A 115,343-nucleotide genomic window follows, 5' to 3' on the forward strand; every position below is an offset into this window, starting at 1 on the left:
GTGGTTTCCTTGAGAAGAGAAACCTGGCTTTCGATGGTGCTGTTTGCCGCTTCTGTTTCGGAGACAGCCCGATCAATTGCGGACCGGAACTCTGCCGCACGGCGGCTGAGGTTGGTCTCAACTTCGGACAGGTTGTCGCCTGCGGTTGCCAGAATGTCACGCAGCATGCCGTTGGAGGTGTTCAGACGGTTCAGGATATCCGTAATATCCGTCTCCAGACGATCCTTGGTGCCTGCAATGATGCTCATTGCGCGGTTGCTGCGTTCTTCGATGACGTTGCCGATACCGTCGACGGCTTCGATCAGGCCGCGGCTGGCCACTTCGCCCTGACGGGTGAAGGTGTCTGCAGCTTCCTGTCCCTTGGTCGACACGGTGTCCAGAAGAGTTGCCATGTCGCTCTGCAGCCGCTGGTTGGCCCCTTCGAGGCGGTGTGTTGCAGCTGTTGAGTGTTCGTCGATAGTGTAGACAATCTTTTCGCCTGCTTCGGACAGGGAGCGAGAAGCTTCCAGACCACTGCGGGTAAAGGTTTCTGCCGTTTCCTGACCCTTGCTTGTGACCGTTTCGAGCAGAGCGGCCATATCGCTTTGCAGGCGTTCGTTGGTGCCTTCAAGACGGGCCGAGGCTGCCGTGGTGCGATCATCGATGGCATAAACGATCTTGTCGCCAGCCTCCATGAGCGAACGGGTTGCTTCCAGACCATTGCGCGCAAAACTGTCGCTGACTTCACGACCCTTGACAGTAACCGCTTCGAGGATGGCCCGCTGGACCTCTTCTACGCGGCTCGTAAGGTCGGTTGCCTTGGTCTCGATCGCCTCGATGAGATGGCCACCATCCTTGTCGATAAGCTGTGCGAACTCTGCCGATTTGGTTCCAAAGGCCTCGTTAAGAGTACCAGCCTTCTCGAGCAGTTCGTCAGCCACCGCTGTGCCACGCTGTGACAACATGCCTGCGGCCTCTTCGATGACGGCGGTAACGCGGGTGCGTACTTCCTCCGTTTCGCCAGAAAGCAGGTTGCGCACATCTTCAATGGCGGAGTTGAGGCGGGACTTGGCGTTGGCGCTTTCGATTGCCAGCTTGGACGAGATGGCACCGATGGTCTGCTCGAGATCTTCGCGGACCTTGTCGCTTTCGCCTGTGAGCTTGCCGGACATTTCGGCGAGCGATGCCGCATACAGAGCTCGTGCGTTCTCGCTTTCGACAGCCAGCGTACGTGCCGCTTGCGTGACGGTGCTCAGAACCGCTTCGCGAACCTTTTCACTTTCGCCGGTCAAGCTGCCGCTGACGTTTGCCATGGCCTCTGTGACAGCCTTGGCTGCCAACTCGCCTTCCGTTTGCAGGCTGTTGCGTGCAGTGGAGACGGAGGTGGTGACGATCTCGTTAAGTCGTTCCGCTTCACCAGACAGCGTGCCCGACAACTTGGAGACGCTCTCGGTAACGCTTTCCTCGGTGCGCATGCGCTCTTCTGCCAGCCGCGATGCGGCCTGACCTACCACGTCGAGAATGATCTCACGTACGCGGCTGCTTTCTTCACCAAGGGTGCTGGTGGCTTCGGTCATTGCAGAGGTGAGGGCGTTGGCCGCCTTTTCGCTCTCCCCGGTCAGAGCGTTGGAGATCGATTCCAAACGCTCGTTGAGGATGGATTCCAGCGCATTTGCACGGGAGTCCAGCGTTTCGGCCACTTCGAAGACCTTGGAGCCCAGGGAGACGTTGATCTCTGCCACGCGTTCGGACAGCGTATCGGTGAGTTCCTTGGACTGGCGGCTGAGGACGTTGCCGGCTTCTTCCAGACGGCCGTCCAGAGCAGTGGTCATCTCGTTCTGACCATCGGAGAAGGCGGTCGCAATCTCGCGGGTCCGGGCAACGAGCGTGTCACTGATCTGACGGGCCCGTGCATCGAGTGCCTGATCAATGCGTTCCGTTCCCACAGACATGCTGGTTGCCAGATGCTCAGCGCGTTCGGAAATGACAGAGGCGGCGGATTCGACCTTATCTCCAACCTTGACATCGAACGAGGCCAGGCTGTCGGAGATCGTGTTTTCGATCACGCTGCTGCGCTCTGCAAGAATCTCGCCGATCTTCTCAGCGCGCTGGGTGAGGGATTCACCCACCTGCTCGACACGTTCGGTGAGATTGACCGCAATGACATCCGTGCGATCCTCGAGGATCTTGGAGATGGACTGCGTTTTTTCTTCCAGTGTGCTGGAGAGAAGCTCCGTACCGCTTTCCACGGCTGCGGCAAGATTGTTGGTGCGTCCCTCAATGGCGTTGGACAGGGCTTCCGCCCGGCTGTCAAAGGCCTGCTCAAAGGAGTTTGTGCGATCTGCCAGCGTGGTATCCAGATGCTGGATCCGGGTATCGAAGGCATGGCTGATGTTCTGGCTGCGCAGATCCAGGGCCTGCACGAGATCAGAGCCTTGTTCGGTAACAACCTGCTCCAGTTCCACAAGACGGGAGGAGAGGCCATCGTTGAGGGCACGGCCACGCACATCAAGCGTTTGTGAAATGCGATCACCGATCTCGGTAAGTTCAGTGGTGACGCGTTCACCGCGGGATCCGATGAGGCGAGCCAGCTCGGTGCCAGTATCAGCAAGCTTGAGCGCCAGTTCCTCAGTCCGCTGCCCCAGAGCGCCGGTGATCTGTGTGCCGGCTTCTTCCATGGCACTGCGGAAGCTGTGGGTCTGAGTGTCGATAAGGTCGACAACCTCCTTACCGCGTGCAGACAGTCGCTCATCAAGCTCTGCCCCGTTCACGGTAATGCTTTCGTGAATTTGTGAGCTGATGGAGCCCAGACGGTCAGCCAGTTCAGTGCCGCCGACAGTAATTGTATCGCCCAGGGTGTTGGCGGTTTCGTCAAGACGGGCCGCAATTTCGCCGCCGCGCAGTGACAGGTCGACCACAATGGATTCGCCAGTGCCGCGAAGGATCTCGGATACCTCGGAGGAACGCTGGGACAGCGTGTCGATGAAATCGGAACACTGTACAGCAATCGCTTCGTTGATTTCCTTGCCGCGGGACGCAATGCCCTCGGCGGCCTGTTCGCCGGTATTGCGAAGTGCCTCATCCAAGGTGGTGACACGATCGCCGATTGTGCCCATCAGATCATCTGTTCGGGTGGTGATCGTGTCGATCAAGCGACCGCTGGTCAGGGACAGGTTGGCGTTGATTTCTTCGCCGCGGGCGAGGAGTTCTTCGCTCAGCTTCTGGCTGGCTGTGGTGAAGTTTTCGGTCACACCCGAGATGGTGTACTCAAGGGTTTCGTTCAACTGCGTATTGGCAGAGCCAAACTGCTCAGTGAGCTGATTGACAGTGGTATACAGCGTCTCGTTCAACTGAGCGCTGACAGACATCATGTTGTCGTTTAGCGACTGAGTGGTGGTGCCCAGCGTTTCATTGAGCTGCTCGTTGGCCGCACCGAACTGGTCGGTTGCCTGAGATACCGTTGCCAAAATGGTTTCGGAGAGCTGCGCGCCAGCCTGAGACAGGTTGTCGTTGACCGCCGTCGTCGTGTTCTCGAGCGTCGCGTTCAACTGTTCGTTGGCCGAGCCGAAGCGATCCGTCACCTGGTCCACGGTGGACGTGATGGTTTCGTTCAACAGGCTGCTGGCCGTCGTGATGCTTTCCGTCAGGTTGTGAGTGCCGTTTTCCAGCGTGGTATTGAGCTGGATATTGGCTGTGCTGAGCTGCTCGGTCACACTGGATGTGGTGGTCACAAGCGTATTAGCCAACTCGCCGCTGGTGGTTGCAACGCCTTCGCGGAACTCCAGCAAGCTCGTGGTGAGTGTGGTGTTGAGCTCCTCGTTGGCGGCTGCAAACTGCTCGGTTACCTGCGTGGTCGTGTTGTACAGCGTGTCGTTCAGCTGATAGCCGGCGGAGGTAAACCGGTCGGTTACGTCGTTGACAGTCTGTTCCAGCGACTGGGTCAACTCGCTGCCCTGAGCCGCAATTGAGGCGTTCATGGACGCCGTTTGATCGGTAATTGTTTGCGACAGCTCTGCACCTGCGTTGGACAGGGTGATATTCAGAGCGTCGCCCTTTTCTGCGAGCAACTCACCGATTTCCGTGCCGCGTGTGCTCAGACCTTCAAGGATTTCGGACCCAATTCCCGACAGAGACTGGTTGATCTCTTCAGAGCGGTTGCTCAAGGAACCAAGCAGCGTTTCAGAGGTTTCAGCCAGACGCGCGTTCAGTTCATCGCCGCGAACCGTCAGGTTCTCGACAAAGCTGTTGGCTGTCGTGGAGAAGGTCTCATTGATTTCAGTACCACGGCTTTCCAGTGTTTCCGCCAGGTTGGAGCCGGTCTTGGACAAGGTGTCGACCAGATCAGTGCCGGTGGTTGTCAGTCGATCAACGTAATCATCCCCGCGCGTGGTGAGCGACTGGACGAGATCGCTGCCTGCAGAGGTGAAGTTATCAGTGACTTCGTTGATACGGTTTTCAATCTTGGAAGCCATCTGCTCCAGTGTGGCGTCAATCGAACCGGTGAGGCGTTCCCGTGCGCGATCGACAGAGGAGGCGAAATCCTCTGAGGTGGACTGAAGCTGTGTGGCGAGATTTTCGTGCGTGCCGGAAATGGTTTCGCGTACCAGTTCCGCATTGGCCTGAATGGCCTGGCGCTGGCTGACGAGTTCATCCACGAGGCGCCGGATCTTGAGTTCGTTGTCATTATAAGACTGCTCAAGTGTGGACACCTCAGTGTGGATCATCACTTCAAGTTCGCTGGCGCGTGCTATGGCGCGTTCGATGCCATCTCCCATGGCTGCAACTTCACGCCGGATGGCCTGGCCAACATTGAGAATGCTTTCCTTGGCCACGTCCTCCGGTTCCGCCAGACGCAGGGCGACCTCGGTCATGCCATGAGCGACGTTGCGCATTTCCTGCGCTCGCCAGAACATGAGTGCCATAATCCAGAAGAAGGCGACCGGCACCAGAATGGCGACAGCGGACAGAATGAGGGCAGGGCTTTCTGCAAAAGCTGCAAAGGAGCCCAGTTCGGCGATATCGTTTTCGAACGCGGCCCAGCTCATGGCTGTGCCAAGGCTCACCCAGACGAAAGACACGGCAAAGGCAAACCAGAATGGCGCCGCTGACGGCTTGCGCTGCAACGCAAACATCAGGCTACCGATTGACTGCCGGTCATCATTGCTTGCAGCTGGTGGTCGTCCACCGCCACGCCCTCTGCGCCGGGATGTCTTTTCCGAGCTGTCTTTGCTGTCAGCATCCGTCAGTTTCTTTTCTGGAGCAGCTTCTGCTGATGCAGCGCTGCCGCCAGCCAATCCGGTTTCCGGCTGTTCCGCCTCGCCAGTCCCCTGATCTTCAAAGATTGCGTCTGCGTCTTCAGGACCGCCAAAGTCCTTTGAAAGCGCTTCTTCAACCGCTGACAGTGCCACTTCCGACGGAGCTTTCGCCTTCGGTGTGTTCGCCATTTGTGTCGCCTCGCGTCCGTACTCTTTACAGTGTGACGGTCATCATGAACTTTTCGCCTCTTCATGGTGCCGCCATGCGCGCAAGGATAAAGCTTGCCCAGCTTCCGGGGTATCCCAGAGTCTGTTCAAGCTATTTCTGAAGAACATCTTCCGATCCATTGCCCGTTAACTTTAACGGAACGGAAGACACAGTTCCCCCACCTTGCTGCAGTCTTAAACCTAATGGCACAAACCAACCCCTCGTACAACACGGAGCCCTGTCTACTGTGGATCCGGTGGCATAAGAGTCCGCCTAGGTTTCTGGGGGTTCAGCTTAGCGCTTTCCCATTTGGAAACCTTCTCTTAATTTTTGGGGCAATTCATGGCTAAGGCTCCGTTGAGTCAAATAGTTAAAGCCTGAAGCTGAAGTGTATTCGCAACTGCGAAACGGTGCGCCTGCCGACACTCGCCATGGTAGCGGCCCGCGTGTCCGTCATGGCTCCCGGGAAGGCACGCTTAGCCTTGGTTTTTCAGGTCCTTGATATCTCTTTGTTGAGGTGGTGCGCTTGCGCTGTTCGTTGGGCCTCATACAGGGTCAGGTTGAAAAATCGATTTCCGTGTTAACTTTTGTCTCGGTGAAAATGCGTAGCGTCGAGTCGTGGAGTTTGTCCCAAATTCATAAACAGATAAAACAAAGAACTTCACAGAAATCTTTTGTTAACCATAAACAAAATTTTTTCACCTGATTTTGGGGGGAGCAATATTCCTGTGTGTTGACGATAGCGGCAGGGTTCGGTCCACAATACCGAGAGGGAATTTGATCTGGAAAAAGAATCACTTCACTGCCTTGCTTGACCTGTTACTGACAGGGCTTTGTGATTGTATTAGGGATTATTTCTTGTCTGCCGTTATTCTGGATCTACCCCACTTGGAGCGCGTTACTTTTGAGGATCGAAGCCTTCAACGCGAGGTGCTGACGCTTTTCTGCACGCAATTGGGTGCGCACCTGGTGCGGCTTGGCGTGGGCGTTGACGATGATGAACTCCTGGAATTGTTACATACAATAAAAGGCGCGGCGCGCGGCGTTGGAGCTGTGGCTTTGGCGGAATGTGTGGCAGATGAAGAGAGCCGCTGCCGGGCCGGTCAATCTTGCCGGATGGAAAGGGTAAGCTCTGTTGCGGTGCAAACTCAGCAAGCAATCGAGCATCGGTTGGCGGCATTGAGCTAGGCTCTTGCGGGATTGTGCGTAAAAACTTCAAGAAAGTTGGTGCTGCAATTCTTGAAGTAGTTCGGTGAAAACTGTATCTGAGGGCCAACGTCTCTGAAGAGTCACATCTCGAAAGCTGTAGGAATATGCCGAAAATTACCTTCGTGAGCGCATCGGGCGAAAAGCATGAGGTGGATGCTGCGACCGGTTCGACTGTTATGGAAGCCGCGATCAAAAACATGGTTCCGGGTATTGATGCGGAATGCGGTGGTGCGTGCGCCTGCGCTACCTGTCATGTTTATGTGGATCCGGCTTGGGTCGAGAAAACTGGCTCGCCCGAGCCGATGGAAGAAGACATGCTGGATTTTGCGCCGGATCTGCGCGAGACGTCTCGCTTGTCCTGTCAGATCCGCATCACCGATGACCTGGATGGTCTGGTGGTGGAAGTCCCTGAAAATCAGGGCTGAGTTTCTATAGATCGAAAGCGTAAGGCCGGATCTTGGATCTGGCCTTTTGTTTTCCGTGCGGCCCGCGGCTCATTTGGGTAAGTAATAGCAGGCCTTTTGGCGATTTGGATCCGGATTGCCGAACTGTTTCACCGTGCAGGCGATTTCGCGCTCAACTTCGCGTTGGTTGAATTGGCCGGGTGTGCCAAATCTTACTTTCGTTGGGTAGGGGACCTTGCACACTTGATACTCCAAGGCGCATCGGACCCAGCCGTTTACCGTATTCGGAGCGCGGTCGGGTAGAGGTTGAACAACGCCTTTTCCGTTCTCCCGGTCGGTCCATCGCTGGTAGCTGGGTGATATGCTTGGGGTGCGGCCGACGTAGAATATACCCCTGCACCCCTTGTCCACCCAGATGCCCTTGGTTTCCACCCCCCATGTACGGCCCATGATGCACGGGGCGCTACTCACCTGTCGAACGAGTGCGGCGTTCTCGCGTCGGTTTGGATGCAGATCACATACCTTGCGACGGTTGCGCTGGGATTCGCAGGTAATGAGATCCCGCTGGCTCAAGGTGCCCTTGGTATTGCTGTTTACAGTTGCCGTGGAGGGGCGATGTACCGGATTGCCGGTTGGGGAGGTCTCCGGATTTCCGATGACCTTGCTTGTGAGGCAATCCGTAAATTCCTGAGAGTTCAAGGGCCCACCTGTTTCATCAAGGCATTGTTCCAGGATGAGGGCGGGAACAAGCGACTTTTCCAAGAGCGGGCTTGCTGCAATGGCGGGTGCGCTGCCGGCTGCGATCAGCATATTTCCCACAAGTCCCATGCCTGCAATCAGGGAGAGGACGTGTTTGTTCAAGGTGTACATGCGGTGTTCCGTCTTCAACTCGGGTGAGGTAGGAGTCATTGCAGCGTAGCCTACCGCGATCAGGTGGTCCGTAGCTGGACACGCGTTTTGGACACCTGCGAGGCTAAGAAATGTTCTAGCGGGCCAGTTCCTTCATGGCGCCCTCCAGTCCTTCCAGAGTAAGGGGGTACATGCGGTCTTTCATCAGGTCGCGCATGATCGCGATAGAATGCGTATACCGCCAATGGCGCTCGGGTACGGGATTAAGCCAGACAGCCTTGTTGTAAAGGTCGGTAACGCGGCTCATCCAGGCCGCACCGGGTTCTTCATTCCAGTGCTCAACGGATCCGCCGGGGTAGGTGATTTCGTAGGGGCCCATGGAGGCATCGCCGACAAAGATCACCTTGTAGTCACTGGGATACTTGTGAAGGATATCCATGGTTGGGATACGTTGTGTGTGGCGGCGCGCGTTGTTCTGCCAAACGAACTCATAGAGGCAATTGTGGAAGTAGAAATACTCCATCACCTTGAATTCGGTTCTGGCGGCTGAAAACAGTTCTTCGCAGACCTTGATATGGTCATCCATCGAGCCGCCGACATCGAAAAACAACAGAACTTTGACTGCGTTGCGGCGCTCTGGTCGCATTTTGATATCCAGCAGACCCTTGTGAGCGGTCGCCTGAATGGTTGTGTCCAGATCAAGCTCTTCTGCGGCCCCTTGTCGTGCGAAGCGGCGCAGGCGTTTCAGCGCTACCTTGATGTTGCGCGTACCCAGTTCCACGCTGCTGTCCAGATCCTTGAATTCCCGCTTGTCCCAGACCTTGACGGCGCGCCGATGCCGGCTCTCGTTCTGGCCTATGCGCACGCCCTCCGGATTGTAGCCATAGGCGCCGTAGGGAGAGGTACCAGCCGTGCCAATCCACTTGTTGCCGCCCTGATGGCGGTCGGTCTGCTCTTCCAGGCGCTTCTTCAGCGTCTCCATGAGCTTTTCGAAGCCGCCCATGGATTCGATAAGCGCCTTTTCCTCCTCTGTCAGATGCTTTTCGGTCAGTTTTTTCAGCCATTCTTCAGGCAGGTCTGTGACCGGTGCGTCACTCATCAGATCCAGACCCTTGAAACGGTGAGAGAACACCTGATCGAACTTATCGAGATTGGCTTCATCCTTCACCAGCGTCGCGCGGGCGAGGTAGTAGAAGTCTTCCACCCGACGCTCTGCCAGGTCTGCGTCCAGCGCTTCCATAAGGGTCAGGTATTCCCGCAAGGATACGGGAAGGCCGGCTGCTTTCAGGTCTTGAAAAAACTGAATAAACATGGCGACAGATTAATCTGCGGTCGAAAGTGTGTCGAGGTGCCATTGTGCATGTTCACCCAAAGACGCAAGGCCGATCTTCCTAGTTGGGGTGTGGCGCTGTGTCGGGCTTCTTGGTGCCGGGTGATGTGCGCATCAACTCTGAAACGAAATCTGACAGGGCCGGGCCTTTGGTGGCAATGAAAGGACTGGGGCGGCAGGTCTGGATTGCAGCCACACCAATGCGGGAAGTCAGATAGCCGTTCACCACACCTTCGCCCAAACGAGCCGACAATCTGGCGGCCAACCCTTGACCAATAAACTGTTCGACAAAATGGTCACCCGCTGCCATACCACCGGTCAGCGCGAGATGGGCTGCCACCTGACGGGTGAGGCGCAAGAACCCGAAGACGCCGGGCCGACCGCCATACAAGCGCGAGATGCGGGAGACAATTCGCAAGTTCTCATAGAAGACAATGCCGATATCGATCAAGGCTCTCGGGCTTATGGCGGTGACGACGGAAACCCGCTTGGCGCTTTCCATCACGATTTTCGTTGCTCGCGCGTCCAGCGGTGCCATCAGGTCGCGTTCCGCCAGTTTGACCAGGTCACGACCATCAATGATCTCACGCATATGGCCATGCAGTTTTTGTCGGCCATGCGTGGTTTCTGGTCTGTCCCGGTAAAGCGACATGAGGTCCTCAAGGGCCTGAATGGCATGTGTGCGATTGTCGGTGTCGGCAGCGTGTTGCAAGGCCTGTTGCAGATGGTCGATGCGTGCGAGCTGTTTGAGGCCGCGCCATTCCTTGATGACAAAACCCAGCAGGCCAAGCGTTGCGAGCCCCAAAAGAGCGACGCCCGTCCACCCAAGCCACTCGTAGCGTGAAAACAGGTCGCGGATCAGGCTGTCGACCGCAAGTCCAAGCCCAAGCGAAAGCAAACCGCCTGCGCCAATGGAAAGTATCCGGCCCCATCTGCTTTTGCGGGGTGTGGGCTCGGGAGCTAATGTCGGCGCCGTTTCCGTGGGGTCGAGCGGGTCTGGGACAACCATAGCCTCGTGGCGCAGGGGCTCTTGGGAGAAGGTTTCTTCAAAACGGACATTTTCATCGCTGAGCTTGAATGCCGTTGGAGCCCTGCGGCGCTGCTTGGGGTGGTCTTTTGGATCTGTGGTCATGCCAGTTTGTCTCCCAAAAGGAATTCAAGCGCGCGGTCCAACCTGATGTGCGGCAACGACAAGGTCAGTCCTTCGGCGGTGCGCTCCAGCTTGGGTGGCCGGAAGCGAATGAACTTCAATCCCACATTATGTGGCTCATCATTGTCGGAAAACAGGTCTTCAGGGTTTTCCGGAAAGTCGCCGGGAAACACAGCGGCTTCTTCCTCGCCATCAAAGCAGGTGCCATCCAGATTTTCGCCGGGAAGAGGGGTGCCCAACAGGGCGGGGATGGTCGTCCCCTCATGATTGACGCTGGCCTGACGTGTGGCGCGAACGGAGGCGAGCGCCAACACATCGACGGAGGCGCCTGCAAATTCTGCACGGGTGATCGCCTTGTCCACCAGCCGGCGCAACAACGCCTCCAGTCGATCGTGGTCGTCGCTATGCAAATGGTCGGCTTTGGTGGCAGCAAACAGAATGCGGTCGATGCGACGAGACAGGATGGAGAACAGCCAGCTGGACTTGCCGGGTCTGAAAGCGTTGAGTATCTGCCCAAGTGCTGTATTCAGATCGTCAATGGCATCTGGTCCGGCGTTGAGTGCCTGAAGGGCGTCAACGAGTACAATTTGCCTGTCGAGGCGGGCAAAGTGGTTCTGGAAGAACGGTTTGATCACATGCTTTCGATAGGCTTCATATCGTCGTTCCATCATCGCGTGCAGCGATCCGTTGCGGGGTTTGGCGGTCGTCTTCTCCAGATCCAAAGGCGCAAAGGTCAAGGCTGGAGAACCGGCCATGTCGCCAGGCATCAGGAAACGACCGGGTGGCAGCATGGAGAGCGCGGTTTCATCTTCGCGGCAGTTCCTGAGGTACTCGGTAAACGCCTGAGCAAGCTCGCCTGCAGCCTGTTCGGCCGTGTCCTCGCTTGCGATCGGATCTGTGTCATTGAGTAGCGTCAGAAAGCGCTGTGCTTGCTCGGGATGACGGCGGGCCCGTGCCAAGGCATCGTCACTGAACTGACGAAAGCTTTGGTTCAGTAAAGGCAAGTCCAGCAGCCATTCGCCGGGATAATCGACAATATCCAGATGCAGTTTGCCGCGCCCGAGTTTGCGTTGCAGGAATGATGCTGACTCATATTCGATGGTAAGTCGCAGCTCCGATACCTGGTGAGTACTATCCGGCCAAAGACGTCGTTCCACCAGCGTCTTTATGTGTGTCTCGTAATCGAAGCGCGGGACATCATCGTCTGGTTGTGGCTGAAGGTAGGCCCGGCCGATGCGTCCATCAGCGGCGGCCGAAAACACAGGCAAGCGCCCACCTTTCACCAGATTGTGGACCAATGCGGAAATGAATACGGTTTTACCGGCGCGGGAAAGCCCCGTGACGCCAAGGCGTACCGTTGGTGTGACAAAATCGCTGGCGGTGTCGGCAAAGCCTTCCAGAACCGTGCGCGTGTCATCAAGAAAAGAGTTGAATGTGCTCAAGGTTTATCTCCGGGAGAGCATGTGGGGTGTCACCCGGAGAAATGCAATCGCACAGATCGTCATGGCTGTTCAATAGAACACATCAGGACGAGACAACTTCCAAGTGTCGGGGACGATAGAATGCGGTCAGTCGTCCTTGTTTTGGCAAGATTTGTGACCAGCGCGGTGCGTCGAAATCGATCATTGCCAACGCTCCGGTGGGATACTTCGTTTCCATCTGCGCCAGTAGTTCAGGGTCACCCGATCCAGCAAGCTCAATGGCGGTATCCTGAATGGCGTTGTTGTGGCCTATGATCATGACCGTTGTGTGAGAGCCCCCCAATGCAGTGAGGATGTCGACGTAGTCTCCCTCGCTCTGATCATACAGGTCTCTCAGGATCTGAATGCGCATCTCGCTGTTCATGTGCGGCAGGATGCAGCCGAGTGTCTGTCTTGTGCGCAGCGCTGTAGAGCAAAGAACCAGTTGTGGGAAGATTGCATTGGCGGCGATGTGTTTGCCAACCAACTCGCCAGCATGCCAGCCTCGACTGTTCAGAGGTCGATCATGATCTCTCAGATTGATGTTCGACCAATCCGACTTGGCATGACGAAGTAACATCAAGCGCACCATGATGGACCCTCCCTTGGTGACTCTTGTGCATCGCGGTTGATTTGATTGCGGTAATTCTTCGATTATGTTGCGATGCAGCATAAGTTGCTGTTTTCATTGCCGATTATCGTATAGATATAACGGTGTTTTTCAAAGTGGGTTCTATCAGCGAATTTTCTGGGAGATCGGCGCGGGTTTTTGCCGCGATGTTACGCATCTGGCCAAGATTTGGTCAGCAATGCGACTTGTGAACACCTTACGTTTGTGGCAGGTACAGAAGGCTTTTTTCTTTGCGTTGATTTGGTGCTTTTGTGCGTTCGGAACACATAAGATCCTTTTATGCGGCCCGCCTTGCATCGCGGGTAACTCACGCGGAACTCGTGGGGGCTCAGCACACTCAGGCAGGTGTTGTTGGTGGCGGCTTGGCCGGGCTTACCGCGGCCGTTGAACTGGCGTCGCGTGGGGTGTCCGTTGTGCTGCTTGAAGCAGAGCGCATTGGTTGGGGCGCATCAGGCAGAAACGGTGGCTTTGTGTCTGCCGGTTTTGCGGAAGGCATTGATGGCATTGAGAAAGCCGTCGGGATTGATGCTGCTCGGCGTTTGTACAAGCTGTCCCAAGAAGGTGTTTCCTATATCCGCCGTACGCTTGACGAGGAGGGGGCAGGAGACCTGATTGAGGGCGGCGGTTGGTTAAAAGTCCAACGGTACCCCGGTGAACGCCAATTGGCTGAACGCAGGGACAAGATGGCCCGTGACTATGGTGTTGAGCTGGAGTTGTTCAATCGGGAGCAGGTTCAACACTATCTCAACAGCGAACGCTATCATCATGCGCTTTTCAATTCGGAGCCGTTTCATATCGATCCGCTTGCCTATTCGGAGGTGCTGCGGCGAAAGCTTGTGGCGCTGGGCGGCACAATCCACGAAGAAACCGAGGTCTCCGGCATCAAGAAGAATGGTGCCAGTTGGCGTATCCACGCCTCTCACGGCTGCGTGAGTTGTGAGCATGTTGTTGTTGCGACGAGTGCATATGGCGTCGTGAATGGCACTTATCTGCCGGTCGACAGAACCATGCAGCCCGTCGCTACATATGTTGTAACCAGCGCTGTAATGCCCGAGCGTTTGAAACATGTCATTCGGTTCAACGGATGTATTGCGGACACGCGCAGGGCTGGAGACTATTATCGACTGGTAGATGAGGGGCGTCGACTTTTATGGGGCGGACGCATAACCACACGCCGTTCAGAGCCTCGGCATTTAGCACGCCTTCTCAAGTCACAAATTCTCGAAATCTATCCGGATCTGGGGGATTTTCCTGTCGAGCATGCCTGGTCAGGATTGATGGGGTATTCGCGCAATCGGATGCCATTGATCGGGCAACTGAAGCCGGGCCTATGGGCCGCGACAGCTTTCGGTGGTCATGGGCTGAATACCTCGGCCATGGGGGGGCTTCTGGTCGCCCGGGCGATTGCCGAGCGGGATGATACCTGGGAGGCCTTCAAGTCGTTCGGGCCGGTTTGGGCAGGGGGCGTTGCAGGGCGCGCTGCAGTGCAGACCGAGTATTTGAGGTTGCAACTGCTTGACAGGTTGGAGGAGCGCCGCGTTCCTTCATGAGGCCAAGGAAGTCTTGTTTTAGCCGTTCGGTTCGAACATGAAATCGTCATCCTGTCTGCGTTCGATCCGGGCGGACAGTTCTTCGAAGGCCTTGAGAATCCTGATGGATTCAGTTTGATGATTTTCGATGGTTGAGATCCAGAGCGTAAACCCCTTCTCTTCGCCTTGAAGTGCCCAAAGGCTCTCCAGCGTCTTCAAATCACCCATGCTGTCGGTCTTGAAGGTGATGCTGTCCGAAGGGCCTTTGACGCGAATAAAGCCACTTTCCTCGTAGTTGGACAAGAAACGCCGCTGCATGTCGATCAACTGCGTGGCGCGGTGTTGTCGGAACACGACTTCCTCGCCGAAGTCTCCTTCATAGCGGCACCCGGGCCCGGTATCTGCGATGTCCGGCGTCACGCCTGCACGGTGCAAGCCGGCAATCGTATCCGGACACTCCAAACCTGAATAATGTTGCAAGGCATTGAGCTGCTGGCGCCACCCGGACAGGGTATCCGTTGGCCTGTAGAGCAGGGCCTCCGAGCTAAGGTCGTTGGCCAGGCTCCCGGCCGAGCAGAGCGTCAAGAATGCTGTGAGCGTCAGGGCAAGTGCCTTGAAAGGTGCAGCGACAGGCATTTCTGTCTCATCCTCGGTTCATGAAGGCGAGACGCTCAAAAAGGTGGATGTCCTGCTCATTCTTTAGTAGGGCGCCATGTAGAGGCGGAATCATTTTCCTCTGGTCTGTTTCGCGCAGAGTTTCGGGATCAATGTCCTCATTCAATAGCAGTTTGATCCAATCGAGCAACTCGGAGGTCGAGGGTTTTTTCTTGAGACCGGGCAGGTCGCGCAGGTTGTAGAAAGTGCGCAGCGCCTCTGAAAGAAGGCGGTCCTTGATCGGGCCAAAATGCACGTTGACGATTTCTGCCATGGTTTCGGCATCTGGAAACTTGATGAAGTGGAAGAAGCACCGGCGCAGGAAGGCGTCAGGCAAGTCCTTCTCATTATTGGATGTGATGATCACGATCGGGCGCTGCTGCGCGCGAACGGTTTCGTTGGTCTCATAAACATGAAACTCCATACGATCCAGTTCCTGCAGCAAGTCGTTTGGAAACTCGATGTCCGCCTTGTCGATTTCGTCAATCAGCAACACAGGACGTTCTGCCATTTCAAAGGCTTGCCAGAGTTTGCCCTTCTTGATGTAGTTGCCAATGTCCTTGACGCGCTCGTCGCCAAGTTGGCTGTCACGCAAGCGTGAGACGGCGTCGTATTCGTACAGGCCCTGTTGCGCCTTGGTCGTTGATTTGATGTGCCATTCAAGAAGTGGGGCGCCAATTCCCTCGGCGATTTCCTTTGCAAGGACCGTTTTGCCCGTGCCGGGCTCCCCCTTCACCAGCAGCGGGCGCTCCAGAGCGATTGCGGCGTTTACGGCCACGCGCAAGTCTTCGGTCGCTACATAGTTCTTGGTTCCATCAAATTGCATGAAATCTTCCTCTCGGGGTCACCAGTTCGGCACGAATGCAAAACACGGCGAAGACTACTGACTTCGTGATGGTGGGGCAATCCCTTGCGGGTTCGCCATTGGGCCAAATCACGCAAGGTAGGTATTTTTTGCCGATGGGCTGGATAAACTTGCCCTATTGACAACCTTTGTACTTGTTAAGGGTTCGTTAATCATATCTATACCATTGAAATATATATATTTTTTAGTTCTCTCGGTTTGGCATCCCATTTGCACTGATTCCAGCGATGGTTTGCGCTTGGCGCGGTAAAAAATGGGAATGCAATGAGTATTTACGGAGCAATCAACTCTGCAACGACGGGTTTGGACGCCCAGTCGCAAGCGCTTGAGAATATTTCGGGTAATGTGGCCAATTCTTCGACCACAGGCTACAAGCGCTTGGATACGAGCTTTAGTGATTTGGTATCCAGTACGGGCTCTACTCAGGCGGGGCAGGTTGCTGGTACCGTTTATGCGACTTCCCGTGCGACGAATACCCAGCAAGGGGATATCAGCAGCTACGATCAGGAAACCTATATGGCAATCAACGGTAGCGGCTATTTCGTCGTAACCGATTCTGATGGCCTGACGGCGCAGTCGCCGCGGTATATCTACACGCGGGCGGGTGATTTCGAGCTGGATGAAAACCGTTACCTTCAAAATGCTGCGGGTTATTACCTGCAGGGCAATCCAATCAACCCGCAAACCGGGGCTGAAGCGGACAAGCTGGAGCCGATCAAGATTTCTGATCAGCCAATGCCCGCGAAACCGTCCGAGGCGATTTATTATCAGGCTAACCTGCCATCTACGCCGTCGACCGAGCGTTTCAATCAGGATATCCCATCGTCCAAGTTCATCGATCCGTCCGTATTTGCAACGACCGAGTCCGACAACTCCATGTCGTTCGTCAATACATCGGGTGATGTTCTGTCCGTTGATGATGTTCTGTCTGACGTAGATGGGTTTGATGCAGGTGACCAGCTCACCTTTACAGTAGATGGCGCGACATCAACATTCGATGTCACGGCTGCAACAACCATCAAGGATCTTTTGGAATACGCCAACCAGTTCAATGGCGTTTCGGCTGACATGAATGCTGCCGGTCAGGTTACCATCGAGTCCAGCACCGGCTTCAGTCTTGCGAACAGCACGGGCGGCAATATTCCGGCCGGTGGCATTACCCTGACCCCGACCTCCAACGTGGGTGGCGGGCCGATCGATACCACTGTAGTTGCTGCCAAGAATAATCAGACCTTCCTGAATTCAAGCATTTCTGGCGGTGCTGTAACCGTCTATGACACGAACGGCACGCCAATCAACGTTGAAACCCGATGGGCGCTGGACAGCGAAGACAACTGGTCGCTGTATTACAACAGCAATCCTGAGGCGACCGGCGACGATACAGCCTGGACCAAGATTGGTGACGTAGGCTTTGATGCTGCGGGTCGGATGGTTTCACCAGCAGACGGATCGCTTACCATCCCAGACCTGCAGGTGAACGGTGTTTCTGCAGGGGACATTACGCTGGATTTCGGAACCAATAACCTCACTCAATATGAAGATACGATCGGCTTTGCCACGGCCGTGGATATCGAACAGGACGGGTATGCCGCCGGTGAACTGGTGGGCATTTCCATCAACTCCGAAGGCCTTGTGACCGGTAACTACTCGAATAGCAAGTCCATGCCGCTGTATCGGGTGCCGATCGCGACCTTCGCCGCGGAACAGGAGCTGCAGCGCATTGACGGTTCTGCCTTCGCCGCAACGCCAACGTCAGGTGAGCCTGATTTCCGCAACGGCGGTTCCATCCGGTCCAAGGCTTTGGAATCTTCCAATGCGGATATCGCAGGAGAGTTTTCCAAGTTGATCATTACCCAGCAGGCCTATTCGGCCAATTCACGCGTGTTGTCGACGGCAAACCAGATGCTGGATGCTGTTCTGAACATCGTACGGTAATAAAATGGTGTTAGATGAGCGGCTAAGATGGGCCGCTCATCGTTTGGAGTTCGAGTGAAATGAGCCTGACCTCAGCATTGAATGCCGCTTCCTCCGGGTTGTCCCTGATCAATTCCCAATTGCAGGTCACCTCGAAGAACATCGCCTATGCAAACAAGGACGGCTACACAACCAAGACACTGCCGGGTGTTCAGGGCGTTAACGAGACGACTCTGGGTTCCTATGTCATGTCCGGGCAGGTGCGTCGTGAGGTTGACGAAACCTTGCGCAACTCCTACTTCAACGAGCTGAGCGGTGGCGGCTATGCTCAGACCCTGGCAACTTACACAAAGCGCCTTGATGCGCTATTCGGTTCGTTGGACAACGAGTCCAGCATTCCCAATCGCGTAACAGCCCTGACTGATACCCTTACTCAACTGGCAGCGGACCCATCCTCCGGCCCGGCACAATCTGCCGTGGTGGCGTCGGCCAAGGATCTTGCTTTCTCCTTGAATACGACGGCGCAAGACGTGCAGAGCATGCGCGCTGAAGTGGATGACATGGCCTACGAGCAGGTCCAGTCTGTGAACGATCTGCTGAAAAACATCGAGTCTCAGGAAGATCGGATCATCCAGACGCGCGCGGAGGGGCAATCCACTGCCGAGCTGGAAGATGAAATGGACCTTCTGGTGAAGGATCTGTCCAGCTACATGGATGTGGAGGTCCACAAGGACTCCAACGGGGCAATGCGCATATCCACCCAGTCTGGCTACACTCTGTATGATGATCAGGCAGCGCAGTTGTCTATTGGCCGGACCCCAACGATGACCGCTGGCATTGAAGGGGCGCCTTTGAAAATCGTGTCGCCAAGCGGCGCGGAAAGCAATCTGACAGCGGCGGATATGCAGGGCGGCTCCATTGGCGGCTTGCTGACATTGCGCGATGACGTTCTGCCCGAGGCGCAGCGTCAGTTGGATGAAATTGCGGCTTCCATGTCGTTGGCTTTGTCTCGAAATGTAGATGAAGGGCAGGCCGCGGATGACGGTGGCACGCCACCCGTTGAAACGGGGCGCTCCGTTGATGTCAGCGGCTTTGACCAAAGCGGCGATGTGATCGAGCTGAGTTTCACGACTGCCAGTGGTCAAACGCGTGATGTTTCTTTTGTAGCCGTCAAGGACCCGTCGATCTTGCCGCTGAGTGGCGATCATACCAACAAGGCGGGTGATCTCGTCTTCGGAATCGATATCTCCGGCGGCGGCGCGCCCATGGAAACACAGCTGCAGAATGCCCTTGGACCCAAGTTCTCGGTGAGTATTGGTGCAGGCGGGGAATTGTCGGTACTTTCCGATCAGGCGTCGACGGGCATCAAGATCAACGATCTTACCTCGCTTACCTCCAAGACATCTGTGAGTGAGCCAGGTCTGGCGGTTCCGATGTTTACCGACGGGCGTGATGGCGGCGGGGCCTTTACAGGCGCTTTGGAAAATGGCGGTCAGGTGACCGGCTATGCGCTCTCGATCATGGTGAACCCAGAGGTCGTCAAGGATACCTCCGTACTCGGCGGCGAAGCTGGTGGCGGTGGATCCAGCGCGCAGGACAGTACGCGAGCGGAGTTCCTCATTGATCAGTTGAACACCACACAATTCGCGTTTTCAGCAGACACGGGTATCGGGGCCAAGAATTCACCCTTCGAAGGCAGTATCTCCGATTTCGCCCAACAGGTTGTTTCTGCACAAGGCTCACAGGCAGCGACTGCTCAAAGTCGTCTGGATGTGACAGAGACGGCAGTTTCCTCAGCAAAGTTGGCCTATGAGAAGAGCTACAAGGTTGATGTTGACGAGCAACTTACCAACCTGTTGGAACTTCAGAATGCGTATTCCGCCAATGCGCGGGTGTTATCGGCGGTCAACAGTATGTTTGACGAGCTAATGCAGGTGGTACGTTAAGATGAGCATCTACGGCATTTCAAGCAACAGCACTTTTCTCGCGGATCTGCTCATCAACCAGAAGCGTGATTTTGAGACGAAAGCTGCGCAGTTGGTCTCTGGCAAGGTGGCGCCCACCTATGGTGGCCTGGGTGAGCAACGGCAGGTCAGTCTGGCTCTGAAGTCGGAGTTGGGGCGCATCGATGCGTATCAGCGCAGTGGCGACATGGCGTCGATCCATTTGGAGACCATGAACGAAACGCTGGAGCGAATGGAAGAGCTGCGGCAAGAAGCCGTGGGGGCAATTGATCCAAACAATTATGAGTTGACTACAGACGGCAAGACCACGTCCCAGGCGACGACCGAGATCATGCTGCGCGAGACCCTCTCGCTGCTGAATACCGATGTCAGCGGCTATTTCCTATATGGTGGTGGGGATGCCAAGAGCAGCCCGGTTGCGGGCTTTGATGAGATCATGAATGGTGATGACGCCTCAATGGGTCTTAAAGACGTTATGCAGGCCTTTGAGACAGCTCATCTTGGGCCGAATGGGCAAGGGCGCCTTGATACCGCCGTTACCGCCGGAGCCGGAACAGCGTCGGTGACCTTGTCGGAGCTATCGACGGGGGATTTTGGTTTCAAGATCTCCGGCGTATCGTCAACGGGTGGCTCGATTACCACAAACTATACAGCCGCCGCAGGTGCAACACCGGCCCAGGCTCAGGCAACCTTGAATGGACAGCCGGTAGCGGGTGAAACTGTCACCTTCAAGCTCGCTCTACCGGATGGCAGTTCGCGCGAAGTTACCCTAACTGCGACGGAAGAGGCCGATGCGGGGCCAGGTACCTTTCAGATTGGCACGGATGCCGACCCCAATACAGCGTTGGCGCAAACTGCCGCCAATCTTGACAGCGCCTTGAAAGGGGCGTTGACCAACGGAGCTGCAACTGACCTGAAGGCTGCTGCGGATCAGCAAGCTGGCGCAGAGTTTTTTGGGACTTATGAGGGCGCTCGCGATCCAGCCGCTCCATACTTGCCAGACGCGGCGGGTGAAAACCTCGTCGATGCGAGTGGTCAGTTTTATGAGTGGTATCAAGGTGAGCGGCCCTCGGCGGACACGCGCGGGGAAAAGTTTGCCCTGATCGATAACCAGCTCAAGGTCGAGTACGGAGCGACTGCGAACGAACGTGGGTTTGCGGAGCTTCTTCAAGGCATGGCTGTGTTTGCTGCGGCGGATTTTGAGACCGGATCGGTTGGCGCGGACCCCGATGCGGTTGCTGGAGACTATTACAGTGCCTTGGCAGGTCGAACAGATCAATCTTTGTCTGTGCCGGATAACAGGCAGTCTGGTGTTCAGAGCATCGCCGTTGAGATGAGCATTGCTTACAAGACTGTCGAGACAACAAGTGATCGTTTGGATCAAAAGAAGCTGACCTACGAGAACATGGTTGGCGATATAGAAAATGTCGATAAGGAAAAAGTGGCGACAGAGTTGCTCCAGATACAGACCAATCTGGAGACCAGTTATGCGGTAACAACACGCTTGTTGAGCTTGTCTTTGTCGAACTTCATCTAACCGATCAGAAAGTGATTAAGAGATTTTGAAATGAAAAAAGGGGCGGCGTCGGTAGCCCCTTTTTTCTTTGTCATTTTGCTGGCGACTAACGCTGCGTTGGCGGTTCTGTCTGGCCGCGTAGACCAGCCGCAATCGCGCGGTTGATATTGATCAATGAGTCGAGGCGGTCTTTCTCCGGGTGGGCGAGAATGCCCATGGTCTCACGGAAAATGAACACCCCCAAATTGGCAATGTTGTTCTGAACTTCTGGCGGCAATTGGCTGTCTTCTGCTGTTGCATCCGTGGCGAAGATCGTCCAGAGCTTGCGATTGAACGTCAGGATATCGTTACGCTCTTCGCGGGAATAATTATCCCAATCGTTTTTGAGCAGCGTCATCCGCGCGGCTGCCTTCATCAGAAGTTCCGCTTCAAGCTCTCTCGGATCAGCGGTTGTCTTGGCGCTATTCTGGTAGGCTTGGGTTGCTTGCTGATACATGACCGATAAGGGTCCTTTCGTAGTCGATCAACTTACGGGCTTCCTTGAGGGCCTTATAAAAGTTACCCGCGATGATGAATTTGCTGATTTCGGTCACATAGGGGACCGTGCTTGGGGCTGCTTCAATGATTTGACCGATGAGCTTGAAGTACTCATCGCGAACGGTATCCGTCTTTTGTTCCAGATACATGATCTGAACGGCAAGATAGATCCGTTTTGCCGGGCTGTCGGCTGAGTCTACGGTTTGGATGTCCTTTTCGCGCAGAATAGGGGCCGAGCCCTCAATGAACAGGCGTGCACGGTGGTTGCCATTGGTGATCATGGATTCACCAATGATGAGCTTCTCACCTGGCTTGAGTTCTACTTTGAGCGCCACCGCTGTCTCCCGTTTTAATCAGACTATGACTTTTAAAGGAAACCAGAATATTAACAGAGGGTGAGTGCACTGTATTGTGCCCTGTTATCCTCAGTTTCCTGTGGCGAAAAAGCGGGTGTCAGCAATCCAGAGCGCCCGCGGTGAACCTATGAAATATTAAGGCTATTTTTCAGGGCCTTGTTAACTTTTCATTAATAGATAAAACGCAACTTATGGTCGTTGCACCAGAATGGAGCAAAGCCTTTACGGGCATATTTCATCCTAGAATGGGAACCATAAAATGGCTGATATTACACTCACCGCCGCAGTGCGCTCGAACCTGAGCACCCTTCAGAGTACCTCAAAGCTCATTTCCGCTACACAGGAACGCCTTTCCACGGGCATGAAGGTCAACTCGGCGCTGGACAATCCCAATTCATTTTTCACGGCTTCAAGCCTGAACAACCGCGCTTCCGATCTGTCCAATCTTCAGGACGATATCGGGCAGGGTGTTTCCACGCTGGAAGCAGCTGACAAGGGGATCACCGCGATCTCTGAGCTGGTTGATGCGGCCAAGGCCAAAGCCAACCAGGCTCTGCAGACGGATGATGCATCCGAGCGGGCAACCTACGAAAAGCAGTACAATGAACTGCGCACCCAGATCACGGACCTTGCCAAGGATTCCGGCTACAAGGGCAAGAACCTGCTCGGTGGTACCGGCAATGATCTGGAAGTTAAGTTCAACGAAGACGGGACATCCAAGCTGGACATCTCGGCGGTTGATTACACTGATCTGGAAAATGGTGATCTGAAAATCGGCGCGTTGACCGTTTCGGAAAAAGGGTCGTCTGCATCGTTGACACTTACGGGTGCGACCAACGGATCGACAACACTTGAGTCCTTGTCGCAGTTTGAAGACACCGACACGTTGCAGATTGATGTTGATGGCAAAACATCCACTTTCACGATTGGGTCTGATACGACAGTTGACGATCTGACCAACTTCCTCAAGGACAATCTTGCTGCAGACGTCACCTACGACGGCTCCACCGGAATCTCTATTGAGGAAGGCTACGAGAACTTCAGCTTTACCTACACCAACAATGGTGGTGGTGGCGCTGATGGCGCTGGTGTCGCAGATCAGTCAGTGGCTGACGCCACTGCAGGGACCTTCCAGAAAGATAGCGATATTGAAGCGTCTTTGGATGAGCTGAACAAAGCGGCCAGCACCTTGCGGGCGCAGGCATCCACTTTCGGTACCAACCTGTCTGTTGTCGAAAACCGTCAGGACTTCACAACGGATTTGATCAAGACACTGGAAACCGGTGCAGGCAAGCTGACTTTGGCTGACATGAACAAGGAAGGTGCAAACCTTTCTGCGCTGCAGACACAGCAGCAGTTGGCAACATCCACGCTGAGCCTTGCAGCTCAGTCCAGCCAGTCTGTTCTTCAGTTGATCCGATAATTATTCCGACCAAGCCAAGATCGAAGAGCGCGCCCTTATGGCGCGCTTTTTGATTCGAGTGCAAGCAGGGTTAACGCCGGTCATGGTGTCGACTTATGAGCGCCTTTTTATCGTTTCTCTCTTTACATGAGAATGCAGAGGGCAAACGTTTAATCTGTTTAAATCATTAGATAATTTCTTTATATTACGCATAGGTAAGTCAGCTTTGATCAATGGATTTTAATGTTATGAATTATCTTAATTAATTAATTAACCCTTTGTTAATATCTGAAGATCAGCCTCACTTGTGCGTCTCAGGAAGAGGCGACGTCCAGAATGGACACCACATATCCTAGAAAGGGACTAAAGATGGCTGATATTACACTTACCGCCGCCGTACGCTCGAACCTGAGCACTCTCCAGAACACCTCCAAGATGATCGCGCAGACCCAGGAGCGCCTCTCCACGGGCATGAAGGTCAACTCGGCTCTGGATAATCCGAATTCCTTCTTCACCTCTGAAAGCCTGAACAACCGCGCTTCCGATCTGTCCAATCTTCAGGACGATATCGGGCAGGGTGTTTCCACGCTGGAAGCGGCTGACAAGGGTATCTCCGCGATCTCCGAACTGGTTGATGCGGCCAAGGCAAAGGCAAACCAGGCACGTCAGACCGACGATGCTTCGGAACGCGCAACCTATGAAAAGCAGTTCAACGAACTGCGGACGCAGATCACGGACCTTGCCAAGGATTCCGGCTACAAGGGCAAGAACCTGCTCGGCGGTTCCGGCAATGATCTGGAAGTGAAGTTCAACGAAGACGGGACGTCCAAGCTGGACATCTCTGCCGTCGACTTTACCGACCTCGAAAATGGTGATCTGAAGATCGGCGCGTTGACCGAGTCTGTTAAGGGCTCTTCTGCGTCTTTGACCGTGACCGGTGCGACCGATGGATCGACAACACTGTCTTCCTTGTCGCAGTTTGAAGACACCGACACGTTGGAGATTGATGTTGATGGCACGACATCTACTTTCACGATCGGGGCTGATTCAACGGTTGACGATCTGACCAACTTCCTCAAGGACAATCTGGCTGCTGACGTCTCTTACGACGGCACGACCGGTATCTCTATTGAGGAAGGCTACGAGAACTTCAGCTTCACCTACACCAACAATGGTGGTGGTGGTGCTGACGGCGCTGGTGTTGCCGATCAGTCAGTCGCTGATGCAACTGCTGGTACGTTCCAGACAGACTCCAGCATTGACGCGGCTGTTGATGAACTGACCAAGGCAGCCAGCTCCCTGCGTGCGCAGGCTTCCACCTTCGGTACCAACCTGTCTGTTGTTGAAAACCGTCAGGACTTCACAACTGATCTGGTCAAGACACTGGAAACCGGTGCAGGCAAGCTGACCCTGGCTGACATGAACAAGGAAGGTGCAAACCTTTCTGCGCTGCAGACACAGCAGCAGCTGGCAACATCCACGCTGAGCCTTGCAGCTCAGTCCAGCCAGTCTGTTCTTCAGTTGATCCGGTAATCATTCCGACCAAGCCAAAATCGAAGAGCGCGCCCTTGTGGCGCGCTTTTTGTATGCAGATGCTGTCTCGGCAGGGCAAACGAAAAACGGGCCCGCAGGCCCGCCATTTCATGTTTCTAACGCTTGCAATTCATCAGGCCGCAGCTTGAACCGCAGTCCTCACAGGATCTGTCTGCTGTGGTGCTGCTTCAGTTTGCGCTTTGACACGTTCAGCCGCCTCTACAGATGCCTTGTCCTGCGCCTCTGGAGAGGCTTCGGTTGCTGCTGGGGACTCATCGGCGGAGCCCGCTGCTACGGCTGTCTGTTCTTCAGGGAGCTTCTCTTGTTCCTGAAGAGAAATCAGCTGATCAATAAAGGAGCTGATCTTCCGGGCCGCTTCAGTCGGGATCTCGAAGATCACCTCTCCACCTGGCTCCTGCTTGATGGTGTAGGTGTATTCACGAATCTCTTCGTCATACCCACGTTCGCGAACAAGGCGCTTTTCTGTCTGTTCTGCCGCATTGATGCGGGAATCAGAGCCATAGCCCTTGTCGGTTGCAGTGTCCGATTCGCTCCCGCTTTCCGTCGCGGTTACAGCCAATCCGGCGTTCAATTCGGTGGCCACAGCTTCCTGGTCGGCCCGCGGCGCCGGGTTTGGGGTCGCGAGCGCATACTGGAAGGGCGTTGGCCTTTGGTTAACTGATTCAATCATAACTCTCGCCCCAGTAAATAACTTGGGGAAAGTATAGCTCATAACTTGGAGAATTCCAAGTTTTATTGAATTTTGCTTTTATTAAAATTTTAACGAATAAGTAACTCTAAATATTCGCTCTGTGTCTTGGCTACAGTGACTGATTAACTGATAGGCCTTTGGCAGTTTTACTCGCCCTGTTTGTTGTTGCATTGGCCCCATATGTCTTGGGTTGCAGTTGTGATCCAACGGCCTTGGCCACGGTGTCCACGATCTGGTCGCTGACAGAGCGTGCCGTGGCGACAACAGTGAGGTTCTGCTGTAGCAATGGCTTCAGGCGGCTGTGACGCTCGCGCATTTCCTGAATGGCTTCTGGCGCCAGATTGCCCAGCGCAATGGCGTTGGCACTCACGGCGCGGATGCCGCTCATGTAGTGCTCAATGGCTTCTGTCTTGCGCGGCGTGAGGGTTGGCAGATCCGCGACCAGCCCCTGTTTCAGTAAGCGGGTTTCTTCGTCTATGACTTCCACCAGCATGTCCAGTGCTGCGTCAAACCGGCTGCAAAATGCTTCAGCTTGTTCGCGTGTGGTGATGGCCTCGTTGTCAAAGGCTTCCTGTTGTGTTTCGGAGATATCCGTCATTTAGATCTCTTGAAAATCGAGCAATTGGCGGGTGATGGAATCTGCAAGTCCGATCCCGCCATTGGCCGCCATGCTGGTGGCGTACTCATTGACCATCATTGATTTCCATGCATCCGCGCCAGGTCCGGAGCCGAATGTGCCTCCAGTTTCCAAGCCATTGAACATGGTTTGCATGAGTTGGTTCAGATAAACGGCTTCAAATTCCCGTGCTTTGTCCAGCAGGGCAGACTCTCTAGTTTGCTGGCTGCTGTCTTTGGAGACGACGGGTGGGGTAGAGCGAAGAGCCAAGGCGTCTGGTGTCATTTACAGAACCTCGATTTCAGCTTGTAGCGCGCCGGAGGCCTTGATGGCCTGCAGAATGGAGATCAGGTCCCGTGGGCCGATGCCGAGGGCATTCAGGCCATCCACCAGTTCCTGCAGGGTGATGGTTTCATCCACCACGGCAAGCTGTGTGCTGTCTTCCGTGACTTCAAGGTCGGTGCGTGGTTGAACGGCGGTCTGGCCGTTGGCAAAGGGGTTGGGCTGGATCACCTCGGGGCTTTCAGAGATGGTTACAGTCAGGTTGCCTTGTGCAACAGCCACTGTTGAAACCTTCACCTGTTGGCCCATCACGATGATGCCGGAGCTTTCATCAATCACGATCTTCGCGGGCTGGTCCGGTTCCACCAGCAGTTGTTCGATGTCTGTCAGCAGGTCGACAATGTTGCCATTGAAGCCATTGGGCAGGCTCAGTTGCACCGTGCCGGGGTCGAGAGGTTCAGCGGTAGGTAGGCCAATCAACTCGTTGACGGCAATGGCGACACGGCGCGCGGTCGTCAGGTCGGGATTTCGCAGGGCGATGCGTACATTGCGCAGAGTGGCCAGCTTGAAGTCGACTTCGCGTTCGACAAGGGCGCCGTTGGCAATGCGTCCGGCTGTCGGAACGCCGCGTGTGATCGATGCTGCGTCGCCTTGAGCCTCAAAACCCGCGATAGCCACCGGCCCTTGAGCAATGGCATAGGCTTCTCCGTCCGCACCCATGAGCGGGGTTACCAGCAGGGTCCCGCCTTGCAGGCTATCTGCATCACCCAATGCGCTCACTGTTACGTCAATGCGAGTGCCTTGCGTAGCGAAGGGCGGAAGATTAGCCGTCACCATCACCGCCGCGGTGTTGTCGGTGTTCAGGTCCACTTCATTGGTGTTGACGCCCAGACGTTCAAGCATTGCTTGCAAGCTCTGCCGGGTGAAAGGCGCGTTGTTCAGCGAGTCGCCTGTGCCTTGAAGGCCGACCACCAGGCCGTAGCCAATCAACTGGTTGTCCCGAATGCCCTCGAAGTCAGCAATATCCTTGATCCGTGAGGCACTTTGAGCCGGCACGGCGAGCATCACTATACAGGCTATGGTCAGCAAAAAGCGTTGCATCAAATCTGGTCGTGTCCCAATTGGTTCAAGGAGGGCATGTAGCCCACGAAACGTCTCACGCCCTACAAGCGAAAAACGTGCCAATCCGGGACGGTGCGAAAGTCCGCGCGTTTCCTCAGGTTCTCGCAATGCTGCGATATGGGGTGGATAACGATTGCCGGGTTCAAAAAAGTCGGGCGGCAAGAGTTGCCGAGCGGGCATGATATCGTCACCCTAGGGCCAACGCGATTTAATCGAACTGTGCATCAAGGAGAGCTGACTGTGCTCATTCGTACGACGCCTGTCTCTGGCTTGTCCTCGACGACCGGGATCCGCAAAACAAAGAACGACCCGAAGAAGTCGTCCAGTTCCTTCTCAGTGGAGCAGGAAAGCAGCGAAACGCAGACCGCACAAGGCACTGGCCACACTGGAGGCATCCAAAACGTGGATGCGCTGCTCATGCTCCAGCAGGTTGATGATCCGATGACGGGCAAGCGCAAGGCGATGAAGTATGGCCTTGATCTGCTGGATCAGTTGGATTTGCTCAAGATCGACCTGCTGCAGGGGCGGGTATCGCCAGAGCGTTTGGAGCGGATTGTGACCCAATTGGGCAATCGTGTGAAAAGCGGTGACGCCGGCCTGGATCAGGTGGTGGAAGATATTGAGCTGAGGGCCAGAATCGAGCTGGCAAAACTGGGCCGATTTCCAGATTAAAGCTATTGATAATCAATAGTCTGCATGTGGATAGCGGTGCGGCTCAAACGTTAAACTTACCTTCATATAGGCGATTAGAACAATTCTGCGTTATCGGGCGTTGTTGTTTTGTTTCCCTGCCGCTATATTCCCGTCGCCCATATAGGTAGCCGGAGTTGCAAATGGCGGTTGATATCGCAGTTGACTACCGTCCCACAGAGGACGAGGAGTTCATGAATGAACGGCAGGTGGAGTACTTCCGTCGGAAGCTTCTCGCCTGGAAGGAAGACATTCTGAAAGAAAGCCTGGAAACGCTTTCCAATTTGCAGGAGGAGAGCCAGAACCATCCTGATCTGGCGGATCGGGCTTCTTCTGAAACTGATCGGTCCGTTGAACTTCGTGCACGGGACAGACAGCGCAAGCTCATCGCCAAGATCGACGCTGCTCTTGCGCGTATCGAAGATGGTTCCTACGGCTATTGTGAGGAGACCGGAGAGCCAATCTCGGTGCGTCGTCTTGATGCTCGCCCAATCGCGACATTGTCCATCGAGGCGCAGGAAGCCCATGAGCGCCGCGAGAAGATTTATCGCGACGACTAACAGACTGTTGTGATCAGACTTCGGCAGATGCCAGTGTAACCCTACCGGTTCTAAAGCATCTGCCTTTTTATTTGCGCTCCTGTCATTGCAACTCCAGGATCGCAATCGAAATGAGGGCTGATCCCTCACGTTTTCATTGGATTGATCGTTAAAATAAAACGGGCACGGTGTGCTGGGGAGCAAAACACCGTGCCCGTTTGCCGTTTTGAGGCTGGGGAGCCTTACGGCGAAAGACCGTTTAGAACGGTAAGACGATATCCAGCACCTGACTGCCATAGCGGGGTTGCTGGACCGAGGTAATCTGACCGCGCCCGCCGTAGCCAATGCGCGCTTCCGCGATCTTCTTGCTGTCGATGGTGTTGTTGGACTGAATGTCCTGTGGTCGCACAACGCCGCCGACCACCAACTCGCGTACTTCGTAGTTAACCCGCACCTCCTGACGCCCCTCGATGACCAAGTTGCCGTTCGGCAGTACTTGAGTCACCACGGCGGCAACGGTGGTCTTCAATTCTTCCTTGCGGTCTATGGAGCCAGTGCCCTTGAAGTTGGCGGCGCTGTCCACCGATGCAAGAGCGGTTGACGAAGCGCTGGCGGGTAGGGCGAGCGTATCAATGGCTGTGCCAAGCGCGCCGCCTGCACCCACGTTGGAGGTGTCACTGCGTGAATGCTCTGATGAATTGTCGAACTCAGCCTGATCCGAGATGGTCACAACGACTGTCAGGATGTCGCCTACCTTCTTGGCGCGTTGATCCTGGAAGAACGCGCGGTTACCGGACCGCCACAACGAGTTTGCATTGTAGTGTTCAGGCTCCTTCACTGGCATGGGCATTTGAACGGGCCGATAGCCGGGTTGTGTTCGTGGATCCTGTATCGCAGTCAGTGGTGGCTCTTTTCCAACTTGTGCCAGTCTGTCTGCGGTGGAGCAGCCTGCCAAAAGGGAAGAAAGCAGGCAGGCAGAGATAATTTTTGCGTAAGGGGTCATTGGCGGGCCTCATTCAGGCTCGCAACCGATTGCGTCAGGGTGGACACTTCTGCGCGGCCGTTGCCGGTGACTGTACCCAATACAATCTTGTTGGAACGCATGTTTGCAATTTCGATGATATCGCCCATCGAGCCGTCAGCCTTGGCGCGGCCGATGGTTGTAAGCTGCATGCCGGGGATGGCGTAGGTCACCATGATCTTTTCGCCCCGCTTGACGAGCAGAGGCGCGGTCACGTCACGGCTGGACAAGATGGAGCCGGCGCGCAATGTACGCCGGGCCGCCATACCAACAGCCTCTTCTGCGTCCAGAGCAGAGCGGCGGGCCATGCGCTGTGCGGGAATGCGTTCGGTACGCAGGTCCCGTGAGGAGATGATTTTGCCCCGCTTGATGCGTCGTGCCAGCGTGGTGACTTCTACCATGCGATTGGCATTGCCATTGAACGTCAGGGAATGGGTGCGCCCGTCCTTGACGATATTGAACGTTGCCGCAAACCGTCCGTTCGACTGCATCCAGTTGAGGTGCGTCAGAGATACCGGGTCTGCAACGCCTGCGTCCGCATGAATGCCGGCGGGCAGGGGCGTGGCCCAGCGGATCTCGATGTCCTCATCTTCCGCCAGTGCCTGCGTTGTCATCTTTGATCGAACCATCTGTGTGATCAGGTCTGCGGTCACTTCCACTGATTTGCGATGAACCGTGACGATATCCAGGCCATCGGTTCCTGCTTCCCAGAAGCCGGCAGCTTGAGCCTGACGTGCGATATCGCGAGCAGGAACTTTTCCCGTCTCGCCGTGGTCTGGAGAGCGGAAAATCGCTGTGTTCGCAAACTCGCCAGCGCCCTCGTAGAAATCGCCAATTGTCAGGACGGCACCTGTCGTGATCACGTGAGGGCGCAGGTGCGGGGCCGCGCTGGCGAGTGAGGCCAGTCCCGTCAAAAATGCCAGCGCCATCAGCAGGCTACGGATCATAGCGTGGCTCCTAGCGCAGGTTCGACGTTGTTGAGTACATCTGATCAGCGGCCTGAACGATCTTTGAGTTCATTTCATAGGCTCGCTGGGCGGCGATCAGGTCTGACAGCTCTCGGACGGCATCCACGTTGGATGCTTCGATAAAGCCCTGTTTGACGCCGCCGAAGCCATCCTGCTCCGGTGTGCCAACCTGTGGTGCGCCGCTGGCCTCAGTCTCGAGGAACAGGTTGTCACCAATGGCTTCAAGACCGGCCTTGTTCACGAACCGGGCCAATTCAATCTGGCCAAGGTTCACTACCTGGCCCGCGTCGTTCATTGCTTGAACGAGGCCTTGGTTGTTGATGGTGATATCCCGTGAGTTCTCCGGAATGACGACCCCAGGCAGGACTGTGTACCCATCGTTTGTTACCAACTGGCCTGTGTCGGATCGAGCAAACGAGCCGTCACGAGTGTAACCGGTAGTGCCGTCCGGGCGTTCGATCTGGAAGAAGCCTTCACCACGGATGGCAACATCCAGCTCACGGCCTGTCTGGCTGGCCGTGCCCTGCGACATGATCCGGGTTGTTGCGACTGTTTGTACACCTGAGCCGATCTGAACACCGTTTGGAACGATTGTGCCAGTGTCGGAGGTTTGGGTGCCCATACGCCGCTGATTTTCGTAGAGCAGGTCCTGAAAGTCTGCGCGCTGACGCTTGTAGCCCGTGGTCCGCATGTTGGCCACGTTGTTGGAAATCACTTCAACGTTCAGCTCCTGGGCCTTCATGCCGGACGCTGCGATATAAAGTGCCTTCATGTGTCTGGTCCTTTACTTCGCTTTGTTTAAGACACGCGGCCAAGTTCGCGGATAGCGCGTTCTTGCAGTTCATCTCGCTGGGAGATGAGGCGTGAGACAGATGCGTAATTGCGGGTCACTTCGATCATGCGAGTAATCTCGACGACGCCTTCGACATTGGACATTTCCAGAGCGCCTTGCTGCACCTGCGGGGTGTCCATGGGCAGAGGATTTTCGCCTGCGTAGGTATTCTTGCCTTGCAGGGTGAGGTTCTGCGGGTTGTCGAAGGTCACCATGGTCAGACGGCCGAGGATCCCTTGATCGTTGGACAAGGTCCCATCGCGCGCTATGGATAGCGGGCCGTCTTCGGAATTGATTTCGATTGGTCCCCCGTCGACCATCACTGGCAGGCCGTCGGCTGTTTGCAGCAGGCCATCCGGGCCAATGGCCAGATTGCCGGCGCGGGTGTAAAGTTCACCTTCAGCGCCCTGTACAACCAGAAAGCCTTCGCCTTCAATGGCGACATCCAATGGGTTGCCCGTCTGGCGGACAGCGCCTTGGGCGAAGTTGATCGCACTGCCATAATCGTTTGTGTAGGACAGCGGATGATCTGGTGTTTCAAAAGCCGTCGCTTCGGCCTTTGGCATCAGGTATTCTTCAAAAAGCAGGCTTTGCCCTTTGTACCCGGCAGTATTGATGTTCGCCAGATTGTTGGCCACAACGTCAAGCTGACGTCTCAGGCCCAATTGGCGCGACAACCCGATAAGTTGTGCGTTTTCCATGTTCGTCGTCCTTGCTCCCCAGCAAGCTGACCCGGCCGGGCCAGCGGTTAACCATATGCAGGGAGTGTGCCAACTGTGGACTTGCCGGGTTTCCCGTCGTTTTTCTGGGTATGGCGCCGTGAAAGTCAGGTTCGGCACCTATCAACCAGCAATAATGAACTGATAAAAAATGCCAGTGGGCAAAAAGTGCCTAATTGGTTCTGTTAACCATCTGTTAACCAATCGGGCTGTTTAACTGTTTGTTAAGAGTTGAACTAAAATCACGTAAAGTTCGTGGGCGGGACGAGCGATGACTGATGCACAGGATCCTGAACTGGAAGAAGCGCAGGAGCCGGAACGGAAAAGCAAAAAGAAGATTTTGGTCTTTGTTTTTGCGGGGGTGCTTGTTCTGTCCCTGCTGGGCGGAGTTGCGGCCTATATGGGGCTTTTGGACAGCGTGACGCAGTCTCTGGATCCTGATGCTGCCAATCAGCCTCAACAAAAGCCGGTCGTCTTTTACGATCTGCCGGAAATGACAGTGAACCTGGCAACCGATGATCGCCGGACGTTCCTTAAGGTGCGCATTGCACTGGAGGTGGAGAGCTCATCGGTTATTGACGACATCGAACCTTATCTGCCGCGCATCATGGATGCTTTTCAGATTTACTTGCGTGAGCTGCGCCCAGCGGACCTGGAAGGATCTGCCGGGTTGTTCCGCTTGAAGGAGCAACTCCTACGCCGCATCAATCTGGCGATCTATCCGGCGAAGGTGGACGGTGTTCTGTTCAAAGAAATTCTGATTCAATAGGGGAGGCGTTGCATGGCACAAGACACCAATGCGGCGCCCGGTAGCGCCGGAGGTCAGGACTGGGACGCGACCAACGCCGGGTTTGATGACGATCTGTCTGATGATGACGAGGATCTTGCGGCCGCGTGGGGTGCTGCGCTTCAGGAGCAGGGCGCGGCGAACGCTGAGGACATAGCGGCCCAATGGGCGGCGATGATCGATGACAGCGAGCCGGAGCTGGATTCCGCCACGCGCGGCGCTGACCGCATCCTCAATCAGGAAGAGATCGACAACCTTCTCGGGTTCAGCCTGGATGAATCGATTACCGGCGACAACACCGGCATTCGGGCGCTGATCAACTCCGCCATGGTCTCCTATGAGCGTCTGCCGATGCTCGAGATCGTGTTTGACCGTCTTGTTCGCCTGACAACCACATCGCTGCGCAATTTTACGTCGGACAACGTTGAAGTTTCTCTGGATTCAATCACGTCGGTTCGGTTCGGCGATTATCTCAACTCCATTCCGTTACCGGCCATTCTTGGTGTATTCAAAGCCAGAGAGTGGGACGGCTTCGGGCTGGTCACCGTCGAGTCGTCACTGATCTATTCCATTATTGACGTTCTGCTTGGCGGTGGACGCGGCATGACACCGCTGCGCGTTGAGGGGCGTCCATACACCACGATTGAAACCAACCTCGTGCGCCGGATGATTGAAATCATCCTGATAGATGCCGAGCAGGCGTTTGCCCCCCTGTCTCCCGTACAGTTGCCGTTGGAGCGTCTGGAGACAAATCCTCGATTTGCAGCAATTTCCCGTCCTGCCAATGCGGCCATTCTGGTCGAGTTGCGTATTGATATGGAAGACCGCGGCGGCAAGGTCGAGATCATGCTGCCCTACGCCACGCTGGAGCCGATCCGAGATCTTTTGCTTCAGATGTTCATGGGCGAGAAGTTCGGTCGGGATGCGATCTGGGAAGGCCATCTGGCGACGGAAGTGTACAGCGCTGAGGTGGAGGTCGATGCCGTCCTTTATGAGAACCACATTCCGTTGCAGCGGGTATTGGATCTTCAGGTCGGCCAAACTCTGCTGTTTGATGTGGGTCCCAAGGACCCGGTGAAGATCAAGTGCGGCGGGATTGAACTTACCGAGGGAACAATGGGACGTGTCGGCGACAACGTCTCCATCGAGATCGCCAACAAGTTGCGGCAACCGAAAATGTCGTTCGCTGCGTTTGAGCGATCCATGCAAAATAGTAAAATGGAAGGGTCCTGACATGCCAATTGGGATGATCATCGAGATTGTAGTGGCTATCCTGCTGGTGATTACCATTGGGTATTGCTGGACCTTGAACAGCCGCCTCAAGCGTTTGCGTGCGGATGAAGCATCGCTTCGGGCTACGATTTCCGAGCTTATAACTGCTACTGAAATTGCCGAACGCGCCATCCTTGGTCTCAAGTCCACGGCAGGCAATGCTGACAAGACCCTGGGCGAGAGACTGGGCGAAGCGGAAGCCTTGTCTCGCAGGCTGTCCAGTCAGTTGGGTGTGGGAACGGAAGTACTGGATCGGGTTGGACAGGTGGCCGACGCGGCGGTTGCCGGAAAGGCTGTGCCGGGCATCAACAGCTATGAAGCAGCAGCTGCCGAGCTCGCCGCAGAGCAGGCAACAAGCACGGTATCCGCCTATGATGCCCACGGGACTACTGAGCAAACCACTTCGCATCAGGACTACGGGTATGATCGTGCGCCGGTTGCGGCCGCAGCTTCCGATATGGCACCTGCACAGGCCAGCGCCCCGGCACCGGCTGAACCCAGACACAGCCGCGCCAAGGATATTTTCAGAGCGGCTCAGGAATCGACTTCGCGGCTTGAAGAATTTCGTCGCCGGGCTCAGGGGAGAGTGGCTTGAAGCTTCGATTGCTACCCATTGTTGTTTTTGCCGTCAGCGCGCTGCTGGTACTCAAGGTCGTGGGCTTCTTTCTGGATGATCGCTACGACCTGAGTGCCGTGCGTCTTGCCGGTGCCCAGCAAGGGGTGTTGGATCCCTCCAGCGTTGATACCACACCGCCGCCGGGCCTGCCGGGTACGGAAGGCGCAGCAATGGGCGGTTCCGTTTCCGAACGGGCCGTTCTTTCCAGTTTGAGTGAGCGACGCAAGGAGTTGGAAAAGCGCGAGAAGGAATTGGATCTGCGCGAGCAAATGCTGGCTGCAACGGAAGCTCGTGTGGAGAAGCGCATTTCGGAACTTAAGGAAATCGAAGCTAGGATCGAGGCAAACGTTTCTGCCCAGAACGAGAAAGAAGCTGAAGAAATCAAGGATCTCGTCAAGATCTACGAGAGCATGAAGGCCAAGAATGCTGCGCGTATTTTTGATCGTCTGGACATGGATGTGCTTTTGAAGGTCGTCAGTGAAATGCAGCCGCGAAAAATGGCGGATGTGTTGTCTTACATGAGCCCCGATGCAGCCGAACGTTTGACGGTCGCGATTGCTGTGGGTCGACAGGGCGCGCCGGATCAACCGGAGTCGCTTTTGCCCAAGATTCAAGGCCAGTAAGGGCTATCGTAAGACGGCGTTAAGAAGCTGCTTGATAGAAATACGCAATTCTATGTCAGGGGAATCGGGCAGTGTTGGCGGGTTCTGAACCAACAGCGAAAAAGAGCTTGTCAGACCGGTGCGATGGCTTGGCCTTCCGCTGCGTTTTTGCGCGCGTGTTTTGCGCTGTCGCCCTGTCCGTTTTCGCGCTGTTTGCAGGTTACACTCCTGCATTTGCCGTTGGCGAACCAGCGACGGTTACAGCCACTCAGGAAGACGGGTTTGCACGCCTCGTCATCAACTTTCCTGAACGAACCCTCCTGCCGGATTATGATGCACTGGTAACGGCTGGCGTTCTTCGCATCGCCTTTCCCGATGGCATTGATACCAACATTGATGAAGTGCCTGCGCTCTTGAGCGATTACATTTCGGTAGCCCGGCGCGATCCGGACGGTGCGGCCTTGCGTTTTGCCCTGAAACAACCGGTCAATGTAAACAGCATGGAAGCGGGGGAAAAGCTGTTCGTGGATCTGCTGCCACGCTCGTGGCAGGGCATGCCGCCCCCGTTGCCGGAAGATGTTGTGGCCGATTTGGCCAAGCGGGCCGAGGCCGCCATGCGCAGGCTGCGAGAGATTGAGCGGGACCAGAAACAAAAAGAGGTTGAGCAGGCCCAAGTTGATTTGCGGGTTGGAGAGCATCCGACCTTTACGCGTCTGGTGTTTGACTGGTCAGTGCCGTTCGACAGTGCCTTTGTTCGGCGTAACGATCGCGTGGAAGTTCAATTTGACCGTAAGGCCGAACTGAATCTGGCCCGTATGCTGATTGACCCGCCCGTGGGTGTTCTTGGAGCTCGTTCTGAGCTGCGTGACGCAGGGCTGTTTGTCGAACTGGCTATTGATCCGGCGGCAGATGTGCGGGCGTTCCGTGAGGGGTCGAGTTACGTGGTGGACGTTACTCCGGTCGAAACCACGCCCAGTACCGCACAAAACTCGCTGCTGGATGAAGTAGAAGATGTCTATGTGGATCCGATCCTGAAGCAGGTTGAGGGAGAGGAGCGAGTTGTTTCGCTGGGAACGCGAGAGGAAGATGCGGGTAGCCAGCCAAGCGAGGCGCCTGTTGAGCGAGTGCAAACACCGGAGCAGAAACCTGAAGGCGTAGAGACGCCAGAAGTGGCTCCGACCGCAGCAGATACCGCGTCTGATGCAGAGCCTGCCGAAACGGTAAGGTCGGCTGAGCTGGGTCAGGTTGACGATCCGATCGCTGCCGTGCTGGCACAAGCGGATGAAGTGACATTGGCGGCACGGGCGTTTGGTCTTCCAGAGGAACCGCTGGTGCAGTTGTCTGCGCCCCTGAAAGCGGAAGAAGAAGCGCGTATTGCGCTGACGGACGCCCCCTTGCGGGCGCAGCCGAACTTGCCTGAAGCCAAGCCTGGAACAACGAAGCAACCCGTTGATGATCTGGTGCCGGGGGCGCAAAATCGCGAGCGTCGGCCCAAGGAAAAACCAGAGTTATCGGATAGGGGGAGCGCGGCTGAAGACGTAGAACCAGCCCCTTCGAAAGTTGACAACACACCTTCGGCGCCCGTTGCAGCCGATCCGCAACAGCCGACACCGAACACAGATGGTTCTGATAGCGGACTGAGCACCCCGGAGAAGGTGACGACACCAGAAACAGGCGATCAGCCCGAAACGGAAACACGGCCCGATTCACAGTCATCTGCGCCGGGCGCGAACTCGGAGATTTCACCCGATATGCGCGGAACCGTGTCGGATGAGGGTGAAGCGCCGGCGAAGCCGGTCCGCTCAACGGCGCCGCAAAATGAAGATGGCCTGCCGCGGGTAATCCCGATAAACAGCCGCACTACGGTGACTGAACAGCCGCGCCAACAAGCGCGACCTTCCAACCCGGAGGCGGTTCCACCGGAAGCACAAAAAACACCGGCGCCCCTGATTTCAGTGGAAGTGCGCCGGGTTGGGGATGCTGCGCAGGTGCACTTGCCGTTTGGCAAGAATGTATCGGCCGCGGTGTTTCGGCGTGGGCGCCAGCACTGGATGGTATTTGACAGTGCTGTGCCGATTGACGACCGGGCACTGCGTGCTGCTCTTGAGCCGTTCGCAACCGACCTGAGCAACGAGGATCACAAGACCTATCAATTGGTTCGCATGCGGCTGCGTCGTGCGGTTCTGGCCAGTGCGAGTGCCGGAAGCGATCGGTGGATCCTGCATGTTGGACCTTCCATCTCTGAGCCCAGTCAACCGCTCAAGGTGGAGCGCAATGTTCAGGGGGATGGTGCCGCGGTTCTTCGCGTGGCTTTGGGGCGTGGTGGGCGCATTCATGCCCTGAAGGATCCAGATGTCGGCGATACGATCTACGCGGTAACGGCGCCGGGACCGGCGCGCGGCGTGATCAAACCTCATCGCTATTCGCAGTTGCAGTTTTTGCAATCAATCCATGGCATTGCGGTCACCTTGTTTGCGGATGGGGTGAGTGTGGAAGTCAATGGAGAAGATGTCGTCGTCTCGCGGGATGACGGGCTGGCGGTTTCCAGCGAAGATCTCTGGCGTACCTTGGAAAAAGGGGCACCGCTCAAGGATCCCACACAGCCTGGCCTGATCGAGTTTGCCAATTTTACCACGCCCAACAAGGTGGAGTTTCGCGACAAGCTGCGCAAGTTTGAAGCTGCGGTCGCCATGGCCGAGCCCGACAAGATGAAGGGCCCCCGTCTGGATATGGCGCGGTTTTATCTGGCTCACGGGTTTGCGGAGGAAGCGCTGGGTCTTCTGGAGTTGGCCAAGGATCAAAACCCGACAGTTGCCACGGACGCCACGTTCAACGTGATGATGGGCGCAGCGCAGATGATGGCGAACCGACCGGAACAGGCGAAGGCCTATCTGGACAGTCAGGAACTGGTACGAAGCCCTGATGCGGCGGTCTGGAAAACACTGGCCGATGTTGCGTTGGAGGACTGGTCCAGCACGCTGCGTCATCTGACCGAAGCGGGCAAGGTGATCGACAGTTATCCCGACGAGATTCAGGTGGATTTTAACTTGGCGGCGGCCAAGGCTCACGTGGAGCTGGAAGACTTCGGAAGTGCTGCGTCTTATCTGGCGCAGGTTGAGCCATCCTCGGTCAGTGATGAGCAGGCGGCGCGGTATGACTTGTTGCGCGGACGTATTGCTGATGCCTCTGGGCGCACCAAAGAGGCAATGGATGCCTTCGAGTTCGTCATGGATCACTCAGAGGGTCCTGAGGCTGCAGAGGCCACGTATCGCCACATTGCCCTACGCTACCGCGACGGGTATCTGTCCGAGCAGGACGCCATTGACGAGTTGGCTGACTTGTCCACCACATGGCGTGGAGACGAGACGGAACTGCGAACGCTGGACCTTCTGGCCAAGCTTCAGGCCAAGGAAGGGGACTACCGTCAGGCCTTCAAGGCCATGCATCAGGCCGTCTTGTCAAATCCCGATTCCAACTTGACCCGAAGCCTGCAAACGCAGATGGGAGACGTCTTTACCGATCTGTTTCTGCGCGAGGGGGCGGACAAGCTGGACGCCATCGATGCGCTGGCCATTTTCTACGACTTTCGCGAGTTGTTGCCGGTTGGCCATGAAGGCGATCAGATGGTCCGGTACATGGCGGATCGCATGATTGATCTGGACCTTCTTGATCAGGCTGCACGTGTCCTGCGTCATCAGATCGATCATCGCCTGAAGGGCGCTGCCAAGGCGCAGATCGCAGCGGATCTGAGCGTTGTCTATCTGCTGGACCGACGTCCGGAGGAAGCCTTGCGGGTCCTCAGTCAAACCCGGCAGGCCCAATTGCCAACGACCTTGCAGCGTCAGCGCAATCTGGTTGAGGCAAGAGCCCTTACCGAGAGCGGTCGGCCTGATCTGGCTCTGGAGTTGGTGCGAAACATGTCCGGTGTGGATGTGGACCGACTGCGCGCGGACACCCTATGGGCCGCCAAGAGCTGGCAGAAGGCCGCAGAACAAGTTGAACGCATGCATGCGGGCCGGTGGGCGGATGCCTTCCCGCTCGACGGGCAGGAGCAAACAGATATCCTGCGCGCAGCCATCGGGTATTCTCTGGCAGGCGACAGTCTCGGGTTGGACCGTTTGAGGCAAAAGTACTCTGAGAAAATGAGCGAAGGACCCAACGCTGCCGCGTTTGAAGTGGTCACGCGGCCGATTGATGAGCGCGGTGTTGAGTTTCTCGACGTATCGCGCTCCATCGCAGCCACGGATAGTCTTGATGCGTTTCTGGATGAGTATCGGGCACAGTATCTGACGGCTGGTGGTCCAGAAAGCCCCAGACCGACCCGTGCAGAAGAAAGCGCACTGTAAGCCGTTCGCCTGTTCTCGCCAGCAGGCAGAGCGGGGGCAGGTTGCTACCCCACCCCGAAACTGCGCACCAGACTGCCGGCGATCAACTGCCAGCCGTCAACCAACACGAAGAAAATCAGTTTGAATGGCAAGGAAATGACCACTGGAGGAAGCATCATCATGCCCATGGACATGAGAAGGGATGCGATCACCAGATCGATGATGATGAACGGAAGGTAGAGCAGGAAGCCGATTTCAAAGGCCCGGCGCAGTTCCGAAATCATGAAGGCGGGCACCAGTACACGCAGGCTGATTTCCTCCGGGGTCTCCGGGGCGGGCATGTTGGCCAGATCCTGAAACAGCGCCAGATCGGATTCGCGTACCTGATTGCGCATGAAAACATGAAATGGTTCAGAGGCGCGCACGAAGGCCTCTTCCATGTCGATTGTGTCTTCCATCAGTGGCCGCACGCCTGCATCGTAAGCCTCCTGAAAGGTCGGAGCCATGATGAAGGCCGAAAGAAACAGGGCGAGCGCAATCATCACCGTATTGGGCGGCGCAGTTTGCAGTCCCAGGGCGGAGCGCAGCAATGACAGGACCACCACAATCCGGGTGAAACTCGTCACCATGATCAAGATGCTGGGAGCCAGTGACAGGATCGTGAGCAGCGCAACAATCTGCAAAGCCCGCTCGGTCAGCGTGGCGCTGTCGCCCAGATCAAGTGTCAGGCTTTGCGCCCAGGCACTGCCGCCGGTGGCCCCGCCGATCGCGATGACAAGGGCGAAGCCGATAAAGTATTTCCAAAAACGCACTGATCCTGCCCGCTATACGGCCTGTGAGCGTGAACCGCCTTCAAGCTCGTCCAGAAGTTCAGCCATGTCATCCTCGAAGGGTTTGAACTCATGGCCCTTGGTCTTGTCAGCCTTGTCTTCTGTCGGTTTTTCGTCAGTGGTCGCCTCAGGCTTGGTCTTCGCGTCCGCGTCAGGTTGATCTGGCGTTGTTGTATCCGCTGCGCCGTCTTCATCGGCACCATCCACCTTGGCTGCGCCTGCATCCTTTTCTGGTGAGGCGGATGTGGCAGCTTTGGGCTCGGCGGGCTTATCAGCGGCCGGAGCAGGTGTTCCTGCGGCCGTTTTGTCTGTGTCCGGCGTGGGCCCTTCCTGTGCGTCGGGTTTGTCGGTCCCCTCGGCTTGCTTGGGTGTCTTTTCGGCTTCTGCCGACGGTGCTGCCTTTGCCGAGGCTGAGGTGGCCTTGGTGGGTTCTTCGATTGCGGCTTCCAGGTCTGCTTCCAGACCTTGGGCTACGGCTGCGGTGTCGGCCGGTTGGGCTGGTGTCTTGGGGTTTGAGGCACCAAAGCGACGTTGATTGGTAGCAGCCTGGCCATTTGCTGTTGTTGAGCCTGTGCCATAGACGCTTCTTGTGCGTGATGCCGGACCGGAGAGTGGGGGTGTGATCGGTTTGACATAGGCTGGACGCGGCTGCTCTGCCGGTTTGTCAGTCGGTGCTGCGCCTGCCTTGTCATCGGAACTGTTCTCCGACGCCTGAGAGGCCGCAGGTTTGTGTGCTTGGCGCATGCTGAAAGGCATTGGACGCTGCGCCGGATGTGGGCGCTGGGCAGGCCGTGCTGAGGCCGCTGGCGCTGGCTTTGCCTCGGGCTTGGCCTCGGGTGCTGCCTGTGCGCTGTCATTCGCCGCTGCGGCGGGGTGATGAGAGGCGGTCTTCGCTTCATCTTTCTTGGGCGTGTCGGTGGTCTGAAGTGCCGACTTTTCTGCAGGCTTTGCCTGATGATGCGCCCCATGCGAAGCTGTTGCGCGCTCTTGCGGGCCCTCCTTGGCTGCTGCTACGGGCTGCGCCTTGGCGGCAGGTTCCAGCTTTGCCTGATGATGTGCCGCTGAGCGTGAGGGCGCTGCTGTTGGCGTGGCCTGTTCTGCCTTGGCCGCAGGTCGCGGCGCTTGATGTCCGGCATTGGCCGAAGGGGCGTTGGACTGGGTGCGTGATTGTCCCTGAGACCGGGTCTGATTAGCCACGTTGCGAACGGCGGCCGTTGCAGCGCCGAAAATCCGCTTTGGGGCGAGCTTGGCAACGGCTGAATCCGGGTCTGCATGATCCAGATGTGGCGGTTCGTAGGGGCTGGTCGGCTTGGTGTATTCGGGACGGGCGGGGCGTTGCGCTTGTGGCGCTGTGTGAGCGGCCGGGGCGTGGGCTGGCTGGGCCGATGTGGTCGCCGAGTTTGCTGGGGCGGGACTTGCAGGCTCACCCGTTGTTGTCGGCGCAGGCTCTGCGTCCTGCAACTCGGTTGCTGTCGGCAACAGGGTTTCGTCGTAGATTGTCATGGCGGCGTTTGCGTAATGGCCGGGTCGCGTCCGATCGTTAACCGGCTTGCCGTGTGCGGCCGCTTTCACGATGTTCTGCTCTACAACAATGTCAGCATTGCCGCCGATGAGAATCAGGTGCTCCACATTATCCCGGCGCACCAGCAACAACCGCCGGCGGGTGTCTACATCTGCTGCATCCATGATGGCAATGCGGGGCTGGCGATTGCGTGCGCCCTTGTACGTGGTTCTCGCGTATTTCTTGAGAAGGGGAATGATGATCGCGATCAAGGCCAGAACCGTGATCAGTGCGATGATTACCGAGAGCAGTAGTGCTGTTTCCGGCGCAAGATTGAAGGTGCTCGCCAGCCAGTCTTTCATGATTTCCCCACTTCTTCAGGCTCGGATGGCCCGCCTTGTTATTGCAGCCCGCCCGCATTGGGCGCACCCGAATCCCTAATACCTATTAATTATTGCCCTACATATCGTATGTCGGTCGGCAGATGAACTGCACAGGTTGCAAACCTTAAGGATTTGCCGGCCCCGCCCACAAGTACCTATCGTTTTTCCCCGGCGAAAGTGCTGGTGGGCAAATTATTCCCTTTGCGCACAATGCTGCATTTTGCAAGTGTCCTTCTTGTGGCAGGCCGCACCGTTTTCTGCGGGCAACTGTTATGAATTGGTTAACGTTAACGACTTGTTAACCAAATAATAGGCAAATTTTACCTAATCTTTATTCAGGCTCTGACTAGTTAGGGGAGCTCAGCAAAAAGGGCACGCAAACAAATGGCGATGTTCGATCTTCCGGTATTTCAGGCACTGCGCGACAAGATGCAATGGCATCAGACCCGGCAGAGCGTTCTGGCGGAAAACATCGCGAATGCGGACATGCCCGGTTATCAGAGTCAGGATCTGAAAGAGTTCAAGTTCCAGTCCATGGTGCAATCTGCAAGCGCTACCGCCGCCTCGGGGCCGGCGCGCACGGATCCGCATCACTTGACCTTGTCGGCGTCGAGCCAGACAGCGTCACCGCAGGACACCTCGAGTTTTGAACGCACACCGGATGGTAATTCCGTGGTTCTGGAAGAGCAGATGATGAAAGTCGCGCAGAACCAGATGGATTATCAGCTGGCAACCAATCTTTACACGCGCGGGCTTGGGCTCCTGCGCACGGCAATCAAACGGTCCGGCTAAGCGCATCGCCAGCGGCGGCGTGGGGCACTAGCGCAAAAGAGGGCAGGAATTGGATTTTCTGAAGTCAATGTTCATCGCAGCCTCCGGTCTCAAGGCACAGACCGGACGCATGCGCATCATCGCGGAAAACGTGGCAAATGCGGATTCGACCGGGCGCACCCCGGATGAGGATCCGTATCGGCGCAAGATACCCACCTTCCAGGCCAGTCTGGACCGGGAGCTTGGTGTAGATGTGGTGCAACTGGGCAAGGTTCAGTTGGATCAGTCCGATTTCGAAACCCGCTACGAACCGAGCCACCCGGCGGCCGATGCCAACGGCTACGTGAAGCTGCCCAATGTAAACACGCTGGTTGAAAGTGTGGATATGCGGGAGGCTCAACGGTCCTACGAGGCCAACCTGAACGTGGTGCGCTCGACCCGCGCCATGCTGCAACGGACCGTGGACATTTTAAAGGGCTGACAGCGCGCCCCAAAGTTTCAAAGGATGACTCGACATGGCAAATGCATCGATTGCTGCTAACGCCTATGCCAACATGGCGAAGCTGACACAGAGCGCTCAGAACACCCCGGACGTCTCTGCTGCCGCTGGAAACCAGGATTTTTCCCAGATGGTAAAATCTGCGGTGGAAGAGGTGCGTGAAAGCGGTCAGGCCACCGAGACTCAGTCTCTCAATCTGCTAGAAGGCAAAGCCAACGTGGTAGACGTGGTCACTGCGGTGGCAGAGACCGAAGTGGCGCTGGAAACCATGGTTTCCGTTCGCGACAAGGTGATTTCCGCCTATGAACAGATCATGCGGATGCCCATCTAACAACAAGGTTGTTTTTCATGACCGGCCCTGAAGTGCTTGATATAGCCAAGGATGGCATCTGGACACTCATTCTCGTGAGTGCGCCGGTCATGCTGGTCGGTCTGGCGGTTGGGGTGATTGTTGCGCTGTTTCAAGCGCTAACACAGATCCAGGAAGCCACCCTTGTTTTCGTTCCCAAAATCCTCTCGATCTTTGTTGCGCTGCTGGTGGCGCTGCCGTTCATGAGCAGCACCATGGCATCGTTTACAACGCAGATCGTGGAGTTGATTGTCAGGGGCTACTAGAGCCGGGGGGACGTCATCCATGACAATTGAACTGGGCTTTCTGACCAGTTTTGTGGTGACGTTCATGCTCATGTTCTGTCGGCTTGGCACAATGTTGATGCTGATGCCGGCGTTGGGAGAGGCTTCATTGCCGACGCGCTACCGGCTCACGTTGGCGCTGGCTCTCACCTACATCATGGCGCCTATCGGCCAGCCGCTTTATCCAGATACCGTGCTGTCGTCCTTTCCCGCGCTGCTCCTGATGATTTTCGGCGAGATCGCGATCGGTCTTTTCGTCGGGGCGTCTGTCAGACTGGTGACATTTGCACTTCAGACAGCCGGTGCGATGATTGCCAACCAGATGGGGCTTGCCTTTGCCTTGGGCGGTGACATCACCGCCTCGGGAATGCAGGGGGCCATCATTGGCAACTTCCTGTCCATGCTCGGTACTGTGCTGATTTTTGCAACCAATCTGCATTATCTGGCGATCGCGGCCATGCATGATTCCTTCACCCTGTTCCCACCGGGAGATCTGGTGGCCATTGAAGATGTTTCCAGCCATGGTGTTGCTTTGATTGGCCAGATGTTCTCCATTGCCGTTCGGCTTTCGGCGCCGTTCATGGTGGTGGGGCTTGTCTTCTATTTCGGCATGGGGCTTTTGAACAAGCTGATGCCGCAGCTGCAAATCTTCTTCATCGCCATGCCGGTCAACATCATGATTGGGCTGTTCCTGCTTCTGGCAGTGCTGTCCACCATGATGGGCTGGTATCTGACACAGGTCGAGGCGGTGTTCCAGCCGTTCATCGTTCAATAGGAGCGCATGAAACATGGCTGATGAAACGGATGATTCCGAGAAAACTGAGGACCCCTCCCAAAAACGCTTAACCGATGCGCATGAGAAGGGGGATGTTCCCAAATCGCAAGAAGTCAGCGGCTGGTTTGCCTTGCTTGGCACTGCGCTTGTCGTGGCTTTTCTTGCCAAGCCCACAGCCGCCAACGTGGCCGGACTGCTCAAGGGGTTTCTGGCGCATGCTGACAGCATTGCCGTCGATCCGGGCGGGTTGTTGTTTCTGTTTGGCGATACGGGACCGCACTTGCTCCTGTTGTTGGCTTTGCCGCTGCTGGTGCTCATGGTTTTGGCTGTGCTGGGTAATGTCATTCAGCACAAGCCGGTGTGGACGGCCGAAACGATCCAGCCCAAACTCAACAAGATCTCGCCGCTCAGCGGGGCAAAGCGTCTGTTTTCCAAGGACAGTTTGATGAACTTCTCCAAAGGGTTGGTGAAGATCATCGTGGTATCGGTCATGATTTACTTCATTGTCTGGCCAGAGAAAGAGCAACTGGACATGGCGTTTTTTCATGAGCCGGATCACATTCTTCAGGAAAGCAGGGACTTGTCGCTGAAATTGGTGGGTGCAATCCTAGCCTTCATGACGGTAGTGGCGGGGCTGGATTTCGCTTGGCAGCGGCAAAAGTGGTTCAACAAGCAGAAGATGACCCAGCGCGAGGTCAAGGAGGAATACAAGCAGGCGGAAGGTGATCCTCAGGTCAAGTCAAAGATCCGTCAGTTGCGTCAGCAACGTGCGCAACAGCGCATGATGAGTGAAGTGCCCAAGGCCACCGTGGTGGTCACCAACCCGACCCACTATGCCGTGGCACTGTATTATGATGACGAGATGCAGGCGCCCAAATGCGTGGCCAAGGGGGTGGATGCATTGGCCTTGCGTATTCGGGACCTGGCCCGCGAACACGAGGTGCCTGTGGTTGAAAATCCGCCTTTGGCGCGGGCGCTGCATGCCACGATGGAGATTAATGATATGATACCCGAAGAGCATTACGCAGCGGTTGCGAAGGTCATCGGCTACGTCATGGGGCTGAAGTCCAAGAAAAATTGGCGCGCGTAACTCGGTCAGGTGCTTGAAAACTGCTAGGCTGCGTTGAATGCTCTGACCAACGCGAATCCGGGCTCGTAATTGGGGCTGCCCGTGGAGAGAATTGGATGAAAGAAACCGATACCCGCCCGCCGGAACCTGTCATTGACCGCAGTGGGGGCGGTGGAAGCATCGGAATGTTGATGTTGCTGGCGTTGGGGCTTGCAGCTGCAACGGCCATTATTGCCGTCATGAGCAGGGAACAGGCAGAGCCATATATTCTTGGTCTGCTCGGTGTTCTTGCGGTTGTGGGCGTGTTTTCGCTTTTTGCGGGCGCCATCGGCCTCATCCGATTTGCCTCGCGCCGTGATGGCAATCCACTGGCTGAAGCATTTCTGGATTCTCTTGAAGAAGGTGCGGTGCTCGTGGATGACACGGGCCGCATCGTTTATGCCAACAAGGCCTATGCGGATCTGACAGGGGCCGTCAGTCCCGGTGATGTGCGCACGGTGGAGCGCGTGTTTTCCGCTGATCCGGAGGCCGCAGACGCCATATTCCGACTTTCGAAAGCGGTCCGGAATCATCGCCGGGCTCAGGAAGAAGTGCGCTTGCCAGCAGCCATCGGGCGAATTGATGGTGGGTCGCGGTGGTATCGTATCAGCGTTCGTCCCCTTCAATATGGCGACAAGAACGGCACCACTCCGTCCAACCTGACCGTCTGGCAAATTGCCGATATCTCCCGCGACCGGAAAGAACAGGAAACGTCGTTTCAGGAACTGCAGCGGGTGATCAATTTCCTTGATCATGCCCCCGCCGGTTTCCTGTCCTGTGATGCTGCCGGTCGCATTGTTTATTTGAATGCGACGCTTGCGGATTGGCTCGACTACGATCTGACTCAGTTTGTTGCCGGTGGTTTGACCCTTGCAGACATCATTCGCGGTGATGGTGCCGCTTTGGTTCGTGCCATTGGCGGCAATGAAGGGGAGGTGAAGACCGAAACCTTTGACATTGATCTGGTCACGCGGGACGGCACAGGCTTGCCGGTGCGCCTTGTGCACCGTGTGCCTTTTGGCGCGGAAGGTCAGGCGGGCGACAGTCGCACGCTGGTCCTCAATCGCTCTCCCGGTGAGGAGAGCGCCGAAGCGGTTCGCGCAGCTGAAGTCAAATTCTCCCGGTTCTTCAACAACACGCCAGTGGCTATTGCCTCAGTTGAGAAGGCCGGTCGGATTCGCCGCACCAACGCCCAGTTTGTTCGGTTGTTCGGACAGGAAAACGGCCTGAACGAAAAGGCGCGCCTCGTTGATTTTATTGATGAAAGTGGACGGGCGGATCTGGAAGATGCGCTGCGCCGCGCCGCGCAGGGGCAAGGAGAAATTCCTCCGGTTGATGTGGTTTTGGGTGTGGGTGACGGCAGTCGGTCCGCCGCATGTTACGTGTCGGCCGTTCTGGATGCGCAGGCGGATGAGGAAGTGGCCGTCGTCTATGTGTTGGAAACAACACAGCAGCGCGCGCTTGAAGCGCAGTTCGCGCAAAGTCAGAAGATGCAGGCCATTGGCCAGTTGGCCGGCGGCGTGGCGCATGACTTCAACAACGTGCTCACGGCCATTATCGGCTTTTCTGACTTGCTGCTGGCTAGCCATCGGCCAACGGATCCGGCGTTTCAGGACATCATGAACATCAAGCAGAACGCCAACCGAGCGGCCGGACTGGTGCGGCAGTTGCTGGCGTTCTCGCGCCGGCAGACGCTGCGACCCAAGGAACTGGCGCTGACGGATGTTCTGGCAGATCTGACCATTTTGCTGGACCGGCTCGTGGGCGAAAAGATCGAGCTGCATGTGGTGCATGGGCGCGATCTTTGGCCAGTCATGGCGGATGTGAACCAGCTTGAGCAGGTTATTGTCAACCTTGTGGTCAATGCGCGGGATGCCATGCCGCAAGGGGGGGAAGTCACCATTCGCACCCGCAATGTCAATGAAGATCAGAGCGAGGAGTTTGACGATACGCGCGGGATGCCCATGGGCGATTATGTGCTCATCGAGGTGGAAGACAATGGCCACGGCATGCCGCCTGAGGTACTTGGCAAAATCTTCGAGCCGTTCTTCTCCACCAAGGATGTGGGCAAGGGCACGGGGTTGGGCCTGTCTACCGTCTACGGCATTGTCAAGCAGACTGGCGGCTATGTTTATGCCACCAGTGAAGTGGATGTAGGCACCACGTTCCGCATCTTCTTGCCGCGTCATGTCACGGCGGAATTGCCGGTGGTCACAGCGAAGGTGGAAGAAAAGCAGGTTGCGACGGATCTGACCGGATCTGCCACCATTTTGCTGGTTGAAGATGAAGAAGCGGTGCGGGCCTTTGCAGCACGGGCGTTGTCCTCACGGGGCTACGAGGTGTTTGAGGCTGGGTCCGGTACCGAAGCGTTGGAGATCATGGAAGAAACGGACGGCGGCGTTGACCTTGTGGTTTCTGATGTGGTGATGCCGGAGATGGATGGGCCGTCGCTGTTGATCGAGCTGCGCAAGACACGGCCGGACCTGAAGATCATTTTCGTTTCGGGTTATGCTGAGGATGCTTTTGAGAAGAACCTGCCGGCAGATGAGAAGTTCACCTTTCTGCCCAAGCCATTTACCTTGAAACAGCTGGCAACCACCGTGAAGGATGTGTTGGAAAACGGCCCTTCGCAACGGGTTTGAGCGGCGTTGTAGCCGCCGGGATGTTCTCGGCGGCTTTGACATCATCGGGAGTGATCTCAAAAAGCCGGGAGGGGGACGGATGACCAAAAACACACCTGTGGACACGCCAGAACTTGAGGAAGAGCTGCAGGCTGATGGGCCTCATGTATTCGAGTTGCGTGGTCAACATGTCATGTTGGCAGCTCATGTGGCGCGGGTGTTTGAGGTCGAAACCCGTCAGATCACCCAGAACATCAAGAACAATCTGGACAAGTTCCCCCACAGTTATGCGTTCGAAGTTACAGAAGAGGAACGCGATGCCTTGAGATCACTGGGAGTGATCCCAAAACCCGGACGGGGCGGAAGCCGTGCCTTGCCGTGGGTGGTCAGTCAGAAGGGCGCTATCCGTCTGGCAACAATCATGGACAGTCCCAAGGCCATTGAGGCTGCGGATGTGTTTGTTGACGTGTTTACGGAGGTTTTGCGTCAGGTCTATGCGGGCAAGCAGCAGGTCGAGATCCCGCAGCCGTCGCGATTGAAGCCCAGTGCGGCGCTTCAACAGCGGATCGAGACAGTGCGGGACAAGTTGTTTGCTGCCATCAACGACTTGCTGGAGACCAAGGTGGACAGCGCCTCGCAAACCACAGTGAAGGATGAGTTGGGACAGGTGGCGGACGGTATACGTGAGCATTATCGCGAATGGTTGAAGTCGAAGCGCATCAGCAACGACAAGATCGAAGCCGAAACCCTGCTGTTGCTGGAAAAGGTTCAGGATTTGCGTGAACGGCGGGCGGCGGATCTGGATGGTGCCGCGCTGGCGCGCGAAAGTCAGGCGCTGGAGAACATGAAGCAGAAGATCGTCATCATCAAGGACCTGATCGACCTTCATGACAAGCTGGAGCCGAACGCTGTTGTCAAAATGGTTGGTGATTACAGCACTCTGGCACTGACTGAGGCTGCATCATCCGGGTCGGTCACAGAGCCTGCGAAGGACTGAACGAGCGCGACGCCACGCGCCATGAAAAAACCACCCGAGGGGAAACCGCCGCGGGTGGTTTGAAACGCATTTTCAAATGTGCTGTTGATACAAACTCAGATGCACTGAGCTTGTGATTCTGCACGCTTCTTCAGGCCGATGAGGCTCTGCATGGTGTTGGGGTCACCTGGCAACTGGTAGGATTGCTCAAGGGCCGTATGGGCGTTGTTGAGCAAGGCCAGATCCTGCACCACGAAGGTGTTGCACTGACTGCCGGAAAAGCGCACACGCACCCGGATCACGCGGTCGCCATTGTTCGAGGGGCCGAATTCCTCATCCAGCACAGGGTTCTTGCGACGCAGAACGTTTTCGATGATCACCATGTTGGGATCATCCTGTATCACGAGCGTGCCTTTTTCTGCCGCGCTAGCCTTGAGGGTTTGGCGCACCTGTTCGGGGGAGGCGCTGACTGTAATCGACTGGCTGCCGGCCTCGGCCCGCAGAACTGGCTGGTTGCTGCCCCGTGGGCCGCCGGACTGACACGCGGCGAGCGCCACTGTGAGCGCGACTAAAGCAAGGATCCGCATTTGACTGGTCCCGTAGTTCTGGTGCGAAAAGTCTCAGAGCAGCACCAGAGCGCATTGCTGAAAGGTTGCAGATGGGTTGCCGGTCTGCCTTGTGGGCACAACCGGACAACGCTTGAGCTCCCAGATCATATACTCATGTGTATGATCAGGGTCAAATTTGATGGAGAGCGACCGGCGAGAGAATTGCCGGGGTGGGATACCGCCCGCAGGCGCTGGAAGTGGCCTGCGGACTGTGGTCGTTCGGTTGCAGGTGAGGTTAGCCCTTGGCCGCATAAGAAACGGCAATGGCAGAGGCCAGCCGGGCGTTGTTCTTCACCAGCGCAATGTTTGTTGCAAGGCTTCGTCCCTCGGTCAGCTCAAAAATGTGCTGCAGGATGAAGGGGGTAACGTCCTTGCCCTTGATGTGCTGGCGCTCGGCCTCGGCCAGAGCCTTCTGGATGAAGCCGTTGATTTCCTGTGCCGGAATTTCGTCCTCGGCAGGCACGGGGTTGGTGATCAGTTCGCCGCCTTGATCGCCAAAGGTTTCGCGATTGCGCAACATGGCCGCCACATCTTCCGGTGCGTCCAGTCTGAATGGCGTATCCATGTCGCTGGTGCGGGACCAGAAGGCGGGGAGCTTGTCGCACTGATAACCGATGACCGGAACGCCCTTGGTCTCCAGAACTTCCAGCGTCTTGGGCAGGTCGAGAAGGGCTTTGGCAAAGGCGGAAACGACGCAGACCGGGGTGCGCCCCAGTTCTTCCAGGTCTGCGGAAATGTCGAAGCTGGTTTCGGCACCAAAATGCACGCCCCCAATGCCGCCGGTAGCGAACACGCGAATGCCGGCCGCGTGGGCGGCCATCATGGTCGCGGCCACCGTGGTGGAAGCGTTGCGGCCCATGGCCAGGGCGATGCTGAGGTCCGCGCGCGATGCTTTCATTACATCCTTGGCATTGGCCAGCTCTTCCAGACGCGCGTCGGAAAGGCCCACATGCAATTCTCCTTTGAGAACGGCGATCGTTGCTGGAACAGCGCCGTTCTCGCGGATGATGGCTTCCACTTCCCGCGCTGTCTCGATGTTCTGCGGGTAAGGCATGCCGTGGGTGATGATGGTGGATTCCAACGCCACAACCGGCTTGCCCTCAGCCAGTGCCTGCGCCACTTCATCACTGTGATGGATTGTGATCTTGTTGTTCTGGGTCATTTCAAACTACCTCTTCAACAAACCCCGCTGCGGGATCAGTGGTTGTTCAGTCGTTGTTCGATGGCTGAGAGGCTCAGGCTTTCGGGCGCTGCCCCTGTGGCTTCGACAGTGATCGCGGAGGCTGCCAACCCGCGGTAGGCTGCCTCAATGGCGCTCAAGCCGTGGCTGTAAGCGCTGAGAAATCCGGCTATGAAGGCATCACCGGCCCCGGTGACATCCTTGGGCTTGGCAGGTAGCGGTGTGATAACGCGCTCCTGGCCGTTGTCCGACAGGATCAAGGGGTGGCTGCCATCGGTAATGGCGATTGTTTTGCAGCCGCGTTCGTGGAGCGCGCGGGCCATGTCAACGCCGGCCGTGTCGGCTGGCAGGTCCAAAAGAGCGGCGGCTTCCAGTCGGTTGGTGAACAGAACGTCCAACTTGTCCAGAATGGGCAGCAGGCGCTGCGCCTTGGCGCTGGAAACGGTGTCTGCAGCGAGCAGTCGCTCGCCCTTTGCGGCGGCGATTGCCGCCAACATGGCGGGCTGCAAGTTGCTTTCTGCCAACCAGATACCACAGGCAGCAAGAGCATCCGGCAGCGCATCCGCCTGCGGATGGGGCAGGGTGCCGGTGATTTCGCTGTCAGAAATGGCGGCGTGAAGGCTGCCATCCGGTTGATGCAGCGCCAGATAACAGCCGGTGCGCAGGCCGTCGCATACTTCGACCGTGCTGACATTGATACCCACGGCGGCCAGGTGATCGCGCACCCAAAGTCCATCCGGATCATTGCCAACCCGTCCAATCAGAATGGGCCTACAGTCAAGGCGGGCCAGTGCGCGGGCAATATTGGCCCCCACTCCGCCGGGTTTTCCAGAGATTTCTCCAGGAGTGGAGGTGTCTGGCTCGATCGGGCGTCCGGCATGGGCAATGCGGTCCACATGGATCGCGCCAATCACGGCCAGCTGGGTCGAATGGGACATGCGTTTCACGACCATTGTAACTGTTGAATATCAAGGTGGTAGCAGTGTGCCATGAGCCTTGCAACTGTGCTGATTCCTGTATCCAGAGTCTGTTTAAATGGTCGTTTCACGTTTTCCAAAGGAGAACACTTATAGAACGTTTCCCCGATATTCCGTTGGAGATCAGCGGGTTAATGGTGGTTGAACTGTGAGAACAAAAAGAGTACACAGATTTCACCTTTTGAATCTGTCGGTCCGTCATGAAATAAGGAACGGGTACGCATGTCACAAACTTCACTCCGCCTTGTCGAGGGCACACAGATGGATAAAAACAAGGCGCTGGATGCAGCGCTTTCACAAATTGAACGGGCCTTCGGTAAAGGCTCCATTATGCGCATGGGGCAAGGTCAGGCGGTTGAGGTGCAGACCGTCTCTACCGGGTCATTGAGCCTTGATATCGCGTTGGGTATTGGCGGTCTTCCCAAGGGCCGCATCGTTGAAATCTATGGTCCGGAATCGTCCGGTAAGACAACGCTGGCGCTGCATACTGTGGCCGAAGCGCAGAAGCAGGGCGGTATCTGCGCCTTTGTTGATGCGGAACATGCGCTGGACCCGGTTTATGCCCGCAAGCTTGGTGTCAACATTGACGATCTCCTGATTTCTCAGCCGGACGCTGGGGAGCAGGCGCTTGAAATTGCCGACACCCTGGTGCGCTCCGGGGCGATTGATGTTCTGGTCATCGACTCCGTTGCAGCGCTAACGCCCAAGGCGGAGCTGGAAGGCGAGATGGGCGACAGCTTGCCCGGTCTTCAGGCGCGTCTGATGAGCCAGGCACTGCGCAAGCTGACCGCATCCATTTCTCGCTCTAACTGTATGGTGATTTTCATCAACCAGATCCGTATGAAGATCGGCGTGATGTTTGGTTCACCGGAAACCACCACGGGTGGTAATGCCTTGAAGTTCTACGCCTCCGTGCGTCTGGATATTCGCCGCATCGGGTCCATCAAGGATCGTGATGAGATTGTTGGCAACCAGACCCGTGTCAAGGTGGTCAAGAACAAGCTGGCACCGCCATTCAAACAGGTGGAGTTTGATATTGTTTACGGCGAAGGCATCTCCAAGACCGGCGAGTTGCTGGACCTTGGTGTAAAGGGTGGCTTGGTCGAAAAGTCTGGTGCCTGGTTCTCGTATAACAGCCAGCGTTTGGGACAGGGGCGCGAGAACAGCAAGAACTTCCTCAAGGAAAATCCGGAGATGGCTCAGGAGATTGAACTGGCCATTCGTCAGAATGCCGGCTTGATTGCCGAGGCCATTGCCGACCCGGAAGCCGGTGCTGGCAACGACGATTGATCCCAGAGCGTTCTGAAGTACACGCTGATGCAAAAATGCCGGGGGCTTGCCTCCGGCCTTTTTGTTGGGGGACGAGAGGTGCAGAGTGGGCGAATCCCCTTTTCATCGCGCCGGATTGCCATTCTGTGCTCTTGCGTCACGTCTTTTTTGAGTAATCTGCCTAGGTCAAAGGGCTCAGGAGAGCGGTGTTTGCGCGGGTTTCCTGCGGGAGAATGCGGCTTGCTTGCCTTAATCCGTAGACAGTTCCCTCATGTATCGATAAAACCGCAACAAAGCATTGGGCCGTTCTAGCAAGACGTTGGGCCCCTAAATTCATAAAGGAAGGCGGCGTATCTGCGCCTTCACCTGATGAGAAGAGACGGACATCTAGATCTATGAGTGGTGTGAACGAAATTAGGTCGGCTTTCCTCGACTACTTTGCCAAAAACGGGCATGAGGTCGTTCAGTCGAGTCCCCTTGTCCCGCGCAATGACCCAACCCTGATGTTTGTGAACGCGGGTATGGTGCCGTTCAAGAACGTTTTTACCGGGCTGGAAAAGCGGGACTATGTCCGCGCCACGTCCTCGCAGAAATGTGTGCGTGCTGGCGGCAAACACAACGATCTGGACAATGTTGGCTATACCGCCCGTCACCACACCTTCTTTGAAATGCTGGGCAACTTCTCCTTTGGTGATTACTTCAAGGAGCAGGCCATCGAGCATGCATGGACGCTGGTGACCAAGGAATTCGGTCTGCCGAAGGATCGCCTCCTGGTGACGGTCTATTCGGAAGATCAGGAAGCCTACGATTTCTGGAAGAAGATTGCCGGATTGTCCGATGATCGGATCATCCGCATTTCGACCTCGGACAACTTCTGGGCCATGGGTGATACCGGTCCGTGTGGCCCATGCTCCGAGATCTTCTACGATCATGGCGATCACATCTGGGGAGGCCCTCCAGGTTCTGCCGAAGAAGATGGCGACCGCTTCATCGAGATCTGGAATCTGGTGTTCATGCAGTATGAGCAGCTGGCTGATGAGCGGATCGATCTGCCACGTCCATCCATTGATACGGGCATGGGGCTGGAGCGTATTGCCGCGGTGCTTCAGGGCGTACATGACAACTACGACATTGACCTGTTCCGCGCGCTGATTGGTGCTTCTGAAAATCTCACCGGCATTCAGGCGGAAGGGGATCGTCAGGCGAGTCACCGCGTCATTGCGGATCACCTGCGTTCGACCGCTTTCCTGATTGCTGATGGCGTTCTGCCGTCCAATGAAGGCCGTGGGTATGTCTTGCGCCGCATCATGCGCCGCGCCATGCGTCATGCGAACCTGCTTGGTGCGCGCGATCCGATGATCTTCAAGATGGTGCCGACTCTGGTGCGTGAAATGGGGCAGGCCTATCCGGAACTGGTACGAGCAGAAAGCCTGATCACCGAAACGCTGCAGCTTGAAGAAAAGCGCTTCATCAAGACGCTTGAACGTGGGCTGGGCCTTTTGGATGATGCGACTGCCGACATGGGTGAAGGGTCCCGTCTGGACGGCGAAACGGCCTTCAAGCTGTATGATACCTATGGCTTCCCGCTGGATTTGACTCAGGACGCGCTGCGCAACCGCAACATCAGCGTGGATACCGAGGGCTTTGATCAGGCCATGGAACGCCAGCGTGCGGAAGCGCGTGCGGCATGGTCCGGTTCCGGCGAGGCGGCCACGGATGCTGTTTGGTTCACCTTGAAGGAAAAGCATGGCGCCACGGAGTTTCTTGGCTATGAAACCGAGAAGGCGGAAGGTGTTGCCGTGGCATTCGTCAAGGACGGTGCAGAGGTCGAACGATTGACGGCTGGCGAGAGCGGTTTCATCGTTCTGAACCAGACGCCGTTCTACGGTGAATCCGGTGGTCAGGTCGGTGATATCGGCCTCATGATCGGTGAGGGCTTCAAGGCTACGGTCACGGATACCCAGAAGAAGGCCGATGGGCTGTTCGTGCATCAGGTAGAAGTGACGGACGGCGGCGTAAAGGCTGGCGATGCGCTTGAGCTTGAAGTGGATCACAGCCGCCGCACGGCCATCCGCTCCAACCACTCGGCAACTCACCTGGTACATGAGGCGCTGCGCGAAGTTCTTGGCGACCACGTGGCCCAGAAGGGCTCTTTGGTAACGGCTGAGCGTTTGCGCTTTGACTTTTCGCATCCCAAGCCGCTGGCGCCCGAAGAACTGAAACAGATCGAGCGGCTGACCAACGAGATCGTGCTTCAGAATGCGCCGGTTGAAACGCGCCTGATGGAAGTTGACGAAGCCATTGAAGCCGGTGCCATGGCGCTGTTTGGCGAAAAGTATGGCGACGAGGTGCGTGTGGTCTCCATGGGTGTAGCCACGGAAGGCGAAAAGGCCGGCAAGCCCTATTCGCTGGAGCTGTGCGGTGGTACCCACGTCAAGCGCACGGGCGATATTGGGCTTGTGACACTGGTAACCGAAGGGGCCGTGGCCGCCGGTGTGCGCCGTGTTGAGGCCTTGACCGGAACGGAAGCCCGCAAGTATCTGGCCCAGCAGGATCAGATCGCGCGTCAGGCAGCGGGGCTTTTGAAAACCTCTGCGGCTGATGTGCCTGCACGCATTGAAGCGCTGTTGGACGAACGCAAGAAGCTGGAGCGTGAACTGGCCGAAGCCAAGAAGAAGCTCGCCATGGGCGGTGGCTCGGGTGGTGATTCCGGCGTTCGCGAGGTTGGTGCCTTCAAGTTGATGGCCCGTGTTGTTGAAGGCATGAATCCGAAAGACCTCAAGGGTGTGGCCGATGAAGGCAAGACCAGCCTTGGCAGCGGTGTTGTGACCATCATCAACGTGGCTGAAGACGGCAAGGCGGCTATTGTGGTGGGTGTCACCAGCGATCTGACGGACAAGGTGTCCGCTGTAGATCTGGTGCGTCTTGGCTCAGAGGCTCTTGGTGGGCGTGGCGGCGGCGGTCGCCCGGACATGGCGCAGGCAGGTGGGCCGGATGGCTCCAAGGCTGATGCGGCAATCGAAGCCATCGAGGCTGCCCTGAAGAACGCTTGAGACGATCCTTTTGCAGATTGTGATTGAAGGGGGAGGGGCTGATGCCTCTCCCTTTTTGTTTTGGTAGGTGTTTGGCGTTATAAGCCGGATCAGAATTGGCACGATGAAGAAGATGGCCCATGGCGCAGTCGCTCAAACGCAGAGTCTATAACGTTCTGGAAAAAAAGAGCGTTACCAACCCGGTGGCGCGGCACCTGAACAAACTGATCGTTGCGCTGATCCTCGTCAATGTGGGGCTCGCGGTGATGGAGACCGAGCCGTGGTTTGGCCGGTCGTGGCCTGTGCTCCTGATGACGCTGGACATGAGCGCCGGACTGATCTTCGCCATCGAGTATGGATGCCGGGTGTGGGTTGCGGATTTGCATCCACCGTATCGCCGCATGAGCCCTATACGGGCGCGCCTGCACTACATGATGCAACCTCTGTCCATCATTGATCTGCTGGCTGTATTGCCGTTCCTCATCGCGTTGGTTTTCGGCTATGCGTCCTGGAAAGCGTTCATCATACTGCGCTTGTTGCGGTTCATGAAGATTGTGCGCTATTCGCCCGCGATGCGATCCTTGGTGTCTGCGGTGGTTACCGAGCGCAAGGCCATCATGGCCAGTCTGGTGATCATTCTGGGCACTATCCTTGTTGCGGCGACGACCATGTACGTGGTTGAGCATGAAGCCCAACCGGAAAAGCTCGGCACCATTCCCGATGCCATGTGGTGGGCGTTCGCAACGTTGACCACGGTGGGATATGGCGATGTGGTACCGATCACGGCGCTGGGAAAGGTGGTCGCGGCGGTGGTCATGCTCACGGGGTATTGCCTGTTTGCGCTGCCGGTGGGCATTGTCGGGACCGCGTTCGTGCGTGAAATCAACTCTCGCGATTTTGTGGTGAGCTGGTCCATGGTGGCCGAAGTGCCCATGTTTGAGGATCTGTCCGCCATCGAGATCAAGGAGGTCTCCCATCTTCTCAAGTCTCAAAGTGCCATCGAGGGTGAAGAGATCGTACGGCGCGGAGAAAGGGCGGATGCGCTCTATCTCATTGCTGCGGGTTCTGTCGTCGCCATTACGCCTGAGGGGCAGACCCGGCTGGAGGAGGGGCAGTATTTCGGCGAGATGATGCCTCATGGGGATGGGGAGCGCACGGCTTCCGTCTATGCCAATGAGGCCTCCCAGCTGCTGGTGTTGCGTCTTGAGGACCTGCGGGACCTGATGCGCCGAACTCCGGAACTTGCCACCAAAATTGCCAAACGCGCCTTCGAAGGCAGCGCAGCGGCTGCCGATCTCGGACCGGATGAATAACGTCTGGTGGTCTGTTTTCAGTCTCTTCCCTTTAAGCTGAGCGGGCCAAGCACTTCAATCTTGTTGGTCCAGATGTACCCGTCGAAGTGCTGAAGGGCGCGGAAGGCATCTTCGCTGTCCAGACCATCGCTCGCCTGCGTGTCACCGACCGGCCCCATGGCAATCACCGTGGACCCTTGGGCCTTCAAGCGGGCTGCAAATCGGTTTGGCCAGCCCCATACCATCCAGGTGTAGTCGCTGGGCACGCCAATCACCGTTCCCCGGCATTGGCTTGGTACATAGCCTGACCAGCCGAATAGGAAATACTTCTTCAAGCATTGCTTGGTCCGCTGCTTGGTGAAGCTGTGAAGGTTTGGCACGCGCGCCAGAGTGTAGTTCACTGGTACCGGGTGGCCATAGACACCCCAAACCTGATCAAGCCGTTCTGGTTGTTCTTGGAGAAACGCCACAAAATGTTCTGCTTCCAATGCCTGCTTGGATTTGTAGTTGATCAGGAATCTGGCCTCGGGCAGGGCGTCGAACACTTCTGTAAGATCTGGCATCAAGCCCGTGCCTGTGCCGCGAAATGGGAAGCTCTGGCCATCATCTGCCGTATAGCCCCAACCAATATCGAGTGCCTTGAGTTCGCTCATCGATTTGCTGCGGGTTTCGCCGCTTCCATTACTCCGGCACTCCAAAGTCCAGTCATGGAACACGGCCAGCTTGCCGTCGGTAGTGGGGTGAATGTCGATCTCCACCACATCAGCTCCCAGTTCCACTGCCTTCTTCATGGAGGCGATGGTGTTTTCCAGATAGCCGTGTTTGGGTGGGTCAATTCGCGTGGCCGTGCACGTGTCGTCTGCCAGATTTTCTCTGTGATAGGTCTGGTGAACACCGCGGTGGGCGATCAGGTGCGCCTCGGTTGTGCTCCCAATACCTGCGATCCACGACGCGTTTGTGAGGTACAGTGTTGCAGCAAGTCCCCCAAACGCTGCAAGGCCCCATCGCAGCATGAACGTTCTCCGCTTCTAAACTCATAAGTGGTAGCCGTTGATTGCTGCAGTTTTTGGTAGGAATGGGGTCGGTCTGTGGTGATTACATGGCGGTTGCCTTCTGCCAACAAAAAAGGGCGCCCCGACGGGAGCGCCCTTGATCGTCAATCAACCAGATTCAGCTCTGGCTTACTTTGCAGCCATGGCCTTTTGAAGGTTCTCGTCGACCTTGTCCAGGAAGCCGGTGGTGGTGAGCCACTTCTGGTCTGGACCAACCAGCAGGGCCAGATCCTTGGTCATGTGGCCGCTTTCCACGGTCTCGATGCAGACGCGCTCCAACGTTTCGGCAAAGGTTTTCAGCTCGGCGTTGTCGTCCAGCTTGGCGCGGTGGGCCAGACCTCGTGTCCACGCGAAGATGGAGGCGATGGAGTTGGTGGAGGTTTCTTCACCCTTCTGGTGCTGACGGAAGTGGCGGGTCACCGTGCCGTGCGCGGCTTCCGCTTCAACAGTCTTGCCATCTGGGGTCATAAGAACGGAGGTCATCAGACCCAGAGAGCCAAAGCCCTGTGCAACGGTGTCGGACTGGACGTCGCCGTCATAGTTCTTACAGGCCCATACATAGCCACCGGACCACTTCATGGCGGCTGCCACCATGTCGTCGATCAGGCGATGCTCGTACCAGATGTTGGCAGCTTCGAACTTGTCCTTGAACTCGGCTTCGTACACTTCCTGGAACAGGTCCTTGAAGCGGCCGTCATAGGCTTTCAAGATGGTGTTCTTGGTGGACAGGTAGCACGGTACCTTGCGGTTCAGCGCGTAGTTCATGGAGGCGCGGGCAAAGTCGCGGATGGAATCGTCGAGGTTATACATGGCCATGGCCACACCGGCGGACGGTGCATCAAACACTTCGTGTTCGATTTCGGTGCCATCTTCGCCAACAAACTTGACGGTGAGCTTGCCCTTGCCCGGGAACCTGAAGTCCGTCGCGCGGTACTGGTCACCAAAGGCGTGACGGCCGACGATGATCGGCTGTGTCCAGCCCGGCACCAGACGCGGTACGTTGCTCATGATGATTGGTTCACGGAAGATGACCCCGCCGAGGATGTTACGGATGGTACCGTTTGGCGAGCGGTACATGCGCTTCAAGCCAAACTCTTCAACGCGGGCTTCATCTGGAGTGATGGTGGCGCACTTGACGCCAACGCCGTATTCCTTGATGGCGTTCGCCGCATCGACGGTGATCTGGTCGTCGGTCGCATCGCGAGATTCAATGCCGAGGTCGTAGTACTTCAGATCGATGTCGAGATATGGATGGATCAGCTTGTCTTTGATGAACTGCCAGATGATGCGGGTCATCTCGTCGCCGTCGAGTTCGACGACCGGATTGGCAACTTTGATCTTCGCCATGATGGTTTGACCTCGTGTTAGAACTTAAATGGATTGGCTCTGGGCCCGAATTCGCTCCGTGTATACACGTGTGCGCAATCGTGCGCCAGTCGGAAATCCTCGCTTTGGACAGCTGTTGTATAGCACTATGGAAAAACACGGAACAGCATGCGCGAGATCAAACTTGCCCTGAAAACTGCTCTATTCCTGTGAAAAATCGTCGTTTTGAGGTCTACGTGAAACGACTGACCCTAGGTGAGGGGCAAAAATGGAAAAATCGGAGCCGGTGGGGAACGGGCTCCGATTCTTGTTCAATAGTCATGCGTCATGCATGGCCGGGTGTCTGTTGGGCTTTCGATACAGCCCTGGCCGTTAGGGCGATCGCGATGTAGCTCCAGCCGTTGAAGATGATGGAAATACCCACGATCAGGCCCAATGCCCATGCGGCTGACAGGGGAAACTCGAAGAAGATGCACAGGCCTGCAAGAAGCGAGATGGTGCCAGCGGTGAGAATCCAGCCCCACCCATCATGCGGCTTGAGCTTCAAAGAGAACATGACCTGCGAAATCCCTTGGATGATGAAGACGGCGGCCAGCACCAATGTGAGCGCAGCAGTCCCGAAAGCCGGGTTGTAGTAGACAGCGCCGCCGCCGATGATGGCAATCACGCCGGTGATGAGTTGCCACAGGAAGCCGCTCCACTCCTTGACCGAGAAGGCATGCCACAGCTGGATTGCCCCGCCGATGACCAGCACGGCGGCGATGACCAATGCAATGGCGATGGAGGAGGCCAGAGGCATGGCAATCACGACCATGCCGCCGATTACCAAAAGCACGCCCAGTGCCAGAAACCGGCCCCACTTGTCGATCACCATTTGTGTCATGCTGGGAGCCATCATGTGTCCTGCTTGGTTCTGCGTCATCAAAAACCCTCCTGTTGCTTCGGGTTGGTGTCTTGCTGGCGGCCGGGGTCATTGTGCCGAGCCGCTCCGATCAATCTTTCATGACCTTACGTCAATATTATTAGCACTCCGATAATATGCAAACTGATACAACTCTAAGGAGATGAGGTGACGAGAATGAGATCACGACCCTGCTTGCGCGCAGTTCTTGAAAAATAAACAGGGGCGCGGCTTTTGCTGGAAAACGGGTCGGCTATCGGCTATCTGAGCGGCATGTCTGAGATGGAACCCACACCTAAACCCGCCCTTCCGCCGGCCATCATCCTGTGTGAGCCGCAATTGGGCGAAAACATCGGCATGGTTGCCCGTGCCATGGCCAATTTCGGCCTGAGCGACTTGCGCATCGTCAATCCGCGAGATGATTGGCCCAGTGAGAAGGCGCGAGCGGCTGCAAGCCGCGCAGACCATGTGATCGACGCTGCCCGTGTGTTCGACCGGGTTGAGGATGCGGTGGCTGATTTGCAGATGCTGTTCGCCACGACCGCCCGCAACCGCGATATTCCCAAGCCGGTTGTCGGACCGGATGAGGCTGCCGCCGAAGCGGTAAGCTACGGCGCGACGGACCTTGCCACTGGCTACATGTTTGGCCGGGAACGTTGGGGGCTCAACAATGATGAGGTGGCGCTCGCCAACAAGATTGTCACGCTGCCGGTAGATCCGACCTACGCTTCGTTGAACATTGCTCAGGCTGTTCTTGTATGCGCCTATGAATGGCGCCGGACGGCAACGGCAGGAGCCTTGCCATTCACGCTGGAGGACCAGGAAGGCGAACCAGCCTCGCAGGAAGCCATTCAGCGAATGTTCGATCATCTGGAGGGCGCTCTGGATGCGCGCGGTTTCTTCCGCCCGGTGGAAAAGAAGCCGGTTACGGTGCGCCGCCTGCGTAATATCTTCCAGAAAGCTGATCTGACTGACAATGAAGTGCGCATTCTGCGCGGTGTCATTGCTTCCTTTGAGAAGTATCCCCCCAAGCCAAGGGGTGAGTAAGGCCATGCCTGCTGTCGATCCAGAAAAGATTTCGGTTGGTCGGTGCGACATGCCGGGCCGCATTCTTGTGTTTGACAGCGGTATTGGCGGGTTGTCGGTGTTGCGCCATATTCGGCGCAATCGCCCTGAGGATGGCCTGCTTTATCTGGCGGATGATCTCGGCTTTCCCTATGGCGATTGGGAAGAAGAGGCATTGGCCGCGCATATCGAGAGGCTGATTGCTCGTGTCGCCACCGAATGGAGGCCGTCGGCCTTGGTGGTGGCGTGCAACACGGCTTCCACCTTGGTGCTGCCGCGTTTGCGGGCACGGTTTACGTTTCCCATCGTGGGGACGGTGCCCGCCATCAAGCCGGCTGCTACCGCGACCCGAAGCGGCATGGTGTCTGTTCTGGCAACGCCCGGTACGGTTCGGCGGGATTATACGAGAGACCTGATTGCCACCTTTGCCAAGGGAGTCGACGTGACTCTGGTTGGTGCAACGCGCATTGCACAACTAGCGGAAGACAAGCTGGCAGGCCGGTCTGTGGACATGTCGGCGCTCGCGGACCAAATACACCCCTGTTTCAAGGAATATCAGGGCAAGCGCACGGATTGCATTGTCCTTGCTTGCACACACTATCCGTTCCTCCTAAGAGAGATGAAAGAGGTCGCGCCGTGGCCCGTCGAGTGGATCGACCCGTCTGCGGCCATTGCCCGCCAACTTGATCGGGTGTTGCCCGTTGGCAATGCGGTTCATCCGGCCCCTTGTTTGTTTATGTATTCTTCTGGGCACGTGTTCAACGAGCCTGATTTTGAAGCGTTGTCCTGATCAGGGCAGCTGGTTTTCTTTTATTTCCTTTTCCTGAGTCTTCCGGCGGTTGCTTCATGCCGCGTTATGCCGCAACGTAAGTTGTGGTGACGCACGGTGTGAAACCCCGCTTGCGTTTCGCCCGTTTTTCTCGCGAGCGCCAACAACAAGAATACGGTTTGAAAGGAACAGCTGGGTTTGATCGATACTGTTATCAACTCCATCAATGGCATATTCTGGAACTACATCCTCGTCTATGGCTTGCTCGCCGTCGGCCTGTTTTTCACCATTCGCTTGCGCTTCTTGCAGTTCCGGCATTTCGGACAATGCTTCAAGGTGCTGATGACCAGTCGGACGGAGGACCGGAGTGGCATTAGTCCGTTTCAGGCTCTGTGCACCAGTCTGGCGTCTCGTGTGGGGACGGGCAACATCGCTGGTGTTGCTGTCGCCCTGACGCTGGGCGGGCCGGGCGCCATTTTCTGGATGTGGATGGTGGCGTTGGTGGGCATGGCGACCTCCTACGTGGAAAGTACGCTGGCCCAGCTTTACAAGTACGTGGACGAGGATGGCCAGTTGCGCGGCGGTCCGGCGCGTTACATGGCGGTGGGCCTCAAGGCGCCCTTCATGGGCCACATCTTTGCTATTGTGCTCATTTTCTCGTTTGGTCTGGTGTTCAGCGCCGTTCAGTCCAACTCCATTGCCGAGGCGATGGATAGCGCCTTCTCGTTACCGGAATGGATAACGGGCGTGGCGCTTGTTCTGGCTGCCGGGCTGGTGATCTTCGGCGGAATTCGCGCCATTTCACGGTTCGCAGAGCTGGTTGTGCCGTTCATGGCTGGAGCGTATGTGTTGATGACACTGGTGGTTCTGGTGTTGAACGTGACCGAGATCCCGCAGATGCTTTGGAGCATCATCGCCCATGCCTTCGGGTGGGAGCAAGCCGCTGGGGGTGTGACCGGTGGTGTCATGGCCGCCATGCTCAACGGCATCAAGCGCGGCCTGTTTTCCAACGAGGCAGGTATGGGGTCGGCACCCAACATTGCCGCCTCGGCTGTACCCGACCCGCATCATCCGGCCAGTCAGGGCTTTGTGCAGGCGCTGGGCGTTTTCATCGACACCATCATCGTGTGCACCGCGACAGCTCTTTTGATCCTGCTTTCGGGTATCTATCAGTTCAACAGCGAGTTGACGGGTACAGCGCTGACACAGGCCGCGGCAGTGGCTCATATCGGACCGTTCGGAACCTACTTCATTGCGATTGCAATCCTGTTCTTTGCCTTCACCACCATCGTTGCCAATTACTCCTACGCAGAAAATGCCATGGTTTATCTGGAGCATGGGTGGAAGCCGGGCATCACGGTCTTGCGCCTTGCTGCGCTGGGCATGGTGTTCTGGGGAACGCAGCAAAAGGTTCAAACCGTTTTCAATGCGGCCGATGCGGCCATGGCGTTAATGGCGACAATCAATCTGGTGGCAATCGTGTTGCTATCGCCCAAAGTGGTAGTATTGACCAAGGATTACCTCGCGCAGGTCAAGGCAGGCATGTCGCCGCATTTTGAAATCAGCGAGCATCCCGATCTGGCCGAAGGTGTTGACGCCACCGTGTGGACAGAAAAACGCCCCCCGTTTCCGCAGCCTGCTGAATAGGTTTCAGGCTGAAGGCAAATCAAGCTGGCCGTCGCCGGATCAGGCGACGGTCAACGCCAGAAAGATGGCTAGTTGCCCGCCGTAGTACAGCGCCCACAGCGCCACTGATATTGGCAGGGTAATGCTGGAACGCTCTGGCAGACGGAACAACTGCAGGGAGAGCAGGATGTCCGAGGCGACAAAGGCGAGGGCGCCAATCATCACCCAGCCGCCAATCTGGGTCGCCAAAACACCCATCGCCACTATCAACAGCACGTAGACCGCCACCGGTAGTTTCAAGTCGTCAGTATATGGCAGGAGCCACCATACCGTGGAAACGGCCAGAAGCCCGAACACGCCACCTGTCAGGGCCAGACGGGTGAGGTCGAACTCGGCGATCAGGTGCCAAAACAGGATGATGTAAAGGATGTGGGCGACGGCAAAGCTGCAAAGGCCGACGAGAAAACGGGTATTGCCCGGCGCAGCCAGAGCCGCGTCTCCAATGCTGGAAGCGGCCAGCGCGGCCACGAGCAGCCACGGTGCATTCATCCACGCGGCGGCCACGCAGACCACCGCAAGGGAGAGTGTTTTCAGCAGGGTCTTGAGGGCTGAGGCCGGTCGCCAACTGTAGTACGCACCATAAATGCAGGCTGCGAGCAGGCTGAGAGCCATGTAAGGGGCGGTGATGAGCATGGGGCACTTTCTCCGGCATGGGGGGATTCCCTTGGTGTGGAGATGACGCCACGAGATGATGTGCAGCGACAACTGCAACTCTTGGTGGGTTTTGCCGTTACCGATGCCCGGATCGGATCTGAACCCGCTGAAATTCGGGAGTTTCAAACGCTGGTGAACTGGCCCAGAGTCGAGCCAAGAATTTGCCAGGGCGCCTTTTGATGACATCCATTCCACTGTTTCTCAGTCGCTTTACCCGGGCGGCTGCAGCTTTCAACATCAGCTTGTGTTGGGTCGAGCGTTTTCTTGGCCTGTTGTTTGATCTGCGGGGCGGGATCTTTGTTACCGAGGGCATGCGCTTTGAAATCCCAAAGGGGCTGACCACACGCCAGTATCGAGGCCGCTTTATGGTGGGCGCGCATGAATGGAACGAGCGCCGGCTGATCACGCGGTATCTTTCAGCGGATGCGCAGGTTCTGGAGTTGGGTGGCGGTTGGGGCGTTGTGTCGTGTGTCATCAACAAACGCCTGCGCAATCCCAAGGCGCATGTGGTGCTGGATGCGGATCCTCGGGCCATATCCGTCCTCACGCGCAATCGAGCCGCCAACGGGGCGGGGTTCGCCGTCGTTCACGGTGTGGTCAGTTCGCGGGCGAAGGAGCGGGTGTATCTGTCGCCTTCCGTTGGTAGCAGTAGCCTTGTGTGTGGCAAACCCGGCCGGGCGCAGGTCAAGGCACCCGGCTACAGCATTCGCGCTCTTGAGCAGCAGCACGGGTTGGCCTTTACCTGCTTCGTGGTGGACATTGAAGGTGCGGAGCTGCAATGGGCTCAGGACAATCGGGAGGCATTGAGCCGGGTCGAGCTGTTGGTGCTGGAAGTTCATCCGCGCAAGTTGTCGGCGCACCAATTGGCCGAGCTTGAGGCGCTGTTGCGAGGGTGTGGGCTGCACCGGATAGACCGGCTCTACGAAGTGGAGGTGTGGCGGCGTCAACCGTTCATTGGTGACCACGGCCAGCTTTAGGGCAAATCCTGCGCTTTTTCGCGGATTGCTGCGGTTGAACACGTTGACTCAGGACCGCGTTTCCAATAGAAACCCGTTGATCTGGCGGTGCCGTTTCGGTGCCGCCTTGATTTTTACGCACCCGCGGGGTCCGGCAGGCGCTTCTTGCCGTGACACCTGTCAGTCTCTCGAGCCGTTGGTTCGGGTGAAAAAGGAGGGCGCGTTTCCTTTAATATGAATTAAGCAACGCAAAGGAAACTGCGATGTCTAAGCGCCATAGCGCCAAGTACAAAATTGACCGCCGGATGGGCGAAAACATCTGGGGTCGTCCCAAGTCTCCTGCCAACCGTCGTGAATACGGCCCAGGTCAGCACGGTCAGCGCCGCAAGGGCAAGCTGTCTGACTATGGTGTCCAGCTCCGCGCCAAGCAGAAGCTCAAGGGTTACTACGGCAACATCTCCGAAAAGCAGTTCCACAAGGTTTATGTTGAAGCGTCTCGCCTGAAGGGCGATACCTCCGAAAACCTAATCGGTCTGCTGGAGCGCCGTCTCGACGCTATCGTTTATCGTTCGAAGTTCGTACCGACCGTTTTCGCAGCGCGTCAGTTCGTCAGCCACGGTCATGTCAAGGTCAACGGCAAGCGCGTCAACGTTTGCTCCTACCTGTGCAAGCCAGGCGACGTAATCGAAGTTCGCGAAAAGTCCAAGCAGATGGCTCTGGTTCTGGAAGCTGTTCAGTCCAACGAGCGTGATGTGCCGGACTACATCGATCTTGATGGAAACAAGCTGACCGCAACGTTCAACCGCGTTCCGGCGTTCTCTGACGTACCATACCCGGTACAGATGGAACCAAACCTGGTTGTGGAATTCTATTCCCGCTAATAGCCAGCGACAGCTTGAGATTACTGGCCGCCCTCTCCGGGCGGCCTTTTTCATTTCCGGGCCCCGTTTTGACGCTTGTTTTTTCTTGTGCCTGAGGGCATGTTGCGCGGCGTTTACTGCCCGTCATCGGGCGCTTGATCCCGGACCAACCAACGTAAAGCCGAAGATCCATGGACGACGTCACGCACTTGCCTACCGCCTCAGACCCGGTCACCACAGCTACCGACCCGGAATGCCATCCGCTGTTTCGGCAGGTGCCGAGCACGGTGGAGTTCAAGAAGCTGCGCAAGCGGTTGCTGCGCGAGACCCGGCAGGCGATTGATGATTACGCCATGGTCGGCCGCGACCCGAATGAGACCCCGCCCAAGTGGCTCATCTGTCTGTCCGGTGGCAAGGACAGCTACACGCTGCTTGCCGTGCTGATGGATTTGAAATGGCGCGGCTTGTTGCCGGTGGATCTGATTGCCTGCAATCTGGACCAGTCCCAGCCCGGGTTCCCCCAGCATATCTTGCCGGAGTTTTTCGAGCGCCATCAGATTCCAAACATCATCGTGCGCGAAGACACCTATTCCATCGTCACGGACAAGATCCCTGAGAACCGCACCTATTGCTCTTTGTGTTCGCGTTTGCGCCGCGGCATTCTCTATCGCATCGCGCGCGAGCAGGGCTGCGAGGCGATCGTGCTGGGGCATCACCGGGATGATGCGCTGGAGACGTTTTTCATGAACCTGTTCCACGGCGGACGCATGGCCTCCATGCCGCCCAAACTGGTTAATGATGACGGCGATCTGATGGTGCTGCGGCCGCTCATCTATTCGTCGGAAGCGGATATCGAGAAGTTTGCCAAGGCCATGGCGTTCCCCATCATTCCGTGCAACCTTTGCGGCTCACAGGACGGGTTGCAGCGGGTTGAAGTGAAAAAGATGCTGCAGCAGTGGGAGCGTGAGACGCCGGGCCGTTTGGGGATCATGGCACGGTCGCTGGCCCATGTGCGCCCCTCCCACCTGCATGATGGCGAGTTGTTCGACTTTGAGAACCTGAGACCAGCATCAACCTCCGACGGGTCAGCCGAAGGGGAGGCGGAGGAGCCCTGCGCGGCCTCTCTGGCCATGACGGCCAACCTGTTGGATCTGGGCACGAAGTAGGGCGGGTACCTGCCGGCCTTAGCAAAAACGACCCTAAACTATTGAGAGGTAAGCCAGATCCTTGTTTACAAGGTCTAGCTTTCTTGTGTCTTGGCGTTGCGCGCGGATGCCGTTGGGGCAATCTGATGCCATGACACAAGCTGGGAATGATTCGCGCGGGCAGGGATGGTCCAGTGGCTGCAGGCGAGCATGTGCGCTCGCTCTGTGCGTCCTTGTTGCGGCCTGCGCAAACGTCAAGCCCAGCGTTCAGGACTGGTTTCCGAGTTCATCCGTGAATGGTGATCTGCCATGGGGAGAGATTGCGGGCCGAAACCTCAATGGGGTGCAATGGGCAGGGAGGCGCTTCGAAGGGCAGACCTTTCGCAATCTCAGCTTTGTCGGTGCGGATCTGACTGGCGTGAATTTCAACCGTGCCACTTTGGAAAACGTGGACCTGTCCCTGGCCACTTTGAATCGCGCTTCGTTTCGCGGTGCCAAGCTGCGCAACGTCACGTTCTATGCGGGGTCGCTGCGGGGCGTTGATTTTACGGGCGCGCGTCTGGAAACCGTCATTCTGGATGCGACGGACTTACGGGGCAGTTGTTTTGAAAAATCCGATCTGTGGGAAGTGCCGTTCGAAGGGGCCCGGTTGAGTGGTGGTTCGTATCCAGAACAACATCCGCCCAATGTTTGGCCCCGGTCCTTTTATGCAGTGGTGGAGCAATTGCCATGTCCCGGTGGGACGGATGCCGCGACCGCGCTCTACGGACAATATCAGCCGCCGGTAGAGGTGAAGCCCATCAGCGGGCCGCTCTACAAGCGGGGGCGGTTGCGTGTTCGGCCGGATGATGCACCTCGCCGCACGCCAGAAAGCCGCTAGGGTCAGCCGCGATCAGTCTTGGCTCGCGTAATAGGCTTTGCCCGCAAAGCCGCCCATTGGCTTGTCACGCATCAGGATCACGAGGTTTTCCTGTGCGGTGGTCCGCGCTTGCGTTGCCAGCCCGCCGTGAGAGCGGCACACGTCTTCAGCGCTCATGGTGAACTGCGGTGTAAACACCGTCAGCCGCTCGCACTCAACCTTGCGCAGGTTGGTGGGGGATGCGTTGAGGAAAGAAAAGGCGCCCGCGACGAGAAACAGGGCGGAGATGACCAGATATGCCAGCTTTTTCATGGCCTTGCCCCCGGAAAATAAGATTGCAGTTCCGATCATGCCGCGTGTTGCCTGCGCTGCATGATCAGGTTGCACCTTAACCGTGTTCGCCTGACGTGAGGCTGAATCTCCCGTTCATGGTGCATTCATCTTGCGATGAAACCGACGGGCGATAGTTGCCGCCCGCCGGGAAACCTTGCTGGCTTACGCGTTCACTCAGGCGTCCTGTGCGGTCTGGATGCCCTTTTCGTTGAACATAGCCTTGAGTTCCTGAGATTGGAACATTTCGCGCACGATGTCGCAACCGCCAACAAACTCGCCCTTTACATAAAGCTGCGGAATGGTTGGCCAGTCACTAAAATCCTTGATGCCCTGACGAAGCGCATCGTCTTCCAGCACGTTATGGCCGACGTACTTGACGCCGATGTAATCGAGGATCTGCACTACCTGGCCCGAGAACCCGCACTGGGGAAACGACGGTGTGCCTTTCATGAAAACCACAACGTCGTTGTTGTCGACCTCGTTCTGGATCCAAGCCTTGATGTCGCTCATACTCATGTGTCCTTTCGTCCGTCCAGGGTCAAAGCCTGGCGACTGATATGGTCATTATGGGTGACTGCCTAGGGCTTTTAACGGATAAAGCCGTGTCTGTCACATGCTTCGACAGACGGAACCACCGTTATTCCGGGGCGGATGTCTGCAGGGCAAGAGCGTGCAATTCGCCGCCCATGCGGCCCTTCAGGGCCTTGAACACCATCTGGTGCTGCTGCACCCGAGACTTCCCCCGAAAGCTCTCGGAAATCACCACAGCGGCGTAGTGATCACCGTCACCGGCGAGATCGCGAATTTCAACATGGGCGTCTGGCAGAGCCTCTTTTATCATGCTCTGAATTTCTCCCGCGTCCATTGCCATGCGATCGCCTCCTCTCCTGACTAGAGTGCTCCCGGTCGCGTCGTGTCCGGGAGCGTGCCAATTTCCCTGGTTCGCTCAATCAGGCGTTTGCCATGAAGGTCGGGAACCATGCTTCGTGAGCCTGTGACAGCTTGTCGACCGATATGGTGGTCACATTCTCAAAAATCAAATCCGAACCGCCGGTTGTTCCCAGTTCTTCCACTTCGATGCCAAGATCGGATGCATCCTCCACAAAAGCAGCCAGATCCTTTTGACGAAGCGTCACCACATAGCGTGCCTGATCTTCACCGAACATCTTCGCATGTAGATCCGTCCGGTCAAGCTTAACCGTTGCACCCATCCCGCCGGAAATCGCCATTTCCGCCAGGGCCACAGCCAAGCCGCCCGAGGAGATGTCATGGGCAGCGGTGATCCGGCCCGCCGTGATGGTGTCACGCACGAAGGTGCCGATGCGTTTTTCCTTGTGCAGATCCACTGGTGGTGGAGCGCCTTCTTCCCGGCCAAACACTTCTGCCAGATACTGGCTTTGCCCCAGATGGGTGCCCTGACCGCCAAGAAGAACAATGGCGTCACCTTCCGCAACAAAAGCGCTGCCCACGCGTTTGGATACATCCTTGAGCAGGCCTACGGCGCCAATGGCGGGTGTTGGCAAGATGCCTTCGCCATGGGTTTCATTGTAAAGCGATACGTTACCGGACACGATCGGTGTCTCAAGCAATTCGCAGGCTTCGCCGATACCCTTCAAACATCCCACAAACTGGCCCATGATCTCGGGCTTTTCAGGGTTGCCGAAGTTGAGGTTATCCGTTGTTGCCAGTGGCAAGGCGCCCACAGCAGACAAATTGCGATAGGTTTCGGCCACGGCCTGCTTGCCGCCTTCAAACGGATTGGCATAGCAGTAGCGCGGGTTCACATCCACGGTAAAGGCAAGCCCCTTCTGGGTGCCTTCCACGCGGATTACGCCAGCATCACCGCCGGGTGTGGCGGCCGAGTTGCCCTGAATCAACGTGTCGTACTGTTCATAGACCCAGCGCCGTGAGGAGCCATTGGGGCTGCACACCAGTTGCAGCAGCGCCTGACCATAGTCGGAGGGCTCGTCAATGCGGGATGCAGCAATTGGTGCCGGTTGCGGCCAAGGCAGCCATGGGCGATCATATTCCGGTGCTTCGTCGCCCAGTTCCTTGATTGGCAGATCGGCCATCACGTCGCCGTGGTGCTTGACCACAAAGCGTTTGGTGTCGGTTGTGACACCCACAATGGCAAAGTCCAGCCCCCACTTCTTGAAGATGGCTTCCGCCACATCTTCCTTGGATGGCTCAAGCACCATAAGCATGCGCTCCTGACTTTCGGAGAGCATCATCTCATAGGCACTCATGTTTTCTTCGCGCACAGGTACACGGTCCAGATCAAGCTCGATTCCGAGATTGCCCTTGGCACCCATTTCAACTGCCGAGCATGTCAGGCCCGCAGCGCCCATGTCCTGAATGGCAATCACGGCTCCTGTCTGCATCAACTCGAGGCAGGCTTCCAACAAGCACTTTTCAGTAAATGGATCACCAACCTGAACAGTAGGACGCTTTTCTTCAATGGTGTCGTCGAACTCGGCGGAAGCCATGGTCGCGCCGCCAACACCGTCACGTCCGGTCTTTGCGCCGAGGTAGACCACTGGCAGGCCAACGCCCTTGGCTTCGGAGAGGAAGATCTTGTCCGCGTCTGCAAGGCCGGCCGCAAAGGCGTTCACCAGGCAGTTACCGTTGTAGCTCTTGTGAAACTCAACTTCACCGCCCACCGTTGGTACGCCGAACGAGTTGCCGTAACCGCCTACACCGGAAACGACACCAGACACCAGATGTTTGGTGCGCGGGTGCTCCGGCTCGCCAAAGCGCAGGGCGTTCATGGCAGCAACCGGGCGGGCACCCATGGTGAACACGTCACGCAAAATGCCGCCGACACCCGTTGCCGCACCCTGATAGGGCTCGATGTAGGAGGGGTGGTTGTGGCTCTCCATCTTGAAGACAACGGTCTGGCCGTCATCAATGTCCACGACACCGGCGTTTTCACCCGGTCCCTGAATGACGCGAGGCCCTTTTGTGGGAAGGGTTTTCAGCCATTTCTTTGAGGACTTGTAGGAGCAATGCTCGTTCCACATGGCGGAGAAGATGCCCAACTCGGTGAAGGTCGGCTCGCGACCGATCAAGTCGAGAATGTGCTGGTATTCATCGGGCTTGAGACCATGAGCGGCGATGAGTTCTGGGGTGATCTTGACGGTGTTCTGGATCATCACTTTCTGTCTGCTTGAAAGGGCGCGGTGCGCCGGACCGAGGTTAGGTGGTTCCTAACAGATTGAGCGCGGAAAGTGAAACCGGCATCTACACATTCGATGGCGAAATTTCTGGGGTGAGCTGCAAAACAGAGCAGTTACGTCCTCCTGATGTCTGATCTGTCCAACGCCATTAGCCGTGACGCTCCTTAGAGTAAGCGTGATTGATGGAAAGGAGGATAAGTTTTTATCGAGCAGCCGGGCGTTCGAAGATCGGCCTTGATCATGCCTGGAAACATCTGCGGATGACGGTACAGCCTGCACAACTGAAACAGTGAACGACGTTTGTATGCGTTTCTTTCAAACGAACGCATTTTGAACGCAAGGGTATGAACAAAGGTGAGGCGCGTTCGCTGCGAGCGGGTAACGCGCCTTCAAGATGCCGAGTTATGCAACTGACCCGGTGTACTCACCCCGCGCCGGATAGTTGTTGGCCTTTACAAAATCCAGGGCCCCAAGCAGCGGCTTGAAGTCGGGACGGGCGAACGGCATGGTTTGCACATTGCCATAATACAGCGTTCCATCCGGTTTGATCAGGAACAGCCCCGGCTCCGAGAATTTCGCAGGCTCCTCGATGCCGATGGAGGTGGTGCCGCGGCCCTCCGAAATATAAAGGCCCCATTCCTTCGCGTTGGACAGGGAAAGGGAATGACCTACGCGCAAGTTATCCGCGCGGATCTTGGTAGCAAATTCTTCAGCGCGGTCTGCGTCGTCCGAAGACAGCGCGAGAGTTGTTACCCCTTTATCATTGAACTCTGGTGTCAGTCGTTCCAGCTCCTTCAGGTAGGTCGCGCAGATGGGGCAGTACAGCCCCCGATAAAACACCAGCATGGTGGCGAACTCCGGACTTTCGTTGGCCAGGTCGAAGGTGCTGCCGCCGACGAGCGGAACACGAAGGGAGGGGACGGGTTGACGAGGAACAAGCATCGGGACGGTCTCCTGAAGGCGGTTTCTGGGTTGTTGGTCTGGGTTGCGTAGCTTTGAATTTCAGCTAGAGTACCGTACTAGAAATAGTTTTTTGTTCAGAAAAACTGATCCAGAGTACAAAAATGACCGAAAGCCAGCCGCTTGATCGCCTGTGGGGCATTATCGAGAAGTTTCGTGTGAAGGCCATCATCACTGCGGATCCTTCCCCGCGAACCCCTTCCGGCAACTTCTTCATTTACGACTGTGATCGCAGCCTCCACCGGCGGTTGGTCTTCTTGCCCCATGAGAGTGGTGAGCGGGCAGGGGCTTTCGAGCTTTGTGAGGACCGGCATTTGCTCCTTGCCGCGACAGTGACGATTGGAGGTCCGGAATCCTTGATTGCGAGGGCTTTGCCAGAAGAGGTAATGGTCGATTTGGCAGAAACATCGGACTTGGCGGCGGTTGCCGAGCTGCTGGTCGAGGAAGTCACAATGCCACGCTGTGGGGGCCCTGCGGTTTTTGGCAGGCTTTGTGAGGTGCTTGTCATTCGCCTGTTACGGCATGCAATTAAGGCGGGTGTCGCTGATGTGGGATTGATCGCCGGACTGGGGCATCCCAAGCTGGCACAAGCCATTGTCGCGATGCATGAGGCACCAGAAAAAAGCTGGCGTCTTGAAACCCTTGCGGACGTGGCGGGTATGTCCCGCACCCAGTTTGCGACGGGGTTCAAGGAAGTTCTTGGGACAACGCCGGGGGCTTACCTGAGCCAATGGCGGCTGGCTTTGGCTCATCTGGAGTTGGAAGCGGGACGCCCTTTGAAGGCTGTTGCCGCTCGCGTCGGGTTTGCTTCACCTGTCGCGCTCTCGCGGGCGTATCGTCGGCACTACGGTGTCTCGCCCCGCGAGGCCCGATCCGACAGCACGCCAGCGGAACTGTCTCGGGTGGCTTGAGCTTGTGAGGCCATGTTTTAACTAGAGTTTTGGGAACTGCATGATGCATGAAGACAAGGCCGAGCCGCAATCTGGTTCGGATGGCAAGCCGGAGGGGACAGCGTCTGAAGTCTTTTCGGCCTTTCTCAAGCTGGGGGTGACGTCATTCGGTGGGCCTATTGCCCATCTGGGTTATTTCCGAGATGAACTGGTGCAGCGGCGCCAGTGGGTTTCTGAAGAGCGGTATGCCGATCTCGTGGCGCTTTGTCAGTTCTTGCCCGGTCCTGCCAGCTCGCAGGTGGGGTTTGCGCTGGGCTTGCTTCGGGCCGGGCCGCTTGGGGCTTTGGCGGCCTTTACGGCGTTCACGTTGCCTTCTGCTCTGATCCTGATCGCCTTTGCGTATGGCGCTGATGCCTTTGGCGGGCCTGTTGGACTTGGACTTATTCACGGTCTGAAGCTCGTGGCGGTTGCCGTTGTGGCGCAAGCAGTCTGGGGGATGGCGCAAAACCTATGCCCGGACAAGGAAAGGGCTGCCATCGCCGTGATTTCGGTTTTCATCGTGACGTTTTTGGCTGGCGCTGGCGGTCAGATTCTGGCGATCCTGTTTGGTGTTGGCGTCGGTTTTGCTGTGTTGCGGACGCCTTCTCTGAGCGGCGAGCGGCACATGCGGTTTCCGGTTAGTGGCCCGGTCGCTGCAGTGTGTTTCGCCTTGTTTCTGGTCCTGTTGATCGGGGTGCCCCTTGTTGCGGGCGGCGCAACTGATACAGCGCTGAGCGTTTTCGATGGGTTCTACCGGGCCGGTGCCTTGGTGTTCGGGGGCGGCCACGTGGTTCTTCCCTTGCTGCAAAGCGAGGTTGTGGCCACAGGCTGGCTGAGCAGTGAGAGTTTTCTGGCCGGATATGGGGCCGCTCAGGCCATGCCGGGCCCGTTGTTTACCTTCGCCTCTTACCTCGGTGCGGCCATGTCCGAACCGATTGGCGGGCTTCTGGGGGCCTTGGTGGCAACGATCGCCGTGTTCCTGCCGGGCTTTCTGCTCTTGATTGCGGCCCTTCCGTTCTGGAACGTCATTGCGCTACGCGCCGACGCGCGCGCCGCCATGCGCGGGGCCAATGCGGCTGTTGTCGGCATTCTGGCGGCCGCGCTTTACAATCCGGTTTGGACCAGTGCGGTTTTGGGGCCGGCAGACTTTGCCGTCGCGCTGGCGGGCTTCATCTTGTTGGTGCGCTGGAAGCTCGCTCCGTGGATTGTGGTTGTGCTATTGGGCGCAGCCGGCGTTGCCCTGAAGCTTTTGCTCGGTTGAGGGCAAGCTGACACGTGGACATGAAAAAAGCTCGCACCAAGGTGACGGGCTTTTCTTTTGACTTTTCAAGAGGATCAGGCGGCTGCCAGGTTTGTGAACACGCTTTCGAACATGGCGCGGCCTTCCACGCCACCATGGAGATCTTCTATCAGATTTTCCGGGTGTGGCATCATGCCGAGGACGTTGCCCTTGGCATTTGTAATGCCGGCAATATCGTTGATCGAGCCGTTCGGATTGGTCCCGTTCGCATAGCGGAAAGCAACCTGACCGTTGCCTTCGATTTGTGCCAGTGTATCTGCATCTGCAAAGAAGTTGCCATCATGGTGCGCGACCGGACAGCGCCATACCGCTCCCTTCTCCATCTTGGAGGTGAAAGCCGTGTTGGTGTTTTCAGTCTTCAGCATCACTTCCTTGCACACGAAGTGCAGTGAGGCATTGCGCATCAGGGCGCCCGGCAGAAGACCTGCCTCTGTAAGCATCTGGAAGCCGTTGCAGACGCCCAGAACATGCCGGCCCTTGTCCGCTGCATCCTTGATGGCCTGCATGATCGGCGAGCGGGCGGCAATCGCGCCGGAGCGCAAGTAATCCCCATAGGAGAAGCCGCCGGGCAGGACCACAAGGTCCACATCCGGAAGGGTGGTTTCAGTGTGCCACACTGTGGCGACGGGCTGGCCGGAGATTGTCTCCAATGCCTTGATCATGTCGCGGTCCCGGTTCGAGCCGGGGAAGATGATGACTGCGGACTTCATAGGACCTTGCTCAGCTTTCTATGAATTACAGGAGTATCAGCACTGCCAGAAGGGAGAGCAGCATGGGAAGCAGGATGAACACCGCCGCCTTGATGGCCATGAAGCGTATGATCTTCTTGGAGTCGTCCTGCATGCGCTCTTTTCACCTTACAGCAGTTCGATGGCGTAGTTTTCAATCACCGTGTTGGCGAGAAGCTTTTCGCACATGGCTTCAATGTCAGCCTTTGCAGCTTCAGCATCGCGGTCCGTCAGTTCGATGTCGAAAACCTTGCCCTGACGGACACCTTCAACACCATCAAAACCGAGAGAGCCAAGAGAGCCTTCAATGGCTTTGCCCTGAGGGTCCAGAACGCCGTTCTTTAGGGTAACGGTGACGCGTGCTTTCATGGTTTTGTCAGATCCTCTGAGTTAGGTCGGGTCGCAGAGCGCCGCGAAAAATGGCGCCGACTATTCGAGGCGTTCTTACCTCGGACCATTGCAGGATAAAAGGAAAAAATAAGGGGCGATCCCATATGTCGCCCCTGTTCTTCTCTATGATCGGGTCAAGACCGCAGGTACTGTTACTTTACAAGTACAGGGCCACTGCCGGCCGGGCGGTCGTTCTCGATCAGAATGCCAAGACGACGGGCCACCTCTTGATAGGCCTCAACCATGCCGCCCATGTTCTGACGGAAGCGGTCCTTGTCCATCTTGTCGTTGGTCTTGGTATCCCACAGACGGCAGCTGTCCGGCGAGATTTCATCCGCCAGAACAATGCGCATCATGTCACCTTCGATCAAGCGGCCAAGCTCGATCTTGAAGTCCACGAGGCGGATGCCAACACCCATGAACAAGCCCGACAGGAAGTCATTGATGCGGATGCCCATGGCCATCATGTCATCGAGTTCCTGAGGTGTTGCCCAGCCGAACGCCGTGATGTGTTCTTCGGAGACCAGTGGGTCGCCAAGTTCGTCGTTCTTGTAATAGAACTCGATGATGGAGCGCGGCAACTGAGTGCCTTCTTCGACACCAAGGCGCTTGGTCAGCGAACCAGCCGCGACATTGCGCACCACAAGCTCAATCGGGATCACGTCCACTTCGCGAATGAGTTGTTCACGCATATTCAGACGGCGCACGAAGTGCGTCGGAATGCCGAGGTTATTCAGGTTGGTGAAAATATACTCGGAGATTCGATTGTTCAGCACGCCCTTGCCGTCAATAACCTCATGCTTTTGGTTGTTGAAGGCAGTCGCATCGTCCTTGAAATGCTGAATCAGAGTACCTGGCTCAGGCCCTTCATATAAAATCTTGGCCTTGCCTTCGTAAATTCGCCTGCGGCGGTTCATAAGCGCGTACCACTAGAGTTCGAGAGTTTTTTCATTCTTCAGCGGGCTAAGCCGAGTGCTTCATTTATGATACCACAGCTTTGTGAGGGACCACAAAAGAGCGCTGGGCAGATCTGGTCCGCCGTGCGCGCGGAAGTTAACCGACTTTTAAAGAAATCACAAATCGGCAATTCACGACGGAGTTCAGATCCGCTGAATCTGAAGAAATCGAGCTGTAAAAGCAGGCAAAGATTTTTGACCTTTAAACGCCAGTGACCTAATATTTAAAGGGAAATGAAGATCTTGGACATATCGGTCCATGATCCAGAAAATCAGTGGTCTGGGAGGCTGCTCATGACAACATTTGACGAACGCAAAGAAGGTTTCGAGCACGGCTTCGCACTTGGCTCCGAACTGGCGTTCAAGGCGAAAGCCCGGCGCAACCAGATGGTGGGTCTTTGGGCGGCAGAAAAACTGGGGTTGGATGCCAAGGAGGCGGATGCTTATGCCTCTGAAATGATCGCCCTGCACTTGAAGCCAGATGCCGAGGACAACGTGTTCAAACGTATCGTTGCGGATTTCGAAAAGGCCGGTGTGCAACAGTCACATCATCAGATCCGTCGCACGATGATGCAGCTTCAGGTTGAGGCTGAAAAGTTGGTGCGGGAATCAGCTTGATTCGACACTTGGTATTTTTGAGAGTTATTTTGGATGCGCGGTCGGTCGGGCCGCGCATTCTTTTTTGGGGAGAGGCCCGTTTGGGTGGGAGGCAAAATGTCGTTTTTCGAAAATTGTATCGCGGCGCGTTTGCGACGCGGTGAAGTCGTGCACAGTGCCTGGAGCAGTCTTGGGGTTCCCGTGGTCTGTGAAACGCTGGTCAAGGCGGGGTTTTCTGCGGTAACTGTTGACATGCAGCACGGTATGGCGCGAGGCGCAGAAGCACGGGACTGCATCAGCGCCATTGCCTATGCGGGGGGCGCGCCGGTTCTGCGGGTGTGTGTTGGTGATTTCCAAGACGCCAGTTGGATGCTGGATGTGGGCGCTCAGGCCATCATCGCGCCAATGATCAACAGCGCAGAGGAAGCGCGGCAGTTGGTCGGGTTCTGCAAATACCCACCCGTTGGAGCACGCAGTTTTGGTCCATTTCGTGCCGGCGGTCTGCATGACATCGACATGATCGAGTACCAGCAGAAGGCGAATGAGGTCACTCTTGCACTGGCAATGATCGAGACGCCTGATGCGGTTGAGGCCCTGGATGACATTCTGGCCGTTGATGGTTTGGATGGCGTGTTTGTAGGACCGGCTGATTTGTCGCTTACTGTCTCGGCAGGAGAAGAGGTGGCGCCGACCTCTGAAAGTGCGTTAAAGATGCAAGCCGATATCGCGCGGCGCGTGGCGGTTTACGGCAAGGTGGCCGGTATGTACTGCGTGAGCGAAGCGCATTTTCAGGCTTCGCTCAAGGCAGGTTACAGGTTTTTGGTGTTTGGGGCTGATGCTCAACTGCTGACGGATTCAGCGGTGAAAACCGCAAGTCTCACCCAGAACTGACCAATCCTGTTGCGCCCCATGCCAAGTGGGGCGTCAAAGGGAAGCGCTCCGGATGGTCGTTGCTAGCTTTGTGCTGTGGCGACGGCCTCGCGCAACGCGGAGATGTTCTGGCGGTAAGCATCCTCGGTACCGCCCTTGAAGACTGCCGAACCTGCTACCAGAGTATCCGCGCCCGCTTGTGTCACCAAAGGAGCCGTTTGCGGGGTAACCCCGCCATCTATCTGGAGGCGAATTGGACGGTCGCCGATCATCTGTTTGATACGACGCGTTTTATCGATCATGGCAGGAATGAACTTCTGCCCCCCGAACCCTGGATTGACGGTCATGATGAGGATCAGATCAAGGCGATCGAGAACATATTCGATGCAGCTTTCCGGCGTTGCCGGATTGAGGGAAACGCCCGCCTTCTTGCCTTGATTACGCACTGCCTGGAGGGTTCGATCCAAGTGTTTCGTCGCTTCAGCGTGAACTGTGATGTAGTCTGAGCCAGCCTTCGCGAATGCTTCGATGTATGGATCAACGGGCTCAATCATCAAGTGGGTGTCAAACACCTTGTCTGTCGCCGAGCGGATTGATGCTATTACATCCGGGCCGAACGTGATGTTCGGCACGAAATGCCCATCCATCACGTCCAGATGGATCCAGTCCGCGCCCGCTGCTGCGACGTCCCGGACTTCCTGGCCCAGCTTCGAAAAATCGGAAGCCAATACCGATGGTGCGATGACAAGTGGATTGCTCATCTGATGATCTCCAGAGCCTGCATATGTTTGTGACATGCCGCTAGCATGGGGATGCAAACATGGCAAGCTTTTGCCCCTCTGGTGCTGGTGGCAAGAGCGGGGAAGGCAATCTTGAGGTGGATGCGCCTGGCTAATTTCATCTTGGTCAAGTTCAAGTAAAACAGGATGAATTCCCGCTTTCGTTGCGGGAGGCCGTCCGACCGCGAGAGCCGCGCCAATGCGGCCCTCACTGTTTAGTCGGGCTCAAGTCTCGCGGAGTGGCAGAGCAACGGTTTCTTTGATTGTAGACACCACGATCCGGGATTGAACGTCACTCACCAATGCATTGTCCAGCAGCTTAAGCCGCAGGAAATCATCATAGGATTTGATGTCGTCGGTCACCACCTTGATCAGATAGTCAACGGCACCCGTGATCCGCTCGCAGGTGACGACTTCAGGCCACCTGGCGACGAGCTTGTCGAATTGCTCCATGTTTTCGCGGCTGGGCAATGATAACTTGACGAAAGAGTACGCCAGAAAATTGAGACCAACCGCTTCCCGGTCGACTACAGCGGCGACCTGTTTGATGATTCCCGTCTCTTTCAGCTTCTTGATCCGGCGCCAGCATGGTGTCTGGCTCATCCCCGCTTCTCGAGCAATATCAGCAATGGACATGGACGCGTCTCGTTGCAGGATTCTCAACACGCGCACGTCCGAACTATCTAGGAGAGAATTTTCGTTCATGTGCCCCCTGGTGAAATTTTTATTTCGATCACCTACGTAATATCAGGTATGTTAGCACAGAAATATCTGGAAAAAAGGATCATGATGGAGGGAAGAACGTGAGCTGTTCGACATCAGCGGGAGGAGGGATAACCCGTTGATGCTTAAGGGAGGAGGAGCCCCATATAATGAATGTTCATGTGCCGACCGTGCACCTAGATGACAAGTATAATCTAACGAGTGGCCGAGTCTACATTTCGGGAATCCAAGCATTGGTTCGGGTTGCGCTGGACCGCGCGCGATTGGATCGGGCCGCCGGCTTGAACACCGGTGGGTTCATATCCGGGTATCGCGGTTCTCCGATTGCGGGGTATGACAGCGAACTGCAGCGCTCCAAGAAGCTTCTTGATCCACTCAACATACAGTTTCAGCCGGGTATCAACGAAGAGTTGGGAGCAACTGCCGTTTGGGGGTCCCAGAAGGTTCGCCAACACGGACAAGGTGCTTCTGTCGATGGCGTTTTCGGCATCTGGTATGGCAAGGCCCCTGGTGTCGATCGGGCGGGCGATGTGCTGAAGCAAGCCAACGCCAGTGGCGTGGACCGCAATGGGGGGGTGCTAGCACTTGCAGGCGATGATCATCTGGCGAAGTCGTCCATCTTGCCGGCGCAGAGCGAATTTTTCTTCGAACACGCGGAAATCCCGGTCTTGAATCCTGCGGACGTGCAGGAAGTGCTCGACATGGGCCTGCATGGCTTTGAGCTTTCCCGGTTTTCCGGATTGTGGTCCGCCATGATCTGTCTGGCGGATACGATGGATGGGTCGTCGACGATCTCCGTCGACATGGATCGCCACCGTTTCATCTGGCCGGAGGACAAGGACCCGCACAAGAGCGCCGAGTTGAATCGAGTACTCCTGCTGGGCAACAGGCTGGAGACGGAGCGGCTGTTGCGCGATATTCGCCTGCCGGCTGCGCAGGCTTATGCGCGGGCCAATCGGCTGGACCGTGTCGGTTATGGCGCGACCAAGCCGCGGCTGGGATTGGTTGCAACCGGTAAGGCCTATCGTGATTTGTGCCAAGCGTTGCAGCTATGCGGCATCACCGAGGAACGGGCCAAGGAGATGGGGCTTGCGGTCTACAAGGTCGGCATGCCGTATCCGCTTGATCCTGCAGGCTTTGGTGAGTTTGCCCGTGGTGTTGAACGGATCATGGTCGTTGAACACAAACGGGCGTTTCTCGAACCCCAGATCAAAGAAATCGCCTATGGCTGGTCCGAGGAGCAGCGCCCGCAGGTGTGGGGGAAAAAGACGCCCCATGGAGAGCCTCTGCTTTCCGACGTGCTTGAATTGTCGATGGACGAGCTTGTCCGGGCGGTCATGACTTTCTTGCCGCGCGATTTCGTCACCGACGAAATGAAGGCCGTTGCTGATCGCATGATGCGTCAGCAGATGTGGGCGCAGGGGCACGGAGAAAAGGCGTCGCGCGTGCCCTACTTCTGTTCCGGCTGTCCGCATTCCTCCTCTACGGTTGTCCCGGAAGGTGCTCGTGCCATGCCCGGCATTGGCTGTCATGCCATGACTGAGGTCGCCGGGCGGTCTACCGATGGGCAGATCGCCATGGGGGGCGAGGGCGTTCTGTGGGTTGGTCAGGCGCACTTTGCCAAGGATAAGCATGTGTTCGCCAACATGGGCGATGGCACCTATGTGCATTCGGGTATTCTGGCGATCCGTCAGGCGGTTGCCGCGGGTGTACCGATTACCTACAAGATCCTGTTCAACGATGCCGTGGCCATGACGGGCGGCCAGCAACATGATGACAAGCTGACCGTTCCCGCATTGTTGCGCCAACTGGATGCGGAAGGCGTAGGCAAGATTGCCCTTCTTTCAGAACGACCGGAAATCTATGAAGGACGTCACGATTTGCCACTGGCCATGCCGGTGCAGCACCGCGACTACCTGATGGATGTGCAAAAGCAATTTCAGGCTTATGAGGGTGTGTCCGCGATCGTTTACGACCAGACCTGCGCCGCAGAGAAAAGACGCCGGCGCAAGAAGGGCTTGTATCCTGATCCTGACAAACGACTTTTCATCAATGATCGCGTCTGTGAAGGCTGCGGGGACTGCTCTGTTCAATCCAACTGCCTGTCTGTGGAGCCACTACAAACCCCATTTGGAGAGAAGCGGCGCATCAATCAGTCTTCCTGCAACAAGGACTTCACCTGTGTGAAGGGCTTCTGCCCCTCTTTTGTTTTCGTGGAGGGGAGCGCCCTGCGCAAAGCCACCGCAGTTGACCTGGATGTAGAGACACTGGTGGCACAGCTGCCTGAGGTAACCCATCCGGACTTGTCGGAAACGCGCAACATGCTCATTGCCGGTATCGGCGGTATGGGCGTGACGACGGTGGCCGCAGTTCTGGCCATGGCAGCGCATGTGGACGGTTTGCAGGCGTCGACGTTGGACATGACAGGCTTGGCGCAAAAAGGAGGGCCGGTTACTTCCCACATTCGCTTTGCCAGTGCGGATGGATCCATCGAAGGACCGCGTGTGCCTCCGGCTCGGTTGGACACACTGCTGGCCAGCGACATGCTGGTGGCCACAAAGGCTGAACAGCTGACCATGGCCCATCGCACGCGTACCCGGACATTTGCGAATACACGCGTGGCTCCGACTGCCGAGTTCGCCATGAAGCAGACCTTGTCCTATGAAGACGCCAAGATGGTCAAAACACTTGAGGAGGCGTCGCTGGAACTCGCGCAGTTTGATGTGGCAACAATTGCAGAAAAGCTCTTTGGAGATGCAATCTACACCAACATGATGCTGGTCGGGTTGGCTTATCAGGCCGGAAGCCTGCCGCCGTCGGCGGAAGCAATCGAACAGGCGATTGCCATCAATGGGGCGGCGGTCAAAGCCAACCTGCAGGCATTCCGTGCTGGACGGATCCTCTATGCCAACTCCGAGGCGATCTTCAAGGCGCTGCCGCGCGAAGATGCCTTGAAGATGATGAGCCTGGATGAAAAGATGAAGTTCTACGCCAGCGAACTGAGTGCCTATCAGGATGCAGCGTATGCACAGCGTTTCATTGACCGCATTGAAGCGGTGCGCGCAAAAGACGCCGAGCATGGGCCGGGTACCTTTGAGTTGACCTCAACTGCAGCGGACATGTTGTATAAGGTCATGGCTTACAAGGATGAGTATGAAGTGGCGCGCCTCTATTCTGATCCGGCTTTCAAGCGCAAGTTGGAAGCCCAGTTCGAGAACCCGCGCAAGCTCACCGTCATGTTGGCTCCGCCGTTCCTGTCCAGAGAGTTGGATCCACGCACAGGTCGCCCCAAGAAACGCGCCTTTGGTCCTTGGATCTTCAAGGCGTTTAAGGTGCTGGCCGCTGGTAAAAAGCTGCGGGGTACTCGTCTTGATCCGTTCGGCTATACGGAGGAGCGGCGAGAAGAGCGGCAGCTATTGGTTCAATACGAGGCGGATCTATCGCGCGCGATCGGGCTATTGGGCACCTCCAGCTATGGCCTGTTGACCGAATTCTTGCGGATGCCTGATCTGGTGCGTGGTTTCGGTCCCGTCAAAAAGCAATCTCTCCACCGGGCGCAAGCGCGGCGCAAGGAGCTTTTGGCGCAACTTGAGGATGATCCTTCAACTGTGCAGTTCAAAACAGCGGCTGAATGACGTTAGGTTGGGTGTGATCAGGATCACTGTATGTTGGAAAGTCGGGCCCCCGTGGCCCGGCTTCTTTATTTTGCCCTATTAATCTTTGGTCGAGCTTTCTACCTTTACGACACGCCAGCTACCGCCAGTCACATTTTTGCGCATTCATGCTGTTGACAAAAAAACCGTCTAGACGGTATAGAAACCGTCCGGACGGTGCAGAATACCGACTGGACGGTATAGATATTTGCTGCGGATTTGGTCCGTTGGAGAGCGCAGATGGCAAGCGAGACCCGATCATTGATTTTGGATGCTGTAAGGAGCATCGTGCTGGAGAGTGGTGTTGGCGCGCTGACCATTGACGGAGTGGCTGCAAGAGCAGGCCTGTCAAAAGGGGGAGTGCTGTACAACTACCGCTCCAAGGATGCATTGGTTGCCGGTCTTATCGATCACCTCTGCGACCGGTGGTCCAACGAGATCAATGAGCGTACGAAAAAGAATCAGGCGCGCGGACTGAACTATCCGACACTTCGCGCTGTACTGTCGTTGGAACATGATGTCCTCGAACGTGTCTTGCCGGTTTGCCTGATCTCCATGTCGGACCGCCGCGCCGAACACATCTCTCCATTTCGGGATCTTTGTCAGAAATACAGCGATCGCATCTCCAGCGAGATCGCCAATCCGGCGGCCGCAGTGTTGGCCGAGGTGTTTATTGACGGCCTGTATTCAAGACGCGCCTTTGATGTGGAATTGCGCAAGCCTGAGGAATTGGAAGCAGCCAAGGAACTGCTCTTTGAGCTGCTGGATCGGTGTTGAACCAAGACGTGACTGAAGACCAGCTTTTGTTTGGGAAAGAGCGATGAGAACAACGAACACAAGAAAAGGGTTATCTTGGTGGGGTGGCCCCGTTGCCGTTATGGCGCTGGGCCTCATGCTCGCTGGTTGCCAGGAAGACAACACGACAGCATCTGCTACTGAAGAGGAGCCGCCGCGCGTTGCGCCGGTGATGACCGTCTCGGCAGAGGAGGGGATGGTTACCCGCAATTTCACCGGCCGGGTTGAAGCCGTGCAAACGGTCAATCTGGCTTTTCGCGTTGGTGGACAGTTGACGAAACTGCCAGTGCGAGAAAGCCAGTTGGTCAAAGAAGGTGAGTTGATCGCTGCCTTGGATCCAGCTGATTATGAAGCTGCCGTTCGCGAGGCAGAGGTGAATATCGAACAGCGCAAACTCGATCTTGATCGCTATGAAACGCTCAAGGACAAGGAAGTTGTTTCGCAAGGCGCCTACGATAGTGCCAAGACGGCCTACGATCTGGCCGCCGTACAACTGGATAACGCTAAACGGAACTTGAGCTACACCAAAATATACGCGCCGTATGATGCGATTATCTCCAAAAGATTGGTTGATAATTTTACCATCATTGATGCGGGAACAAGCGTAATCCGCATTCAGGATGTGCATGAGGTGCAGATTGATATCAATGTACCAGAGCGGCTGTTTGCTCAGGCGCGCGAGCAGAACCTGATCTCCATGACCGCAGAGTTTCCAGCGCATCCTGGCAAGGAGTATCCGCTGGAGTATCGTGAGCATTCAACTGAAGCTGATCCGATCACGCAAACCTACCGCGTGACACTGGCGATGCCGCATCCCGATGACATTCAGGTGTTTCCGGGGATGACAGCCAGTGTCCGCATCAAGGCGCGCCAGTTTGGTATGCAAGGCAGTCCGGGGCTGCTTGTGCCGACGTCGGCAGTTGCGGCTGATCCCGAACGGGACCCGTATGTTTGGATCTTTGACCCGGACACGAACACGGTCTCCAAGCGAGAAGTTGAAATCGGCACGCTTTATGGTCCGTACATACCGGTGGTATCCGGTCTTGAAGAAGGCGACATGATCGTAACGGCTGGTGTTGGCTACCTTCAGGATGGCGAGACCATTCGACCGATGAAGTAACCGGGAGAGTCCCTCATGGATATTGCACGCTACTCAATTGAGAAGCCGGTCAATGTCTGGATGGTTGTTTTGATCGCCTTGCTTGGCGGCATATGGGCACTCTCCAGCATTGGTCGTCTTGAAGATCCTGAGTTCACGATCAAATCGGCTCAGGTCATTACGGCCTATCCCGGCGCTACGGCCTCGGAGGTAGAAGAGGAAGTTACTGAAAAGCTGGAAACGGCCATACAGCAGCTTTCTCAGTTGAATGAACTGACCTCCAATTCGGAGCCCGGACTGTCGCGTATTCAGGTGGAGATCAAAGACACCTACGACAAGCACGAGCTGCCGCAGGTGTGGGATGAGCTGCGCCGAAAAGTGAATGACATTCGGAACGACCTTCCGGCCGGTGTCCGTGATCCTATCGTGTTTGACGATTTTGGTGATGTGTACGGGCTCTACTATGCCTTCACGGCTCAGGGTTATTCCAATCGGGAGTTTCGTGATGCGACCCAGGAGTTGCGTCGGGAACTGTTGACCGTCGATGGCGTTGCGAAGGTGGATGTTCTGGGCGAGCCACAGGATGAAATTCGCATCAATGTCTCGCAGGATCGGTTGGCTCAACTTGGCATCACGCTCAACGATGTCATGGCGGTTCTAGGTGCAGAAAACGCGGTGCAGGAAAACGGCTCCACCATGTCCGGTGATGCCCGGCTGCGGATCGTGACCGACTCGGCTTTTCACGATTATCGCAGCATTGCCGATCTGGTAATCGGTCGACCTGGCTCCACTGCCATGGTGCGGCTATCAGATGTGGCAACAATCTCGGTCAACGAGCCGGATGATCCCGACGCTATCGTGCGTCACAATGGCATGCGTGCCGTTACGCTGGGGGTTTCAGCTGTTTCCGGTACAAACATCGTGGACGTCGGTCAGCGGGTAGAGGCGTACATCAACAAGCTGCACAAGGATTTGCCGCTTGGAATGGAAATATGGCCGATCTACCAACAGCATGTGGTTGTTGATGCGGCTGTGAGCGACTTCGTGCTCAATCTGGCCATGTCCGTTGCAATCGTGATTGTCGTTCTGGGTATCTTTATGGGCTGGAGAGCGGCTCTGGTGGTGGGCACATCGTTGTTCCTGACCGTGATGGCTACCGTGTTCTGGATGAAGATATTCGAGCTGCAACTTCAGCGCATCTCGCTGGGTGCTCTGGTGATTGCCATGGGCATGTTGGTGGACAATGCCATCGTGGTTGCAGAGGGCATGATGATCAACATGCAACGGGGCATGAAACCGTTGCCAGCCGCTTCGTTGGTGGTGCGGCAAACCAAATGGCCGCTGTTGGGCGCAACCGTAATCGGCATCATGGCGTTCTCCGGCATCGGTCTGTCTCCGGATGCAACCGGTGAGTTCATGTTCTCACTGTTCGCCGTTGTTGCTATTTCCCTGTTGATGTCATGGGTCTTTGCAATCCTGCTTACCCCCTTGTTCGGCAAGTACTTCTTCATCACGACCTTGAGCGGTGAGGACAAGGATCCCTATCGCGGGCTCTTGTATGTAACCTTCAAGAAGGTGCTTGTGGTTGCTCTCAAGTTCCGGCCTTTGACAATCCTGTTGCTCATCGCCACGACCGCTGTGTGCATGTACAGCTTCAAGTATGTGGGTGTTGCGTTCTTCCCGGATTCCTCGACGCCCATGTTCTATGTGAACTACTGGGCCCCTCAGGGCGCGGATATTCGCAGTACGGATCGGGATCTGAAAATCCTCGATGAATACATTCGGGGGCTGGATAGCGTTACTGCGACGAGTGCTTTTGCCGGTCGTGGTGCGGCGCGCTTCATGCTTACCTACAGCCCTGAAGATGCCACCTCCAACTATGGTCAGATTATTGTCCGAACCAAAACAACCGAGACAATTGACGCTTTGGCAGAAAGGGTGCGTGAGTTCGGCTTGCAGACCTTCCCGAATGCCCGGGTGTTCACTGAGCGTCTGGTTTTCGGACCGCCCAGCGGGGCTTCCATTCAGGCTCGTTTCTCTGGCAAGGATGCAAATGTACTGCGTGGATTGGCTGAGGAAGCTGAACGCATTTTCCGAGATCCTAAGTATCGGTTGCACGATGTACGCACTGACTGGCGCGAGCGCGAGTTCGTTCTGACACCTTTGTTTGATGAGGATCGAGCAAGGATTGCCGGCATTACCCGTCAGGATCTTGCATCAGCGATCCAGTTTTCCTCTGAAGGAATGCGCGCTGGCAGTTATCGTGATGGGGATGAGAATATTCCGATCATGGTGCGCCGTGACCGTCCGGATGGCATGACCGCCTCTGAAGCTTTGATGGACACGCTCGTTTGGAGCTCGCAACAGAGCGCCTATGTGCCGATTGATCAGGTGACGGATGGCGTGAAAACTGTTGCCGAGGATACCATTATTCGGCGCCGGGATCGGGTGAAGACCATTACCGTGATGGGTGCCAATGCGGATGATGAACTGGCTTCAACGGCTCATGCACGCATACGGGGCGCGATTGAATCCATTCCGTTGCCGGAGGGCTATTCTCTGGAATGGGGCGGAGAGTATGAAAGCTCCAATGATGCGAACGCTTCTCTTGGGGCGGCCCTGCCAATCGGGTTCCTGACGATGGTGATCATCTCCATTTTGCTGTTCGCCAAGGTACGCGAACCTTTGATGATCTGGTTGATGGTGCCAATGTCGATCAATGGCGTGACCATTGCTCTGCTTGGAACCGGCTTTCCGCTGGACTTCATGGCGATCCTCGGCGTCTTGTCCCTCTCGGGTATGCTTATCAAGAATGCGATTGTTTTGATTGAAGAGATCGCCATTCAGATTGATGAGGGCAAGGAGAAGTTTCAGGCGGTGGTGGATGCCAGTGTCTCACGTTTGAGACCGGTTACCATGGCAGCGTTCACAACCATTCTTGGCATGGCGCCACTGGTCATTGATCCGATGTTCCGCAGTATGGCTGTGTCGATCATGGGCGGGCTTGCGTTTGCAACTGTGCTGACCCTGATTGCTGCGCCAGCCTTGTACTGCGCCTTCTATCGCATCAAGTACCATCCGCTTGATCAGCACCCTGAAGGCGGGGATGGGCCCTCAGCTGCAGAGCGCGAAAATGCGGCAATGGCGGGAGGTTCCGCCAAGGAACTCGTCGGCGCTTGATGTCGACAAAAGAATAGGACGAGGGCGATACCCCGATCGCTCTCGTCCTGAAAAGCGCCATCCTTGTTTCCAACACCCGGGGATGGCGCTTTTCTTTATCCTCCAAGGGGGCTTTTCTGACAATACCCTGGCTTTTTGAGAGGCTGTGCTGTGCGTTCGTATAATCGCGCTGCCATGGCTGTGACGTTTGCGCGTGCTGGCTTGTCAGGTTGTGAGATAGCTTTCTTTCCAGGTCGGGACGGCGTCAGTCCTGTCTGGCGCTGCGTGGTAAACCCCACGAGCGATCGCGCGGGCTACCGTGGAAGCCGCGTGGGCGCCAAGCATCTGCATATCTGATACCGGGTCAGTCATCGCCCGTTTGCCGGTAGACAACACAAAGATAAGATCGCCGTCCAAAGGAGTGTGGGACGGCCATATCGCCTGAGCATAGCCATCATGGGCCGCAACGGCGATGCGCTTTGCTTCGGCCTTTGTAAGGATAAGGTCAGTTGCGACGACACTGATGGTCGTGTTCTGAAGTGGCTGGGCCTTGCTGTCCATGTTGGTCAGCTTGCTCAGGATCGCCTCACTGGGTTGGGGGAGGTGGTCCGGCAGGCCAAGGCCGCCAAACTCATCGCCTATTTCAAACGGGGCTGCCCTGAAATGGGCCAGATGGTCATAGGTGACCGATCCCAGCGCGTTGACAGCGGCGAGTGCACCAATGGTTGCCCCAGACGGGAGCAACGTTGATGCGGATCCCAATCCGCCTTTCAGCGTGGCTGTTGTCGCGCTATAGCCCGCACCGATGGTTCCCAGCTCAAAGTCTGTTCTTGCATTCTGTGCTGCCTGGATGCCCAGATGACGATAAGGTGTTTCATCCAGCCCCCAGTTCTTGTCGCCGCCGTTTAGCAGATCGAAGAGTATGGCAGCGGGGACGATGGGCACGCGAACGGAACCGACAGCATAGCCCTTGCCTCGCTTGGCCAACAGGGATTGCACTCCGGCTGCGGCATCAAGCCCGAAAGCAGAACCCCCTGACAGGACGAGGGCATCAACTTGTGCAACGGTTTGGTCGGGTTCGAGCAGGGCAACGTCACGGGTGCCCGGTGCGCCGCCATGAATAGCGACGGAAACCACAGCCGGATTGTCCGGAATGATGGCGGTACTGCCACTTTTGAGTACCGGATCGTGCGCATTTCCTACTTGGATGCCCGGAACATCGGTAATCAGATTTTTTGCGCCTGCCTTAAGCCTTGCCATGATTATGCTCACTCAAACCTTTTCATTTGAGCCAGCATATCTGTGGTGCGGTTCAAAGGCTATAGCGCGTGGTAGTTGCGATCGAGATAAATGAGCGCTTTTTCTTTGCCGCCAAAATGTGCCGCTACGACCTCTCCGAAAATGACCGAATGCGTTCCAACCTCGGCGATTTCGCTCACTCGGCAGTCGCAGGCCATCCGGGCTTGTTCAAGGATGGGAGAGCCGGTTTCCAGTGTCGTCCAGGTGCCGTAGCCAAAACGGTCGGCCATATCCAGATCGCCTCGCCCGGCAAACACATCGGAAATGGATGTGTGATTATGGATCAGCGTATTGAGGGAAAACACGCCATTCTGTTTGATGGTCTCATTTACATCTGTGCCTCGATTTAGGCAGACAAGGACCGTGGGCGGCTGATCACTTACCGAACAGGCAGAAGACACAGTGACCCCGACCCGACCTGCTGGTCCATCCGAGGTCAAGATATTCACAGAAGCGGCCAGACGACTCATGGCCTCACGAAACTGCTCGGCAGAGATGTGTTCGTTGTGGCTCATGGACGTTCTGTAGGGTGCCGGTGCTGTCATTTTGAAGTGTGCCTGTTGTGCTGTTTCGGATTGAAGCGCCTGCTTCCTAGCTAGGGGCTTTTCCGTAATTTTTCCAGCGCCATTTGCGGGTTGTCGAGGGGGAACCCGTGATTCCATCCCCAGAAATGCTTGTTTTCCAATGCCAAGTGGGAAGCCAGATCAAACCGATAATCGGTTCTTGGCAGTTGGTCTATCGCTGATATATTACTAACGGCGATTGATTCCTTCCCGCTGATCTCTGGCAGCTTGGCCACGGGGCGGCAAACCGCCATTCAGCGAACTCAATTGTTTCTCTAGGTAAACACCATATGCGCAGAGAACGCGACGTGAAGGAATTAATTGTTCGTTACAAAGGTAATTTGCGATATAAAGTTATCAATATAGGTGCTTACCAGTATAGGGAATTTACTTGCTCAGAAAGGCTCTCTAGAAAATATATGGGGCCGAGCGTGGAGAGACGCTCGGGTAGAACGGTAAAAACCGCTTTTCCAATCGGGGAACAAAACAAAATATGGATTATTTTCTCCAACAGCTAATAAATGGCGTCACCTTGGGATCAATTTACGGTCTTATCGCCATTGGTTATACGATGGTCTACGGTATCATCGGCATGATCAACTTTGCGCATGGTGACATTTTCATGGTTGGCGCTTTCATCGCGTTGATCACGATCGTGGCACTTGGCATCACGGCGGCGACGCCGCTGCTGCTGTTGATTGCTGCGCTTGTTCTGGTGCTCGTTATTGCCATGGCCTTGACTGCCGTGTGGGGCTGGACGGTCGAGCGTATTGCCTACCGGCCGTTGCGCGGGTCTTTTCGGCTTGCGCCTTTGATTACGGCAATCGGGGCCTCCATTGCTCTTCAGAACTTTGTGCAGATATCGCAGGGTGCTCGTAACAAGCCGCTGCAGCCGCTGTTTCAGGGTGGCTTCCAGCTTTCGGATGGGGCAGGGACGGGGTTTGCCGTTCAACTGTCCTACATGCAGATCCTGATCATCGTAACCACTGTGGTTTTGATGGCAGGTTTTACATTCCTGATCAACAACACCAGTCTGGGACGAGCCCAACGCGCTTGTGAACAGGACCGCAAAATGGCGGCCCTTCTTGGCGTAAACGTCGACCGAACCATCTCACTCACCTTTGTGATGGGCGCGGCTCTGGCTGCCGTAGCGGGATTGATGTTCCTCATGTATTACGGCGTGGTTGACTTCTTCATCGGCTTTGTTGCGGGTGTTAAGGCCTTTACCGCCGCGGTTCTGGGGGGGATTGGATCGCTACCGGGCGCGATGTTGGGTGGTCTTTTGATCGGGCTCATCGAGACCTTCTGGTCCGGTTACTTCTCCGTTGAATACAAAGATGTTGCCGCCTTCTCGATCCTCGCGATCGTTCTGATCTTCATGCCCGAAGGTCTGCTTGGCAAACCGGAAGTGGAGAAGGTCTGATCATGGAAACTGTCAAGAAACCAAGCCTTCTTGAAAGCAGCGTGAAAGACGCTGGTATGGGCGCATTTGTGACCTTTGCGCTTGCGCTGGTCATGGTTGGCATGAAGGTGGATGTGGCTTCCGGCCTCGGAGCCGAGTTGTTTATCGAATACCGGTGGACAGCCGTTGCCATTGCCGTGGTAACGGTCTTCGTGGGACGTCTGCTGCTGAACCTGTTTTTCTGGAAGCCGGATAACCCGTTGGCGGTCAACCTGTCTGGCCTCATGCCGTCTGGTGACAGCGCAACGCAGATTGGGAAGGCGCTGAAACCGGTCCTTCTGATCATTGCGATCGCGTTGCCGTTTGCTCTGATGTTCTGGCTCGGGGCGCGGGGGTCTCGCCAGTATATCGATCTGGCCATTCTGGTGACCACCTACATCATGCTGGGGTGGGGCCTCAACATTGTGGTGGGGCTGGCCGGGCTTCTGGATCTCGGCTATGTGGCGTTTTATGCTGTGGGGGCATACTCCTACGCCTTGCTGGCCGAATACTTCGGGTTCTCGTTCTGGATCTGCTTGCCACTTGCAGGCATTCTGGCCGCGTTCTGGGGTATCATCCTCGGCTTTCCCGTGTTGCGGTTGCGAGGGGATTACCTGGCGATTGTTACATTGGCTTTCGGCGAAATCATCCGGATCGTGTTATTGAACTGGTATCAGTTTACGGGTGGTCCCGACGGGATTTCAGGTATTCCGCGTCCATCCTTCTTTGGTCTTGAGTTCAAGCGCGGCGATGGCGGGTTTGCGGACTTTTTCGGTCTGGATTACTCCTCCATTCACCGGATCATCTTCTTGTACTATCTCATTCTCATCATGGCTTTGGTGACCAATATTGTCACCATGCGGCTGCGGCGCATGCCGATTGGCCGGGCATGGGAGGCGCTGCGGGAAGACGAGATTGCCTGTCGGTCGCTGGGTATCAACACCACCAACACCAAGCTTACCGCATTTGCGCTGGGTGCCATGTTTGGTGGGTTTGCCGGCTCGTTCTTCGCCACTCGTCAGGGGTTCATTTCACCTGAGAGTTTCACCTTCATTGAATCGGCCGTAATCCTCGCGATTGTCGTGCTTGGAGGGCTTGGCTCTCAGATTGGTGTGGTGATTGCCTCGGTCGTCATGATCGGAGGGTTCGAATTCTTCCGCGAGTTTGAAGAGTACCGCATGCTGGTCTTTGGTATGCTCATGGTCTTCATCATGGTCTGGAAACCGCGGGGTCTGGTCTCAACCCGAGCGCCGTCGGTGACCCTGTCGAAAGACGCCAAAGGCATTTCGGCGGATCTGGTTCAGGAGGGACACGGATGACCCAATGGAACGATAATCCTGTGTTGACCGTTGAGCATTTGACCATGCGGTTTGGTGGTCTGACGGCAATCGATGATTTGTCCTTCAATGTGGGGCGTGGAGATATCACGGCGTTGATTGGTCCGAACGGGGCTGGAAAAACAACCGTGTTCAACTGTGCCACAGGTTTTTACAAGCCTACTGAAGGACGCCTTGTCATGCGTCGCTCCAATGGCGAGAAATTCCTCCTGGAGCGGTTGCCGGACTTCAAGATCTCGGCCCATGCAAAGGTTGCGCGGACATTCCAGAACATCCGCCTGTTTGGCGGCATGACCATTTTGGAAAATCTGATGGTCGCGCAGCACAATCCTTTGATGGTGGCTTCCAACTGGACCCTCGGCGGTTTGTTGGGGTTGACGGGCTACCGTCATGCCAACCGTGATGCTATCGATCATGCCAAGTACTGGCTTGAGAAAACAAACCTTTTGGATCGGGCGGATCTTCCAGCGGCGGAACTGCCATATGGTGACCAGCGCCGGCTGGAGATTGCGCGGGCCATGTGCACTGGTCCGGAGATTTTATGTCTGGACGAACCGGCTGCTGGTTTGAACCCCAAGGAGAGCCTCGAGCTCAATGAACTGCTCATGTACATCCGGAAGGAACATGACACCTCTGTGCTGTTGATCGAACATGACATGTCTGTGGTGATGGAAATTTCCGATCACGTGGTTGTGTTGGATTACGGGGTGAAGATTTCTGACGGTACCCCAGACGAGGTCAAGAATGATCCGCATGTGATCGCGGCTTATCTGGGTGTGGATGATGATGAGGTTGATGAAATCGAGGAGGAAGTGGGCCTATGACAATGACAGAACCACTTCTGAAGGTCCGTGGGGTCGAGACCTACTACGGTAAGATCATTGCCTTGAAAGGCGTCGATCTGGATGTCCACGAAGGTGAGATCGTGACGTTGATCGGCGCGAATGGAGCCGGAAAGTCCACCTTGATGATGACGGTCTGCGGATCACCGCAGGCGCGTAACGGGTCAATTGTTTATGCTGGTGAGGACATCACGACCAAACCAACCTACGAGATCATGAGAACGGGCATTGCCCAGTCACCCGAAGGGCGACGCATTTTTCCGCGCATGTCCGTGCTGGAAAACCTCATGATGGGTGGCATGGTTGCGGAAAACAAGTACTTCGAGGACGATCTGAAGCGCGTGTTCGAGTTGTTTCCGCGGCTGAAGGAGCGTCAGCATCAGAGTGGCGGAACGTTGTCAGGTGGTGAACAGCAAATGCTGGCCATTGCCCGGGCATTGATGAGCCGTCCGCGATTGCTTTTGCTGGACGAACCGTCGCTGGGTTTGGCGCCCATTATCGTTCGCCAGATCTTTGAGGCAATCAATGAGCTGAACAAGACCGATGGACTGACCGTGTTCTTGGTGGAACAGAATGCGTATCACGCACTGAAGCTCGCTCACCGGGGCTATGTGATGGTGAACGGTGTCATCACCATGACAGGTACAGGTAAAGAGCTTTTGTCTCGGGAAGAGGTCAAGGCGGCCTATCTCGAGGGCGGTCGTCACTAAGCAAGGGAGCACGCGATATGGGTATTCTTTATGGCAGTTCCTTGCCGGTCTTCATCATCTTTGTATGTGGTATCGGCGGGTTGGCTGCCTATGCCACGGGCCGCGCGATTGCGGTGACCTGGCGACCGTTCTGGATGTTGTTCTGGTTCTTGTTCTTGCTGACATTGGCGGTTCGGTTCCTGTGCTTTGCATTGTTCGAGGAACCGTTGCTGTCATTTCAGTATTTTGTCGTTGACTATCTGGTGTTGACCGGCATTGCGCTGATTGGTTGGCGCAAAACCCGCACGACGCAGATGGTAACGCAATACCGTTGGCTCTACGTAAGAACGAGCCCGTTCACGTGGACATTGCGGCAAGGTCAGAACGATGCCTACTGAAACTAGAGGTACTACTTAGTTTCGGGTTGAAAAAGCTTCTGGGGGTTGTTCAACTACTCCCAGAAAGAATTTGGGATTCTGCGGCGTGGAGAGACGCTGTGGACCCAAGACAAGAAATGAAATGGCTGAGACCATTTTTCCATTCCGTCTTTAATTTGAGACGGTCAGAGGTAAATCACCTTCAATCAGGGGAGTAAAAATGAAAAACTCTATTTTGGCGAGCCTTGCAGGCATTACGGCAATTGCGATGTCCAGCACCGCAATGGCGGAGATCGTTATTGCAACCGCCGGCCCGATGACCGGTCAGTATGCCTCCTTCGGAGCTCAGATGAAGGCGGGGGCCGAGCAGGCCGTTGCCGACATCAATGCTGCTGGCGGCATCAATGGCGAAGAGCTGGTTCTGGAAGTGGGCGATGACGCTTGTGACCCCAAGCAGGCCGTAGCTGTTGCCAACCAGATGGTTGGTAAGGGTGTCGTGTTCATGGCGGGTCACTTCTGCTCCGGTTCTTCAATTCCGGCCTCTCAGGTCTACGCTGAAGAGGGCATCATTCAGATTACACCGGCTTCGACCAATCCGAAGTTCACTGATGAGCGTCCGGGGCCGGGTGTCTACCGTGTGTGTGGCCGCGATGACCAGCAGGGTCAGGTAGCGGGTACTACATTGGCTACCGAGTTTGGTGATAAAAACATCGCCATCATTCACGACAAGACCGCATACGGCAAGGGTCTGGCCGATGCCACCAAGGCAGTGATGAACGCCGCTGGCAAGGAAGAAGCTGTGTACGAGGCTTACACCGCCGGTGAGAAGGACTATACGGCTCTGGTTTCAAAGCTGAAGTCCGAGAACATCGATGTTCTTTATGTGGGTGGTTACCACACAGAAGCTGGCCTCATGAAGCGCCAGATGCAGGATCAGGGCATGGATACGATCCTGATCTCTGGTGATGCTTTGGTAACGGATGAGTATTGGTCGATTACAGGTCCTGCCGGTGAAGGGACCTTGATGACCTTCTCGCCAGATCCGCGCAAGAATGCCGAAGCTGCTCCGGTTGTGGAGGCCTTGGAAGCGGCAGGTAAAACTGCTGAAGGGTATGCGCTTTATACCTATGCGGCCATTCAGGCATGGGCGGAGGCTGTAGAAGCAGCCGGTACCACCGATTACGAAGAAGTGGTGGCCGCTCTGGATGAGGGCGAGTTCAACACCGTACTCGGCAAGCTGTCCTTTGACGAGAAGGGCGACGTGACCCTGCCAGGTTATGTCTGGTACGAGTGGAAAGACGGTCAGTACGACTATCGCTAAGCAACACATTGGACCAAGTGTTGATTGCAATGGGCCTCGCAGGAAACTGCGGGGCCTATATTTTTGCCTGTTTCTTCAGGTTCCATAAACTCTGGCAGTGTTTTTCGGTCACCAAGGTCGTTGCAGCATGCTTGAAATTAGGCAAGGTCCGTTAGGCTGTCTTTCAAAAAGAAGGAGAAATCCCGTGTGCCGTCTGTCTGTATTCGCTACCCTGTTTTTAATGAGTTGTGGGTTGGCTGTGGCCAGCAGTAACCTGAACGTGCCGACACCCGAAGATCGAAACGTGCTGCAGGTTTGTTTGGCTGAAGCGGGTATGTCTTTTGCCGGATCAGTTGCGTGTATTGGCAAGGTGTTTTCCGCTTGTCAGGCTAATCCGGAAAACCAGACATCACTTGGCATGCGGATTTGTGCCTCTCGGGAAACCGAGTTGTGGGATGAAAAGCTGAATGCGGCTTACCAGAGCGCTATGGATGCGCAGCCCGAGCCTGTTCAAGAACAGTTGCGAGCGACGCAGCGGTTGTGGATTGAGTTTCGAGACCATGACTGCGACGTGCCCATGGTCATTTATGAAGGTGGCACGCTTGGCCCCGTAGCCGCGACACAATGCTTGCTACAAGCAACGGCGCTTAGGGCCTTGCAGATGGAAGACTACGCGAGGGTGCCTTGAAAAGATTACTCGGTGTTTTTGTTGGTTTGGGACTGTTGATGGCTGCGCCGGCTTCCGCGTTGGAACTGCCATTTTGCCAGCCTGACGATGACTTGATCCCGATTCCGCGTTGGGAAGTGGAAGTGGACTCGCAGTACCAGCTCTCGACAGTGCCGCCGGCACAAGAGGGGCGGATTGTTCACCTTCTCTTGTCCTTTCCGGATCTGGATCGCGATGCCTGTACAGCGTTGTCTGGCGGCAAGAACTTTCTCTACCCGTTTTCTGAGGATGATCCGGAAAGCGCAGACATGGTGATCACCATTCGCGAAGCCCCCACTTACGGATCACGAGGCTGCATGGTGGATGGCCTCTATGCTTTTGGCGAGTTGGAAGAAGCCGGCGGTGAAGAGGAGGGTGATGGTGCTGGCGTTGTGCGCTTCCAGCTCCATTTGCAGCCGGATTGGTCAATTCTTGAAAGCGGACGTTTCTGCAAGATGGTACAGGAGGGCTAAGCCACTCGGTGGAGCCATTGTCTTGGATCATGAGCCCGGTTTGATTTGCCTCGGTCACCAAGGGCTATGCAAAGGTCTGCCACCGCGTCTAGAGAGTGGACAGGGCGAAACTCGTCGACATGGGGGAGTAGCGCACGAATGCCGCGCGCCTTGGCTTCGAACTGGTCAAAGCGCAGCAGCGGATTAAGCCAAACCAGTCGGCGGCAGGAACGATGCAGGCGGTCCATTTCCCACTCCAACATGCTGTCTTCCTGACGTTCAAGTCCGTCCGATATGAAAAGGACAATGGGACCGCCGGAAAGGACGCGCCGTGACCACTTTCGGTTGAACTCGTAAAGTGCGTGGGCAATTCGGGTGCCGCCGGACCAGTCCGCAACACTATCGGTACAGAGCAAGAAAGCCTCATCGGGATCCTTGCGTGTCAAGTCGCGTGTGATGTTGGTCAGTCTCGTGCCGAAAAGAAAAGTCTGGACACGTCTTTTTTCAGAGAGCGCATGGAGGAAATGCAGGAGCACCCTTGTGTACTGGCTCATGGATCCGGAAATGTCACAAAGAGCGACAATTGGTGGATGCTGTTCGGCTCTCTTGCGGTGGCGCAAGTCGATCACGTTACCGCCCGCCCGCAGAGAGGCGCGCAAGGTGCGACGTGGATCAATCCTGCCTCTGCCGGCGGGAACCAAACGGCGGGTGGCAACCTTATCCAAGGGTAGTTGTATGGACTGAAGAGCGCGACGGGCTTGCGCAATCTCCGTTGCCGTCATCTGGGCGAAGTCCTTCTTTTGCAAGACCTCTCGTTCCGACACGGTAAACCGGGCGTCCACTTCGACCTGAGGCCGGGTTTCTGCGGCTTCTCGTTTTCGATTGGTTTCGAATGCCTGAGAAAGTCGCGTTTGACCCACCTTGGGTTTTTCAGGTTCCTTAGGGCCGGCGGGGGCTACCGGTGACAGAATGGACAGCAATTTTTCAACCAGCCCGTGGGTTTTCCAATAGATGCGGAAGGCTTCATCGAAAACGGGTTGTTGTTCGTGTTTGTTTACGAATACCGCATGCAGGGTCCAATAGAGATCGTCACGGTTGCGCAGGCCCGAAATAACAACCGCTTCGACAGCTTCAACCACGCTGGCCGGGCCGATGGGAAGGCCGGCTTTGCGGAGGGTGCGGGCGAAGTGGACGATGTTTTCGGTAATTTTGCCGCGCGATGCTTCCGACAAATGCGTGTCTTGGCCTGTGTTCATCTGGATAGTGGCCCTGTTTGCGGCGACTGACCTTGGGCGAACAAATCCTGTCGCAGGGACTCGACTATCTCATGAGCGCGGGAGCCTTTGATACGATCAATATCCTCCTGATACTTGAGCAACGTCCCCAAGGTATCCGTCACCATTTCCGGATCGAGTGCGACTTCGTTGAGTTCGGTCAGAGCGGTGGCCCAGTCCAGCGTCTCGGCCACACCGGGTTGTTTGAACAGATCTTCGTTGTTTCGCAGATGCTGAACGAAGGCAACCACCTCTTGGGCCAGTTGCTCAGCGGCACCCGGCACCTTGCGTGCTACGATTTCCAATTCCCGCTCGGCGGTTGGATAGTCCAGCCAATGATACAGGCACCGCCGCTTCAGAGCGTCGTGGATCTCTCGGGTCCGGTTGGTGGTGATGATGGTAATCGGAGGCTCACCTGCCTTGATCGTACCCAGTTCCGGGATGGTTACCTGATTATCCGCAAGGACTTCCAGAAGAAAGGCTTCAAAGGCTTCATCAGAACGGTCCAACTCGTCAATCAGGAAGATCGGAGCGCCTGCACTGCTTGTCTCCAATGCCTGTAGGACAGGGCGTCTTATGAGAAAACGCTGGGAGAAAACGGAGTTTGCCAGAGCCTCGCGCGATACATTCCCTTCTGCCTCTGCGAGGCGGATTTCGATCATTTGCGCGGCATAGTTCCATTCATAGACCGCAGTCGAAATATCCAGACCCTCATAGCACTGGAGCCGTACCAGTGGCCGGTCCAGACTTGCCGCCAGAACCTTTGCGATCTCGGTTTTGCCAACTCCCGCTTCGCCCTCTAAAAACAGAGGACGTCCCATGCGCAAGGCCAAATGCAACACAGTGGCCAGCGAACGATCAGCTACGTAGCCTGCGCTGTCCAACAGGCCTTGCGTTTCTTCTATGGATTTTGGCAGTTCGCCGCTGGTCATCGGCATTCCCCCCGGTTTGGCTGAGACCTTCATGAGGCATCATACGAAGATCTGCGTATTTTTCCAGTGGGGCTTTGGCGCTGTGAGACTATCTGCGGTGTTCTATGCTGAGGCCTTTGCCATGGCGCATCACTGCCGTTGCCTGCTCGGTGAAGTCTTCACCCTGTCCTTTGTGAAGGGTGAAGCCGGGCAGGAGGCGCAGACCCGATTTGCTCTGGCAGGTTGCTCGTATGATTACCCGAGTGGCGGCACTTGTCGCGGTTGGGCGCAGCGGAATGACATCAATCGCGCCGAAGCGTCCTTGCATTGTATCCAGAAGATCATGCAGGCCGTCCGCGCGGAAAATCACCGTCAGTGATCCGCCTTCTTTCAACAAGTCTTTTGCAGTGCGCATCCAGGGTTCCAGTCCACGTTCGTCCAGTGCGTGGGCGGGTGCGCGGTCCTTCTGCGGCGTGACCCGGAAACGGCTACTATCATAGTATGGCGGGTTCATTATGACGTGATCGGCCTGCAAGGGATGCAAGCCATTTGCATGGCGCAGACTGCCCTTCGCCGTGATGTCGGCCTCAAGAATGCGCACGCGGTTTGCGAAACTCTTGTTCTCTGAAAGTCTCAAGCCACGCCGGGCCAATTCTGCCACAACCGGATCCAGTTCCACTCCGGTTACGGTGATTTGGGGAAGGCGCCACGCCGCACAAAATGCAGCAGAGCCCACACCTGTTCCCAAATCCATCACATGCCCTGTTGTGGTGTCGGGCAGGCAAGCGGCGAGGTACACCGCGTCCAAGCCTGCCCTGTGTCGCCCCTTGGCCGGCTGTTCGATCATCACCTTGCCATCCAGAAACTTGTCCAGGGTGGTGGCTGGCAGGTCGATATTTGAGGTTGCAGATGTGGGCGTGATGTCGTTCATGGCGCGGATTTCAGCGTTTCAGTTCGTTCTCTAGACCAGCGTCGATCAGCAACTGTTTGGCGCGGTCAATCTCGTCGGCATCTACCAGAATTCGGCGGGGCAGGAAACCCAGAGACCCCTCCATGATGCTCATGTTCGTATCTGCTACGAAATAATGAATCTCTTCCTCTGTCAGGAGAGCTTCGACGAATGAAATGGTCACTGCGTTGTTGGTTCTCAGTAGTTCTTCCACGTCAGCTTCCCTCCCGATCTCAATTATGAGGTGTGCATTTGTCCACTTGTGGCCCTTTGATGTGGTTTAACCTAGGAACAGATGCGGCCAATTTGCGTTCTTGTCTTGCCGAAGTTGGTTCTCAGACCTATTGTCCCCCGAAAGAAAACGGAGAGGGCAACCCGTGGGCGTCGTACAGTTGCAAGATAACCTTAAACAACCGGCCAGCATACAAACGCTTGTCGATCTTGTCTCGCAGGATATGGCCAAGGTCAATGACCTGATCCTGTCCAAAGCCGGATCCAATGTGGAACTGATCCCTGAAATTTCGAGACATCTGATCGATTCTGGCGGCAAGCGGTTGCGTCCAATGTTGACGCTCGCCTTCGCCAAGATGTTCGACTATCAGGGTGATGGGCATATCATTCTGGCAGCGTCCGTTGAGTTCATGCACACCGCAACTCTGCTCCATGATGATGTAGTGGATGAGAGTGACATGCGCCGTGGCAAGCTGGCTGCGCGCAAGCTGTGGGGCAATCAGGCCAGTGTTCTGGTCGGCGACTACTTGCTTGGCCAAGCTTTCAAGATGATGGTGGATGTGGGCTCGCTCGAAGCCCTGCGTATCCTCTCGGAGGCTTCTGCAGTGATTGCGGAAGGTGAGGTATTGCAGTTGGGGGCGTCTCAGAACACGTCAACCAATGAAGCGCAATACATGCAGATCATTGAAGCGAAAACGGCTGCGCTTTTTGCAGCTGCCTCTGAGGTCAGTCCTGAAGTGTCAGGCCAATCGGATGCAGTCCGGGCTGCTGCGCGGAAATTCGGTATGGATCTTGGACTGGCGTTTCAGTTGGTAGATGACGCGCTGGATTATGGCGGTTCGGCCAAGGATTTGGGCAAGGATGTGGGAGATGATTTCCACGAAGGTAAAATCACCTTGCCGATCATTTATGCTCTGGCACGTGGTACGGATGAGGATCGCGCCTTCTGGAAGCGCACGCTGGAAGACGGCCAAATCGAAGATGGAGACCTGGATCACGCTATCAGTCTTCTGCGCAGCACCGGTGCTCTGGACGATACCATTCAGCGGGCCCGAGACTTCGGCGCCTCGGCTATTGAAGCTCTGGCATCATTGCCAGATGGTCCGTGCAAGGATGCCTTGCGCGAAAGCGTTGAATTCTGCATTCAGCGCGTAACGTGATCCGTTGGATGTACCTGTTAATAATTGAGAGCTAAATGTAACGGGGCCGAATGGCCCCGTATTCAATAGCAGGCGGCCTGTACCCACCAGCCGGGCCTGTGCTCCTTGATGCGTTCCGCCACTGCTTGCGCGTCGCTCAGCGTCGCACATAGAGCAAAACATGTAGGTCCGGAACCGGACATACGCGCCAGAAGCGTCTCCCATTGGGTGTCCAATAGAGAAATAACCTCAGCTATCTCCGGAACCATTGATTGGGCTGGGGCCTGCAAGTCATTGCGGCAGCCCTTAAGCCAGTTGGCAAAGTTCTGAATGCCGGTCCACTTTTCAGGCAGGGCAGGCAGTGGGCTGTTGTTCTTCTTGGCTAGTGCCTTGAAAACATCCGGTGTTTCCAGCTTGACGCCCGGATTGACCAGTACAATGGCTCCTTTTGGAAAGGGCGGGGTGGTTTCGATTTGTTCACCGATCCCTCGTACGCGACTGTGCTTCTCGGTGAAGCACATGGGTACATCCGCCCCGAGACGCAGTGCCAGCTTTTCAAGGTTGTGACTGGAAGGGTGTACGTCCCACAGCCGTCCCAATGCTCGCAGCGTAGCGGCTGCATCAGCAGAGCCACCGCCTATACCGGCCGCGATGGGCAAGCGTTTTTCAAGTTCGATGCGGGCGGAACGATTGCCCGGCACGCTTTCGGCCATGAGCCATGCAGCCTTCATGGCAAGGTTTGCCGATGTGTTTGAGCCCAAGCCCGACGCAAATGGGCCGGACACATGTAGGGCCATGTCGTCCGCCGGTGTCAGCCTCAGTTCGTCGCCGTATTCAGGAAATACAACCAGGCTATCCAGCGTATGGTAGCCATCGTCCCGTTGACCTGTGACATGCAGCGCCAGATTGACTTTGGCGCGCGCCATTTCCACCACTGGAGAGGCGATGTCTATGGGCTTGGAAGAAAAACCCGTTGCACTATCAGCGTTCATTGCTGTTTTGTCCGATACTCAATGTCCCATCATCTTCTGGCATGCCGTTTGCGATCTTGTCGAGTATCTTTTCGAGGTGATCGGGTTCTGGTTCCAGGTCGCGGGCATGGTTCCACTTGAAACGGGCTTCCAGTTTGCGCCCGACCTTCCAATAGGCATCGCCCAAGTGGTCATTTAGAATCGGGTCCTGCGGGCGCAAGGCCACGGCGCGTTCCAATTGGGAGACAGCTTCTTCATAGCGCCCCAGCCGGTAATAAACCCAGCCCAAACTGTCCACGATGTAGCCATCCGTTGGACGCAGGCGCACGGCGGTCTTGATCATCTCCAGCGCTTCCTCAAGCTTCATTCCTCGATCAACGAGGGAATAGCCAAGGTAGTTCAAGACCATGGGCTGATCCGGGTACAGATCCAGTACCTTTCGGAAGTCTGCCTCCGCTTGATCCCATTTGTCTTGACGTTCCAGAGTGATGCCACGGAAGTACAAGAGGGGCCAGTTCTGGCGCTTTACTTCATCAAGCGTGCTGATGCCCGCGCTGTAGGCTGCCTCCGCTTCTTCAAAGAGCGAGTGCGAGCGCAACACATTGCCCAAGGCCGTTACGGCCTCCAAATCGGACGGATCTTCTTTCACCAGATCTTCAAGATGGGCGCGTGCCTGTTCCAGATCATCCAACACGTTGTAGTGAAGTCCGATCTGGATCTCCGCCTCCCGCTTCATGGGCGATGCGGGATCGACAGAGTCAAGGTACTCGATGGCGCGAGCGTTGTTGCCCAATTGATCGAAAAGGGTGCCCAGAGCGATGGCAGCGGCGTCCAGGTCTTCATCAAGGTAACGGGAGGTTTGCAAGTAGACTGCCGACAATTCCTCACCATCTCGGCTGATTGCAGACCCCAGTCCGTAAAGTGCTTCGGCCACTCCTTCTGCAGGTGTGGTCACCAAGGGATCTACAGTGCCGCCGCTGGTGATCTTGTCACGGGTAGCTACCAGCAACGGATGATTTGGAACCAGCTGTTCGTACGCATCCAGAACTTCGAAAGCTTCCTGTTGTCGTGCGTTGGCTGCAAGCGCACGAGCATAAGCATTGGTAATGCGAAGCGCGCCCGGATCTGCACCGTAGGCCTCTTCGTAATAGTCCAGCGCTTCCGCACGACGATCCGCAGCTTCAAGAATCAAGCCGGCGTTGAAACTGGTGAAAAGTTCGAACCAATTGGGGCCTTCAACCGTGGAGAGGATTTCCACGCCCTTGTCCGTATTGCCTCGGCCAGCCTCAGCCCAAGCGGCCATGATTGCGAACGTAAGACGGGACAAAGGGTTTATGTCCCCACCGTCCAGCGCTTCGATGGCCTGGGTGTAGTCGCGTGCTTTCAGCGCCTTTGCGGATTTGAAGAAGTGCGCCAGAAAGTGATCGCGGTCGTTTTCCAAGAGACGATCGATCAACGGCTGGGCGCGATCAAAGTTGCCATCCGCCAATGCCATTACAAAGGTGCGATCCTGAAGATAATAGTTGTCCGGGTCCAGACGAAGCGCTCGTTCGAAGAACTCTGCCGCATGTCCTAGGTCTTGTGCCTGCAGGGCACTGCGGCCGGACAAGTAGCTGCCAGCCAACGAGTATTCCTGGGTCAAGGGCTCCGCGAACTGACTCGTGCTCAAACTTGCCGCATGGGCCCATGTCACCGTCGTTACAGCAACCGTTGCTGCAAGAATGGCGGTTCGGCGGCCCAGAAGGCTGAGTGGCGAGCGGCGGGTGTCGAAGCTCTGTCTTGAATGGTCCATGGAATTCTCTCGTTGAGAGCCGGCGTCGACTCACTGTTGTGTCGCTTTGTCTGCCCAGCAAGCATGGCTTTAATAGGGCTTGCTTCTAAAGTCAGATATTCGCTTTCTACTCTAACCGATTGAATAGTGGAAGAAACCTAAACATCCTGTGAAATCTCAATTGTTAAAGCCCGAAAGCCCGCAGTTTCCGTAGTTTTTTTCAGCTTTGCTACGCATTACCCCTAAGGTTGCGCCGAATCCATCTTGCTATACTCCCCCTGTCAATGCATCTAGATATTTCATTGTATTTCACAGGGGGGTGCTATGACCAAATGGGTCTATGTTTTTGGTGAAGGCCGGACCGAGGGTGCCGCAGATATGCGCAACCTTCTGGGCGGAAAGGGAGCGAACCTCGCAGAGATGGCCCGCATGGGCTTGCCGGTTCCTCCAGGCTTCACTGTTACGACGGAAGTCTGTACGCATTACTACAAGAACGAGCACTCCTATCCTGAAGCGCTTAAGGCGCAGGTCGAAGATGCCCTGAAGGCGGTTGGGGCACTTACCGGTCGTACATTCGGCGATACGTCGGACCCTCTGCTGTTGTCGGTACGATCGGGCGCCCGTGTTTCCATGCCGGGCATGATGGATACTGTTCTCAACCTCGGGCTGAATGACGTGACTGTCAAGGCGCTTGCCGAGCAGTCTGGAGATGAGCGCTTTGCTTATGACAGCTATCGTCGCTTTATCCAGATGTATTCAGATGTGGTGCTTGGCGTTGATAATGATTACTTCGAAGAAATCATCGAAGACATCAAGGATGACAAGGATTATCGGCTCGATACGGACCTGACAGCTGATGACTGGAAGGGCTGTGTGGAAGCGTTCAAGGAAAAGGTGAAAGAGGAGCTTGGTCGTTCTTTCCCTGAAGATCCACATGAACAGCTTTGGGGCGCCATTGGCGCTGTCTTTTCGTCCTGGATGATCCCTCGCGCCCAGACCTACCGCAAGATCCATGGCATTCCGGAGGAATGGGGCACAGCGGTAAACGTGCAAGCGATGGTCTATGGCAACATGGGTGAGGGGTCTGCTACCGGTGTGGCCTTTACCCGCAACCCGGCTACGGGTGAAAATGCTCTTTATGGTGAGTTCCTCGTCAACGCACAGGGCGAAGATGTGGTGGCCGGAATTCGGACCCCGCAGGATATCACCGAAGCTGCCCGCATTGCATCCGGTTCGGAAAAGCCGTCTCTGGAAGCATTGATGCCAGAGGTTTTTGGTCAGTTCCGCGAGACCTGCTGCAAGCTTGAAACCCACTACCGTGAAATGCAGGATCTTGAGTTTACCGTCGAGCGCGGCAAACTTTGGATGTTGCAGACCCGTACCGGTAAACGCACACTTAAGGCTGCATTGAAAATTGCTGTTGAGATGGCCGAAGAGGGGCTCATTACCAAGGAAGAGGCCGTCAACCGGATTGATCCGGGCTCCCTTGATCAACTGCTGCATCCTACCATTGATCCCAATGCAGAACGGGATGAACTGACCACCGGCCTGCCAGCGTCTCCCGGTGCTGCCAGTGGTGCGATTGTGTTCAACCCGGACGATGCTGAAGCCGAGAAGGCAGAGGGCAACGCCGTAATTCTGGTGCGCACGGAAACCAGTCCTGAAGATATTCATGGGATGCACGCCGCGGAAGGCATTCTGACCTCGCGCGGTGGTATGACCAGCCATGCTGCTGTTGTGGCACGCGGAATGGGCAAGCCGTGCGTTTCCGGCGCCGGCGCCATTCGTGTCGATATGCAGCGTCAGGTCATGCTGGTGGATGGCCGTACCTTCAAAAAGGGTGATATCATCACCATCGACGGTAGTAGCGGGCAGGTCTTGGCGGGCCGTGCCGAAATGCTGGAGCCTGAGCTTTCTGGCGACTTCCAGAAGTTGATGGATTGGGCAGACGCCATGCGCCGCATGAAGGTGCGGGCGAACGCTGAAACTCCGGCGGACGTAAAAACGGCTCTGGCCTTTGGTGCTGAGGGCATCGGCCTGTGTCGTACCGAGCACATGTTCTTTGATGGTGATCGCATTCTTGCCGTTCGCGAGATGATTTTGTCTGATACGGAGGAAGAGCGGCGCGAAGCGCTTGCAAAGCTTCTGCCGATGCAGCGCGATGACTTTTCGCAGATCTTCGAGTTGATGGAAGACCGGCCCGTGACCATCCGGTTGCTGGACCCCCCACTTCACGAGTTCCTTCCGAAAACCGATGAGGAAATCGGCGAGGTAGCTCGGCAGATGAATGTGGATCCCGAGGACTTGAAGGAACGGGCGCTGGAGCTGGAAGAGTTCAACCCGATGTTGGGTAACCGCGGCTGCCGTCTGTTGATCTCGTACCCTGAAATTGCGGAGATGCAGGCACGTGCCATCTTTGAGGCTGCAGCTGAAGTTTCTCGTCGTCGCGGTGTGACCGTGAAGCCGGAAGTGATGGTTCCGTTGGTTGGTCTGCGCTCCGAGCTTGATTTTGTACGTGGTCGCATTGAAGCAATTGCAAAGGAAATCGACGCGGAGCAGTCAGTCAGTCTGGAATACTCGATCGGGACCATGATCGAGCTTCCGCGCGCTGCTTTGAGGGCCGCTGAAATCGCTGAATCAGCAGAGTTCTTCTCCTTTGGCACCAATGATTTGACGCAGACAACCTTTGGCATTTCCCGCGATGATGCAGCGTCGTTCCTTGGTACCTACCAAGAGCGCAAAATCCTCGAAAAGGATCCGTTCGTTTCGTTGGATACCAACGGCGTGGGCGAACTGATCGAGATTGCCGCTCAACGGGGCCGTGAGAGCCGTAGCGATATCAAGCTGGGCATTTGCGGTGAACACGGCGGGGATGCTGCCTCGATCTATTTCTGCGAAAAGACCGGCCTTGATTATGTAAGCTGCTCACCATTCCGCGTCCCGGTGGCGCGTTTGGCTGCCGCGCAGGCCGTTCTCAAGAAGGTTGATCGGGACGTTTGATCCTGTTCGATTGATTGACATACAAACAAAAAAGGCGGGTCGATTGATCCGCCTTTTTTGTTGCGCTTCTGTTTGCTTGTGCTGAACAAGGGGTTGTCAAAGCTGTTCAACAAGCTCGATATCGTCGAGTGCTGCGTCTTCAGCGCCTTCCCGCCAGAGACGAAACTTGGTCAACGGCATGGGGCGGGCGAACAGGAAGCCCTGCATGAGAGGATCGCCAACGTTTGCAAGGAACTTGAACTGTGACTTGCGTTCAATGCCTTCAACACAGATATCGACGTTGATAGCGCTGCCCAGAGAAATGAGGGCCCGCACGATTTCCTGAGCATCCACGTCGTGATCGAGGTCTTCGACGAACGAACGGTCAATCTTGATCTTGTCAAAGTTGTAGAGGCGGAGATAGCTCAGACTTGAATACCCGGTGCCGAAATCATCCAGAGCCACGCGTACACCGATGCGATGCAGTTCCTTGAGGGTTTCGTGCACCCCGTCGGCATCATTGAGCAAGACTTCCTCGGTGACTTCGAGTTCGATGCGGTCGGGTTCGAGTTCATATCGCGTAAGCAGCTTTTCCACCAGAGACGGGAAGTCTGGATGGCGCAATTGGTTGGGAGAAACGTTGACGCACATACGGATGCCGGGCAGGTGGGTTGCATCCTTCATGGCGGTTTCCAGCACCCACTCGCCGATCTTGTTGATCAACTGGGATTCTTCGGCAACGTGCAAGAATGTGCCTGGAGAAATCTGCCCGCGTGTGGGGTGGTTCCAGCGGATCAGCGCCTCAGCGGCGACGGCCTTTTCGCCTTTCGCATCCATAATGGGTTGATAGAAGTTTTCGAACTCGTGGCGCTTCAGTGCACGTTCAATCTCTTCTTCAATGGTACGGCGCATTTGAATGCGCTCTTCCATATGGGGTTGGAATACAACATGTCGGGCGCGACCCATCTCCTTGGCTTGATAAAGCGCAATGTCACCACGTCTCAGCAGCTCGTTCATTTCCGTGCCAAATTCGGGACTGATGACAACGCCCAGACTTGCTGTTGTCAGGATGCGGTTCTTTTCGACCATGTAGGGGCGGGTGATGGCTTGCTCGATTTCCAAGCACGTTTCTTCCACTTCCGTTGCGTTTGCGCGACCTGCCATAAGAATGAGGAACTCATCACCGCTGATACGCGCGAGCAGATCTCCGGCCCGCAGAACACCTTTGATGCGCTCGGCCACCTGGCAGATGACCTCATCGCCAATCATGTGCCCCAAACTGTCGTTGATCTGCTTGAAGTGATCCAGGTCCATGTAAACAAGCCCGGCCGTTTTTTTCTCCATCCGGGTTTTGCGTAGAATTGGAGCCAACGCCTCACTGAAGTAAGCGCGGTTGGGCAAACCTGTCAGTGCATCATGCAGTGAGGCATAGCGGGCGCGAGCTTCGTTCTGCAACAAGCGATCGGCCAAGCGAACGGACGAGTAGAGGAGCCCCAGAGCGACAACCAGAATGACGAGCGTCACTGCCAACATGTAGGGCAGAAGCTCATCATAGAGTGCCTTTGAGGCTGCCGCCGTTGTCCAGCTCAAGTAGGTGATCGTCTCTCCGCTGGCGTTGTCGAGAGGGACGGAAACGATATCCGGATTCTCAGCGTTAGGGCTCGAAGTCAGATAAATGTTCCGCATGCCGGTGACGGATTCGAAGTTGTCCATCAAGTTGGCGTCAAGTTGTCGGATCCAGACAAGATAGCCGGCGTGATTGAGAACCCCGGGTGCATTGGGGTCAGGTTGCGCAATGGCCGCAATGGTGGCCAGACCGATCCCGCCATCGAACCGCACGATATCGCGCTTGCTTAACTCAATGGGGGTTGAAGAGCGCAGGGGGGCGGGGATGCTGCTTTGATCTTTCTGGTTAAGAAGATTGTTTTCCAGAGCGTCAATGGTGGGCGCGATTTGGTCTTTGAGTTGGCCCTCATAAATCTCGTTGTGCCAGGGAAGGTCCTGACGATAGGCAGACTGGGGGCGCTTGTCCCGGTCCAGAATCAAGAATACGTCGCGATCGCCACGATTGTTCTTGGTCGGCGTCAGGTCTTCATCAAGGAAGAGGTTTTGCTCGTTCGCTCGTACGGTGTTGTAGGCTTTTTCTGAAAGCGCAATCCGCTCCACCTCGTAGGCAAGGCTGTCCCGATATACCTGAAGGTTACTGGAAATAAGCCGTTGTTCCTTCTCGGACTCATAAATGATGGCTTTTTCCGTGGTGTATTGAAAGGCGGTATAGCCGGATATAAGGGCCGCACAAATCACGAGCAACAGGCCAAAGGCGATCAGCCTTGCCATCTTGTTCCGACGCGGGAACCGGTCGGCGGGTAGTAATGCAGGGTTGTTGCCAGTGGCCCAGCCCCGTGATTTGTCTGTCTCCTCGGACATGCGTGATACTCTCCTGGTCCGGCGCGCGGTTGGATTTCTGGGCGTTTCACGGGAGTATCCCTGTCAAGTCTTGAGCGAGCCTGTAGTCGGTCCACTTGTGGGCGGGTGCTTCAGAGCAGGTTAAGGCCGCGAAAACTCGCATGGCCATGCTGGGCGATGATGATGTGATCGTGAAGCACTATGTTGAGGGGTTTGAGGGCCTCGTTGATACGGGAGGTCATCTCGATATCAGCGCGTGAGGGGGTCGGGTCACCCGAGGGATGATTATGGACCAGAATGATGGCGCTGGCAGCCAGTTCGAGCGCGCGCTTTATGACCTCGCGTGGGTAAACCGGAGCATGATCAACGGTTCCCTTTTGCTGAATTTCATCCGCGATCAACTGGTTTTTCTTGTCAAGAAACAGAATGCGAAATTCTTCTGTCTGGCTGTGTGCCATCGCAGCGTGGATGTAGTTCATCACCGCCGACCAGGAAGAGAGCGGGGTTTGCGGGTCAACTTGATCGCGGGCGTACAACACGGCCGCAGCTTGCAGCTCCTTGATGAAACGAGCGGTTTTTTCGCCGCAACCCGGCACTTCCATCAATCGATCACGTGGAGCCGCCAAGACCTTGGCAAAGGAGCCAAAGCGCTCGATCAGAGCCTTTGCCAATGGCTTGGTGTCACCTTGCTTGATGCAGGAGAACAGGAGCAGTTCCAGCAATTCGTAGTTCTGCAAGCGATCCGCGCCAACAGCATCAAAACGCTGGCGCAACCGATCGCGGTGGCCGTGATAGTGTTTTTCTTCCCGTGGCCGTCGCGTAGTCTTCTTTTGGGTGGGTGAGGAGAGTGGGCTTTCCGATACACCGAAAAGGTCGTCTGACATTCACCCTCCTTTCTTCCCTTTGATCAGGCGCTTTCCGTTTCCGGCCGCAGCGGGTTGAACAAACCACCGGGGGAGGTGGTGAAGATGTCACACCCATCCGGCGTAATGCCAATCGAATGCTCGAACTGGGCTGTCAGTGACTTGTCTCGGGTAACGGCGGTCCAGCCATCCTTGAGCACTTTCACATGCGGTTTGCCAAGATTCACCATGGGTTCAATGGTGAAGATCATGCCCGGTTTCAACTCGATGCCTTCGCCGGGCTGCCCGTAGTGCAAGATGTTTGGCATGTCGTGGAACAGTTTGCCCACTCCGTGTCCGCAGAAATCGCGCACAACCGAACAGCGCTCAGCCTCCACATAGGCTTGGATGGCGTGGCCGATGTCCCCTGTCGTGTTGCCCGGTTTTGCGGCGGCGAGGCCCCTCATCAGGGACTCATGAGTAACTTCAATGAGCCGCTCTGCTGCGCGTTTCAGCTTTCCGACGGCATACATGCGTGATGAATCACCGTGCCATCCATCGACAACGTAGGTCACGTCGATGTTGACGATGTCCCCTTCCTTGAGGGGTTTGGGCCCGGGGATGCCATGGCAAACGACATGATTGATGGAGGTGCAGCACGATTTCATGAACCCACGGTAGTTCAGGGTCGCCGGAACGGCGCCACGCTGTTTACCGAATTCATAAACAAAATCATCGATTTCTTGCGTGGTGACACCCGGCTTGACCAAGGCAACCAGTTCATCAAGACACTGAGCAGTGATCTGGGATGCACGGCGCATGCCTTCGAAGTCTTCGGGACCGTAGAGACGGATCTGTCCGGTGTTTTTCAACGGCGCAGTGGCGGCATCAATGTATGAGACCATGTATTCCATATTCCTTTATAGGGCCGCGCTTCCGAGTTTGCTTGTTCGCCTGAGGCCTACTTAACGGCACCTTAACGAGCCTGTGTCCGGCGAGACAAGCCCCTGTTCTCCGTAGATCAGCTCTGCGAAAAGATACGGGTGAAGAAAGGCGGCGCATGACTTTCCCCGTATATAGCGCGAAAGCCGCCGCTTTTTTAAGGCGAAAAATCACGAAAATTCGGTTTCTTGGCTTCTTTCCTTGAATTGGGACGGTCCCGGTGGGCGCGGGTGGCGTTTGTGGCATAAGACTTGTTTTGTATTCTGGAAAATGAAGTTGGCGCTCTTGCGCTTGGCCTTTCCTGCCGCTATCCAGAAAGGCAACAAGCGGTCGTGGTGGAATTGGTATACACAGCAGACTTAAAATCTGCCGCCCTTGGGCTTGCGGGTTCGAGTCCCGCCGTCCGCACCAAGTTTTTTCCCTTTCTCATCTGATGTTTTCTGACTTGAAGCGTATTGGTTTTGCGCCAGTTCAATTTTGTTGCGTGGCGATCGGGTTAAAGTATCGAAGACCAATGGCCAAGGATCCGCTTCATGCCAGACGTGCGCGTATGCTTCAAAGAAATCACGGAAGATCCAACCCTATCCTTCGCTCAAAAAGCACGTGCCTTGGCGCTGGCGGCAGAGAATTCGCTGGAGTACCCGAAGCTGGACACCCAGACTGCGGAAGCGCTTGAAGAGCGTGTTATCTGCGACATGTATGAAGGGCACGCCCCTTATAAACCACGTTATGTCCTGCCCGATTATTCCGTGGTTTTAACAGAAGGCAGCTCGTGGTTGGAGCTGGCGCCGGCCACGACGTTGGATGAGGCGATCAACACCTTGATGATTGCCTACCACCATGTGCCATCCGTCACCAATATGCCAGTTTTCCTGGGCCATTTGGATGCGCTTTTGTTGCCCTTCTGTGATGATGTCAGTGATGAAGCGCTTTACAGCAAGATCAAACTATTCTGGCGCTATCTGGATCGGGTTTTGCCGGATGCCTTCATGCATGCCAATATCGGACCAACAGATAATCGCGTTGCCAGAACCATTCTGAAGGTTGATGCCGAGCTAAAGCAGGTGGCTCCCAACCTTACGTTTATTTGGGATCCGCAGCTAAGCAGCGAAGGGATCCTCGCACTCGCTTGTGATTGCATAATTGAGTGTTCCAAGCCGCATATTGCCAACCATCCGATCCATACTGCCGTGTTCGGTGAAGAAGGGTACGGTATTGCCAGCTGTTACAACGCCTTGCCACTGGGTGGAGGTGCTTCAACCTTGACCCGTCTCAACTTGTATGAAGTTGCGCGGCGCTCCAAGGATACGGAAGATTTTTTTGCGACCGTTCTGCCTCATTACATTGAGCTGAATTGTCAGCTTACTGAGGTTCGCATCAAGCATCTGTTTGAGACTTCTGGTTTCTTTGACAGCTTTCTGGTGAAGGAAGGCTGGATTCACAAAGATCGATTTGCCGCGATGTTTGGCGTCTTTTCGATGGCTGAGGCAGTTAACCTGCTGCAGGAGAAAGAAGGTCGGGCAGGTCGCTACGGGCATGATGATAGCGCCAATGCGCTGGGATACCGCATTTCCGAAGCGCTGGCTGCAGCTGTCACGGCGCGCCCAATGGCCCATGTGTGGCGCAATCGAGCCATGCTCCATGCTCAGGCGGGGCTCAGTGATGATGGTGGGTGTACACCGGGTTTACGGATACCTTATGGAACTGAACCGGATCCTGTGACCCATGTTCAGGCATTGGCGCCCCAGCATCAGTTTTATCCGTCGGGTGTTAGCGATATTCTGACGCTCGATGAAACAGTGCGTAACAATCGTGCTGCGTTGGTGCAGTTAGTCAAGGGAGCCCTTTCCCTCGGATTCCGGGAGTTTACGGCCAACATTGCTCACAATGATCTGGTGC

Annotated in this window: 101 protein-coding genes and 1 tRNA gene (2 of these 102 only partly in view); 53 read left to right on the forward strand and 49 right to left on the reverse strand. The window is 56.1% G+C overall.

Annotated features, from left to right (window positions below; all coding sequences use genetic code 11):
- Positions 1 to 5,423 carry the 5' portion of an apolipoprotein A-IV repeat region-like domain-containing protein gene (locus G512_RS0101595; RefSeq protein ID WP_028480179.1) on the reverse strand. The gene continues 1,285 nt to the left of window position 1, outside the view, so the window shows 5,423 of its 6,708 coding nt (coding positions 1-5,423); the start codon lies at positions 5,421 to 5,423; the stop codon falls past the left edge of the window.
- An 877-nt stretch (positions 5,424 to 6,300) separates the two neighbouring features.
- Here G512_RS0101595 and G512_RS19675 point away from each other — a divergent pair.
- Positions 6,301 to 6,630, forward strand: coding sequence for an Hpt domain-containing protein (locus G512_RS19675; RefSeq protein WP_162143353.1), 330 nt, complete (start codon positions 6,301 to 6,303; stop codon positions 6,628 to 6,630).
- A gap of 125 nt (positions 6,631 to 6,755) precedes the next feature.
- Positions 6,756 to 7,076, forward strand: coding sequence for a 2Fe-2S iron-sulfur cluster-binding protein (locus G512_RS0101605; protein WP_028480180.1), 321 nt, complete (start codon positions 6,756 to 6,758; stop codon positions 7,074 to 7,076).
- A gap of 69 nt (positions 7,077 to 7,145) precedes the next feature.
- Here G512_RS0101605 and G512_RS21970 read toward each other — a convergent pair whose 3' ends face one another.
- The 5 genes from G512_RS21970 to G512_RS0101630 all read right to left on the reverse strand — a co-directional run bounded on the left by G512_RS21970 (position 7,146) and on the right by G512_RS0101630 (position 12,436).
- Complete coding sequence (locus G512_RS21970) at positions 7,146 to 7,964, reverse strand: DUF3011 domain-containing protein (RefSeq protein WP_081657329.1); 819 nt, start codon at positions 7,962 to 7,964, stop codon at positions 7,146 to 7,148.
- 76 nt (positions 7,965 to 8,040) lie between these two features.
- A complete protein-coding gene (locus G512_RS0101615; RefSeq protein WP_028480182.1) occupies positions 8,041 to 9,216 on the reverse strand; it encodes a vWA domain-containing protein in 1,176 nt (391 codons plus the stop codon).
- Between the two features lie 79 nt (positions 9,217 to 9,295).
- Entirely contained in the window at positions 9,296 to 10,366 is a 1,071-nt protein-coding gene (locus G512_RS0101620; protein WP_028480183.1) for a YcjF family protein, read from the reverse strand.
- Entirely contained in the window at positions 10,363 to 11,826 is a 1,464-nt protein-coding gene (locus G512_RS0101625; protein ID WP_028480184.1) for a YcjX family GTP-binding protein, read from the reverse strand. The genes G512_RS0101620 and G512_RS0101625 overlap by 4 nt, the downstream gene beginning before the upstream one ends.
- Positions 11,827 to 11,908: 82 nt before the next feature.
- Positions 11,909 to 12,436, reverse strand: a complete 528-nt coding sequence (locus G512_RS0101630) for a SixA phosphatase family protein (protein ID WP_028480185.1) — start codon at positions 12,434 to 12,436, stop codon at positions 11,909 to 11,911.
- A 359-nt stretch (positions 12,437 to 12,795) separates the two neighbouring features.
- Between G512_RS0101630 and G512_RS0101635 the strand changes: the two genes are divergently transcribed.
- Complete coding sequence (locus tag G512_RS0101635) at positions 12,796 to 14,025, forward strand: NAD(P)/FAD-dependent oxidoreductase (RefSeq protein ID WP_162143354.1); 1,230 nt, start codon at positions 12,796 to 12,798, stop codon at positions 14,023 to 14,025.
- An 18-nt stretch (positions 14,026 to 14,043) separates the two neighbouring features.
- Here the strand turns inward: G512_RS0101635 and G512_RS0101640 are convergent, their stop codons facing one another.
- A complete protein-coding gene (locus G512_RS0101640) occupies positions 14,044 to 14,640 on the reverse strand; it encodes a hypothetical protein (protein ID WP_028480187.1) in 597 nt (198 codons plus the stop codon).
- A 7-nt stretch (positions 14,641 to 14,647) separates the two neighbouring features.
- Positions 14,648 to 15,484, reverse strand: a complete 837-nt coding sequence (locus G512_RS0101645; RefSeq protein ID WP_028480188.1) for an AAA family ATPase — start codon at positions 15,482 to 15,484, stop codon at positions 14,648 to 14,650.
- Between the two features lie 303 nt (positions 15,485 to 15,787).
- On the opposite strand from G512_RS0101645, the gene G512_RS0101650 reads away from it, so the two are divergent.
- The 3 genes from G512_RS0101650 to G512_RS0101660 are packed head-to-tail and all read left to right on the forward strand — an operon-like array spanning position 15,788 to position 20,938.
- Positions 15,788 to 17,458 carry a flagellar hook protein FlgE gene (locus G512_RS0101650; RefSeq protein ID WP_028480189.1) on the forward strand — a complete coding sequence of 557 codons (1,671 nt, stop codon included), beginning with the start codon at positions 15,788 to 15,790 and terminating at the stop codon, positions 17,456 to 17,458.
- Between the two features lie 59 nt (positions 17,459 to 17,517).
- Positions 17,518 to 19,383, forward strand: coding sequence for a flagellar hook-associated protein FlgK (gene flgK / locus G512_RS0101655; protein ID WP_028480190.1), 1,866 nt, complete (start codon positions 17,518 to 17,520; stop codon positions 19,381 to 19,383).
- A gap of 1 nt (position 19,384) precedes the next feature.
- Entirely contained in the window at positions 19,385 to 20,938 is a 1,554-nt protein-coding gene (locus G512_RS0101660; protein ID WP_051268739.1) for a hypothetical protein, read from the forward strand.
- A gap of 85 nt (positions 20,939 to 21,023) precedes the next feature.
- On the opposite strand, the gene flaF is transcribed toward G512_RS0101660, so the two are convergent.
- Together flaF and flbT are read right to left on the reverse strand one after the other, a co-directional pair.
- Positions 21,024 to 21,413, reverse strand: coding sequence for a flagellar biosynthesis regulator FlaF (gene flaF, locus G512_RS0101665; protein WP_073832981.1), 390 nt, complete (start codon positions 21,411 to 21,413; stop codon positions 21,024 to 21,026).
- Complete coding sequence (gene flbT / locus G512_RS0101670) at positions 21,379 to 21,789, reverse strand: flagellar biosynthesis repressor FlbT (protein ID WP_028480193.1); 411 nt, start codon at positions 21,787 to 21,789, stop codon at positions 21,379 to 21,381. Before flbT ends, flaF begins: the two co-directional genes overlap by 35 nt.
- 280 nt (positions 21,790 to 22,069) lie before the next feature.
- On the opposite strand from flbT, the gene G512_RS0101675 reads away from it, so the two are divergent.
- The gene (locus G512_RS0101675) at positions 22,070 to 23,233 is read left to right on the forward strand and encodes a flagellin N-terminal helical domain-containing protein (RefSeq protein WP_028480194.1); all 1,164 of its coding nucleotides are present in this window, start codon (positions 22,070 to 22,072) and stop codon (positions 23,231 to 23,233) included.
- Between the two features lie 348 nt (positions 23,234 to 23,581).
- Complete coding sequence (locus G512_RS0101680; RefSeq protein ID WP_028480195.1) at positions 23,582 to 24,745, forward strand: flagellin; 1,164 nt, start codon at positions 23,582 to 23,584, stop codon at positions 24,743 to 24,745.
- Positions 24,746 to 24,878: 133 nt separating this feature from the next.
- On the opposite strand, the gene G512_RS19690 is transcribed toward G512_RS0101680, so the two are convergent.
- The 4 genes from G512_RS19690 to G512_RS0101700 all read right to left on the reverse strand — a co-directional run bounded on the left by G512_RS19690 (position 24,879) and on the right by G512_RS0101700 (position 27,456).
- Positions 24,879 to 25,436: a hypothetical protein gene (locus tag G512_RS19690; protein ID WP_051268741.1), complete on the reverse strand. Its 558-nt coding sequence runs from the start codon at positions 25,434 to 25,436 to the stop codon at positions 24,879 to 24,881.
- 130 nt (positions 25,437 to 25,566) lie between these two features.
- Positions 25,567 to 26,055, reverse strand: a complete 489-nt coding sequence (locus G512_RS0101690) for a hypothetical protein (protein WP_028480196.1) — start codon at positions 26,053 to 26,055, stop codon at positions 25,567 to 25,569.
- Positions 26,056 to 26,358 (reverse strand): rod-binding protein, encoded by a 303-nt coding sequence (locus G512_RS0101695; RefSeq protein ID WP_028480197.1) that lies wholly within the window; start codon positions 26,356 to 26,358, stop codon positions 26,056 to 26,058.
- The gene (locus G512_RS0101700; protein ID WP_051268800.1) at positions 26,359 to 27,456 is read right to left on the reverse strand and encodes a flagellar basal body P-ring protein FlgI; all 1,098 of its coding nucleotides are present in this window, start codon (positions 27,454 to 27,456) and stop codon (positions 26,359 to 26,361) included.
- A gap of 261 nt (positions 27,457 to 27,717) precedes the next feature.
- On the opposite strand from G512_RS0101700, the gene G512_RS0101705 reads away from it, so the two are divergent.
- Both G512_RS0101705 and dksA read left to right on the forward strand, forming a co-directional pair.
- Positions 27,718 to 28,149 carry a flagellar assembly protein FliX gene (locus G512_RS0101705; RefSeq protein ID WP_028480199.1) on the forward strand — a complete coding sequence of 144 codons (432 nt, stop codon included), beginning with the start codon at positions 27,718 to 27,720 and terminating at the stop codon, positions 28,147 to 28,149.
- Between the two features lie 161 nt (positions 28,150 to 28,310).
- Positions 28,311 to 28,727, forward strand: coding sequence for an RNA polymerase-binding protein DksA (gene dksA / locus G512_RS0101710; RefSeq protein ID WP_028480200.1), 417 nt, complete (start codon positions 28,311 to 28,313; stop codon positions 28,725 to 28,727).
- A 238-nt stretch (positions 28,728 to 28,965) separates the two neighbouring features.
- Here the strand turns inward: dksA and flgH are convergent, their stop codons facing one another.
- Genes flgH through flgF form a run of 4 tightly spaced genes read right to left on the reverse strand, consistent with a single transcriptional unit; the run spans position 28,966 to position 32,228 of the window.
- Positions 28,966 to 29,709, reverse strand: a complete 744-nt coding sequence (gene flgH / locus G512_RS0101715) for a flagellar basal body L-ring protein FlgH (RefSeq protein WP_028480201.1) — start codon at positions 29,707 to 29,709, stop codon at positions 28,966 to 28,968.
- On the reverse strand, positions 29,706 to 30,674 hold the full coding sequence (gene flgA, locus G512_RS0101720) for a flagellar basal body P-ring formation chaperone FlgA (protein ID WP_051268743.1): 969 nt from the start codon (positions 30,672 to 30,674) through the stop codon (positions 29,706 to 29,708). The genes flgH and flgA overlap by 4 nt, the downstream gene beginning before the upstream one ends.
- 10 nt (positions 30,675 to 30,684) lie before the next feature.
- Positions 30,685 to 31,467, reverse strand: a complete 783-nt coding sequence (flgG, locus tag G512_RS0101725; RefSeq protein ID WP_028480203.1) for a flagellar basal-body rod protein FlgG — start codon at positions 31,465 to 31,467, stop codon at positions 30,685 to 30,687.
- 26 nt (positions 31,468 to 31,493) lie between these two features.
- Positions 31,494 to 32,228: a flagellar basal-body rod protein FlgF gene (gene flgF / locus G512_RS0101730; protein WP_028480204.1), complete on the reverse strand. Its 735-nt coding sequence runs from the start codon at positions 32,226 to 32,228 to the stop codon at positions 31,494 to 31,496.
- A gap of 289 nt (positions 32,229 to 32,517) precedes the next feature.
- On the opposite strand from flgF, the gene G512_RS0101735 reads away from it, so the two are divergent.
- The 5 genes from G512_RS0101735 to G512_RS19695 all read left to right on the forward strand — a co-directional run bounded on the left by G512_RS0101735 (position 32,518) and on the right by G512_RS19695 (position 39,869).
- Positions 32,518 to 33,015, forward strand: a complete 498-nt coding sequence (locus G512_RS0101735; RefSeq protein WP_028480205.1) for a flagellar basal body-associated FliL family protein — start codon at positions 32,518 to 32,520, stop codon at positions 33,013 to 33,015.
- Positions 33,016 to 33,027: 12 nt separating this feature from the next.
- A complete protein-coding gene (gene fliM, locus G512_RS0101740) occupies positions 33,028 to 34,266 on the forward strand; it encodes a flagellar motor switch protein FliM (protein WP_028480206.1) in 1,239 nt (412 codons plus the stop codon).
- Position 34,267: 1 nt separating this feature from the next.
- Positions 34,268 to 34,900, forward strand: a complete 633-nt coding sequence (locus G512_RS22930) for a DUF6468 domain-containing protein (protein ID WP_028480207.1) — start codon at positions 34,268 to 34,270, stop codon at positions 34,898 to 34,900.
- Positions 34,897 to 35,544, forward strand: coding sequence for a MotE family protein (locus G512_RS0101750; RefSeq protein ID WP_028480208.1), 648 nt, complete (start codon positions 34,897 to 34,899; stop codon positions 35,542 to 35,544). Before G512_RS22930 ends, G512_RS0101750 begins: the two co-directional genes overlap by 4 nt.
- A 71-nt stretch (positions 35,545 to 35,615) precedes the next feature.
- A complete protein-coding gene (locus tag G512_RS19695) occupies positions 35,616 to 39,869 on the forward strand; it encodes a tetratricopeptide repeat protein (protein WP_051268745.1) in 4,254 nt (1,417 codons plus the stop codon).
- A gap of 44 nt (positions 39,870 to 39,913) precedes the next feature.
- On the opposite strand, the gene fliP is transcribed toward G512_RS19695, so the two are convergent.
- Positions 39,914 to 40,621, reverse strand: coding sequence for a flagellar type III secretion system pore protein FliP (gene fliP, locus G512_RS0101760; RefSeq protein ID WP_407636259.1), 708 nt, complete (start codon positions 40,619 to 40,621; stop codon positions 39,914 to 39,916).
- A 51-nt stretch (positions 40,622 to 40,672) separates the two neighbouring features.
- On the reverse strand, positions 40,673 to 42,541 hold the full coding sequence (locus tag G512_RS0101765) for a flagellar biosynthetic protein FliO (RefSeq protein WP_028480210.1): 1,869 nt from the start codon (positions 42,539 to 42,541) through the stop codon (positions 40,673 to 40,675).
- A gap of 405 nt (positions 42,542 to 42,946) precedes the next feature.
- Here G512_RS0101765 and flgB point away from each other — a divergent pair, with 405 nt between their 5' ends.
- The 8 genes from flgB (at position 42,947) to G512_RS0101805 (ending at position 49,966) form a co-directional block, all read left to right on the forward strand.
- Entirely contained in the window at positions 42,947 to 43,354 is a 408-nt protein-coding gene (flgB, locus tag G512_RS0101770) for a flagellar basal body rod protein FlgB (protein WP_028480211.1), read from the forward strand.
- Between the two features lie 49 nt (positions 43,355 to 43,403).
- Entirely contained in the window at positions 43,404 to 43,814 is a 411-nt protein-coding gene (gene flgC / locus G512_RS0101775; RefSeq protein ID WP_028480212.1) for a flagellar basal body rod protein FlgC, read from the forward strand.
- 34 nt (positions 43,815 to 43,848) lie between these two features.
- A complete protein-coding gene (locus G512_RS0101780) occupies positions 43,849 to 44,163 on the forward strand; it encodes a flagellar hook-basal body complex protein FliE (protein WP_028480213.1) in 315 nt (104 codons plus the stop codon).
- A 17-nt stretch (positions 44,164 to 44,180) separates the two neighbouring features.
- Entirely contained in the window at positions 44,181 to 44,447 is a 267-nt protein-coding gene (fliQ, locus tag G512_RS0101785; protein ID WP_028480214.1) for a flagellar biosynthesis protein FliQ, read from the forward strand.
- Between the two features lie 19 nt (positions 44,448 to 44,466).
- Complete coding sequence (gene fliR / locus G512_RS0101790) at positions 44,467 to 45,240, forward strand: flagellar biosynthetic protein FliR (protein WP_028480215.1); 774 nt, start codon at positions 44,467 to 44,469, stop codon at positions 45,238 to 45,240.
- Between the two features lie 13 nt (positions 45,241 to 45,253).
- Positions 45,254 to 46,330, forward strand: a complete 1,077-nt coding sequence (flhB, locus tag G512_RS0101795) for a flagellar biosynthesis protein FlhB (RefSeq protein WP_028480216.1) — start codon at positions 45,254 to 45,256, stop codon at positions 46,328 to 46,330.
- Positions 46,331 to 46,425: 95 nt separating this feature from the next.
- Positions 46,426 to 48,990, forward strand: a complete 2,565-nt coding sequence (gene cckA / locus G512_RS0101800; protein ID WP_028480217.1) for a cell cycle histidine kinase CckA — start codon at positions 46,426 to 46,428, stop codon at positions 48,988 to 48,990.
- A gap of 79 nt (positions 48,991 to 49,069) precedes the next feature.
- On the forward strand, positions 49,070 to 49,966 hold the full coding sequence (locus tag G512_RS0101805) for an ORF6N domain-containing protein (protein WP_162143355.1): 897 nt from the start codon (positions 49,070 to 49,072) through the stop codon (positions 49,964 to 49,966).
- 95 nt (positions 49,967 to 50,061) lie between these two features.
- Here G512_RS0101805 and G512_RS0101810 read toward each other — a convergent pair whose 3' ends face one another.
- The 3 genes from G512_RS0101810 to G512_RS0101820 all read right to left on the reverse strand — a co-directional run bounded on the left by G512_RS0101810 (position 50,062) and on the right by G512_RS0101820 (position 52,671).
- A complete protein-coding gene (locus G512_RS0101810) occupies positions 50,062 to 50,532 on the reverse strand; it encodes a hypothetical protein (RefSeq protein WP_028480219.1) in 471 nt (156 codons plus the stop codon).
- Between the two features lie 256 nt (positions 50,533 to 50,788).
- Positions 50,789 to 51,715: a pseudouridine-5'-phosphate glycosidase gene (locus tag G512_RS0101815; RefSeq protein ID WP_028480220.1), complete on the reverse strand. Its 927-nt coding sequence runs from the start codon at positions 51,713 to 51,715 to the stop codon at positions 50,789 to 50,791.
- Positions 51,716 to 51,750: 35 nt separating this feature from the next.
- Entirely contained in the window at positions 51,751 to 52,671 is a 921-nt protein-coding gene (locus G512_RS0101820) for a carbohydrate kinase family protein (protein WP_028480221.1), read from the reverse strand.
- A gap of 261 nt (positions 52,672 to 52,932) precedes the next feature.
- Between G512_RS0101820 and recA the strand changes: the two genes are divergently transcribed.
- From recA to G512_RS19700, 3 genes are all read left to right on the forward strand, one after another.
- Positions 52,933 to 54,000: a recombinase RecA gene (recA, locus tag G512_RS0101825; protein WP_028480222.1), complete on the forward strand. Its 1,068-nt coding sequence runs from the start codon at positions 52,933 to 52,935 to the stop codon at positions 53,998 to 54,000.
- Positions 54,001 to 54,374: 374 nt separating this feature from the next.
- The gene (gene alaS / locus G512_RS0101830) at positions 54,375 to 57,032 is read left to right on the forward strand and encodes an alanine--tRNA ligase (RefSeq protein WP_028480223.1); all 2,658 of its coding nucleotides are present in this window, start codon (positions 54,375 to 54,377) and stop codon (positions 57,030 to 57,032) included.
- A gap of 119 nt (positions 57,033 to 57,151) precedes the next feature.
- Complete coding sequence (locus G512_RS19700) at positions 57,152 to 58,324, forward strand: cyclic nucleotide-gated ion channel (RefSeq protein WP_051268747.1); 1,173 nt, start codon at positions 57,152 to 57,154, stop codon at positions 58,322 to 58,324.
- 17 nt (positions 58,325 to 58,341) lie between these two features.
- On the opposite strand, the gene G512_RS0101840 is transcribed toward G512_RS19700, so the two are convergent.
- The 3 genes from G512_RS0101840 to G512_RS19705 form a co-directional block, all read right to left on the reverse strand.
- The gene (locus tag G512_RS0101840; protein ID WP_028480224.1) at positions 58,342 to 59,316 is read right to left on the reverse strand and encodes a glycerophosphodiester phosphodiesterase family protein; all 975 of its coding nucleotides are present in this window, start codon (positions 59,314 to 59,316) and stop codon (positions 58,342 to 58,344) included.
- Positions 59,317 to 59,484: 168 nt separating this feature from the next.
- Complete coding sequence (locus tag G512_RS0101845; RefSeq protein ID WP_028480225.1) at positions 59,485 to 60,702, reverse strand: NADP-dependent isocitrate dehydrogenase; 1,218 nt, start codon at positions 60,700 to 60,702, stop codon at positions 59,485 to 59,487.
- Between the two features lie 304 nt (positions 60,703 to 61,006).
- The gene (locus tag G512_RS19705) at positions 61,007 to 61,603 is read right to left on the reverse strand and encodes an HdeD family acid-resistance protein (RefSeq protein ID WP_228130460.1); all 597 of its coding nucleotides are present in this window, start codon (positions 61,601 to 61,603) and stop codon (positions 61,007 to 61,009) included.
- Between the two features lie 252 nt (positions 61,604 to 61,855).
- Here G512_RS19705 and G512_RS0101855 point away from each other — a divergent pair, with 252 nt between their 5' ends.
- From G512_RS0101855 to G512_RS0101865, 3 genes are all read left to right on the forward strand, one after another.
- On the forward strand, positions 61,856 to 62,629 hold the full coding sequence (locus tag G512_RS0101855) for an RNA methyltransferase (RefSeq protein WP_028480226.1): 774 nt from the start codon (positions 61,856 to 61,858) through the stop codon (positions 62,627 to 62,629).
- A 4-nt stretch (positions 62,630 to 62,633) separates the two neighbouring features.
- Positions 62,634 to 63,437: a glutamate racemase gene (gene murI / locus G512_RS19710; RefSeq protein ID WP_051268749.1), complete on the forward strand. Its 804-nt coding sequence runs from the start codon at positions 62,634 to 62,636 to the stop codon at positions 63,435 to 63,437.
- Positions 63,438 to 63,617: 180 nt separating this feature from the next.
- Positions 63,618 to 65,063, forward strand: coding sequence for an alanine/glycine:cation symporter family protein (locus G512_RS0101865; RefSeq protein ID WP_028480227.1), 1,446 nt, complete (start codon positions 63,618 to 63,620; stop codon positions 65,061 to 65,063).
- A gap of 39 nt (positions 65,064 to 65,102) precedes the next feature.
- On the opposite strand, the gene G512_RS0101870 is transcribed toward G512_RS0101865, so the two are convergent.
- Positions 65,103 to 65,735 (reverse strand): lysoplasmalogenase, encoded by a 633-nt coding sequence (locus G512_RS0101870; protein ID WP_028480228.1) that lies wholly within the window; start codon positions 65,733 to 65,735, stop codon positions 65,103 to 65,105.
- 200 nt (positions 65,736 to 65,935) lie between these two features.
- On the opposite strand from G512_RS0101870, the gene G512_RS0101880 reads away from it, so the two are divergent.
- From G512_RS0101880 to G512_RS21975, 4 genes are all read left to right on the forward strand, one after another.
- Entirely contained in the window at positions 65,936 to 66,733 is a 798-nt protein-coding gene (locus G512_RS0101880; protein ID WP_028480229.1) for a methyltransferase, read from the forward strand.
- A 242-nt stretch (positions 66,734 to 66,975) separates the two neighbouring features.
- A complete protein-coding gene (gene rpsD, locus G512_RS0101885) occupies positions 66,976 to 67,593 on the forward strand; it encodes a 30S ribosomal protein S4 (protein ID WP_028480230.1) in 618 nt (205 codons plus the stop codon).
- Positions 67,594 to 67,763: 170 nt separating this feature from the next.
- Positions 67,764 to 68,738, forward strand: coding sequence for a tRNA 2-thiocytidine(32) synthetase TtcA (gene ttcA / locus G512_RS0101890; RefSeq protein ID WP_036488004.1), 975 nt, complete (start codon positions 67,764 to 67,766; stop codon positions 68,736 to 68,738).
- A gap of 130 nt (positions 68,739 to 68,868) precedes the next feature.
- Positions 68,869 to 69,597: a pentapeptide repeat-containing protein gene (locus tag G512_RS21975; protein WP_162143356.1), complete on the forward strand. Its 729-nt coding sequence runs from the start codon at positions 68,869 to 68,871 to the stop codon at positions 69,595 to 69,597.
- Positions 69,598 to 69,609: 12 nt separating this feature from the next.
- On the opposite strand, the gene G512_RS19720 is transcribed toward G512_RS21975, so the two are convergent.
- From G512_RS19720 to G512_RS0101920, 5 genes are all read right to left on the reverse strand, one after another.
- Positions 69,610 to 69,888: a hypothetical protein gene (locus G512_RS19720; RefSeq protein ID WP_036488272.1), complete on the reverse strand. Its 279-nt coding sequence runs from the start codon at positions 69,886 to 69,888 to the stop codon at positions 69,610 to 69,612.
- Positions 69,889 to 70,083: 195 nt separating this feature from the next.
- Entirely contained in the window at positions 70,084 to 70,419 is a 336-nt protein-coding gene (grxD, locus tag G512_RS0101905; RefSeq protein ID WP_028480233.1) for a Grx4 family monothiol glutaredoxin, read from the reverse strand.
- A 127-nt stretch (positions 70,420 to 70,546) separates the two neighbouring features.
- A complete protein-coding gene (locus G512_RS0101910) occupies positions 70,547 to 70,780 on the reverse strand; it encodes a BolA family protein (RefSeq protein ID WP_028480234.1) in 234 nt (77 codons plus the stop codon).
- Between the two features lie 79 nt (positions 70,781 to 70,859).
- Positions 70,860 to 73,064: a phosphoribosylformylglycinamidine synthase subunit PurL gene (gene purL, locus G512_RS0101915; RefSeq protein WP_028480235.1), complete on the reverse strand. Its 2,205-nt coding sequence runs from the start codon at positions 73,062 to 73,064 to the stop codon at positions 70,860 to 70,862.
- A 423-nt stretch (positions 73,065 to 73,487) separates the two neighbouring features.
- Positions 73,488 to 74,027, reverse strand: a complete 540-nt coding sequence (locus G512_RS0101920; protein WP_028480236.1) for a peroxiredoxin-like family protein — start codon at positions 74,025 to 74,027, stop codon at positions 73,488 to 73,490.
- A 122-nt stretch (positions 74,028 to 74,149) separates the two neighbouring features.
- Between G512_RS0101920 and G512_RS19725 the strand changes: the two genes are divergently transcribed.
- On the forward strand, positions 74,150 to 74,956 hold the full coding sequence (locus G512_RS19725; protein ID WP_036488007.1) for a helix-turn-helix domain-containing protein: 807 nt from the start codon (positions 74,150 to 74,152) through the stop codon (positions 74,954 to 74,956).
- A gap of 43 nt (positions 74,957 to 74,999) precedes the next feature.
- Complete coding sequence (gene chrA, locus G512_RS0101930) at positions 75,000 to 76,235, forward strand: chromate efflux transporter (RefSeq protein ID WP_028480237.1); 1,236 nt, start codon at positions 75,000 to 75,002, stop codon at positions 76,233 to 76,235.
- A gap of 74 nt (positions 76,236 to 76,309) precedes the next feature.
- Here chrA and purQ read toward each other — a convergent pair whose 3' ends face one another.
- The 4 genes from purQ to purC all read right to left on the reverse strand — a co-directional run bounded on the left by purQ (position 76,310) and on the right by purC (position 78,309).
- A complete protein-coding gene (gene purQ, locus G512_RS0101935) occupies positions 76,310 to 76,984 on the reverse strand; it encodes a phosphoribosylformylglycinamidine synthase subunit PurQ (RefSeq protein WP_028480238.1) in 675 nt (224 codons plus the stop codon).
- Between the two features lie 25 nt (positions 76,985 to 77,009).
- Positions 77,010 to 77,117, reverse strand: a complete 108-nt coding sequence (locus G512_RS22935) for a phosphoribosylformylglycinamidine synthase-associated small membrane protein (protein WP_228130461.1) — start codon at positions 77,115 to 77,117, stop codon at positions 77,010 to 77,012.
- 14 nt (positions 77,118 to 77,131) lie between these two features.
- Complete coding sequence (purS, locus tag G512_RS0101945; protein WP_028480239.1) at positions 77,132 to 77,371, reverse strand: phosphoribosylformylglycinamidine synthase subunit PurS; 240 nt, start codon at positions 77,369 to 77,371, stop codon at positions 77,132 to 77,134.
- Between the two features lie 173 nt (positions 77,372 to 77,544).
- Complete coding sequence (gene purC / locus G512_RS0101950; RefSeq protein ID WP_028480240.1) at positions 77,545 to 78,309, reverse strand: phosphoribosylaminoimidazolesuccinocarboxamide synthase; 765 nt, start codon at positions 78,307 to 78,309, stop codon at positions 77,545 to 77,547.
- A 333-nt stretch (positions 78,310 to 78,642) separates the two neighbouring features.
- Between purC and G512_RS0101955 the strand changes: the two genes are divergently transcribed.
- Together G512_RS0101955 and G512_RS0101960 are read left to right on the forward strand one after the other, a co-directional pair.
- The gene (locus G512_RS0101955) at positions 78,643 to 78,966 is read left to right on the forward strand and encodes a DUF1476 domain-containing protein (RefSeq protein ID WP_028480241.1); all 324 of its coding nucleotides are present in this window, start codon (positions 78,643 to 78,645) and stop codon (positions 78,964 to 78,966) included.
- A gap of 96 nt (positions 78,967 to 79,062) precedes the next feature.
- Positions 79,063 to 79,836 carry an HpcH/HpaI aldolase family protein gene (locus G512_RS0101960; RefSeq protein WP_028480242.1) on the forward strand — a complete coding sequence of 258 codons (774 nt, stop codon included), beginning with the start codon at positions 79,063 to 79,065 and terminating at the stop codon, positions 79,834 to 79,836.
- 62 nt (positions 79,837 to 79,898) lie between these two features.
- Here the strand turns inward: G512_RS0101960 and rpe are convergent, their stop codons facing one another.
- A complete protein-coding gene (gene rpe, locus G512_RS0101965) occupies positions 79,899 to 80,576 on the reverse strand; it encodes a ribulose-phosphate 3-epimerase (RefSeq protein WP_028480243.1) in 678 nt (225 codons plus the stop codon).
- A gap of 243 nt (positions 80,577 to 80,819) precedes the next feature.
- Positions 80,820 to 81,299 (reverse strand): Lrp/AsnC family transcriptional regulator, encoded by a 480-nt coding sequence (locus tag G512_RS0101975; protein WP_028480245.1) that lies wholly within the window; start codon positions 81,297 to 81,299, stop codon positions 80,820 to 80,822.
- 167 nt (positions 81,300 to 81,466) lie between these two features.
- Between G512_RS0101975 and G512_RS0101980 the strand changes: the two genes are divergently transcribed.
- The 4 genes from G512_RS0101980 (at position 81,467) to G512_RS19735 (ending at position 90,044) form a co-directional block, all read left to right on the forward strand.
- A complete protein-coding gene (locus tag G512_RS0101980; RefSeq protein WP_028480246.1) occupies positions 81,467 to 84,952 on the forward strand; it encodes an indolepyruvate ferredoxin oxidoreductase family protein in 3,486 nt (1,161 codons plus the stop codon).
- 258 nt (positions 84,953 to 85,210) lie between these two features.
- A complete protein-coding gene (locus tag G512_RS21980) occupies positions 85,211 to 85,747 on the forward strand; it encodes a TetR/AcrR family transcriptional regulator (protein ID WP_051268755.1) in 537 nt (178 codons plus the stop codon).
- 43 nt (positions 85,748 to 85,790) lie between these two features.
- On the forward strand, positions 85,791 to 86,885 hold the full coding sequence (locus G512_RS0101990) for an efflux RND transporter periplasmic adaptor subunit (protein ID WP_028480247.1): 1,095 nt from the start codon (positions 85,791 to 85,793) through the stop codon (positions 86,883 to 86,885).
- 15 nt (positions 86,886 to 86,900) lie between these two features.
- Positions 86,901 to 90,044 (forward strand): efflux RND transporter permease subunit, encoded by a 3,144-nt coding sequence (locus G512_RS19735; protein ID WP_081657331.1) that lies wholly within the window; start codon positions 86,901 to 86,903, stop codon positions 90,042 to 90,044.
- Positions 90,045 to 90,248: 204 nt separating this feature from the next.
- Here the strand turns inward: G512_RS19735 and G512_RS0102000 are convergent, their stop codons facing one another.
- Both G512_RS0102000 and G512_RS0102005 read right to left on the reverse strand, forming a co-directional pair.
- Complete coding sequence (locus G512_RS0102000) at positions 90,249 to 91,283, reverse strand: P1 family peptidase (protein ID WP_028480248.1); 1,035 nt, start codon at positions 91,281 to 91,283, stop codon at positions 90,249 to 90,251.
- Positions 91,284 to 91,342: 59 nt separating this feature from the next.
- Positions 91,343 to 91,867: a flavin reductase gene (locus G512_RS0102005; RefSeq protein WP_208974907.1), complete on the reverse strand. Its 525-nt coding sequence runs from the start codon at positions 91,865 to 91,867 to the stop codon at positions 91,343 to 91,345.
- 511 nt (positions 91,868 to 92,378) lie between these two features.
- On the opposite strand from G512_RS0102005, the gene G512_RS0102015 reads away from it, so the two are divergent.
- The 8 genes from G512_RS0102015 to G512_RS0102050 all read left to right on the forward strand — a co-directional run bounded on the left by G512_RS0102015 (position 92,379) and on the right by G512_RS0102050 (position 99,050).
- Complete coding sequence (locus G512_RS0102015; protein ID WP_028480251.1) at positions 92,379 to 93,308, forward strand: ABC transporter permease subunit; 930 nt, start codon at positions 92,379 to 92,381, stop codon at positions 93,306 to 93,308.
- Positions 93,309 to 93,310: 2 nt separating this feature from the next.
- Positions 93,311 to 94,645 (forward strand): high-affinity branched-chain amino acid ABC transporter permease LivM, encoded by a 1,335-nt coding sequence (livM, locus tag G512_RS0102020; protein WP_028480252.1) that lies wholly within the window; start codon positions 93,311 to 93,313, stop codon positions 94,643 to 94,645.
- A complete protein-coding gene (locus tag G512_RS0102025; RefSeq protein WP_028480253.1) occupies positions 94,642 to 95,487 on the forward strand; it encodes an ABC transporter ATP-binding protein in 846 nt (281 codons plus the stop codon). The genes livM and G512_RS0102025 overlap by 4 nt, the downstream gene beginning before the upstream one ends.
- On the forward strand, positions 95,484 to 96,215 hold the full coding sequence (locus G512_RS0102030) for an ABC transporter ATP-binding protein (protein WP_028480254.1): 732 nt from the start codon (positions 95,484 to 95,486) through the stop codon (positions 96,213 to 96,215). Before G512_RS0102025 ends, G512_RS0102030 begins: the two co-directional genes overlap by 4 nt.
- Positions 96,216 to 96,232: 17 nt before the next feature.
- Positions 96,233 to 96,592, forward strand: a complete 360-nt coding sequence (locus G512_RS0102035; protein WP_028480255.1) for a DUF6867 family protein — start codon at positions 96,233 to 96,235, stop codon at positions 96,590 to 96,592.
- 199 nt (positions 96,593 to 96,791) lie between these two features.
- The gene (locus G512_RS0102040) at positions 96,792 to 97,892 is read left to right on the forward strand and encodes a branched-chain amino acid ABC transporter substrate-binding protein (protein ID WP_028480256.1); all 1,101 of its coding nucleotides are present in this window, start codon (positions 96,792 to 96,794) and stop codon (positions 97,890 to 97,892) included.
- Positions 97,893 to 98,076: 184 nt separating this feature from the next.
- A complete protein-coding gene (locus G512_RS21985) occupies positions 98,077 to 98,559 on the forward strand; it encodes a lysozyme inhibitor LprI family protein (protein WP_051268757.1) in 483 nt (160 codons plus the stop codon).
- Positions 98,556 to 99,050 carry a hypothetical protein gene (locus tag G512_RS0102050; RefSeq protein ID WP_028480257.1) on the forward strand — a complete coding sequence of 165 codons (495 nt, stop codon included), beginning with the start codon at positions 98,556 to 98,558 and terminating at the stop codon, positions 99,048 to 99,050. Before G512_RS21985 ends, G512_RS0102050 begins: the two co-directional genes overlap by 4 nt.
- On the opposite strand, the gene G512_RS0102055 is transcribed toward G512_RS0102050, so the two are convergent.
- The 4 genes from G512_RS0102055 to G512_RS0102070 all read right to left on the reverse strand — a co-directional run bounded on the left by G512_RS0102055 (position 99,047) and on the right by G512_RS0102070 (position 102,377).
- Complete coding sequence (locus tag G512_RS0102055; protein ID WP_051268759.1) at positions 99,047 to 100,285, reverse strand: vWA domain-containing protein; 1,239 nt, start codon at positions 100,283 to 100,285, stop codon at positions 99,047 to 99,049. The genes G512_RS0102050 and G512_RS0102055 overlap by 4 nt on opposite strands.
- Positions 100,282 to 101,235 (reverse strand): AAA family ATPase, encoded by a 954-nt coding sequence (locus tag G512_RS0102060; protein WP_028480259.1) that lies wholly within the window; start codon positions 101,233 to 101,235, stop codon positions 100,282 to 100,284. Before G512_RS0102060 ends, G512_RS0102055 begins: the two co-directional genes overlap by 4 nt.
- Before the next feature lie 88 nt (positions 101,236 to 101,323).
- Complete coding sequence (locus tag G512_RS0102065; RefSeq protein ID WP_028480260.1) at positions 101,324 to 102,145, reverse strand: tRNA1(Val) (adenine(37)-N6)-methyltransferase; 822 nt, start codon at positions 102,143 to 102,145, stop codon at positions 101,324 to 101,326.
- Positions 102,146 to 102,155: 10 nt separating this feature from the next.
- Positions 102,156 to 102,377: a putative signal transducing protein gene (locus G512_RS0102070; protein ID WP_028480261.1), complete on the reverse strand. Its 222-nt coding sequence runs from the start codon at positions 102,375 to 102,377 to the stop codon at positions 102,156 to 102,158.
- A gap of 163 nt (positions 102,378 to 102,540) precedes the next feature.
- On the opposite strand from G512_RS0102070, the gene G512_RS0102075 reads away from it, so the two are divergent.
- On the forward strand, positions 102,541 to 103,554 hold the full coding sequence (locus tag G512_RS0102075) for a polyprenyl synthetase family protein (protein ID WP_028480262.1): 1,014 nt from the start codon (positions 102,541 to 102,543) through the stop codon (positions 103,552 to 103,554).
- A 62-nt stretch (positions 103,555 to 103,616) separates the two neighbouring features.
- Here the strand turns inward: G512_RS0102075 and G512_RS0102080 are convergent, their stop codons facing one another.
- On the reverse strand, positions 103,617 to 104,525 hold the full coding sequence (locus G512_RS0102080) for a 4-(cytidine 5'-diphospho)-2-C-methyl-D-erythritol kinase (protein ID WP_028480263.1): 909 nt from the start codon (positions 104,523 to 104,525) through the stop codon (positions 103,617 to 103,619).
- The gene (locus G512_RS0102085) at positions 104,515 to 106,296 is read right to left on the reverse strand and encodes a tetratricopeptide repeat protein (protein WP_028480264.1); all 1,782 of its coding nucleotides are present in this window, start codon (positions 106,294 to 106,296) and stop codon (positions 104,515 to 104,517) included. Before G512_RS0102085 ends, G512_RS0102080 begins: the two co-directional genes overlap by 11 nt.
- Positions 106,297 to 106,599: 303 nt before the next feature.
- Here G512_RS0102085 and ppdK point away from each other — a divergent pair, with 303 nt between their 5' ends.
- Complete coding sequence (gene ppdK / locus G512_RS0102090) at positions 106,600 to 109,275, forward strand: pyruvate, phosphate dikinase (RefSeq protein WP_028480265.1); 2,676 nt, start codon at positions 106,600 to 106,602, stop codon at positions 109,273 to 109,275.
- Between the two features lie 96 nt (positions 109,276 to 109,371).
- Here the strand turns inward: ppdK and G512_RS19745 are convergent, their stop codons facing one another.
- From G512_RS19745 to map, 3 genes are all read right to left on the reverse strand, one after another.
- Positions 109,372 to 111,681, reverse strand: a complete 2,310-nt coding sequence (locus tag G512_RS19745) for a putative bifunctional diguanylate cyclase/phosphodiesterase (RefSeq protein ID WP_081657333.1) — start codon at positions 111,679 to 111,681, stop codon at positions 109,372 to 109,374.
- Between the two features lie 110 nt (positions 111,682 to 111,791).
- Positions 111,792 to 112,544, reverse strand: a complete 753-nt coding sequence (radC, locus tag G512_RS0102100; RefSeq protein ID WP_028480266.1) for a RadC family protein — start codon at positions 112,542 to 112,544, stop codon at positions 111,792 to 111,794.
- A gap of 23 nt (positions 112,545 to 112,567) precedes the next feature.
- Complete coding sequence (map, locus tag G512_RS0102105; protein ID WP_028480267.1) at positions 112,568 to 113,407, reverse strand: type I methionyl aminopeptidase; 840 nt, start codon at positions 113,405 to 113,407, stop codon at positions 112,568 to 112,570.
- Positions 113,408 to 113,770: 363 nt separating this feature from the next.
- On the opposite strand from map, the gene G512_RS0102110 reads away from it, so the two are divergent.
- Both G512_RS0102110 and G512_RS0102115 read left to right on the forward strand, forming a co-directional pair.
- Positions 113,771 to 113,855 (forward strand) — tRNA-Leu (locus G512_RS0102110).
- Positions 113,856 to 113,977: 122 nt separating this feature from the next.
- Positions 113,978 to 115,343, forward strand: partial view of a YjjI family glycine radical enzyme gene (locus tag G512_RS0102115; RefSeq protein WP_028480268.1) — the 5' portion only. 161 nt of this gene lie beyond the right edge of the window; only the first 1,366 of its 1,527 coding nucleotides appear in the window; the start codon lies at positions 113,978 to 113,980; the stop codon falls past the right edge of the window.

This window comes from Pseudovibrio exalbescens DSM 16456, assembly GCF_000422785.1.
Lineage (GTDB): Bacteria > Pseudomonadota > Alphaproteobacteria > Rhizobiales > Stappiaceae > Pseudovibrio > Pseudovibrio exalbescens.

Bases quoted from the DNA above. Each gene is read 5' to 3' on its own strand.
- rpe (WP_028480243.1), bottom strand. From the start codon at position 80,576: ATGAGCAATCCACTTGTCATCGCACCATCGGTATTGGCTTCCGATTTT.
- dksA (WP_028480200.1), top strand. From the start codon at position 28,311: ATGGCGGTTGATATCGCAGTTGACTACCGTCCCACAGAGGACGAGGAG.
- G512_RS0102055 (WP_051268759.1), bottom strand. From the start codon at position 100,285: ATGAACACAGGCCAAGACACGCATTTGTCGGAAGCATCGCGCGGCAAA.
- chrA (WP_028480237.1), top strand. From the start codon at position 75,000: ATGCATGAAGACAAGGCCGAGCCGCAATCTGGTTCGGATGGCAAGCCG.
- murI (WP_051268749.1), top strand. From the start codon at position 62,634: ATGCCTGCTGTCGATCCAGAAAAGATTTCGGTTGGTCGGTGCGACATG.
- G512_RS0102065 (WP_028480260.1), bottom strand. From the start codon at position 102,145: ATGAACGACATCACGCCCACATCTGCAACCTCAAATATCGACCTGCCA.
- G512_RS0101765 (WP_028480210.1), bottom strand. From the start codon at position 42,541: ATGAAAGACTGGCTGGCGAGCACCTTCAATCTTGCGCCGGAAACAGCA.
- ppdK (WP_028480265.1), top strand. From the start codon at position 106,600: ATGACCAAATGGGTCTATGTTTTTGGTGAAGGCCGGACCGAGGGTGCC.
- flgB (WP_028480211.1), top strand. From the start codon at position 42,947: ATGGCGATGTTCGATCTTCCGGTATTTCAGGCACTGCGCGACAAGATG.
- G512_RS0101735 (WP_028480205.1), top strand. From the start codon at position 32,518: ATGACTGATGCACAGGATCCTGAACTGGAAGAAGCGCAGGAGCCGGAA.
- livM (WP_028480252.1), top strand. From the start codon at position 93,311: ATGGAAACTGTCAAGAAACCAAGCCTTCTTGAAAGCAGCGTGAAAGAC.
- G512_RS0101605 (WP_028480180.1), top strand. From the start codon at position 6,756: ATGCCGAAAATTACCTTCGTGAGCGCATCGGGCGAAAAGCATGAGGTG.
- flhB (WP_028480216.1), top strand. From the start codon at position 45,254: ATGGCTGATGAAACGGATGATTCCGAGAAAACTGAGGACCCCTCCCAA.
- fliQ (WP_028480214.1), top strand. From the start codon at position 44,181: ATGACCGGCCCTGAAGTGCTTGATATAGCCAAGGATGGCATCTGGACA.
- G512_RS19745 (WP_081657333.1), bottom strand. From the start codon at position 111,681: ATGTCCGAGGAGACAGACAAATCACGGGGCTGGGCCACTGGCAACAAC.
- G512_RS0101815 (WP_028480220.1), bottom strand. From the start codon at position 51,715: ATGACCCAGAACAACAAGATCACAATCCATCACAGTGATGAAGTGGCG.
- G512_RS19725 (WP_036488007.1), top strand. From the start codon at position 74,150: ATGACCGAAAGCCAGCCGCTTGATCGCCTGTGGGGCATTATCGAGAAG.
- G512_RS0102030 (WP_028480254.1), top strand. From the start codon at position 95,484: ATGACAATGACAGAACCACTTCTGAAGGTCCGTGGGGTCGAGACCTAC.
- G512_RS19735 (WP_081657331.1), top strand. From the start codon at position 86,901: ATGGATATTGCACGCTACTCAATTGAGAAGCCGGTCAATGTCTGGATG.
- G512_RS0101675 (WP_028480194.1), top strand. From the start codon at position 22,070: ATGGCTGATATTACACTCACCGCCGCAGTGCGCTCGAACCTGAGCACC.
- G512_RS0102035 (WP_028480255.1), top strand. From the start codon at position 96,233: ATGGGTATTCTTTATGGCAGTTCCTTGCCGGTCTTCATCATCTTTGTA.
- grxD (WP_028480233.1), bottom strand. From the start codon at position 70,419: ATGAGCGACATCAAGGCTTGGATCCAGAACGAGGTCGACAACAACGAC.
- G512_RS0102015 (WP_028480251.1), top strand. From the start codon at position 92,379: ATGGATTATTTTCTCCAACAGCTAATAAATGGCGTCACCTTGGGATCA.
- G512_RS0102085 (WP_028480264.1), bottom strand. From the start codon at position 106,296: ATGGACCATTCAAGACAGAGCTTCGACACCCGCCGCTCGCCACTCAGC.
- alaS (WP_028480223.1), top strand. From the start codon at position 54,375: ATGAGTGGTGTGAACGAAATTAGGTCGGCTTTCCTCGACTACTTTGCC.
- G512_RS0101680 (WP_028480195.1), top strand. From the start codon at position 23,582: ATGGCTGATATTACACTTACCGCCGCCGTACGCTCGAACCTGAGCACT.
- G512_RS0101955 (WP_028480241.1), top strand. From the start codon at position 78,643: ATGACAACATTTGACGAACGCAAAGAAGGTTTCGAGCACGGCTTCGCA.
- G512_RS21980 (WP_051268755.1), top strand. From the start codon at position 85,211: ATGGCAAGCGAGACCCGATCATTGATTTTGGATGCTGTAAGGAGCATC.
- flaF (WP_073832981.1), bottom strand. From the start codon at position 21,413: ATGTATCAGCAAGCAACCCAAGCCTACCAGAATAGCGCCAAGACAACC.
- G512_RS0102040 (WP_028480256.1), top strand. From the start codon at position 96,792: ATGAAAAACTCTATTTTGGCGAGCCTTGCAGGCATTACGGCAATTGCG.
- G512_RS0101840 (WP_028480224.1), bottom strand. From the start codon at position 59,316: ATGCTGCGATGGGGCCTTGCAGCGTTTGGGGGACTTGCTGCAACACTG.
- radC (WP_028480266.1), bottom strand. From the start codon at position 112,544: ATGTCAGACGACCTTTTCGGTGTATCGGAAAGCCCACTCTCCTCACCC.
- ttcA (WP_036488004.1), top strand. From the start codon at position 67,764: ATGGACGACGTCACGCACTTGCCTACCGCCTCAGACCCGGTCACCACA.
- purS (WP_028480239.1), bottom strand. From the start codon at position 77,371: ATGAAAGCACGCGTCACCGTTACCCTAAAGAACGGCGTTCTGGACCCT.
- G512_RS19720 (WP_036488272.1), bottom strand. From the start codon at position 69,888: ATGAAAAAGCTGGCATATCTGGTCATCTCCGCCCTGTTTCTCGTCGCG.
- G512_RS0101780 (WP_028480213.1), top strand. From the start codon at position 43,849: ATGGCAAATGCATCGATTGCTGCTAACGCCTATGCCAACATGGCGAAG.
- purC (WP_028480240.1), bottom strand. From the start codon at position 78,309: ATGAACCGCCGCAGGCGAATTTACGAAGGCAAGGCCAAGATTTTATAT.
- purQ (WP_028480238.1), bottom strand. From the start codon at position 76,984: ATGAAGTCCGCAGTCATCATCTTCCCCGGCTCGAACCGGGACCGCGAC.
- G512_RS0101820 (WP_028480221.1), bottom strand. From the start codon at position 52,671: ATGTCCCATTCGACCCAGCTGGCCGTGATTGGCGCGATCCATGTGGAC.
- fliM (WP_028480206.1), top strand. From the start codon at position 33,028: ATGGCACAAGACACCAATGCGGCGCCCGGTAGCGCCGGAGGTCAGGAC.
- recA (WP_028480222.1), top strand. From the start codon at position 52,933: ATGTCACAAACTTCACTCCGCCTTGTCGAGGGCACACAGATGGATAAA.
- G512_RS0101960 (WP_028480242.1), top strand. From the start codon at position 79,063: ATGTCGTTTTTCGAAAATTGTATCGCGGCGCGTTTGCGACGCGGTGAA.
- G512_RS0101975 (WP_028480245.1), bottom strand. From the start codon at position 81,299: ATGAACGAAAATTCTCTCCTAGATAGTTCGGACGTGCGCGTGTTGAGA.
- cckA (WP_028480217.1), top strand. From the start codon at position 46,426: ATGAAAGAAACCGATACCCGCCCGCCGGAACCTGTCATTGACCGCAGT.
- G512_RS0102080 (WP_028480263.1), bottom strand. From the start codon at position 104,525: ATGAACGCTGATAGTGCAACGGGTTTTTCTTCCAAGCCCATAGACATC.
- G512_RS21975 (WP_162143356.1), top strand. From the start codon at position 68,869: ATGACACAAGCTGGGAATGATTCGCGCGGGCAGGGATGGTCCAGTGGC.
- G512_RS0101920 (WP_028480236.1), bottom strand. From the start codon at position 74,027: ATGCTTGTTCCTCGTCAACCCGTCCCCTCCCTTCGTGTTCCGCTCGTC.
- G512_RS0101910 (WP_028480234.1), bottom strand. From the start codon at position 70,780: ATGGCAATGGACGCGGGAGAAATTCAGAGCATGATAAAAGAGGCTCTG.
- G512_RS0101660 (WP_051268739.1), top strand. From the start codon at position 19,385: ATGAGCATCTACGGCATTTCAAGCAACAGCACTTTTCTCGCGGATCTG.
- G512_RS0101700 (WP_051268800.1), bottom strand. From the start codon at position 27,456: ATGCAACGCTTTTTGCTGACCATAGCCTGTATAGTGATGCTCGCCGTG.
- G512_RS0101845 (WP_028480225.1), bottom strand. From the start codon at position 60,702: ATGGCGAAGATCAAAGTTGCCAATCCGGTCGTCGAACTCGACGGCGAC.
- flgH (WP_028480201.1), bottom strand. From the start codon at position 29,709: ATGACCCCTTACGCAAAAATTATCTCTGCCTGCCTGCTTTCTTCCCTT.
- G512_RS0102005 (WP_208974907.1), bottom strand. From the start codon at position 91,867: ATGACAGCACCGGCACCCTACAGAACGTCCATGAGCCACAACGAACAC.
- G512_RS0101690 (WP_028480196.1), bottom strand. From the start codon at position 26,055: ATGACGGATATCTCCGAAACACAACAGGAAGCCTTTGACAACGAGGCC.
- G512_RS19705 (WP_228130460.1), bottom strand. From the start codon at position 61,603: ATGACGCAGAACCAAGCAGGACACATGATGGCTCCCAGCATGACACAA.
- G512_RS0101980 (WP_028480246.1), top strand. From the start codon at position 81,467: ATGAATGTTCATGTGCCGACCGTGCACCTAGATGACAAGTATAATCTA.
- G512_RS0101650 (WP_028480189.1), top strand. From the start codon at position 15,788: ATGAGTATTTACGGAGCAATCAACTCTGCAACGACGGGTTTGGACGCC.
- flgA (WP_051268743.1), bottom strand. From the start codon at position 30,674: ATGATCCGTAGCCTGCTGATGGCGCTGGCATTTTTGACGGGACTGGCC.
- flgG (WP_028480203.1), bottom strand. From the start codon at position 31,467: ATGAAGGCACTTTATATCGCAGCGTCCGGCATGAAGGCCCAGGAGCTG.
- G512_RS0101615 (WP_028480182.1), bottom strand. From the start codon at position 9,216: ATGTTTATTCAGTTTTTTCAAGACCTGAAAGCAGCCGGCCTTCCCGTA.
- G512_RS0101810 (WP_028480219.1), bottom strand. From the start codon at position 50,532: ATGCGGATCCTTGCTTTAGTCGCGCTCACAGTGGCGCTCGCCGCGTGT.
- flgK (WP_028480190.1), top strand. From the start codon at position 17,518: ATGAGCCTGACCTCAGCATTGAATGCCGCTTCCTCCGGGTTGTCCCTG.
- G512_RS0101695 (WP_028480197.1), bottom strand. From the start codon at position 26,358: ATGACACCAGACGCCTTGGCTCTTCGCTCTACCCCACCCGTCGTCTCC.
- G512_RS22935 (WP_228130461.1), bottom strand. From the start codon at position 77,117: ATGCAGGACGACTCCAAGAAGATCATACGCTTCATGGCCATCAAGGCG.
- G512_RS0102025 (WP_028480253.1), top strand. From the start codon at position 94,642: ATGACCCAATGGAACGATAATCCTGTGTTGACCGTTGAGCATTTGACC.
- G512_RS19690 (WP_051268741.1), bottom strand. From the start codon at position 25,436: ATGATTGAATCAGTTAACCAAAGGCCAACGCCCTTCCAGTATGCGCTC.
- flgF (WP_028480204.1), bottom strand. From the start codon at position 32,228: ATGGAAAACGCACAACTTATCGGGTTGTCGCGCCAATTGGGCCTGAGA.
- fliR (WP_028480215.1), top strand. From the start codon at position 44,467: ATGACAATTGAACTGGGCTTTCTGACCAGTTTTGTGGTGACGTTCATG.
- G512_RS0101620 (WP_028480183.1), bottom strand. From the start codon at position 10,366: ATGACCACAGATCCAAAAGACCACCCCAAGCAGCGCCGCAGGGCTCCA.
- G512_RS0101645 (WP_028480188.1), bottom strand. From the start codon at position 15,484: ATGCAATTTGATGGAACCAAGAACTATGTAGCGACCGAAGACTTGCGC.
- map (WP_028480267.1), bottom strand. From the start codon at position 113,407: ATGGTCTCATACATTGATGCCGCCACTGCGCCGTTGAAAAACACCGGA.
- G512_RS0102060 (WP_028480259.1), bottom strand. From the start codon at position 101,235: ATGACCAGCGGCGAACTGCCAAAATCCATAGAAGAAACGCAAGGCCTG.
- G512_RS0101640 (WP_028480187.1), bottom strand. From the start codon at position 14,640: ATGCCTGTCGCTGCACCTTTCAAGGCACTTGCCCTGACGCTCACAGCA.
- G512_RS0101880 (WP_028480229.1), top strand. From the start codon at position 65,936: ATGACATCCATTCCACTGTTTCTCAGTCGCTTTACCCGGGCGGCTGCA.
- rpsD (WP_028480230.1), top strand. From the start codon at position 66,976: ATGTCTAAGCGCCATAGCGCCAAGTACAAAATTGACCGCCGGATGGGC.
- G512_RS0101870 (WP_028480228.1), bottom strand. From the start codon at position 65,735: ATGCTCATCACCGCCCCTTACATGGCTCTCAGCCTGCTCGCAGCCTGC.
- G512_RS0101630 (WP_028480185.1), bottom strand. From the start codon at position 12,436: ATGGTGCGCTTGATGTTACTTCGTCATGCCAAGTCGGATTGGTCGAAC.
- G512_RS22930 (WP_028480207.1), top strand. From the start codon at position 34,268: ATGCCAATTGGGATGATCATCGAGATTGTAGTGGCTATCCTGCTGGTG.
- G512_RS19700 (WP_051268747.1), top strand. From the start codon at position 57,152: ATGGCGCAGTCGCTCAAACGCAGAGTCTATAACGTTCTGGAAAAAAAG.
- G512_RS0102000 (WP_028480248.1), bottom strand. From the start codon at position 91,283: ATGGCAAGGCTTAAGGCAGGCGCAAAAAATCTGATTACCGATGTTCCG.
- G512_RS0101990 (WP_028480247.1), top strand. From the start codon at position 85,791: ATGAGAACAACGAACACAAGAAAAGGGTTATCTTGGTGGGGTGGCCCC.
- G512_RS0101805 (WP_162143355.1), top strand. From the start codon at position 49,070: ATGACCAAAAACACACCTGTGGACACGCCAGAACTTGAGGAAGAGCTG.
- G512_RS0101855 (WP_028480226.1), top strand. From the start codon at position 61,856: ATGTCTGAGATGGAACCCACACCTAAACCCGCCCTTCCGCCGGCCATC.
- G512_RS21970 (WP_081657329.1), bottom strand. From the start codon at position 7,964: ATGACTCCTACCTCACCCGAGTTGAAGACGGAACACCGCATGTACACC.